Origin of the sequence: Capilliphycus salinus ALCB114379 (assembly GCF_047276495.1) — a bacterium.
Lineage (GTDB): Bacteria > Cyanobacteriota > Cyanobacteriia > Cyanobacteriales > Microcoleaceae > Capilliphycus > Capilliphycus salinus.
Map to the genome: position 1 here is coordinate 3501613 of NZ_CP178543.1, position 115343 is coordinate 3616955.

Annotated in this window: 105 protein-coding genes, 2 pseudogenes and 2 CRISPR repeat arrays (2 of these 109 only partly in view); of the genes and pseudogenes, 57 read left to right on the top strand and 50 right to left on the bottom strand. The window is 43.2% G+C overall.

Translation table 11 applies throughout. The annotated features are described in order from the left end of the window. Positions 1–1507 carry the beginning of an Ig-like domain-containing protein gene (locus tag ACL6C3_RS14520; RefSeq protein WP_413167914.1) on the bottom strand. 1772 nt of this gene lie to the left of the window's left edge, so the window shows 1507 of its 3279 coding nt (coding positions 1–1507); its start codon is at positions 1505–1507; its stop codon lies beyond the left edge, outside the window. A 557-nt stretch (positions 1508–2064) separates the two neighbouring features. On the opposite strand from ACL6C3_RS14520, the gene ACL6C3_RS14525 reads away from it, so the two are divergent. After that, positions 2065–2259 (top strand): hypothetical protein, encoded by a 195-nt coding sequence (locus ACL6C3_RS14525; protein ID WP_413167915.1) that lies wholly within the window; start codon positions 2065–2067, stop codon positions 2257–2259. Positions 2260–2364: 105 nt separating this feature from the next. Here ACL6C3_RS14525 and ACL6C3_RS14530 read toward each other — a convergent pair whose 3' ends face one another. Both ACL6C3_RS14530 and ACL6C3_RS14535 read right to left on the bottom strand, forming a co-directional pair. Beyond that, the gene (locus tag ACL6C3_RS14530) at positions 2365–4314 is read right to left on the bottom strand and encodes a CHASE2 domain-containing protein (protein WP_413167916.1); all 1950 of its coding nucleotides are present in this window, start codon (positions 4312–4314) and stop codon (positions 2365–2367) included. 24 nt (positions 4315–4338) lie between these two features. Further along, positions 4339–5010 carry a response regulator gene (locus ACL6C3_RS14535; protein WP_413167917.1) on the bottom strand — a complete coding sequence of 224 codons (672 nt, stop codon included), beginning with the start codon at positions 5008–5010 and terminating at the stop codon, positions 4339–4341. Between the two features lie 508 nt (positions 5011–5518). Between ACL6C3_RS14535 and ACL6C3_RS14540 the strand changes: the two genes are divergently transcribed. The 6 genes from ACL6C3_RS14540 to ACL6C3_RS14565 all read left to right on the top strand — a co-directional run bounded on the left by ACL6C3_RS14540 (position 5519) and on the right by ACL6C3_RS14565 (position 10107). Next, complete coding sequence (locus ACL6C3_RS14540) at positions 5519–6775, top strand: filamentous hemagglutinin N-terminal domain-containing protein (protein ID WP_413167918.1); 1257 nt, start codon at positions 5519–5521, stop codon at positions 6773–6775. Then, entirely contained in the window at positions 6714–8144 is a 1431-nt protein-coding gene (locus ACL6C3_RS14545) for a hypothetical protein (RefSeq protein ID WP_413167919.1), read from the top strand. The genes ACL6C3_RS14540 and ACL6C3_RS14545 overlap by 62 nt, the downstream gene beginning before the upstream one ends. A 226-nt stretch (positions 8145–8370) precedes the next feature. After that, positions 8371–8766, top strand: a complete 396-nt coding sequence (locus ACL6C3_RS14550; RefSeq protein ID WP_413167920.1) for a hypothetical protein — start codon at positions 8371–8373, stop codon at positions 8764–8766. Between the two features lie 273 nt (positions 8767–9039). Next, positions 9040–9798, top strand: a complete 759-nt coding sequence (locus tag ACL6C3_RS14555; protein ID WP_413167921.1) for a hypothetical protein — start codon at positions 9040–9042, stop codon at positions 9796–9798. Then, positions 9776–10003 carry a recombinase family protein gene (locus ACL6C3_RS14560; RefSeq protein WP_413167923.1) on the top strand — a complete coding sequence of 76 codons (228 nt, stop codon included), beginning with the start codon at positions 9776–9778 and terminating at the stop codon, positions 10001–10003. Before ACL6C3_RS14555 ends, ACL6C3_RS14560 begins: the two co-directional genes overlap by 23 nt. Next, positions 9946–10107 carry a GTP-binding protein gene (locus ACL6C3_RS14565; protein WP_413167924.1) on the top strand — a complete coding sequence of 54 codons (162 nt, stop codon included), beginning with the start codon at positions 9946–9948 and terminating at the stop codon, positions 10105–10107. The genes ACL6C3_RS14560 and ACL6C3_RS14565 overlap by 58 nt, the downstream gene beginning before the upstream one ends. A gap of 194 nt (positions 10108–10301) precedes the next feature. Here ACL6C3_RS14565 and ACL6C3_RS14570 read toward each other — a convergent pair whose 3' ends face one another. Continuing rightward, positions 10302–10616 (bottom strand): hypothetical protein, encoded by a 315-nt coding sequence (locus tag ACL6C3_RS14570; RefSeq protein WP_413167925.1) that lies wholly within the window; start codon positions 10614–10616, stop codon positions 10302–10304. A gap of 734 nt (positions 10617–11350) precedes the next feature. Here ACL6C3_RS14570 and ACL6C3_RS14575 point away from each other — a divergent pair. From ACL6C3_RS14575 to ACL6C3_RS14610, 8 genes are all read left to right on the top strand, one after another. Beyond that, positions 11351–11488: a CRISPR-associated endonuclease Cas1 gene (locus ACL6C3_RS14575; RefSeq protein WP_413167927.1), complete on the top strand. Its 138-nt coding sequence runs from the start codon at positions 11351–11353 to the stop codon at positions 11486–11488. A gap of 4 nt (positions 11489–11492) precedes the next feature. Continuing rightward, positions 11493–11654, top strand: a complete 162-nt coding sequence (locus ACL6C3_RS14580) for a hypothetical protein (protein WP_413168330.1) — start codon at positions 11493–11495, stop codon at positions 11652–11654. 577 nt (positions 11655–12231) lie between these two features. Beyond that, positions 12232–13071, top strand: a complete 840-nt coding sequence (locus ACL6C3_RS14585) for a Cas10/Cmr2 second palm domain-containing protein (RefSeq protein WP_413168331.1) — start codon at positions 12232–12234, stop codon at positions 13069–13071. A gap of 25 nt (positions 13072–13096) precedes the next feature. Next, positions 13097–13576: a CRISPR direct-repeat array (repeat unit 36 nt; unit sequence CCCTACCGATTGGGTTAAATCGGATTAGTTGGAAAC). A gap of 177 nt (positions 13577–13753) precedes the next feature. Next, a complete protein-coding gene (locus ACL6C3_RS14590) occupies positions 13754–14809 on the top strand; it encodes an NYN domain-containing protein (protein WP_413167928.1) in 1056 nt (351 codons plus the stop codon). A 148-nt stretch (positions 14810–14957) separates the two neighbouring features. Further along, the gene (locus tag ACL6C3_RS14595; RefSeq protein WP_413167929.1) at positions 14958–15563 is read left to right on the top strand and encodes a type III-B CRISPR-associated protein Cas10/Cmr2; all 606 of its coding nucleotides are present in this window, start codon (positions 14958–14960) and stop codon (positions 15561–15563) included. Positions 15564–15596: 33 nt separating this feature from the next. Beyond that, positions 15597–15968: a hypothetical protein gene (locus ACL6C3_RS14600; RefSeq protein WP_413167931.1), complete on the top strand. Its 372-nt coding sequence runs from the start codon at positions 15597–15599 to the stop codon at positions 15966–15968. Between the two features lie 30 nt (positions 15969–15998). Beyond that, the gene (locus ACL6C3_RS14605) at positions 15999–16355 is read left to right on the top strand and encodes a Cas10/Cmr2 second palm domain-containing protein (protein ID WP_413167932.1); all 357 of its coding nucleotides are present in this window, start codon (positions 15999–16001) and stop codon (positions 16353–16355) included. 48 nt (positions 16356–16403) lie between these two features. Then, complete coding sequence (locus ACL6C3_RS14610; RefSeq protein ID WP_413167933.1) at positions 16404–17234, top strand: hypothetical protein; 831 nt, start codon at positions 16404–16406, stop codon at positions 17232–17234. Positions 17235–17404: 170 nt separating this feature from the next. Here ACL6C3_RS14610 and ACL6C3_RS14615 read toward each other — a convergent pair whose 3' ends face one another. Beyond that, entirely contained in the window at positions 17405–17539 is a 135-nt protein-coding gene (locus ACL6C3_RS14615; protein ID WP_413167934.1) for a hypothetical protein, read from the bottom strand. 527 nt (positions 17540–18066) lie between these two features. Between ACL6C3_RS14615 and ACL6C3_RS14620 the strand changes: the two genes are divergently transcribed. The 4 genes from ACL6C3_RS14620 to ACL6C3_RS14635 are packed head-to-tail and all read left to right on the top strand — an operon-like array spanning position 18067 to position 21952. Further along, entirely contained in the window at positions 18067–18993 is a 927-nt protein-coding gene (locus ACL6C3_RS14620; RefSeq protein ID WP_413167935.1) for an ATP-binding protein, read from the top strand. A gap of 37 nt (positions 18994–19030) precedes the next feature. Further along, a complete protein-coding gene (locus ACL6C3_RS14625) occupies positions 19031–20200 on the top strand; it encodes an exonuclease SbcCD subunit D (RefSeq protein WP_413167936.1) in 1170 nt (389 codons plus the stop codon). Continuing rightward, on the top strand, positions 20187–21245 hold the full coding sequence (locus tag ACL6C3_RS14630) for an AAA family ATPase (protein WP_413167937.1): 1059 nt from the start codon (positions 20187–20189) through the stop codon (positions 21243–21245). The genes ACL6C3_RS14625 and ACL6C3_RS14630 overlap by 14 nt, the downstream gene beginning before the upstream one ends. A 38-nt stretch (positions 21246–21283) precedes the next feature. After that, positions 21284–21952: an SbcC/MukB-like Walker B domain-containing protein gene (locus tag ACL6C3_RS14635; protein ID WP_413167938.1), complete on the top strand. Its 669-nt coding sequence runs from the start codon at positions 21284–21286 to the stop codon at positions 21950–21952. Here the strand turns inward: ACL6C3_RS14635 and cas5 (ACL6C3_RS14640) are convergent. The 3 genes from cas5 (ACL6C3_RS14640) to ACL6C3_RS14650 all read right to left on the bottom strand — a co-directional run bounded on the left by cas5 (ACL6C3_RS14640) (position 21932) and on the right by ACL6C3_RS14650 (position 23014). Further along, positions 21932–22096, bottom strand: coding sequence for a CRISPR-associated protein Cas5 (cas5, locus tag ACL6C3_RS14640; RefSeq protein WP_413167939.1), 165 nt, complete (start codon positions 22094–22096; stop codon positions 21932–21934). The two genes, ACL6C3_RS14635 and cas5 (ACL6C3_RS14640), sit on opposite strands and share 21 nt — an antisense overlap. A 314-nt stretch (positions 22097–22410) precedes the next feature. After that, a complete protein-coding gene (locus ACL6C3_RS14645) occupies positions 22411–22578 on the bottom strand; it encodes a hypothetical protein (protein WP_413167940.1) in 168 nt (55 codons plus the stop codon). Between the two features lie 97 nt (positions 22579–22675). Continuing rightward, complete coding sequence (locus ACL6C3_RS14650; RefSeq protein ID WP_413167941.1) at positions 22676–23014, bottom strand: ISL3 family transposase; 339 nt, start codon at positions 23012–23014, stop codon at positions 22676–22678. An 11-nt stretch (positions 23015–23025) separates the two neighbouring features. Between ACL6C3_RS14650 and ACL6C3_RS14655 the strand changes: the two genes are divergently transcribed. Continuing rightward, positions 23026–23343: a four helix bundle protein gene (locus ACL6C3_RS14655; protein ID WP_413167942.1), complete on the top strand. Its 318-nt coding sequence runs from the start codon at positions 23026–23028 to the stop codon at positions 23341–23343. Between the two features lie 112 nt (positions 23344–23455). Here ACL6C3_RS14655 and ACL6C3_RS14660 read toward each other — a convergent pair whose 3' ends face one another. The 3 genes from ACL6C3_RS14660 to ACL6C3_RS14670 all read right to left on the bottom strand — a co-directional run bounded on the left by ACL6C3_RS14660 (position 23456) and on the right by ACL6C3_RS14670 (position 24959). Continuing rightward, the gene (locus ACL6C3_RS14660) at positions 23456–23650 is read right to left on the bottom strand and encodes a hypothetical protein (protein WP_413167943.1); all 195 of its coding nucleotides are present in this window, start codon (positions 23648–23650) and stop codon (positions 23456–23458) included. Between the two features lie 15 nt (positions 23651–23665). Further along, complete coding sequence (locus tag ACL6C3_RS14665; protein ID WP_413167944.1) at positions 23666–24040, bottom strand: recombinase family protein; 375 nt, start codon at positions 24038–24040, stop codon at positions 23666–23668. A gap of 397 nt (positions 24041–24437) precedes the next feature. Next, complete coding sequence (locus ACL6C3_RS14670) at positions 24438–24959, bottom strand: hypothetical protein (RefSeq protein WP_413167945.1); 522 nt, start codon at positions 24957–24959, stop codon at positions 24438–24440. 361 nt (positions 24960–25320) lie between these two features. Here ACL6C3_RS14670 and ACL6C3_RS14675 point away from each other — a divergent pair, with 361 nt between their 5' ends. Together ACL6C3_RS14675 and ACL6C3_RS14680 are read left to right on the top strand one after the other, a co-directional pair. Beyond that, the gene (locus ACL6C3_RS14675) at positions 25321–27282 is read left to right on the top strand and encodes a DUF2272 domain-containing protein (protein WP_413167946.1); all 1962 of its coding nucleotides are present in this window, start codon (positions 25321–25323) and stop codon (positions 27280–27282) included. A 280-nt stretch (positions 27283–27562) separates the two neighbouring features. Continuing rightward, the gene (locus tag ACL6C3_RS14680) at positions 27563–28261 is read left to right on the top strand and encodes an HAD family hydrolase (protein WP_413167947.1); all 699 of its coding nucleotides are present in this window, start codon (positions 27563–27565) and stop codon (positions 28259–28261) included. 324 nt (positions 28262–28585) lie between these two features. On the opposite strand, the gene ACL6C3_RS14685 is transcribed toward ACL6C3_RS14680, so the two are convergent. The 3 genes from ACL6C3_RS14685 to ACL6C3_RS14695 all read right to left on the bottom strand — a co-directional run bounded on the left by ACL6C3_RS14685 (position 28586) and on the right by ACL6C3_RS14695 (position 30932). Further along, positions 28586–29263, bottom strand: a complete 678-nt coding sequence (locus ACL6C3_RS14685) for a glycine-rich domain-containing protein (protein ID WP_413167948.1) — start codon at positions 29261–29263, stop codon at positions 28586–28588. Beyond that, positions 29260–30294 carry a hypothetical protein gene (locus ACL6C3_RS14690; protein WP_413167950.1) on the bottom strand — a complete coding sequence of 345 codons (1035 nt, stop codon included), beginning with the start codon at positions 30292–30294 and terminating at the stop codon, positions 29260–29262. Before ACL6C3_RS14690 ends, ACL6C3_RS14685 begins: the two co-directional genes overlap by 4 nt. A 305-nt stretch (positions 30295–30599) precedes the next feature. Beyond that, the gene (locus tag ACL6C3_RS14695) at positions 30600–30932 is read right to left on the bottom strand and encodes a hypothetical protein (RefSeq protein WP_413167951.1); all 333 of its coding nucleotides are present in this window, start codon (positions 30930–30932) and stop codon (positions 30600–30602) included. Positions 30933–31496: 564 nt separating this feature from the next. Between ACL6C3_RS14695 and ACL6C3_RS14700 the strand changes: the two genes are divergently transcribed. Continuing rightward, positions 31497–31655 (top strand): hypothetical protein, encoded by a 159-nt coding sequence (locus tag ACL6C3_RS14700; RefSeq protein WP_413167952.1) that lies wholly within the window; start codon positions 31497–31499, stop codon positions 31653–31655. Positions 31656–31761: 106 nt separating this feature from the next. Here the strand turns inward: ACL6C3_RS14700 and ACL6C3_RS14705 are convergent, their stop codons facing one another. Both ACL6C3_RS14705 and ACL6C3_RS14710 read right to left on the bottom strand, forming a co-directional pair. Continuing rightward, the gene (locus tag ACL6C3_RS14705; protein WP_413167953.1) at positions 31762–32658 is read right to left on the bottom strand and encodes a PEP-CTERM sorting domain-containing protein; all 897 of its coding nucleotides are present in this window, start codon (positions 32656–32658) and stop codon (positions 31762–31764) included. 420 nt (positions 32659–33078) lie between these two features. Beyond that, on the bottom strand, positions 33079–33414 hold the full coding sequence (locus ACL6C3_RS14710) for a hypothetical protein (protein WP_413167955.1): 336 nt from the start codon (positions 33412–33414) through the stop codon (positions 33079–33081). Positions 33415–33641: 227 nt separating this feature from the next. On the opposite strand from ACL6C3_RS14710, the gene ACL6C3_RS14715 reads away from it, so the two are divergent. Beyond that, a complete protein-coding gene (locus tag ACL6C3_RS14715) occupies positions 33642–33827 on the top strand; it encodes a DOPA 4,5-dioxygenase family protein (protein ID WP_413167956.1) in 186 nt (61 codons plus the stop codon). Between the two features lie 4 nt (positions 33828–33831). Further along, positions 33832–33990, top strand: coding sequence for a DOPA 4,5-dioxygenase family protein (locus ACL6C3_RS14720; RefSeq protein ID WP_413167957.1), 159 nt, complete (start codon positions 33832–33834; stop codon positions 33988–33990). 532 nt (positions 33991–34522) lie between these two features. Here ACL6C3_RS14720 and ACL6C3_RS14725 read toward each other — a convergent pair. After that, positions 34523–35185 carry a hypothetical protein gene (locus tag ACL6C3_RS14725; RefSeq protein WP_413167959.1) on the bottom strand — a complete coding sequence of 221 codons (663 nt, stop codon included), beginning with the start codon at positions 35183–35185 and terminating at the stop codon, positions 34523–34525. A 219-nt stretch (positions 35186–35404) separates the two neighbouring features. Then, a complete protein-coding gene (locus tag ACL6C3_RS14730; RefSeq protein ID WP_413167960.1) occupies positions 35405–35893 on the bottom strand; it encodes a hypothetical protein in 489 nt (162 codons plus the stop codon). 190 nt (positions 35894–36083) lie between these two features. On the opposite strand from ACL6C3_RS14730, the gene ACL6C3_RS14735 reads away from it, so the two are divergent. Beyond that, the gene (locus ACL6C3_RS14735) at positions 36084–37229 is read left to right on the top strand and encodes a patatin-like phospholipase family protein (RefSeq protein WP_413167961.1); all 1146 of its coding nucleotides are present in this window, start codon (positions 36084–36086) and stop codon (positions 37227–37229) included. A 110-nt stretch (positions 37230–37339) separates the two neighbouring features. On the opposite strand, the gene ACL6C3_RS14740 is transcribed toward ACL6C3_RS14735, so the two are convergent. The 4 genes from ACL6C3_RS14740 to ACL6C3_RS14755 form a co-directional block, all read right to left on the bottom strand. Then, positions 37340–37540, bottom strand: a complete 201-nt coding sequence (locus ACL6C3_RS14740; protein ID WP_413167962.1) for a hypothetical protein — start codon at positions 37538–37540, stop codon at positions 37340–37342. Between the two features lie 183 nt (positions 37541–37723). Then, positions 37724–38407 (bottom strand): hypothetical protein, encoded by a 684-nt coding sequence (locus tag ACL6C3_RS14745; RefSeq protein WP_413167963.1) that lies wholly within the window; start codon positions 38405–38407, stop codon positions 37724–37726. A gap of 88 nt (positions 38408–38495) precedes the next feature. Then, on the bottom strand, positions 38496–39008 hold the full coding sequence (locus ACL6C3_RS14750; protein WP_413167964.1) for a hypothetical protein: 513 nt from the start codon (positions 39006–39008) through the stop codon (positions 38496–38498). A 30-nt stretch (positions 39009–39038) separates the two neighbouring features. Further along, entirely contained in the window at positions 39039–41681 is a 2643-nt protein-coding gene (locus ACL6C3_RS14755; protein ID WP_413167965.1) for a CHAT domain-containing protein, read from the bottom strand. Positions 41682–42814: 1133 nt separating this feature from the next. Here ACL6C3_RS14755 and ACL6C3_RS14760 point away from each other — a divergent pair. Both ACL6C3_RS14760 and ACL6C3_RS14765 read left to right on the top strand, forming a co-directional pair. After that, positions 42815–43630, top strand: coding sequence for a calcium-binding protein (locus tag ACL6C3_RS14760; protein ID WP_413167966.1), 816 nt, complete (start codon positions 42815–42817; stop codon positions 43628–43630). 32 nt (positions 43631–43662) lie between these two features. Next, on the top strand, positions 43663–44031 hold the full coding sequence (locus tag ACL6C3_RS14765) for a hypothetical protein (protein WP_413167967.1): 369 nt from the start codon (positions 43663–43665) through the stop codon (positions 44029–44031). A 111-nt stretch (positions 44032–44142) separates the two neighbouring features. Here the strand turns inward: ACL6C3_RS14765 and ACL6C3_RS14770 are convergent, their stop codons facing one another. Both ACL6C3_RS14770 and ACL6C3_RS14775 read right to left on the bottom strand, forming a co-directional pair. Beyond that, complete coding sequence (locus tag ACL6C3_RS14770; protein WP_413167968.1) at positions 44143–44364, bottom strand: hypothetical protein; 222 nt, start codon at positions 44362–44364, stop codon at positions 44143–44145. Positions 44365–44427: 63 nt separating this feature from the next. Next, positions 44428–44643, bottom strand: a complete 216-nt coding sequence (locus tag ACL6C3_RS14775; RefSeq protein ID WP_413167969.1) for a hypothetical protein — start codon at positions 44641–44643, stop codon at positions 44428–44430. 374 nt (positions 44644–45017) lie between these two features. Here ACL6C3_RS14775 and ACL6C3_RS14780 point away from each other — a divergent pair, with 374 nt between their 5' ends. From ACL6C3_RS14780 to ACL6C3_RS14790, 3 genes are all read left to right on the top strand, one after another. Next, positions 45018–45176, top strand: coding sequence for a hypothetical protein (locus ACL6C3_RS14780; RefSeq protein ID WP_413167970.1), 159 nt, complete (start codon positions 45018–45020; stop codon positions 45174–45176). Positions 45177–45798: 622 nt separating this feature from the next. Further along, positions 45799–47685, top strand: a complete 1887-nt coding sequence (locus ACL6C3_RS14785; RefSeq protein ID WP_413167972.1) for an AAA family ATPase — start codon at positions 45799–45801, stop codon at positions 47683–47685. A 73-nt stretch (positions 47686–47758) separates the two neighbouring features. Next, the gene (locus tag ACL6C3_RS14790; protein WP_413167973.1) at positions 47759–47869 is read left to right on the top strand and encodes a WYL domain-containing protein; all 111 of its coding nucleotides are present in this window, start codon (positions 47759–47761) and stop codon (positions 47867–47869) included. A gap of 591 nt (positions 47870–48460) precedes the next feature. Here the strand turns inward: ACL6C3_RS14790 and ACL6C3_RS14795 are convergent. From ACL6C3_RS14795 to ACL6C3_RS14830, 8 genes are all read right to left on the bottom strand, one after another. Next, a complete protein-coding gene (locus tag ACL6C3_RS14795) occupies positions 48461–48586 on the bottom strand; it encodes a hypothetical protein (protein WP_413167974.1) in 126 nt (41 codons plus the stop codon). 226 nt (positions 48587–48812) lie between these two features. Further along, complete coding sequence (locus ACL6C3_RS14800; protein ID WP_413167976.1) at positions 48813–50354, bottom strand: hypothetical protein; 1542 nt, start codon at positions 50352–50354, stop codon at positions 48813–48815. A gap of 4 nt (positions 50355–50358) precedes the next feature. Continuing rightward, positions 50359–52101: an RAMP superfamily CRISPR-associated protein gene (locus ACL6C3_RS14805; RefSeq protein WP_413167978.1), complete on the bottom strand. Its 1743-nt coding sequence runs from the start codon at positions 52099–52101 to the stop codon at positions 50359–50361. Further along, positions 52082–52519: a hypothetical protein gene (locus ACL6C3_RS14810; RefSeq protein ID WP_413167979.1), complete on the bottom strand. Its 438-nt coding sequence runs from the start codon at positions 52517–52519 to the stop codon at positions 52082–52084. Before ACL6C3_RS14810 ends, ACL6C3_RS14805 begins: the two co-directional genes overlap by 20 nt. Continuing rightward, the gene (locus ACL6C3_RS14815; protein WP_413167980.1) at positions 52519–53076 is read right to left on the bottom strand and encodes a hypothetical protein; all 558 of its coding nucleotides are present in this window, start codon (positions 53074–53076) and stop codon (positions 52519–52521) included. Before ACL6C3_RS14815 ends, ACL6C3_RS14810 begins: the two co-directional genes overlap by 1 nt. After that, positions 53009–53338, bottom strand: coding sequence for an RAMP superfamily CRISPR-associated protein (locus tag ACL6C3_RS14820; RefSeq protein ID WP_413167981.1), 330 nt, complete (start codon positions 53336–53338; stop codon positions 53009–53011). Before ACL6C3_RS14820 ends, ACL6C3_RS14815 begins: the two co-directional genes overlap by 68 nt. Further along, positions 53338–54426 (bottom strand): type III-B CRISPR module-associated Cmr3 family protein, encoded by a 1089-nt coding sequence (locus ACL6C3_RS14825; RefSeq protein WP_413167982.1) that lies wholly within the window; start codon positions 54424–54426, stop codon positions 53338–53340. Before ACL6C3_RS14825 ends, ACL6C3_RS14820 begins: the two co-directional genes overlap by 1 nt. Continuing rightward, complete coding sequence (locus tag ACL6C3_RS14830; RefSeq protein WP_413167983.1) at positions 54405–56135, bottom strand: type III-B CRISPR-associated protein Cas10/Cmr2; 1731 nt, start codon at positions 56133–56135, stop codon at positions 54405–54407. Before ACL6C3_RS14830 ends, ACL6C3_RS14825 begins: the two co-directional genes overlap by 22 nt. Before the next feature lie 685 nt (positions 56136–56820). Between ACL6C3_RS14830 and ACL6C3_RS14835 the strand changes: the two genes are divergently transcribed. Next, the gene (locus ACL6C3_RS14835) at positions 56821–58005 is read left to right on the top strand and encodes a helix-turn-helix transcriptional regulator (RefSeq protein WP_413167985.1); all 1185 of its coding nucleotides are present in this window, start codon (positions 56821–56823) and stop codon (positions 58003–58005) included. Between the two features lie 67 nt (positions 58006–58072). Next, positions 58073–60040: direct repeats of the CRISPR family, unit length 36 nt; unit sequence GTTTCCATTCAATTAGTTTCCCTAGCGAGTAGGGAC. Between the two features lie 244 nt (positions 60041–60284). Here ACL6C3_RS14835 and cas2 read toward each other — a convergent pair. From cas2 to ACL6C3_RS14855, 4 genes are all read right to left on the bottom strand, one after another. Continuing rightward, positions 60285–60563: a CRISPR-associated endonuclease Cas2 gene (cas2, locus tag ACL6C3_RS14840; protein ID WP_413167987.1), complete on the bottom strand. Its 279-nt coding sequence runs from the start codon at positions 60561–60563 to the stop codon at positions 60285–60287. A gap of 112 nt (positions 60564–60675) precedes the next feature. Beyond that, entirely contained in the window at positions 60676–61428 is a 753-nt protein-coding gene (locus ACL6C3_RS14845; protein WP_413167988.1) for a hypothetical protein, read from the bottom strand. Positions 61429–61924: 496 nt separating this feature from the next. Beyond that, entirely contained in the window at positions 61925–62482 is a 558-nt protein-coding gene (locus tag ACL6C3_RS14850; protein ID WP_413167989.1) for a pyridoxamine 5'-phosphate oxidase family protein, read from the bottom strand. Then, positions 62469–62807, bottom strand: coding sequence for a hypothetical protein (locus ACL6C3_RS14855; RefSeq protein WP_413167990.1), 339 nt, complete (start codon positions 62805–62807; stop codon positions 62469–62471). The genes ACL6C3_RS14850 and ACL6C3_RS14855 overlap by 14 nt, the downstream gene beginning before the upstream one ends. A gap of 193 nt (positions 62808–63000) precedes the next feature. On the opposite strand from ACL6C3_RS14855, the gene ACL6C3_RS14860 reads away from it, so the two are divergent. The 3 genes from ACL6C3_RS14860 (at position 63001) to ACL6C3_RS14870 (ending at position 64869) form a co-directional block, all read left to right on the top strand. After that, positions 63001–63504 (top strand): GNAT family N-acetyltransferase, encoded by a 504-nt coding sequence (locus tag ACL6C3_RS14860; RefSeq protein WP_413167992.1) that lies wholly within the window; start codon positions 63001–63003, stop codon positions 63502–63504. Positions 63505–63656: 152 nt separating this feature from the next. After that, the gene (locus ACL6C3_RS14865) at positions 63657–64502 is read left to right on the top strand and encodes a hypothetical protein (protein WP_413167993.1); all 846 of its coding nucleotides are present in this window, start codon (positions 63657–63659) and stop codon (positions 64500–64502) included. 79 nt (positions 64503–64581) lie between these two features. After that, positions 64582–64869: a hypothetical protein gene (locus tag ACL6C3_RS14870; RefSeq protein WP_413167995.1), complete on the top strand. Its 288-nt coding sequence runs from the start codon at positions 64582–64584 to the stop codon at positions 64867–64869. On the opposite strand, the gene ACL6C3_RS14875 is transcribed toward ACL6C3_RS14870, so the two are convergent. Then, on the bottom strand, positions 64866–66464 hold the full coding sequence (locus ACL6C3_RS14875; RefSeq protein ID WP_413167997.1) for a hypothetical protein: 1599 nt from the start codon (positions 66462–66464) through the stop codon (positions 64866–64868). The two genes, ACL6C3_RS14870 and ACL6C3_RS14875, sit on opposite strands and share 4 nt — an antisense overlap. A gap of 662 nt (positions 66465–67126) precedes the next feature. On the opposite strand from ACL6C3_RS14875, the gene ACL6C3_RS14880 reads away from it, so the two are divergent. The 4 genes from ACL6C3_RS14880 to ACL6C3_RS14895 all read left to right on the top strand — a co-directional run bounded on the left by ACL6C3_RS14880 (position 67127) and on the right by ACL6C3_RS14895 (position 71479). Continuing rightward, positions 67127–67492, top strand: coding sequence for an ISL3 family transposase (locus ACL6C3_RS14880; protein ID WP_413168333.1), 366 nt, complete (start codon positions 67127–67129; stop codon positions 67490–67492). Between the two features lie 106 nt (positions 67493–67598). Continuing rightward, positions 67599–67673 (top strand): hypothetical protein, encoded by a 75-nt coding sequence (locus ACL6C3_RS14885; protein ID WP_413168335.1) that lies wholly within the window; start codon positions 67599–67601, stop codon positions 67671–67673. A gap of 483 nt (positions 67674–68156) precedes the next feature. Then, complete coding sequence (locus tag ACL6C3_RS14890) at positions 68157–68321, top strand: hypothetical protein (protein WP_413167999.1); 165 nt, start codon at positions 68157–68159, stop codon at positions 68319–68321. Beyond that, the gene (locus ACL6C3_RS14895; protein WP_413168001.1) at positions 68321–71479 is read left to right on the top strand and encodes a DUF3987 domain-containing protein; all 3159 of its coding nucleotides are present in this window, start codon (positions 68321–68323) and stop codon (positions 71477–71479) included. Before ACL6C3_RS14890 ends, ACL6C3_RS14895 begins: the two co-directional genes overlap by 1 nt. Before the next feature lie 509 nt (positions 71480–71988). Here ACL6C3_RS14895 and ACL6C3_RS14900 read toward each other — a convergent pair. Continuing rightward, positions 71989–72216 (bottom strand): penicillin-insensitive murein endopeptidase, encoded by a 228-nt coding sequence (locus ACL6C3_RS14900; protein ID WP_413168003.1) that lies wholly within the window; start codon positions 72214–72216, stop codon positions 71989–71991. A gap of 234 nt (positions 72217–72450) precedes the next feature. Between ACL6C3_RS14900 and ACL6C3_RS14905 the strand changes: the two genes are divergently transcribed. The 8 genes from ACL6C3_RS14905 to cas5 (ACL6C3_RS14940) all read left to right on the top strand — a co-directional run bounded on the left by ACL6C3_RS14905 (position 72451) and on the right by cas5 (ACL6C3_RS14940) (position 78569). After that, positions 72451–72702 (top strand): hypothetical protein, encoded by a 252-nt coding sequence (locus ACL6C3_RS14905; protein ID WP_413168005.1) that lies wholly within the window; start codon positions 72451–72453, stop codon positions 72700–72702. A 65-nt stretch (positions 72703–72767) separates the two neighbouring features. Then, the gene (locus ACL6C3_RS14910) at positions 72768–72965 is read left to right on the top strand and encodes a hypothetical protein (protein ID WP_413168007.1); all 198 of its coding nucleotides are present in this window, start codon (positions 72768–72770) and stop codon (positions 72963–72965) included. 237 nt (positions 72966–73202) lie between these two features. After that, positions 73203–73442, top strand: coding sequence for a hypothetical protein (locus ACL6C3_RS14915; protein ID WP_413168008.1), 240 nt, complete (start codon positions 73203–73205; stop codon positions 73440–73442). Further along, a complete protein-coding gene (locus ACL6C3_RS14920; protein ID WP_413168009.1) occupies positions 73435–73626 on the top strand; it encodes a hypothetical protein in 192 nt (63 codons plus the stop codon). The genes ACL6C3_RS14915 and ACL6C3_RS14920 overlap by 8 nt, the downstream gene beginning before the upstream one ends. 435 nt (positions 73627–74061) lie before the next feature. After that, a complete protein-coding gene (locus ACL6C3_RS14925; protein ID WP_413168010.1) occupies positions 74062–74265 on the top strand; it encodes a type I-MYXAN CRISPR-associated protein Cas6/Cmx6 in 204 nt (67 codons plus the stop codon). 274 nt (positions 74266–74539) lie between these two features. Then, positions 74540–76645: a CRISPR-associated endonuclease Cas3'' gene (locus ACL6C3_RS14930; protein ID WP_413168336.1), complete on the top strand. Its 2106-nt coding sequence runs from the start codon at positions 74540–74542 to the stop codon at positions 76643–76645. Positions 76646–76657: 12 nt separating this feature from the next. Next, positions 76658–77563 (top strand): type I-B CRISPR-associated protein Cas7/Cst2/DevR, encoded by a 906-nt coding sequence (gene cas7i, locus ACL6C3_RS14935; protein ID WP_413168011.1) that lies wholly within the window; start codon positions 76658–76660, stop codon positions 77561–77563. A gap of 559 nt (positions 77564–78122) precedes the next feature. Next, entirely contained in the window at positions 78123–78569 is a 447-nt protein-coding gene (gene cas5, locus ACL6C3_RS14940; RefSeq protein ID WP_413168012.1) for a CRISPR-associated protein Cas5, read from the top strand. 32 nt (positions 78570–78601) lie between these two features. Here the strand turns inward: cas5 (ACL6C3_RS14940) and ACL6C3_RS14945 are convergent, their stop codons facing one another. Beyond that, positions 78602–78724 carry a hypothetical protein gene (locus ACL6C3_RS14945; RefSeq protein WP_413168465.1) on the bottom strand — a complete coding sequence of 41 codons (123 nt, stop codon included), beginning with the start codon at positions 78722–78724 and terminating at the stop codon, positions 78602–78604. Between the two features lie 163 nt (positions 78725–78887). Here ACL6C3_RS14945 and ACL6C3_RS14950 point away from each other — a divergent pair, with 163 nt between their 5' ends. The 4 genes and pseudogenes from ACL6C3_RS14950 (at position 78888) to ACL6C3_RS14965 (ending at position 82541) form a co-directional block, all read left to right on the top strand. Beyond that, entirely contained in the window at positions 78888–80375 is a 1488-nt protein-coding gene (locus ACL6C3_RS14950) for a glycerophosphodiester phosphodiesterase family protein (protein WP_413168013.1), read from the top strand. A 219-nt stretch (positions 80376–80594) separates the two neighbouring features. Then, positions 80595–81188 (top strand): annotated as a pseudogene (locus ACL6C3_RS14955) (esterase-like activity of phytase family protein); the annotation flags it as partial. A gap of 9 nt (positions 81189–81197) precedes the next feature. Next, positions 81198–81908, top strand: coding sequence for a calcium-binding protein (locus tag ACL6C3_RS14960; RefSeq protein WP_413168337.1), 711 nt, complete (start codon positions 81198–81200; stop codon positions 81906–81908). Positions 81909–82181: 273 nt separating this feature from the next. Continuing rightward, positions 82182–82541, top strand: coding sequence for a hypothetical protein (locus tag ACL6C3_RS14965; protein WP_413168014.1), 360 nt, complete (start codon positions 82182–82184; stop codon positions 82539–82541). Between the two features lie 62 nt (positions 82542–82603). On the opposite strand, the gene ACL6C3_RS14970 is transcribed toward ACL6C3_RS14965, so the two are convergent. Both ACL6C3_RS14970 and ACL6C3_RS14975 read right to left on the bottom strand, forming a co-directional pair. Next, on the bottom strand, positions 82604–83590 hold the full coding sequence (locus tag ACL6C3_RS14970) for a hypothetical protein (protein WP_413168015.1): 987 nt from the start codon (positions 83588–83590) through the stop codon (positions 82604–82606). A gap of 68 nt (positions 83591–83658) precedes the next feature. Then, a complete protein-coding gene (locus ACL6C3_RS14975; RefSeq protein ID WP_413168016.1) occupies positions 83659–85197 on the bottom strand; it encodes an FAD-binding domain-containing protein in 1539 nt (512 codons plus the stop codon). Positions 85198–85601: 404 nt separating this feature from the next. Between ACL6C3_RS14975 and ACL6C3_RS14980 the strand changes: the two genes are divergently transcribed. From ACL6C3_RS14980 to ACL6C3_RS14990, 3 genes are all read left to right on the top strand, one after another. Next, positions 85602–85841 carry a helix-turn-helix domain-containing protein gene (locus ACL6C3_RS14980; RefSeq protein ID WP_413168017.1) on the top strand — a complete coding sequence of 80 codons (240 nt, stop codon included), beginning with the start codon at positions 85602–85604 and terminating at the stop codon, positions 85839–85841. A gap of 121 nt (positions 85842–85962) precedes the next feature. Continuing rightward, on the top strand, positions 85963–86268 hold the full coding sequence (locus tag ACL6C3_RS14985; RefSeq protein ID WP_413168018.1) for a hypothetical protein: 306 nt from the start codon (positions 85963–85965) through the stop codon (positions 86266–86268). Between the two features lie 48 nt (positions 86269–86316). Beyond that, a complete protein-coding gene (locus ACL6C3_RS14990) occupies positions 86317–86790 on the top strand; it encodes a hypothetical protein (RefSeq protein WP_413168019.1) in 474 nt (157 codons plus the stop codon). Between the two features lie 346 nt (positions 86791–87136). On the opposite strand, the gene ACL6C3_RS14995 is transcribed toward ACL6C3_RS14990, so the two are convergent. The 9 genes and pseudogenes from ACL6C3_RS14995 to ACL6C3_RS15035 form a co-directional block, all read right to left on the bottom strand. After that, positions 87137–87820 (bottom strand): calcium-binding protein, encoded by a 684-nt coding sequence (locus ACL6C3_RS14995; protein WP_413168338.1) that lies wholly within the window; start codon positions 87818–87820, stop codon positions 87137–87139. A gap of 234 nt (positions 87821–88054) precedes the next feature. Then, a pseudogene (locus ACL6C3_RS15000) lies at positions 88055–89164 on the bottom strand (serine hydrolase domain-containing protein); the annotation flags it as partial. 84 nt (positions 89165–89248) lie between these two features. Continuing rightward, complete coding sequence (locus ACL6C3_RS15005) at positions 89249–91528, bottom strand: calcium-binding protein (protein ID WP_413168020.1); 2280 nt, start codon at positions 91526–91528, stop codon at positions 89249–89251. 621 nt (positions 91529–92149) lie between these two features. After that, a complete protein-coding gene (locus tag ACL6C3_RS15010) occupies positions 92150–96157 on the bottom strand; it encodes a pre-peptidase C-terminal domain-containing protein (RefSeq protein WP_413168021.1) in 4008 nt (1335 codons plus the stop codon). A 1382-nt stretch (positions 96158–97539) separates the two neighbouring features. Next, positions 97540–98826: a hypothetical protein gene (locus ACL6C3_RS15015; RefSeq protein WP_413168022.1), complete on the bottom strand. Its 1287-nt coding sequence runs from the start codon at positions 98824–98826 to the stop codon at positions 97540–97542. 214 nt (positions 98827–99040) lie between these two features. Continuing rightward, positions 99041–102571: a DUF4347 domain-containing protein gene (locus ACL6C3_RS15020; RefSeq protein WP_413168023.1), complete on the bottom strand. Its 3531-nt coding sequence runs from the start codon at positions 102569–102571 to the stop codon at positions 99041–99043. A 703-nt stretch (positions 102572–103274) separates the two neighbouring features. Then, positions 103275–109721, bottom strand: coding sequence for a DUF4347 domain-containing protein (locus ACL6C3_RS15025; protein ID WP_413168024.1), 6447 nt, complete (start codon positions 109719–109721; stop codon positions 103275–103277). A gap of 483 nt (positions 109722–110204) precedes the next feature. After that, positions 110205–110810 (bottom strand): hypothetical protein, encoded by a 606-nt coding sequence (locus tag ACL6C3_RS15030; RefSeq protein WP_413168025.1) that lies wholly within the window; start codon positions 110808–110810, stop codon positions 110205–110207. A gap of 140 nt (positions 110811–110950) precedes the next feature. Beyond that, entirely contained in the window at positions 110951–111091 is a 141-nt protein-coding gene (locus tag ACL6C3_RS15035) for a hypothetical protein (RefSeq protein ID WP_413168026.1), read from the bottom strand. A 1087-nt stretch (positions 111092–112178) separates the two neighbouring features. Here ACL6C3_RS15035 and ACL6C3_RS15040 point away from each other — a divergent pair. The 3 genes in view from ACL6C3_RS15040 to ACL6C3_RS15050 are tightly spaced (each overlapping or abutting the next) and all read left to right on the top strand, a layout consistent with a single transcriptional unit that may run on beyond the window. Then, positions 112179–112811, top strand: coding sequence for a hypothetical protein (locus tag ACL6C3_RS15040; RefSeq protein ID WP_413168027.1), 633 nt, complete (start codon positions 112179–112181; stop codon positions 112809–112811). Next, on the top strand, positions 112808–114586 hold the full coding sequence (locus tag ACL6C3_RS15045) for an asparagine synthetase B family protein (protein WP_413168028.1): 1779 nt from the start codon (positions 112808–112810) through the stop codon (positions 114584–114586). Before ACL6C3_RS15040 ends, ACL6C3_RS15045 begins: the two co-directional genes overlap by 4 nt. After that, positions 114583–115343, top strand: partial view of a diaminopimelate decarboxylase family protein gene (locus ACL6C3_RS15050; protein ID WP_413168029.1) — the 5' portion only. It continues 466 nt past the right edge of the window; only the first 761 of its 1227 coding nucleotides appear in the window; the start codon lies at positions 114583–114585; its stop codon lies off the right edge, out of view. Before ACL6C3_RS15045 ends, ACL6C3_RS15050 begins: the two co-directional genes overlap by 4 nt.

Genomic DNA, 115343 nt, shown 5'->3' on the forward strand with positions numbered 1-115343 from the left:
CATTATTGAGAACACTGGGAACAGAATTAACAGAAATTGGAGAATCAAAAGGAGTAGTGTAGCTGTCGTTATTGGCTACTGGTAGTGTATTCGGTGGTAGTTCTGGGTCGGGTGTTGGTGTTGGAGTAATTGGGTCGGGTGTTGGTGTTGGGGTAATTACAACAGGTGTTGGTGTTGGGGTAATTGGGTCGGGTGTCGGAGTTGGAGTAATGACAACAGGTGTCGGAGTTGGAGTAACTGGGTCGGGTGTCGGAGTTGGAGTAATTACAACAGGTGTTGGTGTTGGAGTAACTGGGTCGGGTGTCGGAGTTGGAGTAACTGGGTCGGGTGTCGGAGTTGGAGTAACTGGGTCGGGTGTCGGAGTTGGAGTAACTGGGTCGGGTGTCGGAGTTGGAGTAATTACAACAGGTGTTGGTGTTGGAGTAACTGGGTCGGGTGTCGGAGTTGGAGTAATTACAACAGGTGTTGGTGTTGGGGTAACTGGGTCGGGTGTCGGAGTTGGAGTAACTACAGGGTCGGGTGTCGGAGTTGGAGTAACTACAGGGTCGGGTGTTGGAGTTGGAGTAATGACAACAGGTGTCGGAGTTGGAGTAACTACAGGGTCGGGTGTCGGAGTTGGAGTAACTACAGGGTCGGGTGTCGGAGTTGGAGTAACTACAGGGTCGGGTGTTGGAGTTGGAGTAACTACAGGGTCGGGTGAGAGAACAGCTTCAGGAAACTGTGGTTCTTCAATTTGACGAGGAATTACTTCTTCAGTTTGAGGAGGTTCCACTACATTTGAACTTTCAAGAAATTGGCTAACATTTGCATTTTGAACAAAAGCAATCAAATCGTTATTCTGACTGGAAATTGCAACTCCAAACCCCAATTCATTTAGGACGGTTTCCGTATAAATAACTTGATTATTACCAACATTAATTTGATCTTCTACAACATTAAAGTCCGTAATGAGGGCAAAATCGTTATTTCCAAAACCGATATAATACAACCGAGATTCATCCCCGAGAACAAATATATCCTGTTCCGAACCGCCAGTTAAAGTATCGATTTCATCTATTCCCGGATTAACAGCATCAACATCAACTCCCCACAAAATATCATTACCGCGATCGCCAAATACTCGATCATTTCCAATACCGCCAATTACCGTATCGTTGGCTTGTCCGCCATACCTTTGATCGTTACCCGCACCCCCCCGTAATAGATCATCTCCCAGATTTCCAAAGACTTGATCCTCACCTTCACCATCCTCGATTATATCAGCTTCTTTCCCCCCAAACAACCAATCCTCTCCACTGTCTCCGAATAAAAGATCGAGGTTCTGATTGCCGAATAAAGTATCATTACCTTCATTACCATTTATAGTATCATTACCCTCAAAGCCAAACAGAGAATCGCCCCCACTAGAACCGGAGATTCTATCATTCCCCGTTAGTGCAAAAATTACATCGGCTTCACCCGTTCCGAGTAGATTATCATTACCTGGTGTTCCGTTAATCTCGATCATATTAATCTCCAGATGGTTTTAATAACTGTTAACTTGGATTGGCTTTTGTCGGGTTAAATAACCGGAATTAATAAAATAATGATTTGAAACCTTAGTCAATTTACAGTAGATTGGTAGCGGAGAACTTAGAGAATATTACCCCGCTTAAATTCACCTAAACCTTACCAATTCGTTAGCAAGACGTCAACAAACTTTACACAAATTTAAAATATAAATTAAAGTTTATATCCTAAAATTTTCGACCCCCAAATTATCAAATTTTGTAACAGGAGTCGTTTTCTGCACTCAAACAGAACTTTCTGCCGCAACTCAGCAAGTATCATAACAGGGAAAAACAGGGATGTCACCCAAGAATTAAAACGCTTGCAACTTGAGGCAAGACCCCCCAAATAGTCTCGGTAAGCTTGAATTAAATCAAACTGTTCTGTTTCAATTCCAATGGGTTGAGGGAATTGATTAATCGCCTCGGAAACAACAATCACCGCATGAAGACAAATTGAGCGAACTCACTGGTTTAAAAAATTTTACCTGTTGAAAGTCAAGAGTATCAAAAAGAATTGGATTCTGCGCTCGATACTATTGATTCTTTAAAATTGGCAGAACTGCAAAATTATTTTGGGAACGATTGTGTTTTTGAAGTTTTTGATAAAGAACGGATTGATAACTTGGAGAGCGAAGATACTGCCGTTTTTAGTTCGATTATTTTTGAAGATCGCACCGCAATTGTCGCGAGCCTTCCCAATTTTAAATAAGCCTCAGCAAGATACTAGCCCATCGTTTAGTTTTCGACCTAGCCAAAAGTATAGGTGACTTCTCCCCTACCCAGAGTTAATACCTCGGTTCAAAACTCCCAAACCCTAATCCGCCGATATAAAACTCTTAAAAATCTGGGTTTTCAGCAGATGTTTGAGCGGGAAAAGAGTCCAATTTCTCTCCGCAATAAACCACGTTAACTCGCACAACGTTCCTTTCTTTCCAAGGGACTTTCGCCGAAAAGTTCCCCTTAATTTTCTCGCTATATTTAGACAATGTTTGGTTCCTCGCCCCTCAGAAGCGGAACGAATTCCAACCCCGTTATCTTTAATACTTAAAGTATACCAACCCTCATTTTCTTTGCCGGTAGCCGTAAGACGGGTTACGCCTTTTCCGTGCTTTCCGACATTGCAAAGCCCTTCTTCAAGAAATTGACAGAGTTCTCGTTTTTGTTCGATGCTTAAATATTTATCCTCAATGGGATCGAAGGAGTAAGCTTTAATTTTGAGGGTGGAAAAACAGGGAAAATTGCGCTGGAGTGTGTGGCTGTAAACTTTATAAAAAAGGTCGCGAATGGGTTGGTTTAGGTCTAGGATTAAACCGCTACCGAGGCGAAGACTTTCTTTCTGATTTAGGGCTTCTAGTTTTAAATATTCGCCGATTTCTCGAATTTCATGGTTCAGATTTTTGAGATTTTCGAGCAACTGTTCTTGTTCTATATCTTCATCTTGAACCCGTCTGAGAATATTGGCGAGTGTTTGCAGGGGTCCGTTGTGAATGACAACAAATGTCCGTTCGATGGTATGTTGGCGTATTTCAATTTGAGATCTCAAAAATCGGTCGTATTGATAAAAAGCGCTGAGAATTGCACCGTTAATGACTAAAATAAGCATTGCGGGCGCTACGGGAATCCACCATCCTCTGACGATAAAAACATAACCAATTCCAACTAAAGTCAGGTTGGCAATGGCAACATACAAAAGGTTTTTTAAGGGAGATTGAGTTAGCCGACCCAGATAAATTGCTAAAACCCCCCAAGCGATAATCCAAAGATATTCCCAACCCGATGACCAGGTTTTTAATACGGGTCGTCCGTCAAGAACGGCGCTGACAATTTGGCTGGTAACGTGGGCGTGAAATTCTACTCCATAAATTTTACCTGGCGGTTGCAAGTCGGCGATCGCAAAAGTGTTGATAAAATCTTTAATACTGGCGGCAGTTATCCCAATTAAAACGATGCGATTATAGAAAATTTCGTGCAGTATTTTGGGGTTGCTTTTGGCGGCTTCAATCTGTTTGAGGGATAGGGTGGGGAATCGTTTTTTACCGTTGCGATAATTGAGGAGTAGCTGCACCCCAAAATCCTCGGCGTTTACATAGCCCCCAGAATTAGAAAAAAAGCGGGGAAGTTCCTGAGAACCCAACCGCATCGCATCGCGATCGCGAACCCCATTTTTTAAATTTATGCCTTCGGTTTTTAAGTAAAGTTTTGCCAAGCGCAAAGGCAGGGAAAAAGCATATTTTTCAGGATCTTCCGGGCGTTTTGTTCCCAATATTGCCCGCCTAACTTTGCCGTCCGGATCGGAAATAACATCTGCAAAACCGATTTTTTCTGGGGGTAAACTGGGGGGAGGAGCGATAGAAACAGGTAAGACTTTTTCAACTGCGATAATATTTTCGATGTCTTTCAAAGCCGCAACCCGTTCGGTATAACCGGGTTCAACCGGGAGATCTCGAACAATATCAAGACCGATCGCTCTGGGTTGGTACTCGTGCAATGTTCTCAGCAGTTGTGCAATAATTTGATCGGGTATGGGGTAGGTTCCCAAATTTTGAATATCCTCCTCATCAATTCCCACAATAACAACTCGTTCGTCAACCGGTTCGGGAGGGCGCAGGCGAAGAAAAGAGTCGAGAGTTGCCCATTCTATTAATTGCAGCGATCCCGTTAAACGAACGAAAATAATTAGCGCGATCGCAACAATTCCGGGCAGTAATCCGACCGACCCCATCGTAAAATCTTTTCTAATTTTGTTCCAAATATTAAACAGCAACAGTTTGTTCCTTAATTGTATTTATTAATCAATAAATCCTTCTTCTCTGGCCCGTTTCTCCGTTTGAATGCGGAGACTTTTTCCCTCTTCCGGGTAAACGCCCAAAACGTCTTGAACTTTTGTCCAGTAGTGGCGTACCGTTCTTAAAGATACGTTCATGCGATCGGCAATAATTTTATCTTCTAACCCTTCTTCAAAGGCGAAATTAAGTACATCCAGCCACTCGGGTTTAACTTCTCCTGAGGGCATTTTTAGGTCTTTGGTATGGGTAACGCCTTTGAGCGCCAAATCAATTCGGGTCAGCATTTCCTGGCTAGAAAGCGCTTTGTCGGCTGCGGTAAATCCCCCTTCGTGAGCATCAATATCCGGTTTGATCCGCACCAACGCCTTAACATAACTGCTTTGCACCACCAAATTAAGCAAAGGATAATTTTTCATTAACGTTCTCAGGCTTTGAATTCCCCGATTAATTTCGGCGGTGTCCTCGGAAGTTTCGGGTAGGGAAAGATCCATAATAACTAAATTGGGCTGAAATGCTTCAACTTTCTCAAGTGCATTTTGGGTTGTTTTTGCGGTTAGGATTTCAGCTTGTCGATAGTGTCGTTTGAGTAAGTCGAGGGTTCCATTGAGGATTAATTCGTGGTCATCTACCACCAGTATTTTGAGCGTTTCTTGATCGGGGGAATTTTGGCTCATTGTTGAAACCTCGGAGTTGAGAACATGATTGTATTTTATGGCATAGAGTAAGGCGGGATAAAAATTAAGGTGAAGTCATTAGCAGATTAAAAGATAGCTGCCAAATCTTGTGAGTTTGAGCCGATTCTATTAGGAAAATGAACAAATTATTAATTTAAACGATAAAAATCTTTTAACTGTCTTAAGATATTAAAGATTGACTGGGTAAGTCGTTACCCGCCCGTGACAATTTGATTGCACAAGTGTGCAATGGGGCTTGCAGAGTAGGGTGATGAAGTGGGTAGAGAAGGTTAAAGATTTCCCATTGTTCAAGGTTTTAGTATACAAATAAAATCGGCGGCCGTTGCGCCCCAAGAATTTTTACAGTATTTTTTCTTTATACTGAACAGGTTTGGGCGTTAAAACCCAAGCGTTCACAATGATGACCAGACGAAAAATCGCCCCGGTATTGGATTTTCAAACCAACAAATAGCCTAAACTCCAGTACCAAAATCCTCTTAACAAGATTATGGAAAAACGTCTTGATCGGTTTGCGATCGCCAGCAGCACCGTTGTCACCTACCTGATAACCGTTGGCTCCGTTAGCGCCCAAATCGTCCCGGATCATACGCTTCCGGTCAACTCCAGGGTAACACCCGGATGCACAACCTGTACAATCGAGGGGGGGACCGTCCGGGGTAGCAACCTGTTCCACAGCTTTAGGGAGTTTTCTGTACCCGTAGGGGGCGAGGCGTTTTTCAACAATCCCCCGGAAATTGAAAATATCTTCAGCCGGGTGACGGGTTCCAATCTCTCCTATATTAACGGATGGATTCGCGCCAACGGCACCGCCAACCTGTTTCTACTCAATCCCAACGGAATAATTTTTGGCCCCAATGCCCAGTTAGACATTCAAGGATCGTTTTTGGCCTCCACAGCCAACAGTTTCACCTTTGCCGATGGTAGCGAATTTGGCGCCACCAATCCTCAAGGGCCCCCTCTGCTGACGATTAGCGTACCTTTCGGTTTACAATACGGGAACAATCCGGGGAACATTGAAGTGCGAGGCTCCCATCTACAGGTGAATCCGGGTAAGACCTTGGCGCTGGTTGGCGGTGATCTCAGCATAGACGGCGGACAGCTTCAAGCCGACGGCGGTCAGATCCAGTTGGGAGGAGTAACCGGAGAAGGAACCGTTGGGTCGGTTGCCAATAGTTACGAACCGAGTTTAAACTTTCCGTTGGCTGATGACCTGCCGCTTTCGGATGTATCGCTCCACAATGGCACTAAAATCAATGTCAGCGCCAACGGCGATGGGAAGATCGCGATCGACGCCCGAAACCTAACAATGGCCGGAGAAAGTCGGCTTCAGGCCGGATCTTCCGGGTTGGAGTCGTCCAACAGCAACCCCGGAGACATAGAAATTAATGCCACAGAAGCAATAAACCTCACCGAAAGCAGTTCGATCGAGAATTTGGTCTTTTCCGAAGCAATGGGCAAAGGAGGCGATATCAACATCAGAACCCGTTCGCTGTCGCTATCGGGCGGCGCCAACGTTGTAGCCCATACCTTCGGACGGGGAAATGCCGGCAACGTCACCATTAACGCCAGCGGTGCCATTTCTTTGGATGGCGCTTCGACTGGCATCGGCAGCCAAGTCTTTGAAAATGCGGTGGGCAACGGGGGCAACATTACCATCACCACAGGCACGCTATCGTTATCCGATGGCGCCACCTTGCCCCGCCAATACCTTCGGGCGGGGAAATGCCGGCAATGTCACCATTAACGCCAGCGGTGCCATTTCTTTGGATGGTGCTTCCACCGGCATCGGCAGCCAAGTCTTTGAAAACGCGGTGGGCAATGGGGGCAACATTACCATCACCACAGGCACGCTATCGTTATCGGGCGGCGCCACCTTGGTAGCCAATACCTCCGGGCGGGGAAATGCCGGCAATGTCACCATTAACGCCAGCGATGCCGTTTCCTTGGATGGGGTGGGGACTGGCACGCAAGTCACGGGTATCGGCAGCCAAACGTTAGCCGGTGGCGTCGGCAATGGGGGCAACATCGAGATAACCGCCGAGTCCCTTTTGATGACCAATGGCGCCCGATTGATTTCCGCCACCTCTGGACAAGGAAACGGGGGCAACGTGAATATAGTTGTTCGCGATACCGTTTCTTTTGACGGGGTGGGTAGCAACGGACAAAATAGCGGAGTATTCAGCAGTGTGGAGTCCGGCGGCGCCGGCGAAGGGGGCGACATCCGCGTGAGCGCCAACACCCTCAACCTCAGCAATGAAGCCGTTTTAGATGCCCAAACCGAGACTAGCTTTAAAGCCGGTGAAATTCTCATCAACGCCGCCCAGTCTGTAAACTTAAATCAGGCTAGTTTACTCGCCCTGTCTACAGACCAATCTGCAACGGCCGGGGATGCCGGAAACATTACCATTAATACCGGAGAACTGACCGCCAGAAATGGCAGGTTTGCAACCTCCTCCGAACAATCTTCTGGAGGAAATATTAACATCACCGCTGACCAGATTCGCCTGTTTGACGATAGTGGCATCACCACCAATGTTAACCAAGGTGCGGGAGATGGCGGCAATATCAACCTGAAAGCCGACTCTATCCTCGCTTTCGATAACAGCGATATTCTCGCCTTTGCTAACGATGGTCAAGGGGGAGATATCACTCTCGACAGCCCCGCATTCTTTGGTCAAAACTATAGTCCGGTATCTCGCAACAGAAACACCGATTCTCTCGACAATAATAACCGAGTAGACGTTAATGCCACCGGCGTCGTTAGTGGAGTGATCGTCATATCCGATACTACCTTTATTCAAAATAGCCTCGCCGATCTACCCGAAAATCAGATAGACACCGACATCCTGCTGGCTAATAGTTGCATTGTCCGCCGCGATCAACCCAGGGGTAGCTTTATGATTACGGGTACCGGGGGTTTACCGCAGCGTCCCGGAAATATGCAGATGTCTACCTTTTCGACGGTGGATGTGGAAACTCTACCCGATGACGACAAGCCCTCAACGGCCAATCCTCGGCGTTCTTGGCAGGTTGGCGATCCGATTGTAGAACCGCAAGGACTTTATCGACTACCCAATGGAAAAGTTGTGTTGAGTCGTGAGTGTCCCGAGTAGTTCGGTGTCAAAGTTGGAGTGGTTGGTCTTGCACTTCTGTGCAATGGTAATCACGTTATTCTGCCATTAGTTTGTACCAGATTTGCCATCAATCGTGCAGAAAAGGTAATTGTATCACTGAGTCTGTTTCTTTATCTTGCTAGTTAGATAGTTAGAAGAAAGCCCCCTGAACATTTATTTCTTCTCATCAAATATCTGGGTCAACTGAAAGATAGGGAAATTTAAAATGAATATTGGAAAGGTTCAGATTGGTTTTTTGAGAACTCTTTTTCCCGGTGGACAAGTAGAAATTCGCGCCTTGCCTTCATGGGATGGAGTCTCTATTGGCGCGGCAAAATCAGGCGATCAAGTTTTAATATCAGAGACCGAACGCGCCGCCGATAGCGGACAAATCTGGTACTATGTACTCCATGAAAAGTCCGGATTAAAAGGTTGGATTCCGGCTAACAAAGTATTTGTGTTAAAGACAATGAATCCGGAAAATTCGGCAAATTTGCACGGTGAAAATCAAGAAACGAGTATTCATCGGCCAGATCGTCTCGAATCAATTCAAACTTTTAAGAAAAGTCAGTCCTTAATATTTGGCTTGAACTTTATGCCCAAATATCACCGGCATAAATAAAAATTAACAACCCCCAAAAGGCGAACAAAATTCCGAAAAATGGAGGGGAAGAAATCCGGGGTATAAATTGGCAGCATTCTTTCCGAATGACCGCTGAAAAGCCGTTGAAAAATTGGGAAGTTAATCATGGTAATGAACAGATTATTAGATGGGCAGAGTTACTCCGCATCCCCCTTTCAGGTTGGAGTTACCCGAAGACAAATAGCTTTTTTGTGGTTGTTCTCTCATTATTTTAAAAAAAGTTTTGCTTCGGTTTTTTGGTTGTGTACGGCGATGGTACTCATAACTCAGTATATTTCTCGGGTATCGCTTCCCAACGACGGTCAAGTTGTCACCGTTCAATCTTCAAACCCGTCCAATGGTCAGACATTAAATGATCCTAATATTTTTTGGCTCAACGGTGTGGTAAGTCTCTTTGAAGAACGAACGATATCCCAAGAATTGGCTGCTAGATTTTATCATCCAGTTCAGCTAATTCGTAACGGCTCTTTATGTCAGGCTGATGATGGAAATTGCTACAAAGAAGTTGATTATATCAAGGCTTTTGTTAACCGTTTCGGCAATCAGTTGATCGGCCGGGGAAATGAATCGATTATTGAGGCAACCAAGGAAGTATTGCGGAAAAATTTGAGTGGTAATTTGTCTAAAATTCAGTTAGTTACCTACAGCGAAGGAGGGTTGATAGCTCACGCAGCAGTTGGAGATCTTTACCGGGAAGGAAATCCTCATCTGTCCAAAATTACTGTAATTCTTATGGGAACTCCACTTCATCATAAGAAAATTACCGAATTAGAAGCAATGGTAGGAAAAGTTTTGATTCTCAATAATCCTCGCGATCCCGTGACCTGTTTCCAAAACGATATCTTAGCTTGGTCTAGCTGGTTTGGTGAGCATCCTCACGTCAAACAATGTCTTATTAATAGCGATGTAAGACAACATACAATTGAGCTTTATATGGAGAAACTTGTATCGATGTCATGGTATTTTCGAGTATGCCAATACCCGGAACTTGGGTTCTCTCAAATTTGTTGAAGATGCGACTTCTGGAAGGATTAAATGGCAGTCCAGAGCAGTGGGAAAATTATTAACTCAAACGGCGCAAGCGGGAGATGTGGTGATTTTTGCAGAAATCAGTCGGATGGCCCGTTCAACCTTGCAAGTCAGTGATGAAATTTTTAGGTGTGGAAGTTCGTACTCACCTTCCCAATCGCAAAGATTGTACTCTCGGGAATTGTAGGCAGTGGGAAAACCACGTTATTATTGCAAGTTCAACGGGAATTAAAGCAAGAGAGTAAAGTGGTAGTTTCCCGTTCGATCTCTGTAGATATTAATAATGGATAATGGATAATTATTTTTCGGTAATTATCAATATAATGATAGCCAATTCTCAAAAACCTACGGTCAAGTCTTCCAGGATTTGATTTCTCTCAAGTTAAAACAAAGTAGACTAGAGTTGCACGGATATTTTTTTCTCTATAGTTGGGCTAATGCACTTGGAAGCTATTACAAAATGCCAACCAATTAAAAGCAGTTGCTCATAGTGACGTTGGAACAATTACCCCAAGTTGAACCAGAACTAAGGCTATTCCCATTGTTGCTAAGAGTCCAGGAATTGCAGCTAATATAAAGTAAAAGTTGGTTTTTATTGCCAGTCCGATGGCACCCAACCAATCCAGACCCTCGAAAAATAGCGGTGCGATGAAAATTGGAATGAAGAACAATCCCATTAGCGCAGCGCAAATTATCCCTCTCCAAAACCATACAGATGATTTGAAAACCCAGAGGTAAGTTTTCCAGACAATTAACCCTGTAATGAGCAACGGTAAGACACTAAGAATTAGTTCAACCATGATTAGTTACTCGAATGATACAAGTGGATTCTGTTCCTGGTTCAACAATAAACTGAAAAACCTTCGATAGCTACGGGAGAATTACGGAACTTTGATAATTTAAAAAGCAGCAAAAACTGGTGATTTCTCCGTATAATTACCGAACCCATTGCCCGACCCCCGATAGGCTAGGGTTTTGATTTAATTGTTGAATAAATAATCACTCATTGTCGAAGAAATCATTTTTCGTCGAAGGCATTCAACCCCTCAACTCGGACTCAACCGGAAACTCAGTAATTTCACGGAGAGCGGTAAACGTTTTGATGGGGAAAAACTTTCAAAATATCCGTAGTTTCCCCGTAGCCATTTAAGGTTGTTTGGGTTTATATTAAAAACAAGATGAAAAACAAACCATCTGGGTTGCCACCAACAGTCCGCTTAAACCTTAAATAGTATAAGTAGTTTTATACCTTACTCATGCTCTCTCTGTGATTCGCTCTAATCTCCTTAAGTTGCAGTAACGCTCAAGCCCTAGCCTCATCGGTTTAGGGTTTTTTTATGATTCACTGCGTTTGAAAAAATCTGAATATCCCTAATATAAATGCCTTTCAAGAGGGTGTAATCTAAAAGAACGAGGTTATTCTATTCTGTAGAAAGAGTAAAAGCAATCGCCAATCGATTTTGGGATTATGGGAAGTAAAGCCGAGAGCCGTGTAAAATCGGACACGATGTAAAGTTTTGTAAATGTTAATTATGTGTTGTGGAATCACATCTACAGTTTGATTGAATTGCAGGGACTCGACCCCTACGGAGGGTGTTTGCATCAAGCAAGCGAACGCCATCCCGCTTTGGCTTCCGATTTGATTGAAGAACTGGAGCGCACCCATTGTTGATTCTTTGGTTCTGTATTTAATTAATCGAAAAATAGTTAATGCTGAAACCGATTTTGAATATCGCAATGGTGGCTGTTATCTCAACAATTGGGAACGATGTTCAGAATGCGCTTTTAAAGGAATGGCAACAAGTTTTAAAGATTTGTCGAGAATGGATAGAAGATAACTTGGGTATTCCTAAAGAGCAATATTATTGGTCACAACCCGAAGACCAAATCGGCAAAAATAAAGGCGAATGGGAACGTTGGGGAAGTCATACTTGGGAGGTTTTTTGGGGATCTGGTGACTCGGTAAAAAGCGCAATGGATGATTTAGAAACTCGCAAGTTAAAACGAGATTGGACGGGGATTAATTGGGTTGTTGAAAGTTCGAGTTTAACCGGAACCGATGCGATCGCATGGCATCAGTTAGGTAAAAAAGAACAAGAACCGGGACGCTTGCTAAATACTAATGAGCAACAAGAATTAAAACGGTTTTATTATCGTCTGGCTTGGGTTTTAGATGAGCCTTACACTCGAAATTATAAAGTTAGAGATTCGATTCCTTCTGATGAAAAATTGGAAGAATATTTTCAACAAGAAACCAGCGGTAAATTTATTGCTCCGGGGGAGCGGTTAAGCATTCCAGAATTGGTTAAACGGTTGGTGACTTTACCCAAATTGGCTAAAGATATTGGTATGGAAACCCTGGATGAAGGTTTTAAAGATATCAACCGCGAAGCAGGATATTGGACGGGTTGGTTTATGGGTGATGGTGACAAAATAGGAGATAAACTCCAAGAATTGGCTCGTCGTCATCAGGATAACCCAGAACTTCGCGATCGCGAACTGAAACGATTTACTGAGTTAATGAGGAATTGGGGAAAAGATTTTCAGGCAAAAAAAGACTTGTTTCCTGCGGGTAAAGGGCGTGTAGTTTATGCGGGTGGCGATGACTTTTTAGGTGTTCTTTATAGCGAGGAAAGTAGCACAGAAAAAGAACCCGAAAAAATTAAACCCTTTGAAGCGTTTGATTGGTTATTAAACCTACAGAACCAATGGAAAGACCTGCAAAAAACCATTGAAAATGAATTGGGTTTCAAGAATGATGGCAAGCATGATAACCGCTTTACCTTTAGTGTTGGTTTTGTTTGGGCGGGTCATCAAGTTCCCCAACGGGATATTTTACAGCATTGTCGGGAGGCGGAAAAAAGAGCTAAGAATTTAAATCGCGATCGCGTAACAATTCGAGTCGTATTTAATAGCGGTCAATTTGTGCAGTGGACTTGTCCCAGGAATGATTTGGATCTTTTAACTAAATATCGCGATCGCGATGGCAAAACTTGGGGAGAAAATCCCAACTGGAACCACATTTATAACGATTGGGCGCAATTAAAAGCCCGCCATGCGATTCGATTACAAAATATAGGAGAAGAAGTCGAAAATGACATTTCAACAGATATTGCTATTGCCTTATTTAACTTATACTTCGACCACGCAGGAGACACCTATAAAAAAGAACGAAAATGGGCTAATTTTGTTGGAGATAATACCAACTTAAAAATTATCAATTGGCTTGACAACCTGATTCAAGTAACGATTTAATTCTCATACCGGAAGAATTTTTTCCCCCTACCGATTGGGTTAAATCGGATTAGTTGGAAACTTTAATATTTTTCAAACATTCATCCAACTGCGAAACCAACCCTACCGATTGGGTTAAATCGGATTAGTTGGAAACGAAATGCTGGTGTTGAAGGACAAGGATCGTATTCTGAACTCCCTACCGATTGGGTTAAATCGGATTAGTTGGAAACAGATGATGTGTGATAACAATCACGTATTTCATCATCTCCCTACCGATTGGGTTAAATCGGATTAGTTGGAAACGTTCTGATTTATGTTCGATATCGACATCAATACAAAACCCTACCGATTGGGTTAAATCGGATTAGTTGGAAACGATAGATTTCTTAGACATATTCAAACCTGATTCGTCCCTACCGATTGGGTTAAATCGGATTAGTTGGAAACTTTACAATCGTAACTGTACCAAAATAATGGACAATAGAGTCCCTACCGATTGGGTTAAATCGGATTAGTTGGAATATGTAGTGTTATCAATCCCCATGTTTTGATATGGGGTTTTTTATTGACAGAGCGATCGTATCACCCGGATCGCTAATGGAAAGATCCCTTTCCAGCCGGGTGTATAAATAGATTATGTAAACCGAAAGGAAAAATCACTCAGCCTATGAACCCAAATCTTAGCTAAAGGCATCCGTTTATGAAGACAAATCGGCGAGTATTAATTCTCGCAGATAGCGACAACACCTTTCTCAGCGCCCAGAGTTTCAATCGAAAGGTTAATTGGCTACAAATCCGAGACTATTTAGCCAATACCGACGAAGGTAGAGAATTAATCGAAATGGTAATTTATGTGGGCTTACCCCCGGCAAGGGAGCGATTTATTGAGCAGCGTAAAACCAAAGAAAAATTCATCTATTGGGCAAAAAGTAACGGGTTTTTAGTCGTTCCCAAAGAAGGCAAAGCCAAAGGTGAAGATTTTGAAACCAATATCGATATTGTCATGGCAATGGATGCGGTTGAACTCGCCTTAGAAATCCGTCCAGACATCGTGGTTCTCGTCACCGGAGATTCGGACTTTGCCTATCTTGCGGAAAAACTCAGAAGACGAGGAATTCGAGTTGAAGTCGCATCTGTAGAGCAATCTCCGTTGTACAAAGTAGAGTATGTTAAGCAGTTCATTGAGAAAATTTATCCCACCCATTCAGAAATTCAGACCGTTCCAAGTTCAATTGAAAAAGCTTTAACTTTAGTCGATGGTATGGCATCAGATTTGATTGTTGTCGCCACAGATAACCACCATTCCCGACAAATTGCCCAAGAACTCGCCCTTCAGTCCATGCGACCCTTGATGTCTCTAGGAACTCATATTGAAATAAAATTTAATCGCCTTCCTCGAATGTATTGTCGCGTAACCGTTCCACCCTTGGGAGGCGGTTGGTGCTTGATGTGCGGTAACATTATTAACCTACACAGAGCCGCTTTGGAGTCTGCACCCCAAGAAATTGAGCATCTGGCGACTCAGGGAGGTTATCTAGAGACAATTCCTGACCCGTCTGTCTTTTGGTTAAATAGTATCTGTGCTAGCACCGGGGTTGGTGTGATTCAGGGAATGCTCAGTGGCTTAATGAATATCAATCTAGGGTTAGACTGGATTTATGAGTTTCCTCACTCCAAATGGTACAAAACCGATACACAGAGTTTAAGTAATCCAGACTGCTACTTCTGCGGCTCACTAAGCGAGGTTGTCTCCTAAAATTTAAGAAACTCTGTGGAAGTCCCCCTTTCCATACCATGTCATAATAGAACCATTACCAATGGGGAGAAATTGAATCCACTTTCGGTTCAATCAGAGGAATTACACCCATTGACAAAAAAGTAAATGATCCATCTTACATTTAATAATGAATGAGCCAGTTTACACCGTTATTACCTTTGCTCCGGTGCAGGGGTTTATCGAAAAATCCCGCAAACTACGAGATTTGTATGGGAGTTCATATATTTTATCTTTTCTGTCCTGGGTAATTTGCCAAGCCGCAGAGAAACAAAAGCTTGAGGTCGTTTCCCCTGCACTCCCCAATATTACTCAAGGAATGCCCAATCAAATTATCCTCAAGGGTAATACTTCTCGGGAAAATTTACAATTAATTCAACATCAATTTTATCAAGCGTGGCGACTCCTGACTGAAAGTTGTCAAGATTGGATAGAAAACAATATTAGAACTTGGATAGACTCGAAAAAAGAAACCCATCTTTGGAACTATAGCATTTGGAAAAGAGATTGGGAACTGTGGAAAAATCATGCTTGGGAATATTTCGATGCTTCGGGAAAACCGGGCGAAAGTATTACTCAAGTTCGAGAGCGAATAAACCAAATTAAGGCTTCACGAGATTGGACTGGAATTAATTGGCAGGGAGAAAGTTCTACCCTTTCTGGTACGGATGCGATCGCCTATCCAGACTTAGGACGAATTGCCGATCCTCGCCGCTACAATTATCAGGAAGAATAACAAAAAATCAGAGCATTTTATGAAAAACTTAGCTTGGTTATCGGAGAATATTTCATTGATATTCGAGAGCAATTGAGTATTCCGGAGTTGATCAAACGCTTGATTACGCACGAACATATTGCCAACCGACTCAAGAGCCAACTCTCCCAACTTGAAATAGAGGATCGCTCCGATCAAATTACTCAAATTGCCCAAGAATTAAATCCGGCATCTTTCAAAGACTTAAACCGATTAAAAGATTCGGAGGACGAGCAAAAATACTGGACGGCGTGGTTTTTAGGAGATGGTGATGGGGCGGCAAAGTATTTTAAAAAAGTTGGCAAAAAAGGGATTTTAGAGGAGGAAAAAGGAACTTATAGTTTTAGTCAAGAAATGCGGGAATGGGGAAAGCAATTGCGAGAATAGCAAGAAAAATATTTACAGAAAAAAGGGCGGATGATTTATGCGGGCGGAGATGACTTTTTGGGGGTTCTTTACAACACAGAAAAACAAATTTCGCCCGGAGAATGTCTCCAATGGTTTTGTAAATTCAAGTCTCAAGTTTGGCATCAACCAGAACGTAAAAGAATTACGCCCAGTGTGGGGTTTGTTTGGGCGGGTCCGCAAGTTCCCCAGCGGGATGTTTTGCAACATTGTCATCTGGCAGAAAAATCAGCAAAGAGAACGGGACGCGATCGCATTGCCTTTCGGATTTTATTCAACAGTGGCAATCACTTAGAATGGGTGTGTCCCTGGTGGATGTTAGTCGGAAAGAATATCAGCAAGAATCTATCAATCCTCAACAATTTTTAGAGAACAGTAAGTTTTCTGAACAGAGTAAAGAATTATACTTTGGAGGTCTTGAATCAATTGGTTAAGGATGTGGAGAAAACTATTAACAGACTATTTGGGTGTACGAAGGAACCCGGTACGTTACAGATTTATTGGAAGTCAAAGTTTATCGATAATAGTCAAACTATTGGAAAAGAAAATACACCCATTTATGAGACCAAGGGAACCCTTGATCTCACGGTAGAGAATCCAGGTCAGAACAATCAAAACCAAATACACAAACAAAACAAGAAAGATCAGAAGTTCATGCAGAGTGTTCTTGAATTTGCCTTCATTATGGCGGGTTTTGGCAAATCATGGCGTCGAGTTTGGCATCAAGACTTTTTCCCAAAATATAAGACACGGGCGATTGGTTGTCACTGGGAATGGTTGGATAGTGATCTCGAAAAGCCTGCTATTCAAAGTTCTGATCACTTGAAAAAATTTCTAGATAACTTACGGCAAAAAATACAGTCTTATTTAGGTGTAGAAGGAAATAATCACTTACTCTGGAAAGAGGCTTGGAATCCACAACGCCTAACTGTTTATAGTCAAGTTGTTGATCAATCAAGAGCAATTCAACTCTTTCACGATCATAAATTTAAGACGACACCTGCTATCGGAGGACGACAACCTAACGATGAAAGACCTAAATTTTTTAGCTGTGTTTGGCATCGAATGTTACCAATTGGAGAACATCAATATCTAGAGATCATCACTTTATTTTACGGAAAAGATCTACAAGAGCAATGGACACGTAAAGAAAATGGGAAACTCGAAAATCAATTCCCGTTATTTATTGAAGCACTTAGAAAAAGAGAATTTCAATATACTTGGGGTATTGATGCGTCTAAAATCTAAATCTTTATCGGTAAATTATGATAAATATGCTTAGAGAAGCAGAAGCATCCTTCGGTACAGTCATAAAATAATTAGCGATTGCGTGCGCTTACACATTTCACCCATATCGGGTTAAGAAGTATAAAAAAACTTTGGGGACTTCAACCCCAAAGCCTATATTAATATCAGTGTTAATTCCTGGTCTTAAGAGGCGTGAGCTTGTAAGCAATCTTAATTTCCATCAAGGGATGTTCTTCACTCAACTGACTAATATATTGCAAACGGCGAGAACGAGTTGCACCTGCTAACACTACACCCACTGTCATAGATTTTGTTCCTCCTGTAAAATCCGCAATAATATCTGACTTTTCTAAACCATAGTTATTTTGTTCGTCTGTATATAGCAATCAGATTTTATTTGTAAATTCAGGAATTAGAGGTCGCAATTTCAGATGATAAACTCGCAAAAAAAAATGTCTGAAATCCTTGGTTTTCATTCTTGTTTAATAAAAATTGAGATCGTGCATCTCTGAAACCTTAAATTTCAGGTTTTGTAAGTCGCGATGTCCTATTTTTCAGGTATTGATGAGTCGCTTTTTGTTATTTCATAAATTAATTGTCGCTATGCTCAGAAAATTGATGTCGCGGTAGGTCAGTATAGACTTTCAGGAATTACTTGTCGCAAAATCTAATCCTTCAGAAATTATTGGTCGCACTTAGCAGATGGCCCATAATACTTCTTCTCCTGACTGGATTTTTGATTGAATGCGTTGCTTGCTTCTTTTAATTGGCGTAGAATGAATCTTTAGCCAATAATATAAAAAAAATCTTCAATTATTGATTTAAGGAGCGTTTGTTTGGCTTTCTGTTTGGGGGAGAAGATTTAGAACGGGGGAATTTGGGTTTTTTGGTTTCTGGTATCACCGAACGACTCGCCCGACTTGCGGAAGATAGCGATCGCCACGATAAACAATCTCACTGTAAATTCGGCTCGGATCTGATACTGGATGAGTCCTACGGTGACGATGAAAAATACCGCATTGAAAGCTTTCGAGATTTAATTAAATTCCTCGAATATCAACTCATTGAACAGGAAGATAAAGGCTGGCTCGGACGCAATGCTTCGGCAACGGCAGAAGCCTTAATTCGTCGCCTCTGGGGAATTGTCGGAGACATCGAACATTTAATTCGCGGAAACTTAACCCCCGCAGAAATTGCCAAATATCAGATCGATCCCTTGGATATTTCCTGCCAGCTTTCGATAGTTGATCTCAACAAATTGAGCGGCAAAGCACAGAAATTTGTGGTGGGTGTGCTTCTGCAAAAACTCTTTACAGAAAAAGAGAAACGGGGACAAAATCCCATTGTTTTTATTGTTCTCGACGAACTCAACAAATATGCTCCCCGCGAGGGCAAAAGTCCGATTAAAAGCCTGTTAGTTGAAATTGCCGAGCGGGGGCGTTCTTTGGGAATTATTCTAATTGCCGCCCAACAAACCGCCTCGGAAGTTGAACGCCGCGTTGTCGGACAGGCTGCTATTCGTGTTGTTGGGCGGCTTGATTCTGCCGAAGCCGAACGCCCGGAATACAACTTTTTAACCGGGGCTTGTCGCAAGCGATCGCTGCTTCTAAAGTCCGGCAGTATGTTCATTCATCAACCGGAAGTTCCCACCCCTTTATTGGTCAATTTTCCCTTTCCCGCCTATGCAACCCGCAAAACTGAAGCCGCCCGGACTCAAGCCGAAATAGACCGACTTGAAGCCGATCTCGACCGCTTTTAAACGATTATTCTCACGGTAATTTTTTGGAGTTTTAATTGTGCGTATTATTCACACTTCTGATTGGCATTTGGGCAGGCGACTGCGAGGAGTAGATCGGACTCCAGAGATTGAATTTGCTTTGGAAAAACTGCTCGAACGTGCAAAAACTTTAGAGGTTGATGCCGTTTTAATCGCCGGAGATTTATTTGACAGCCCCACACCACCGGCTGAGGCTGAAAAAGTCGCCTACAAGTTTTTTAGCCAACTGAAAGCGGCAAATATTCCAGCCATAGCGATCGCGGGAAATCACGACTCGGCGATCCGAATTGATGGACTCGCTCACCTACTTTCCTATGTTGGCGTTCATGCGCGGGGAAAACCCCGCAAAGGAAGTCAAGGAGGGGTAATTAAGTTAGATACGGCGAGCGGAAAACTTTGTGTGGCGGCTCTCCCCTTTGCTTCAGAACGCCGTTTGCTCAAAGCTGAGGAGTTGTGGGATCGCGATCAACTAGAGCAACGTCAGCACTACAAAGAAGTGATCGGCTATTTGATGGAAAACCTCACCAATGAATTTGAGGAAAATAGCGTTAACATTGTGATGGCACACCTGACCTTCAATGGAGCCAAACGAGCTTATTCTGAGGTTGATTTTTACACCCGAGACACCTACAGTCTTTCCGAACAAATTATCCCCCCTAACGCTCAATACGTTGCTTTGGGTCACATTCACAAACCCCAACAAATTTCAAATTCCGCCCCTACTTTTTATTGCGGTTCTCTGATTCAAGTTGATTTTGGTGAAGCGGAGGAGGACAAAGGATTTAACCTGATTACCGTTGAACCCAACCGTCCTGCTCATGTTGAATTTTGTTCGATTCCCTGTCAAAAACCTCTGAAAGTTATTCGGACATCGGCAGCGGAATTAGACGAAGTGCTGGAAGAAAATCGCACACATCCGGGTTTTCTAAAAGTGATTGTCAAATTAGAAAATGCTGAAATGGGTTTGGCCGAACGGGTGCGAAAAATTTGTCCGCAAGCCTTAATTGTTGAACCCCAATATACGCGAACAGAGGAGAAAGAACAATCAACGGATTTTAATCCGGGAAATTTTAACCCGGTTGAAGAGTTTAAACGCTATTACCAAGACCAGAAAAATAACAACCCCAATCCTTTCGTATTAGAAGCTTTTTCCAATTTATATCAGGAGTTACAAGATGCGACCCATTAAATTGACTGTTGAAGGTTTTACGAGTTTTCGTTCCCGTCAAGTTATCGATTTTAACGAACTGGATTTGTTTGCTATTACTGGCGCGACGGGTGCGGGTAAATCTTCTTTACTGGATGCAATCACTTACGCTATTTATGAGAAAGTTCCTCGACTGAATGTAAGAGATCACGGCAAAGAATTAGTGAGTTTGGGAGCGGATAATCTAAAAGTTGAGTTTCAATTTGCAGTTCGTAAACAGGAATACAGTGTAATCAGAAGTTGGCGTTATCGTCGGAAGAATCCCGAGAAAAAATGTTTGCTATATCGCCTTCAAAATGGAACCTGGGAGCCTTGTTCTCTCAAGGTTGAAGAGATCGTAGGAATGGACTTTGATACTTTTACACGAGTTATTTTATTACCTCAAGGTCACTTCGATGAATTTCTCAAGGGAAACAGCGTTAAACGGCGCATTATTTTGCGAGAGTTGGCCGGATTTGAAATTTTTGAGGAAATGCGTAAAAAAGCCTCAGAACGGGAGAAGGAAGCTAAAAATAGCCGTCAAATTATAGAAGCATCATTGAATGATTTAGACCCACCTACGGAAGATGAGATCGTACAAAAACGCGAAGCTTTAATCCGGTTAGAACAGGAGAGAATTCCGCAGTTACAACGGCAGGAAAAAGTGGCTCAAACGCAACTAAACAGTGAGGATAAGTTACTTGAGCTAGTCAATAAACTTGCAGAAACACAGAAAAAACTATCGGTTTTAGTCCAGAATGAGAGTCAAATCCTGACGTTAACGCATCGGTTGGAACAGGCTCAAAAAACTGATAAAATAAAAGATAAATGGGCATTGGTCAATCAGGCTCGAACTGAATATCAAAAAGCTCAAGATGCTATTAAGCTCGCAGAAAATAAATTGAGTCAAGCTCAAAAACAATTTGAAAATACAAAACTAGAGCTTCGAGAACAATTGGGAAAACGGTTGGGCGTTCTGGAGATTCAAAGAAGGGAAGCCGAAAGACAGTATCAAGAAGCCGAGTACCTTTTAACATTGACAATATAAACAAAGCAATTGATGGGAAAACAACAACGCAGGAAAGGGTGGAAGAATTTAAAAAACAACTGCAATTTGCCAAAAATGAACTTCAAGAAGCGAGTGAAAATAAAGGAAAATTATCGACTTGGATAGATGACGCAACTAAAAAGTTGAAGAAAGCTCTAGATTATTTAAGGCAGAAAGAAGAACAGCTTGACCAAGAACAAACCTATCATACACTGGCGCTCGATTTGCGATCCGATCGCTTTCAGGATTACGTTTTAGAGAACTTAGAGAAGGAGTTGGTGGGTCGGGCAACAGTGTTAATGAAGCAACTAACAGACAACCGATATTCATTAATAGTTCACCGAGATTCATCAAAAGCTAAAGATAAAGACTATTATGTTGAGGACAATTGGAACGGCGGCGAAATTCGACGGGTTCAAACCTTATCGGGTGGTGAAACATTTGCAGCTTCGCTATCAATGGCAATGGCTTTGTCTGAAAAACTTTCGATGGGAGTTGAACTCGGGAGTCTGTTTTTAGACGAGGGTTTTGGAACTTTAGACGCGGAAACCCTAGAAAGTGTTACTCAAATTTTGGAGTCTTTACGCCAACAAGATCGCATGATTGGAGTGATCACCCACATACCCGCTTTGGCAGAACGGTTGCCAACTCAAATTCAAGTTCGCAAATCACCAGGGGGTTCAAATTTAAAAGTAGTTTTTTCCTAGCCAAGCTGAATAGTAAAAAAAAGAAAGTAAGAGTCCATACACCGTTGAGTGAGGTGGATAGAGATAAGTCTTTCCGTACTCTCTGGCATGGGATTGGCGAAAGGTAGCCGTGGGAACATCAATATAAATTGCCACCAATTTCATAATTTTTAATCCGGCTCTGATTTATGCTTTTAAGTCTAAATCTTGGACGACGAGTGTAACGAGCTACCGTATCATAACTACCAGAATAACCTTGTTGCGCGAATGTCCTCAAACAGTTTTTTTGTTTCACAACACTTTTGATTCCACTGTTGAAGAATATAATCTTTATATGGATCTAATTTCGACCGCCCTCGGTCACTACGACCCTGACGTTCAAGAAATAGAAACAGATAGGGCAAAGGAAGAACGGATTAACTTAACTATGGGAAGTATAGATTTATGCGTCCTACAGACAACTTAATCGGCTTTTCCGCTTAATATCCGTTTTGAAATTGGGGATGACGTAGATATCGAAATACACTGGTAACTCCAATACCTAACTTTTTGGCAATGGCAAATCCAGACAAACCCTCGCGACGTAATTCCCATACTTGCTGATGAATAATAATCCTTCTTTCTCGACGTTGAGTCGCTTTAGACAATTCTTTTTGAGTCTGATTTGAAGCGGGAGGTACGGCAACGACTTCAACCTTACTGGGGTCATTTACTGGAGAACCTGTGTGTAGTTTTTCTACCTCTTTAAGTGTTTGGAGATGACTTCCGAATACAAGTTCTAGGGCAACGGCCTAGATTTTGTAAAATATGAAAGCGATCAGCAACTTGAATAGCATCCGGTGCGCCTTTTAGAATAGCTTTCTCATAAGTTTTTGAGCGATCGCGTGAAACAATCTCTACATCTGGATGTTCTTTTAACCACTCAACTAAAGTTTCGGCTTCACGGTCTTTTAATAGAGCTATTGGTTGACTTTTTTCTAAATTAACTAATATCGTACCGTAAGTATGACGTTTGCGGAATGCAAAGTCATCTACTCCCAGAATTCGAGGCGTTTGCATCGGAGCCAAGGGAATTCTACGCACCAAGTTTAACATTGTCAAAGTATCTTAATCAAGACAAACAAGAGTATGTTTTATCAAAACAGTTACTTCGTAGTGGTACGGCAATTGGAGCTTTGGTGCGTGAAGCTGAACACGCTGAAAGTCGTGCCGACTTTGCACATAAAATGGCTATTGCTCTGAAAGAAGCCAATGAAACTCTATATTGGTTAGAGCTATTACATCAAGCAGATTACATCGATGTCAGAGGATTTAACTCAATTAGTCAAGACTGTATAGAACTCTTAAAACTTCTGACAACTATTGTCAAAACAGCCAAATCCAACAACCAATTACCAATTGATAATTGCTGAAAAATAATTATCCATTATCCATTATCCATTATCCATTATCCATTATTTCCTCTCTATCAATCCTATACATAATGGTTGAGGTAATTATCCATTATCCATTATTAATTATCAATTATTGAACAGTTCTATGAGCAGACTGGACTGGAGTTCGATTTCTCAATGCTCGATAAACGGTGTCTTCTGAGACTCCGTAGAAGTGGGCAGTTTCTTGAATTAAAGCCCGTCGTTCTGCACATCGAGGGGGATGTAACCCTAACCGTCGTTGTAAGTCTACTAATGCTTCTGTGGGGATTTTACGCCTGGGCATGAACTTTTTCTCCCTTCACACTCTAGATTTTTTTCGAGGGTGAATGTGCCGCCGCTCCATCCACTGGTAGAGGGTTGAGGGAGAACATTCAACTAATTTGGCAATGGCGCGTTTGCTGATTCCTTTGGCTAAATATCCCCGGATTTCGGCTTCTTTTTCATCGAGTTTTAGATGTATAGCCTTTTGCCCTTTGGGTCGTCCCAATTTCTGTCCTTCGGCTTTAGATTTTGCCAGGGCTTCGGTTGTTCTCAGGGAAATCAATTCTCGTTCAATTTCTGCGGCTAAACCCAAGACGGTGGCTGTAATTCGACTGGACATCGAGCCATCGAGTACCATCTGCTGTTTGGCAATATGAACGCTAATCCCCCGTTGCATACAGCACTCTAACATTTTTTATCAATTAAATGTGTGTTTAATCTCCTCAGATGTAGAGAAAATTTTAGAATTTTACAATTGAAGCGGCGCGTTCTACATTACAGATATATTGTAATAGTGAGTTGATGATAGAGAAATTTAGTTACTCTGAATCTCCTATTATTTATTCACATTATCTTTAAACCATTGCTCAAGATTCGGGTTGATTTTCTTCCACATAATTCCATGATAGGACGGACGTTGACATTCAATAACTATTAGTACAATGCCGATTAATAGTCCTGTTGTTCCCCACAGCACAATGCTTAATTCATACATTAATCCTACGAGGCAGATTAATATATAGAAAGAAGCCCAAATTAATTCAGGTATTCGGGAAACCCTAAATACATTGCAAAATAAAAAGAAATGATTAACGGGAATCATTCCAATTCCACCCAGTCCCAATATTACCACTCCCCCAACTATCCATTGCGTTGGAAAGGCCGTCAAAACGGGCTAAAGGATTGAGGTTCAACGCAACGGTAAATAAAGCCGCAGTCATCAATAAATAACTCGCCGTGTGTAGCCAACTGCTGGGATTTGACCAATTCCACAACAGCAATGCGATCGCCGCAATGGTAAACTGTACTATCACCCCGGCTGCTATCACCAAAATTCTTTGATAGCGCTTGACTAAACAGTAACTATCGGTGGTGTTGGTGTAAGCCGCAGGCATAAACATCATAATTAACAACCCAATTTCGGGTACAATACCGCCATATTGTTTTAGGGTGAAAGCGTGTCCGAGTTCGTGAAGGGTAACGACAAACATCGCCAAAAGTCCGAAGGGAACCAACACCGAACCCCCCGCATTATTTAACAGTTGAAGTCCCATGTAGAGAATTTCATCTTTTTGGGAATAGCCGACAGTGGCGGAAATTACCAGAAACATTTTGTACTGCAAAAATATCAGCCGTTGTGCGATCCGTTCCAGTTGCCCAGATTGCTTTACCTTGAGGACTATACAACACTAGATTTCCATCGTGCTGGAAGATAAACTTCGCTCCAATCTTTGCAAGATTAATGCTTAACTCTTAACCCTAAACTAACCCGCTCGTATACGCCAATCCTTCGCAAGTAAGAAATAATTAAAAATCTAAAACTCGGACAAGTATTTCTATAGCAGGATATTTGTTTGGGCGAAAAAAACGAAGATTTTATTGGGATACAAAAACCGAAACAACAATCGAATCTTTTGCTCAGGAGGCGAAAAAATACCGATGGAAAGTTACGATTTTCAGATCATTGATCGTATGGATTCACTCGTCCCCAATTTGGGGCAACAGGAAAGCAATTTACAGCCAAGTAATCTTCTTCAATTTTCGGGCGGAACTTCCAGCCAAGCGGGAAGCTACGGCAATTCGTTCGGCGATTTGATTGAAATGGATACCATTGACATAGAAACAAATCAATTCGCTCAAGCCGTCGATGAAATCTTGGGGAACTTCCCGATTTTTGAGGATTCGACAGTCACCTCCGAATCCCCAAACGCTGCGGATGAATCCCTAGAATTTTCGGACGATAACGATCCTTTAATCGGAAATGTATCCTCCCTCTTGGCCGAGGTGGTGTGGGATACAGCTTTATCTACAGTTCAAGAAGAACTGGAGACATTTACCGAAGATTTAGCGGAGAATATTTTTGATTCGACTATTGCCAATCTCGGGGAACAAATGGGAGTCTTAACTCCCCCCGAAGAACCGGCGGCTCCGGACTCTTCCGATTCCCTAAACGAGATGGCTTTGGAATTGGGTATTTTTAGGGTGAGGGAGCAACTGGAGAACTTTGCCAATGATGAAGAATTTCTTGACAAGATGGAGCAAGCTTTTGACGATGATTTTTCTTCCAAAGAAGCCTCGAATTTAATTCAAGATTTGGCAAGCGGTGAAGCCATACCGGAAATAGAAATTGTTCCCGCCTCCGAACTCAATAATGCAAACGGCGCTTTTGGGGAAGGGACAATTTATCTATCCGAGGAATTCTTAAGCGAAAATGTGACCAATCTCGAAGCTGTGGAAGATGTGCTGCTAGAAGAAATCGGCCATTATATTGACGAAGAGTTGGGTAGTGATGATTCGGAGGGCGATGAAGGCGATATCTTTGCCCAACTGGTTCAAGATGATGAAACAATTGCTGACGGTGAACTCGACGATCTGCAAGACGAAGATGATAGTGCAGATGTTGGTCTCGATGACGAAGAAATTACCGTCGAACTAGCAACACCAGAATATCCAGGTTATCCATTTATATACGAAGAAGGGGAAAACGTAACCTACGATTCTAATGTAGAGACGTGGCAGCAGCAGATGAAAGACGTTTGGGGTTATAATCTTGCAGTAGATGGTTTATACGGCCCGGAAAGCGAAGGCGTTACCATTGATTTTCAAGAAGACCAAGGGCTGGCAGTAGATGGTATCGTTGGCCCCAATACTTGGGAAGCAAGTTTCGCCGTTGATGATGAACCGCGCACTCCCTATGAAATAGAATCAGGGGACACTCTCTCAGAGATTGCCGAGGAGGAACTGGGCGATAGCAGTCTTTGGAGAGAAATTGAAAAAGAAGACGGAACCACCTTTACCGAGGAACAAGCCATAACTCTTCAGCCCGGTGATGTTGTCTACTTGCCAACGGATGATGAACCCGATGTTGTCAGTATAGCTATAGAGGAATGGGAATTTTTTGATCGAGGTGAGCTAAAAGAAGATGAAGAAGGTGGATGGCAACGTGTGGCTGAGTATTGGGACAGTGTTGAGGAGTATTACCACGATCTCACCGGGAAAGATACAGATGTGCCTTGGTCGGCAGCCTTCACATCTTGGGTTATGAAAGAAGCAGGAGCCGGCGACGAGTTCAACTACTCCGCTAGCCATTCTAACTACATCACTGATGCCATTGAAAATAAAAAAGAAAATGATACCGATGCAGCCTTCATAGGTCACAGGTTAAGTGAATATTCACCCCAACCTGGTGATTTGGTGGGTCGTGCAAGGCAGTCGGGTGTAGGATATGATACCCCGCCTACTTACCAATCTCATGCCGATATTGTTGTAGAGACAAGACCCGGTGAAATTGATGTCATTGGAGGAAACGTTTCTGATTCTGTCACTCTAAAGACTTTACCAGTTGATTCTGAAGGGAGATTAATTAACACTGATAGCAGAAGCGATAATGATTGGTTTGTTGTTATTGAGAACCAATTGTCAGCTATCGCTTAGGCTTGCTTAAGGCAATCTTGGAAATTGTGGTTCCCGCATAAAGCGCATAAAGACTGTAGGTTAGGTTAAAAAATGAAGCCCAACCTATAGCTTATTATTGATCTGATGGCGTGACGTTAGCTGGTTAGTAAAAAGACGCTTAGTGTGACGCTTTTTAAAACCCCAACTTCTAGAAACTAATTATAATTGTTACGTTGGGGAGAACTCAGATTTTTGTTGGGTCATAGTGGGGTTTCCCAAAGCTAAGTAGACTTAGAGAGAAAATAATTAATTCGACCCTATGAGTATGATTGCTCCAGGCACGGTTGCGTTTGACATGATTGGCACCTGCTTTAACTTAAACAAACCCAAGCAGCGTTTAGTTGAGTTGGGTCTACCTACTTATGCACTCCAACTGTGGTTCGCTCAAACGTTACGGGATGCCTTCGCCCTGTCCCATGCGGGCGGGTATCAACCCCTCAACCAGATGTTGGAAGCTGAACTCCCCCGCACTCTGAAGTTATTTAATGTCGAAATCGACCCGGAACGGCAAGCACACGTTCTTTCAGCCTTCAACGAATTGGAGTTGGAGACGGGAGCATTGGAAGCATTTCAACGGTTGACGGAAGCGGGTTGGCGGCTTGTCGCCCTCACCAATGGCGGTATCGAATCGACGCACAATTTGCTGGAAAAAGCGGGGGCGCTGCCATATTTTGCCGATAGCGTAGCGTGGCGACCGAAGGGAGCCATAGTGCGTTCTTGCGATGAAATTCAAATCACCAAGCCCCACCAGGATGTTTATCAGCTATTAGGGCAAAATGCTTCGGGAGAAATTTGGATGATTGCGGCTCACGCCTGGGATATTGCCGGAGCAATTCGAGCGGGGTTGAAAACTGCCTTTATTACCTCCTCCGAAGGAAGTTATCTTTCTGCCTATCCTCAACCCGATGTGATGGCATCCGGTTTGATAGAAGCTGTCAATCAAATTCTTGGGAAATAAAAGGCACAGATTTTTGAAACTGAAGTTGTTTGTGGTATTGCGGCCGAAGGTAGGTAACAGCCCTGATCTTCTTGGTGGTCATGGGTGCTGGATTTATGCTACTTGTGACACACTGTAACTGATATGGGGGTGCGTTGTTGATAGCATACTTTCCTTATTCGCGTAGAACAAGATGTTATTTATCAGTTCTAGTACATTGTTGGTTCGGCACATAAGCTGAAAATCATGTCGCATAACGTGAAATTTATTGGCGCAGCCATCTGAAAAAAAACAAACTCACTGTGGACTACAGTAACCGTAAGGAGTCTGGGGCAAACAGTTAAGTTAAGGCGCTACTCGAAGTATTTTATACTTTACAAGTATTTCTACTATCGCAGTTTTCTCTTCGCTAGTTAGCTCACCAGGTAGCTCTCGCACATAAAATGTGCCAGTCTTAGCAATAAAATCAAAAGCATCCCGAGCGATTTCATTCACTGAGATTAGAACAGTTCCTGTTTGATCCAGCAAATTAACCATACCTTGGTTGTCATCGCAAACAATCAACTGGTTAGCGTTATAGTTAACTACACGCCTTTGTGGTGTTACACTCGTTTCATCAAACCATACTGAAGGAAGTGGTTTTCCAAATAATTCTTGATAACGAATCTGAAAATTTTCAAAGCTAAGGGCAGTAAGTGGTTTACCATTCGGAACAGTAACAGGTTTGGGTGCATTACTTGGACTATGCTGCACATATTTGCCAAAATAACGTAAGCAAAAATCTATATACTCACGGGTGAATAGAATAAACTGATGCCAAACTTCATCAATTCTAAGGGAGTACATATCCCAAATGACTGTATTTTCAGATTGGGTAAGCACAATAAATCGCTTGACCTCCATAAATAGGACATGACCTTCTGCTTCAGTTTCAACGATATGCTCTTTTAAGAGCTTTTCAATCAAAAATGGCGCTTCATAAGTCAATGCGTCCAATGCGGAATTAGTTTTTGTTATCGTCATTGACAAGTTCTCCTAAATAGTCCTGTATTTTCAAGTGCTTCGCCCAGAAAAATTATCTCATCATCAGAGAGATTACCCGGAATTTTTTTGACATTAAAAATCGGCTCTTTGGCTACCAACTCAATTGCTTCCCGTGCGATATTACTAATCCGAAACATTTCTTGTAAGCCTCTGGGAGTTTCCAGACATAGCAATACCATATCTTTTTCACAATAAGAATTAAGAATCATATTTTCATGGATTTTCCTAAGTATCCACTGTGATTCAGGTACAACATCTGGGGTAAATTTTGGAGCGATGGAATTAATTAACCTTCGTGTTGCTGTGGACGAAAGTTCGTAGCATTTTTGAAACAATTTGGAAGTTTGAGATGTATTTATTGTTGTCAGAATGTGAACAATTTGTTGAAGATGCCTCTCACGTTGACGCGCTCGAAGAACATGAAAGTAAGGATGTTCTTCAGAAGTTACAGGAGACTGACCTGGGAAGGAAAGAACTGACAATGGCTCTACATAATCATTCAAGGGTTCACCGTCTCGCGGACTGGTAATATGAAGTGAAAAAGACCAATTATGTGTATTATTTCTAGGCTCGTGAATACATGGCTCGTAGATATAACCAACTTCTCCTGCTAGAGCTTGAAAACAGTTCTTGGGTACAAGTTCTTGTCGTCGATAAGACTCATCTCGATCATAAGTTAACACTTGAAGTGTATTTCGACATACGGCTGTAATTGTCCATGCAGTGTGTTCATGGGGGCCGGGAGTGACACCAGGCTGCCAATACCCGAATGCAAATTGTATGCCCAAGTTTGGATGAATAAAGAAAGGAACAAGTCCACGTCGTAGGCGGTTCGATTCAATTAACTGCAATTCATAGAAAAGGCAGTCTGAAAGAAAGCATTCATTTAATATAGCTTCTGAGATCTTATCCCGTGCTTGACGGACAACAGCTTTTTCAGGATGAGAGATCTCATCAACCCTCGGAAAAGAAAGTGTCTCAAAGATTTCACAGAGATCATTAAGCTTCATAGACTGACAGCAAGAGCATTTATGACAACAGAAATTAACAGGAAATTAATCCAACAGTTTGACCGAAGATTGCTAAAAATTGTTCTGGTAAAAATTCTGTAGTCAAACTTGTTACAGGTTCCTGTTTGTAAAAAATCTGGAAGTTAACTCGGTAGGTCTATTAAATGTCTTGAAAAGTTATTTTCAAAAATAGAATGACTTAAGACTTCTCCCCGAACCCAGTTTGCTACCAATTAAGTTGTCGATAAACTGGGAAATATCTTGGCAGCGAACTGGGAAATTGACTAATCCTTATTTAAGGTGCTTTAACTAAAGAACTCATCCGAAAATCCTAAATTTGAATTAGTCGCAGAACAAAGGCTAATATTACATAGACATATACAAACCTTGCATTGTGATTGACAAGTTGTTAGTACATTTCCGGGGTTAGAAATTGGAATACGAATTTGGAGGCGACCTTGATTTAGTTCAACAGTCTCCTGTACAATCAATTCTTCCGAAATGTCAATGTCCTCAGTATCATCGCTAGCAACCCCACCTAAAATGTAGTTACCTGTGTCGGCTTTAGCTGCAATTGAATCAAAGATAGAGTTATTGTAAGTCTCCTTTTCAGGAGTTTCGTCCCAGATAATAGTCATAATCGGTATCTCCTTCTACTCGGAGCGAGTAGTTTTTATTGTTCTGTTTTGATGCCTAAGCTTCCTCTAAATTTTTGAGAAATCCAGAAAGTTTTACCTGGCTTTATTAGTAATATATTTTGAAGAGTTATTGCAAGTCGCTCATTTATGTGACATTATATTTATTTATTAAAAATCCGACATTTTCAAGCCTTTTACCAAAACTCTAAACCTTTTTTTCTTGGATAAATAGAGAAACTTAAATGATAGACTATCGATTCGGACTAAACTACAATTTTTATCCTCTACTTTTTTTTACTGTTCTATTTATGGGCTTGAAAATACGAAAATATGCACGGGTGATACATCAGTAGAGCTTATACAACAGCATTTGTACGACTTATCAATTTGAGCTAAAAAAACAGTCGAATTTACAAAACTTTATTAGGTTGCCCCTATTTCACCAAACTTCTATTTCCGCCAAATAACAACCAATTGTATTACATCCTTGACAGCTTGTAGCATAGATACGACAGAGTGATACAGGGGTTCAACCTGCGTGGTTCACCGTCCGTTTGAAAAGTAATGCCAAATTGGGGGACGGGATTGGCGATTGCAGAGCGAGGAAACCAACTATCGGGACGGTTGCAGAATTGGGGTTCAATTCCCCACGTCTCCACCAAAATCTTATGGAGGTTGTCCGGCACGGACTCCGACAGCGTTTTGAAAACGCCTGCGGTTTAACAGCCATCAAGAGTTCGATTCTATACGCCTCCGTTTTATTGGGAATGTAGCTGAGATGGCTGTAGCACGACTGTTGAAGACTTGGGGACGTGGGTACTCTACACTACTAAGCAGATTTTCGTTTTGTGGCTAAACCGAGACCGCCAACGGCAAGAAGACCCAGGATAGTTGCAGGTTCAGGAACGCTCCTTACTCCACCCGTAGAAGCAAACTGGTTGATATTGACTTGGAAGTTACCAGATGAGCCTGAAAATGTCTCTACATCATCAACTGTAGGCCCAAAGATAGTATCGAAAGCTCCTAGAACAACTGTTAAATCTCCATCGAAATTACCTTGGTCAGGTCTAACTTCGAGTAAAGACAATAGATTTAAGCCACCGTCATCATCATTATTGACTAAGTTGCCATCAGCATCGTACAGTCCTAATTCTGTATCAAAATTACTGCCTTGGGTGTCAACAGTTAAGCGCTCCAAATCATCAACAGGTCTGATGGGAAACTGTTCCAACGAACCAGATGTAAACGGTCCAGTGATGACGATCGTTTGTAAGAGAGCCAAGGTATCGATAGACAAGGTGAAATTACCAGCAGAGAAGCCAGGAGTAACATCTGCTAAAGTTGGGCCAAAGATTGTGTCAAACCCACCCAAAACTGCGGTCAAGACCCCATCCAGGCTAGGGCTATCGTCAACACGAATAAAAGACTGAAGGCCTGTACCCCCATCATCATCGTTATTAATTAAATTGCCAGACGCATCGTAAAGTCCTAGTTCTGTATCAAAATCACTGCCGTCAGTAGAAAGCTCTAGAAAGTCAAAAAGTCCGGTGGCTTCAAACTTAAAAGTGGCAATTTCACCGACTTCTAAACTGCCCGTAAATACTGCTGCCTGTGCAGCGCCAGATATCCCTATTCCAGCAACAATTGCTCCAACGAGAGCAGATAAACTGACTCGTAAGTTCTTTATAGTCATGTATTTTTCACCTAAAAGCGTTTTCCCTAACACAAGTTCCCTTGAATGGTTAATGTTGCAATATGTACTCTTTCCTTAAAGCCTTGTACACGTAGAACATGGTAAAAAAGACATTAATTATTAAGTACAATTTACCTTTAATTGAAGATATCATAATGGCTCTGCTTTGATATTTAAAGTCCGGAATTTTCATCAACTCTTTACAAACTTAATGGTTTGCTTTTACATAAACCCCTTTTGTGTAAATGTATTAATTTATCCGCTATTAAATCCCTCAAACAAATATGTAACATCGATACATATAGCGACCTGCAATTATAAATCGCTCGACCCACAATCATCGCGTGGGAGCGAAACTACATTATTGCAACTGAGACTGCAATCATAAATTCTCAGCCCACATTAGATGCAACTATAATTTATGGCTTAGTATTTTTTAACAACAACCTTGAATCATGGGCATCGGTAACGCACAAATCCAGGATTACCGTTGGTTGAAGATGTCAAAGACTTCTGATCATCCGAAAGCCGAAAATAATAGTTGGAAATCCAAGTTTCTCCCTCGCCGGACAACTCCATAGTTAGCTCTAGGTCAGAATTACCATGAGTCACGACAGAACGAACAGAACCCATACTTTCATAAAACTCGATACGGTCTGCACTAATGATAAACCTTCCCTCAGATGTACGAGAACTACAGCTTTTTAAATCCCAGTCCCACTTCCCCCAAAACTGAGCCGGGATGGTTTGTTGCTGATCCTCCGCCGTTGCAGTGCCAGTGGTAAGCATCAGAATAAGTGTCAATAATTTAATCATTTGATGGGTTCCTCAATATCTGGGCTTATAATTGTTAATTGTCTACCTCTAAAACTGTTCTACTCGAACAACAGCTATTTTCCGGTCAATTCCTCAGCCACCATCAACGCATCCCTATTGGGATAGTCTTGAACTTGAGAAACATATTTATCCAGCAACTGCGGCACAATTATAAGTTAAACCTCTTATTCAATTTCTCAATGACTAGGCAACCATCCAATAAATATAACCATTATCACGCCCATGTCTATTTCGATGAAACTTCTGTAGAAAAGGCTTCATTACTTTGCTCCCAAGCTGGTGAAATCTTTGGTGTGCAAGTAGGTCAAATACATCGGAAACTGGTTGGGCCGCACCCTTGTTGGAGTTGCCAACTTGCCGCGTGATTGTATGCAGTTTGACCTACTGATTCCTTGGTTGGAGGAGAACCGGGAAGGCTTATCAGTTCTTGTACATGGGCTTACTGGAAACGATCTTGAAGACCATACTGAACACGCATCATGGTTGGGAACTGCTGTACCACTAAAGCTTACAGTCTTTGACACTTAATAATTTGAAGTTTGGTTTCAAGCTGCCCTGGAACTGTTTCAAGCCATGCCTGTTGATTGGGATGACATCTCCGATGAGGATGAATTGAAGGATAAACTCAAGAGTCTAGAGTCAAGATTAAAGAGTCTATAGTCTAGAGTCTTTATTTCAAAGGATAATACAAGTTTCCCCGCTTCTCCCAGGTCACTGTCACTCTGCCGATGTCCTTGCTTTGACTCCAAAACCGAGATTGTCTGGGTACTTAATTATGGCGTTAAAAACACAGCCATGAAAAAAGTTACACTCTGTCTGATGCTCCTTGCATCCACAGGGTTCTCAATCGAGGTTGAAGCCTCAGATTTCAAAGTCAGGATTGTCAAGGAACAAAGTCCGTTAACCGAGGTTGTTGACTTATTGGACAACTTATTTGATTAAACGGATTGGGGTGTACTCCATTACTTTTGGGGCAGCCCCCCGTTCTAATTTCCTTATTCGCGTAGAACAAAGTGTGGTGTTGTTAGTGGTGATCGCCTGACAATACCGAACTTAAACATTAATCAAAATAGTTCTGAAAGACATACCAACCATCCCCTAAATAATACATTGATTGGTCGCCGTTATTACTACCCGGAGCAAAACTATATTCAATCGCTTTAAATTGATTGGGTTGGCGAGAATTATCACGGATAAATCCTTGATAAGCTCCTATTCCTTCAATAATTAATGAGATTTTAGTAGGGTCTAGTTGATAGCCAGCAATTACTTGAAAGTTGCTAATGCCTTGGTCTAATTCAATTAGCTTTTCAGGTTCTTCCTCTAATTGATTTGCCAATTGTTCAAGAGTAGGCTTATGAAGCGCAAAGTTGATTTTTAATGGAATCTGGGTAATCCAGAAAGTATATAATAGCCCTAATAACACGGGGGCCATCAAGAACTTAACCCGATTTGTTTTTTGATTAAGTTTATTGAATGAGCTAATAAACCAAATTATCCAACCCCAAATCACTATCACCCAAATACTCATCCAAGACATCAAGCCAAAATGAATAAACAACAGAAAGAGCGTGATCTGCAATAAGATATTTGAAGTTCCGTTAAAGTTAGCAGGAATTGATTGTAATCCTGGATTTGTGCAGCAATATAAGCTAATCAAAAAAGCTATAACCGCTAATCCATTGAGACAAAATCCAGGAGTAAGAACGAATCTAGAACGCATAGGATATAAAGTTGTTGTAATATTTTAGCAACGCGCGATTTCTAGCGAACTACATCTTGGTATAAGTCGATTCCTGGATATAAAGTTGTTGTAATATTTTAGCAACGCGCGATACACCTAACGGCACGCTCCGCGATCACATCCATTATTCCTGTAGAACAATGTGTGTGGCTCGTGAAACTGTTACAGAGTGCCAACTCTCACTATTCCCGCAGAACATTATTCTTGAGTTGCCAACTCCTCAGCCATTTCCAACCCCTCTTGATAAAAGCATTTTTGAACTTGAGGGGAAATAACAGCCAATCCTTCCATTATCAACAGTGCGCTGGCTAATTCTTCGCTATCGGAACCCAAACTGACGAACACTTCACTCAACCAACCGTCGGAGTTCTGTTTGACGGTCAAAACGGCGACTTGATTATTTGAGTTATTAACTAACTGCTTGAGATAGGCGATCGCCTGCTGTTCCTCACCGGGGACAATTTCAACGCCACAGAGTTGAAGCCGACAAGTTTTCCAACCCCGTGATGCTTTTAGGGTTGTGCCGTTGACGACTTCTTTGACCTCCCACTGTTTGCTCACCGGAACGTCGGAGTAGCGGCTGACCGTAACCGTTTGATGTTGGGATTGGGGACGAAGAATAATGGCGGCTGCAATACCCAAAACGGCAACGGCAACTAAACCCTGAATAATCATTTGTGGCTTCATGGCGATCGCATACCTTACTCTTGTTATAGAGTAGTCTGACCTCGTTCGTTGTGGGGGTGGTCAGGTTTGTTCTGCGGGAATAGTAGAAAAAAATTCAATTATGCTTCATTATAGTTTTATTAGCTCTTGATTTTATCAAAATTCGGCTGGGGTGAGCGTTAAGTAAAAAACCGACTTGTGAGGAAATACCATGACTTTCAAAATTCTCAGCTTAGATGGCGGCGGCATTCGTGGAGTTTTATCTGCCACAATCCTCAAAGAGGTAGAGAAGACACTGATAGAAAAGACGGGACAAAAATTACATGAATATTTTGACTTAGTTTCTGGCACCTCCACTGGCTCAATTCTGGCTGCGGGAATTGCCTGTCAGATGGAAGCGGATAAGATGATTGAACTCTATCAAAAAAGTGGAAAAGATATCTTCTTAGACTCGGTACGTGAGCAGCGAAAATGGCGGAAAGTAAGTCAAGCGGTGGGCAGCCATGTGTTGTATCCACATGAACAGGGAGAGCGGGGTTTAGCTAAAGTCTTGGAAAACCAATTGAAGAAATCTCCTTTGGGGAAAAAGTTGGATAAATCTCCGACAATTGCAGGTATTGATAAACCCCATATTTTGATTCCAGCTTATGACGTTTATTCGCGAAACACAACCTGGTTTAACAATAGCGATCCTACTGCATGGTACTCCAACCTTGAACTCTGGAAAATTTGCACGGCTTCGGCATCCGCACCCACGTTTTTTCCCCCTTATGAACTCCCCTATAATGAACACCAAAGTCTACCCCATATTGACGGTGGAGTATCAGCAAATAACCCCGCTTTAATGGCGGTCGCTCATGCTTTGTTAATTGAAAAACAGAACGGATTAAACTTGAGTGATATTACTGTCCTTTCCATTGGAACTGGCAATACAACTAAGGTGTTCAAATATGAAGAAATCAAAGGATGGGGACAACTGGGCTGGGCCGGGAATCTAGCGGATATGTTTATGAGTCCTGCTGCCCAAAATTCTGAAGCTATCTGCTATCACATCCTGGAAAGTGCAGGGCGAGATTATTTGCGTTTGGATTTCGATTTAAACGAGCGATTCCAAGGAAAACAACAGCCCGACCGTCTGCGGGAATCGCTAAAGGAAAAAAATCCCTATAACGAATTCATTTTTGAGCAAAAAAATCAGAAGAAACCAGTCAAAGAAGATATCGACAATCCTGACAATTGTCCTGAACTGATAGAGGCGGCTGAATGCTATCTTGAATGCGGTCAAGTTCATTATAAGAATCAACGGGTTTTAGTTAAAAAAGCAATTGAACAGTTTATTGAGTCTCATTCAGTGTAGTGAACTCTAATCATAAATCACTCGACTCCTGAGTCTTCTTCAATAAACACTAACTCCCCATCAACATACTTCGTCCCTGGCGATGCCCAATTTTCTTCGGGGTCACGATGTCAGGGATTATTAATCACCCCACCCACCTCAACGGGTTCACCTACTCCGAGAAAGTCTTTGTAGAGTATTGCTTCGGTTTCGGGGTCAGATTCAAAATCCTCGCAGGTTTCATCGTTCGGCTCAGTGGGATGAACAGCACAAACTAAATGGAAATCCCAGGCATAGTAACAGCAAGTGTAGCAATCATTAATTCGGGACATGGTTTCATAGAGTTAAAGTCTCTAATCTTAAGAAATCCGCCACCCCACTTACTAAATGGGAGACGCTTTTCCCATAGCACTTTCGCCATTCAGTAAATGTGTTATTATCTTCGGCAGTTGCAGGTTCAATCTGCATATTGTTTCAAGTTCATTACTTGAGATAACGAGTTGCGATTGCTTCCTTTACATTTTTCGTTCAAACAAGACGTTTGTGCCTTCTTCAATTACACCTACACCGAACATAACCATCCTGCCACTGTTCAAATCAACTTGTCCCTGCCATACTGGATTATTCCTCCAGTAGATTAAGATGTTGATTCCATCAGCCTGCCATTCTCCCCAAATGTCCTGGTTTTGCATAGGGTGAGAAGAGAAATAACTGAAGCGCTGTAGACATTCTCTAACTTTAGTCCACGATCCGCCTCCTTCAGTCTTATCAAAACCAACTGAGCTATCTGGATAAAGAATTAAGTAGCGCGTATACCTCATGTAATAGGAGGGGTCTAAACAGGACTCCTCCCCAACCCAAACGCCTGCGATCGCGTTCGTTATAGGGTTATAGTTTAGCTCCGTCCTGTTTTGATTAGTCTGCGACTGCCGCACGAACGTTAATTCTTGCCCGTTGATCATGAGTCTGAGAGTGTCGCCACTTCGTTGATAAAGAATTGAATAGGGATATGAGCTTGGGTAGGTATTGGCGCTCGGTACGATGATGAGAATATTGTTCTGAGTCATGTAGAGGTAGGTTTGCCCTGCATAATGAAGTGTCCCGTCTTCATTAATTTGCAAGGAACCTTGACTACTCTGCCAGTAACCAACAAGTCCATCATCACTTTGTAAATTAGTTTGACAATTCTGTTGTCTCATAGTTCAATTCCTCGGTGAGTGAACGAAAGTTTTAGGTAAAGATCTTAGGTGATGGCACCGACTTTTACACTGAAGCTAGATTGTGTTTTTAGTTACCAACTAAATTCACTAAAGGCTCTATAAGTGTCCCAATATGCTGAACCAATTCTGGGTTTGCTTCTTCTTGTAAAAATGTTATTCCCCAGGCATCAATGTGAATATATTTCGCTGATGAAGCTACAAGAATCATCGAAGCCGCAAGTCCAACAGCTAAAATGTCTTTAGCTCTACCACCTCCCATTTGCATATTCTCTAAGTTGTTATAGGCTTCCAGTGCCTTTTGTAGCAACGGAGCAAATCTTGGATTGTTTGCCAAATTTTCCAAAATCTTGCGAGAAATAGCTACAGCTTCTTCACCTTCCAACTGAGATTCTTCATCTAGTGAGAGGCGATCAATTTCAGAAAATTCAGGCATTGATTTGATTGTTTGTGGAATTGCATCAATCAACTCTCCAAAATCATCTACAATTCCATCTAAAAGACCTTGATTAAAATACTGAAGAAAGGCAACAGCATCAGAATCACTCAAGGCATTAAGTTGTTCAACTAGATTGGATGACATGACTAATTCTCCTTATTGATAAACTTTTATTTAGCGCCAATCACCTGACAGACTGAATGCAGCCCAGTAGTAAGGTTGAGCAGATTCTCCCATCAACTCCAGCACAGTTTCCCGCCAAGCTACAGCTCGTGAAGCTTTCTCAACGAGCCACTTCTGGTAGAATTTTATGCTGAACTTAGCCGCCCAAGCAGCATGAACATTCCAATGACTAGCCAGCGAACTACTTGCACCATTCAGTAAAAAAGCCCATTCTAATCCCAAGGCATCTCCACCAATTCCCTCTTTAGCTCTACCGCTAACACAAGCTTGCAAGGTAACATGGCTGCCTCGAAAATCCAGTTTTTTCTTTAGTACCTGTTGGGGTGATAGCAAACCAGCTTCGTCACTAATTTTACTGCTAGGAGGAAGTTGCCCATTTTTGGCTAACAGTAAGCCTGAATTTAGATACGGATTCTTTTTACTATGTTCCTGTTCCATTAGTGATGGAAAATCTCCGTGATTGGCAAAATGAACGATTCTTTGAGATAAGTTTAGCTTGGCAACAGTTGGCAAATCAGCATTTGTTTCTGAAACTATTTCCCCTGTTAATTGTTCGTTTAACCATTCTCCTGGCTGATTAAAAGCAGCAATCATTATCTTAGACTCCTGTTGTTTCTTTTCGGAATCATCTTGACAAACATCCTCATTTGCCCAAACCTGAACTACGGTAAACTCATTGGGTTTTAATGATTCTCGTTTCAGTATATTTACCAGCGCCAATGCTCCCTGAATGCGAGATAAAGAAACATAATTAACCAAAGGTTTCCCCCGAAAAGGAAGATAATGCAAGGGAATCAAATGTAATTCCTCATCCGGACAATAACAAATGTGATCATTTTGTTGAATAATACCCGATGTAGCTAAAGGTTCTAGCCAGCTCACTAAAGGAGCTAGGCTTTCTGATAGGTTAATGACGTTCTTCTGCTGTCTCTTAGAGATTGTCTTGCCCCAGTTTCGGGGATCGAGAGGATCGTGATCCTCAATCTTTTTATAGTCTAGCCATTCTTGAATTTGTTTCTTGCCAATGACAATTTCTTGGGTATGCAGAGAGCCATCTTTAGTAACTAAAACAGCGTAAGTTGCTTCATCATCCACAAAATAACTCAAATAGTGAGCATTTACTTCTTGCATTAAAAACGGAATTTGTTGCGATGGTTCTGACAATTCTTTTTCAGAAGTTGGTTGATTCAGTTTTTCAGTGAGAACATCAGCCAATACCCTACCTTTTGCTCCTTCTATTGCGTCTAACAGTTCAATAGCTCGATTGGAGCGACAGAGCAGTTGACATAAATCCCCAAATAAGTTGGGAAATTTACGCAAGATACCTGCTCGTTTCATTGGGTGAGAAATACTCTGACGCATCTCTTCTAAGTTTTTTCGTAATGCTTGTAATACTTCAATAGCTTGCGCTTCTTGTTGTGTGCGTGAGTAGCAAAGGTACAAACTCCACAAGGCATCATTCTCATCTTCTCTAAAATTATGTTCTCTAGCCCAATCTCGCGCTTGAATGAGAATAGGAACTGATTGGTTAATGCCTTCTGGGTTATGCCCTGTTTTTGAATCTAAAAAAATGGCTGTCGCATTGCGGATGCGCTTCTGATTTTGAAGTTGATTAAATTCCTTCCCTCCACCACTGATAAAATCGGTTATTCTATCCATAGTAGATTGCATTCGTTTTCCCCATTCAGCTATAGATATAGATTCAGGTACATCTATTATCTTTTGCTTTAATTCGATCTCAATAATTTGAAATAAAGCTAAATCTTCAGGGTAGAAACTTTCTCCTATAGATTTAACAGTATTTAGGATCTGTTCGTGAAAAGTAATAATAGCTTCTTTATCCTTTATTGATTCAGGAGGAAGTATTATTGATTGCTGTATCCTTTCCATAAGTTTCTGAATCAATGCCTGAATTATTTGACGCTCAACCAAATATGCTTCAAAACACTCTTCTGTAAAAAGTGGGTTCCAGTTAGTCTGGTCTATTAATGCTATAGCTTTGTCATACTTTGCTAGTTCTATATATGACTCAATCATCTTAAGAGTGAGAGTCAATGTTGTGTCTATTGCATCGTTATATCCGTGAGATTTAAACCACTCAACTGCCCGATAATATTCTTTAGCTTTCAGCCACTGAATTGCTTTGGTAACAAACTTAATTGATTTTCTATGTTGTCCTAAAGATTGAAAACCAACGGCACAACTGACGGCACTATTTGCTGCATTGTTCCGAATTAGTGCGAGCCAATCTTCTAAATCTTGCAATTCTTTAGTATGTTCAATAGCTTTATTCGTATCTTTGAGACGATGAATCTTGGCTGAAGTCGTTTCAAAAGCTTTCTGTGATAGTTGATACGAAGTTTGACCAAGAGTGATACCCAGTTGGCAATCTATGCCTCGGCAATAAGTATCTGCTAACAGAGTAAGAGATGTTAAAATTCTGTCTGGATTAATATAGTTTAATACCTGATTTCTCATAGAAGAAGGTGGGCAAGCTGATAATATATAAGTTTTTTGTGCAACGAAATCGCCACTTTGGAAAAGCTTTACTACTGTAGCAATATCGTATTTATCTTTTATGTACATGGTCCTACCTTCAAAAGTAAAGTAGATGATTGCTTTATTTGTAAACATTTTTAATCTCCTTATTTATCGTTGAGTTTTAGATGCTATATCTGCTAGAAAAAAGCCCTCAGCATCAATGACAAACTTTACTGGTGGCAGATACTCCCAAACAAATCTGTTGTCATGAATAGCGTTAACAGACGCAAATACTCACGACAAAACTGTAGTTGCAAGCTAATGATGTAGCAGCAATGTTTCAGCGAACTTGCAAATAGAATGTAGAAACTTTGATTCGATCAGTAGATGTACCTAAATTAAATGATCAATATTAGTTGAAGGCAATACGGCAAGTTTAATATTTTGTATTAATTCACCTAGATACCTTCAACTTTGGGTCATAAGAGCGATCGCAACCTACAACTTCACAACTATCTCTCAACTGAGAACTCGCAATGACTTGGCGATCGCTTCCTATCCTTTGCGGGACTTCTCGCAACACTCGACAACCATTATCAATGCAACCTGAAATTCCGATATTTGACCGCTTGGGGCTTCACCTAAAGCGGTTAACTGGCAAAAACTGAACTCTAGGTTGGCGGTGATCGCGCTGACCTAAATTCGTGTCTAATTCATAGGCTATTGGGGGAAACTCTCCCAATAGTTTACTGAAAATAAAATTGAAAATTTTTGATTCTTAAGTAAATGCACTCAAGTAAATTATAATACCAGTTGAACGCAATAGGGCTAAATTTATATTTTGTAATAATTAACCTAGAGTACCTTCAATCTTTGATCAAGGAAGCAATCACTACTTAGTCAGGATAATTTTGATGGTCGAGTCACTCAAATGAGTGACTTTTTGTATGAATTGGCTAATTTTTAATGACGCTGAATCTTTGTACTGATCAATAAATAAAGCGAACAGATTATCTTGAAAACTTTATGTATTATTTCGTCAATAAAGATATCTAACTAAATTTTAAATTTTTAAACGTTCTTAAACAAGAATTAAAACCAATTATTTTCAAGTATTAAGAAATCCGCCACCCCACTTTCTTATTCGCGCAGAACAACAAAATCCCAAGATCTACTGACCCATAGAGATTTTTGCTCAATCCGAAAAAAAGTAGAGCCATTTCAGAAAAAAATATAGAGCCTCTGTGATAGCGCTCTCAACAAAATAAGGTAAAGAGGATTGAAGTATGGGAACTTACAATGGTGACAGTTCTAGCAACAGCTTTACTGCTTACAGGGAGTGGTCTTTCTGGCCATTTTCTAAAGAATGGAAAGCTTGGGATATTTCTGGTCGTGATGGAAATGACACTTTAATCGGTAGTCCTAAAAACGATACCATCGGTGGTGATCGAGGTAGTGATAGTCTGATTGGAAATGATGGTAGCGATTTTCTGTATGGTTCTCTAGAAAACGATAGCCTCTGGGGGGGAGACGGAAATGATGAACTTAATGGTGGATATGGATCGGATTTTCTTAGTGGCCAAAATGGAGAAGATCTACTCTCTGGCAGCAGCGGGGACGACATTTTATTCGGAGGTGAGGGAAGCGACACAGTTCAAGGCGGTAGCGGTAAAGACTCTATTTATGGAGAGCTAGGAAATGATGTACTCCACGGAGATGGCAGTTTCTGTGAAGGTGATAGCTATGAGGTCGATGGCGATATTGTTGGAACTATCCAACCTCTTTGTGTAGAGCCAGAAGGAAATGATAGCAGTTATAGCGATTACATCAATGGAGGAGGGGGGCAAGATACTATTGGCGGTGGATTCGGCAATGACCTTATCTATGGTGAAGGGGGTGATGATGATATTTATGGTGGTGAAATTCCTGAATTATTCGCAAGTTTAGATAATCAAGGTAACGATACTGTATATGGTGGCGATGGAAATGATAATTTAACTACTCATGCTGGAGACGATCAACTATTTGGTGGTAATGGAGAAGATCAGTTAATTTCTTATGGTGGAGATGATTATTTATTCGGTTACCCATCAGCCAACTGATTATTACTCGGGCCAATCCAAATGACTTGAATTTGGATTTACCAACTCCGGAGTTTTCGGATATTTATTCTGGTGACGAAACCGATAATGTATTGTTGGGTTTATCAGATACTTTTGCCATTTTTAATATTTTTAGCCCCACCGAAGGCATCGCCGACAATCGGGGTACTGTTACTATTGTTGGCGGCGAGGGTGTATTTGAGGGCGCAGGCGGTGAAGCCAGTTTTATCGAAACTAGCACGTTCAATCCCAGCAATCTCAGCGGTATTCTGGTGGGTGAAGTTCCCATAGAATTCTCCGTCGAGATTCCCCAAGCCGTCCCCGAACCCGCAACAAATGCAACCCTGATCGGTTTTGGTATCATTGGCGCTGGTATGCTGCGGCGACGTTTTTCTAACTAGGTTTTACTCTCATCAATAAATCAAATGATAGTCCCATTGCCGGGGCCTTTTTATTGGCTGAATCTCGACAATATTTCTTATTCGCGCAGAACAAAGACTTTTCTAACTTATTTAGAAACCCCATAAGAAATTATCGCTTGGAAGAAATATAGAGTCTGACTCCGAACCCGAAGGCTGTGCTAACGTTATCGTTCCACCTGGAGCGGACAATGAACCCGTATTGGTGCTTGATTCGGTACTCTCAAGACTCGTTCCGTAAGCCTCAAAATTTTGTAAGATTTGAACTCCAGAGAGATTGTTGTTGTAGATAATAATGTATGCAACTGATTCCATTGTCTTAATATTGATTGAATAAGTTTACTAGGGATTGGCAAGTTTTGTGTGAGCTTTGAGGTTTTAAAACCAAGTCTGCTGAAAGCTGCTGTCATAAAATACTGGAAATTCACTCAAGACTTCTCCGGTTTCAGAAGTCAAGTCAGTAACAACTGCAATCGGCGTTCTATTTCCTAGAGTGGAGACTTCAGCAGCTTCAAAGGTTTCTACAAGTTCAACCTCATTGTGAACAACGGTGTGGTCGTAGGATGTCAATCTAATGCGGATTTTTTCATTCATGTGTCTAAGATATCAACGACTGAGCTTTTGTTTGGTTTAACATTTATTTGGCTTTGAAGCAAGTCGCACAAATAAGGGACAGACCCTCCGGGAATAACTGGATGTTCTGGAAATTCTTACTTGATTTTCGTCATTCGCATAAAAGCTGTAGTCGGTTTCGGAGTTGAGGTCTAATCTAGGAGATGACGGGCGAAAACTCCAGGGGAAACCGCTTTGAATCAGATGGCTGTTGGGTTTAGGTAAAAAGAGACTACGGATTTTGATTTGAGTTTCTTAGGAATGGTTCGGTTATTTTTTAATTCTTGTTTCCGATATTTAATTAATAGTTGGCGGTGCGTTTATTTGAGCTTCAGTTTGACTGCGGGAGAATCATCATGGAGATTTTGTTGGTGTTTGTTGGAATTTTTCTCATAGTGGTGCTGGTTTTTATCATTCCCTTGTTAATTCCAGTCGCTTTTTTTGTGGGGATAGGATTGTTGGTTTTGTTGTGTACAGAAGCCATTATTCTATTTTTCAAGGCATTGGGAGGATAACTTTTAAGTTTAAATTTTTCGGTCAAAGTGATAGCTCCGGCATCTCATGATTTTTTGTTTGCTAACTTGGTGGGTTGCTCAAACATTCTTTTAGGGTCAGAGGTCAAGGTGGTGACTAAAACCTTGATTTTTCCTGAGTCGTACATTGAATAAACCGTGATTTTACGGAGACTGACCCAATTAATCGTACACATAAAAATTACAAAGTTGCGTAGGCTTACTGATGACTTTCTGTAAGAAAACCCTTAATCTTGAAAGTAGAGTTCTTCAAGCCGACTTGGAAAACCCGCTCACGTTTCGTCATTCGCATGAAAATGCAACCCCATTTTCAAAAGTCGAGGTAAATTAAAATTGTCATAGAACTAAAACTCAATGAACGTCTATACTTTAAAGCTTTATTCGCTGTTGTGAAGCTCCCTCGGTAATTCTGAGCCAAATTAGAGGAGAATTTCTGAAAGACTGCTGAAACAATTACACAAACGCTAGTTATTACATTTATTGTGCTGTACGAGACTGGCTAATTGATGAGTTAATCGATGCGGGATGAAACCAGTATTTACTGCGGCTAAATCTTGATTGAACATTATTGATTTGCACTCGGGAAATTTCGAGTAATTTTTCAATGAAAACTAATCAGCTAATTTGTCATTTTATCATAGGAGTTTCGGGGGCGGGAAAGTCAACTTTTGCGGCTCGACTCGCAACATTGGGGAACTTTGCGCTGATCTCAACCGATAACATTCGCAGTCAACTTTATGGGAATGAAATAACTCAAGGGCAATGGCATGAAATCGAAATGGAAGTCCTGCGACAAGTTCAAGAAAATGTAGCTTTGGGAAAGCCAGTTATTTATGATGCGACCAATACCAAACGTTCTTGGCGAATGGCTTTACTCCAGCAATTTTCCCGGCAAGATTGTGATTGGATGGCGTGGTATCTAAAAACGCCCCTTTCGGTTTGTTTGCAGTGGAACCAAAAACGTGATCGCCATGTTCCCGAAAATATTATTGCAGAAATGTACCAACATCTGCAAGATTTTCCACCTATCATTGCGGAAGGGTTTGCCGCCGTTACGACCATTCAAAATGCCGAGTTTGATTCTCACAAAATTCAACAAAAAATTACTTCATTACCTCGGAGTCTCACCAACCGAAATAACCGCACCCAAAATGAAAAAATAGAGTTTCATGCTTATTCTAGTCTGTTAGATTTTGAACGGTTGATGCACTTAATCGCTTTACTAATTGAATATCCCGGTTTGGGTACATTACAAGAAAATTCCTCCGAGGAGTTATTAAAAGTTTTGGGTGAAGTTCCTCAATTTCCAGATTCTTTGGCTGAAATCACAACAGTTCTGGAGAAACTTAAAGGTAAAATTTATGCAGACCGCAAAGCATTAACAGAAGATTTACATTTTTTAGAAGAAAATGGCTTGCTCCATCAAAAACAACAGTTTGACCAAACTTTAGCTCCTGTAGAAATACAAATTCTGCCTTGTTCTCATGCAGAAATTACTGCTCATACTTATTCTGATATTAAACCGTTTAAGCGATTACTGACGGTTATTCGCTTAATTCTCAATCAGCCATTTCTCACCGATACCGGAAAGGGAAGCTTGAAAACTTTAGCCAAAGTTTTATCTCAACAATCGGGAATAGAAGGAGACTGCTATCATCAACTGCGTAAGGATATTGAAAAAGTCCTCAAACCCTATAATATTTTACCCCCATTTTCCCTGAAACAGGGCTATTTTGCGGGGACGGGTATTTTATCTCGCTCCGAACTCAAACAAATATTTGGGATTTTACAAACCCATGCTAAAAGTATAGAAGATCCTATTGCATTAGAAACTTATCAACTGTTTTCGGAACGGATGGCGTTAAGTGATTTAGACGGGTATTCACCCTATCCCGTCAGAGCAATTGCTCATCGGTGTATAGTTAACTCAAATCATCTTCATAGTAGCGTTCTTCTGTGCAATTTGCGACAGGTCGAGGAAATAATTGAAAGCGGAGAATTAGTTAAATTAGGGCGTTTGGCGGGACGGGGAAGGTTTCCTGGAGATAGAGAAGATGAATTTCTCGCTTGGCCATTACAAATTGTATTTTACCGTTTTGCGTGGTATTTGGGCTTTGAACATGAAGGGGGTTCTCAACCGGGATTATTGCGGTTTGAACGGTTAGACCGCTTATTTTTAGGGCGGCGAATGATGAAAACTCGCAGTCGGGAAGAACAAGAAATTTCTCTCCGAAATTTACAACGACTTTTAGAAGCCAGTCCCGTTATTTTTCTTGGGAGAAGCGCTATCGAGCAGCAAAAGTTTCTGAGTCGGAAGCCAGCAATTCGTTCGGAAGTAGAGGTTAAAATTGAACTCTGGTTTGATGATGAAACCTTTCGTTTTATTAGTGAGGGAACGAAGCGTTTTCCACTTCGCCAGATGAAAATGTCTCCTCCCCTGTCTGGGCCGAACGATTTTACCGGGCGAAAAAAGTTTATTTTCTTTACCTAGAACGGGAGACTTTCAATTTCCAAATCGATTTCGGGTCGTGTTTCCTCGATGGTCGCTTCAGGATTTTGATTTTGTGAGTTGGATTCTCAGTTTTGGGGGTCAAGTGAAAGTGATTCAACCTCAAGAACTCATTGATATTATACAGGACAGAGCCGAAAGTATCATTAAGGTTTATCAAAGTTAGCTGAATTTTCTAATTTTTTCTATTTTTCTAAAACCTGGGGAGGCATCAATTCTTAGATTTGGACTTCATCTCCAATCCCGGTTTGACAAGAAGAGAAGTAATAGGACAGAAGAATCAAAACTTTACTGCTATAAGAAAAGGGGAGATAATAGCTATCTCTCCTTTTTGTTTAACCCGAAAATTAGGGGTTAGTTTTGCTGCAATAAATTAATCATCATAGGGACTTCCCCAGTCTACAGGTTCCTCATTAGTTCGGCGCTTTAACTCAATACGATTCGCATAAAATCTGCGCGGAGGTGGTGAGGGCTTTGGAGGTGAGGGCCAAAAGAATGACATTAGTAATACGACTGCGATCGCCAATCCTACTCCGTCCAATTGCTGTTCTCCCTGATATTAGTTTTCTTACTTATTAGGATGAACTATTTATTTAAGTCGGGGGATGTTTTTTATGCGAATGACAAATTTTTATCCGGGAGTTAAAAAACCGACTTTTACAAGCAGCCGGGATTTGGATTTGAATTAGTTTGCCCAACAGAATCTATATTCTCTAGCGAGTTCAGGAAAAATTTTAATTTTGTATTTTTTTCAACTTCAAGTGTCAGGAAATTCGCTCTCGTCTCGGCCTACAATTTTTCGCATCAATCGTAATGTTTCACCATCTGCTTCCTTCCATTTTGCGGTACTGAGAAGTTCTTCTAGGAGGTTGTAGTTAATCATAAATTTTGTTATTGATTCCGATGTGTAGTTTTTCAAGCTATCAGTTTCAAATTCAATTTGCTCAAGAATCAGAAATCTTCTCCTCTTCTTAATTTAATGCAGAGTCCGAGTTGAGAACCGTTACACCCCAGTTGTAGAGAGATTCAATCAAACTTTGTTCGGAAATTTGCCAACTGGAAAGACTAACCATCCGCTTCATTATTATTAAAACAACCAAATTTGAGAATTAGTAAGTCTCAATAAACTGTTTTAACTTTTCGTGAACTTGTGCCATCAAACTTGCTTTTTCAAGAGAACTAAAAGGTTTGGCTAAATCCTTCTGAGCAATAAAATTCATACAACCAAGTAATCTTTTTTCCCAAGCTTCTGGAGTTTTAGTGTTCCAAGCCTCAAAAAGCTCAGATTCCTGCAAACCTTCTAGGCGATGAAATAAGTTGTTGCGATCCTTTTTAGTATCTTCCAAGACCACCTTAATATCTGGATGAGTGTTCCATTCGGGTCGAGCTTGTTTTAGTAATTTATAAAGCTGCTCACCATATAGTCCTATATTACCATCCTTTTTAAATTTTTCTTGGGTGCTTTGGGACAGAGCATTAAAATAGCCCGGTAATTCTTGACGAATGGATAATTTTACTTGAGGCCCATATTTAGGATTTTTGAAAATATGAGCATTATAATATTTTTCTACCCATTTAGTAATAGAACCTTCTACGGCACGGAAACTATGAAACATAGCATCAACAGTGCTACCTTGCTGAAGTCGAATCCAAGCCAAATAAGCGGATTCATATCCAGATTGATACCAGGGAAATTCTTTAATATCTAACAATTTGCGATCTTTGAGAGTTTTTTTGAACTTTTGAAATTTAGCACAATTCCATTGTTCTGCCGCATCTAACAAATACTTAATTTGTTTTGCTTGGTGATTATCCGAATCAACTTTACTCAAACCTAAAATATCTCGAACTCCTACATAATCATATTGTTCTAATAATGCGATTGCTTCCTGACGTTGAATTGCTCCCAGATAAGTAGAATTGGGAATTGTTTTAGTTTCTTCAGTATATTCATTACTTACAAGAAACGTGACATGGTTTCGGAAACGAGCCAAACTCATAAACTGAACAGCCGAAGAAATTGCTGGAGTTCCTGCTTGGTGGCTGACATAAACTATATTCGGTTCCGAGTCCAGTTGAATGGTATTTAACTGATTTTTTACTAAATCTAAAACTTTATCCCAGTCATCTAAACCAGGTTCTTGAGTGGGAGATAACTTTAAAGAAATGAGTTTTACTCCCGGAAAATTATGTTCAAAATAACCTTGCAGGATTGGTTCTAATTTGCAAGTGTCTTCCCAGTAAGGAGATTTAATTTTTCGTCGTTTTTCATCGGTGTCAAATATTGCAGATTGATCGGTTAATAAATAGACAATCACATCTGGAACTCCAAGACCCCGTAACTTTCTAATAAAATTACTGAGCAACGGAAAAGTTAAATAACTCCGAATTTCATCTTGAATTTCTGCTGAATTTTCTTCATACACAGTCCCTAAAACCCTAGACTGAATTCGATAAGTTTCTTCAACATCTTTTAAAGCTGTTTTGGTGGGGTCAAAAGAAATGTCATAACAATCGGGTTTGATGTCTCCATACCAATACGACCAAATTTGATTACTGTATTTTTTTTGGTTTCTGCCATTTTCACGATTATACTTATCGCTCTGAAGCTGAACGTCACTGCTACCAATTGTCACAATCCATAATTTCATAGTTTTATTCTCCCCAAAGTAGTTGAAAGCCTTCCGGTTGAGTCTTCAAAAAGTTCAAAAAATCGTTGCATTGTTGCGAGTCATCTGGAAAAATTGTGATCAGTTCCAGATAACGAGAAGTGCGTCTAACAATGGGCTTTTTAGGATTTTTCGGATCTTTTTTCAACAAAACTATAGGATACATTCGATGCCATAACAGGCTAATTTTCCCTATTTTTCCAGTAATGGGGGACTTATAAATTGACCCCTCCGGTTGTAAATTGGGGATTTTTTGTTGATAGGGCTTGTGAAACCAATGCACCGCTGCACTATCATCAACGTCTTCTGCAATTCGCCCCCAAACTTGAACATTATTAGGATGCCAAGCTTCCCGCCAATCTGTAGCCCATTGAGTCTCTTTCAGGGGTTTATTTCGACATTTAATCCATTCTTTTGCTGTTTCTTGGACATTATCTAAAAATTGACCAACTTTTTCTAATCGACTCACCTGAACATTTCGCCCCTGACTATTTTCTCCTAACCATTGCCAGTGACAACCAATTAAAGCTTTGTAACTGTCTTTATAATAGTCTTCAAAAAATATCCGGTGATCCACCCGTCGCCAGGATTTTCCAAATCCTCCTAAAACCATACCAAACTGCATTAATCGACTGACTAACTTTTTCAAAATGGGTTGATGGTTAGAGTCTAACAAAGGTCTAGTTAAAAACCAAGTAAGTTCCCCTTCAACTCTATAGGCAGGTTGAGCATATTTTCCCGAACCAAAAGATGTTATTTCCAATTTTGAACTCCGAAACTGAAAGCCCAATAATCCAACAGTTGGGTCTTTTTGTTGGATACCGCCAAATAACTCTTGAACCAATTCTTCGGCCGTTTCCTTATCAGTTAGCCCGCCAAAAATTCGCAAAGCATGACCCCGCAAAGCAGCCCGAAAAATATTGGGTCTAAACTCGCCACTATCATCAATCAATTTGGCGGCTTGTCCTTGTCCTTTGAGTTTAGCTCGATAAATAATTGGGCGAGAAGTTTGGTTAATTTGTCCGTAGCCGGTAGAAACTTTTGAACCCAACCCGGAGGCGATGGCTTTTTCCCAAATTTGCCAAATTTGACGCCATTCTTCAGAAGATAACGGCTTAGGACTCGAAATTACAAATCTTAGAATTGGCTGATAAAGAGAAACCTGAGCGTAAGCACTTTCTCCTCTGGGTTTATTGCTGGTATTACGAGTCATTACCTGCCAACCCTGTTGAGGATGAACTAAATCAAGCAATTTTTCTGTCCAATCATTAATCGGATAAGCGCCCTCAAATCGCAATAAACCCGGTGTAATTTCTGACTCATTGCCGCAATATTTATTACAAGTTCCCCTCGGAATTTCTCCCGTTTCTTCAGCTTGTTCGCAAGCTTGACGAAATGCTCCTTTCATACTGCTACCGGGATAAAAGGGAATCCCTGAAGCACCAATTACCGGGCGAAGCATTCCATCATCTTGTCCGCCATTGGTAACAAAACGCCAAGAGATTTCATAGGACTTCGCTTGGAAAGTATCCGTTTCAATATCCCGGGTATTTTCTCCAGAAATCAATTCCGCTTTTTCAATCCATTCTTCTGTCCACAATTGCACATCTTGCTTTTCCTCACCTTTTTTTCTGTTGGGGTCAAGATATTGCAATTGACTTCGCCCCTGTATTTGTGCGCGAAACATCATCGGCACTTTTGTATGAGCGTTAGGAATTGGTTTCATCATCTAATCTCCCGGTTTTATATCGCTGTGTCCACCACACAATACAGTCACAAAGTTGGGTTAAAACTGCCATCGAAACTCGCTGTTCTTCCAAAGATAAAGCCCAAAGTTTTTCAGACATAGCTTGGATAGCTTGGGTATAAAGTTTACCTTCTCTGTCAGGACGAATTGGATCGTTAGGAATTGTAACCCCCGCTTCTTTCATAATCTTTTGCAGGGCATCCCAGGTTTCTTTCCAAAAAATAGACTTGGTTTCTTCTTTGGCGATTAAGCGCAAGTGTTCGCCCCAAAACCGTTCCAATCCATAAGCCACAGCCATCCGCATTTTATAGGACTGATTGAGAGATTTTGCATCGCGTTCTCGGGCATCTAAAACTAATTTTTGAGCGGCGCGATCAAGTTCATAAGATTTCCAAGCCATTACTGATAATCTCCTGCGAGGGATACAAGACAACGACCAAACCCAATAGATTCCAAACCACCAAAATATAACTCTGATGAATTATCGTTTTCATCAAAAGGCTGCCAACCTTTTTGTTTTAAACCAATCGGAAATACTAAAATACTTCCTTCTGGCAATGCTTCCGTATTGAAGAAAGCACCCCGTTCGGTATCTACTTTTTTCATGTCATCCAATAGTTTAACCCGGCTTTGCCGATACAAAGTCATATCGTGCAACATGGAGATATCGTTATCATCAACGACAACTAACTTATTAGGATTTAGGTCGGTTCCGATGGGAATCCAAGGGGATAAATCTTCATCGTGTTCGATTTCTAAAAATCCTAAGTTGAAAAACAAAACTTTGCGTCCTTTTTCAATGGGGCGACCTTGTAAACCCGGCGCTGCGGTGTAAGGTTCGGGAATATCTGCTGAAATTTTGGCGATGCGTTGAAACCGTTTTAATAGTTCAGGACAAGTAACCCAAACTACGGGTTGACCCGGACAAAATACAGGAAACCAAACCAGTGAGGGCATATTCAAACTTAATTAAAGCTTCAGTTGTTCCACCATCAGGACGACCTTCAACAGATTCATGTCCGTACCAAATTTGTTCTTGTCCCGGCTGACGATCACGCAGATCTGCACGAAATCTTCCCCGAATTGAACTTCCCGGAATAATTCCCGTTTGGGTAAATTGATCGCGAAAAATTAAGTTTAAATTTCCGGTTTCTTCTCCTGCGGTTGCGCCAACATGAAGGGGCGCAAGTGTTTTAATTACTCCGTAGGCTTTATACATTATTTTGGTACTCCTTGAATATCAACAGGTAAACACAAACCACATCCCAAATGTTTGAGGGGAAATCCTTCTTTGGGAAACCATTCATTAGGAAAATCCCACCAATTCATTTCTAAAGGATGTTTGAAAACATAAACACTTCCTGCGGGAACAGCATAACGCCCTCGGCTAAGTCTTCCAGTTGGATTTCCCTGGGGTTGATTTTTTCTGGACTGACCCAGACGGTAACGATAAGATATCGCTTTATCGGTGAGCATTTTCATTCCTTTTCGGGGAAAATCGGGGTGAATGGGATAACGGTAAGAAAATTGATTTGAACCCCAAACTCCGGGCGTAATTAATGCAAAAGCGTGTTTGATTTTGTGCTGCAAAAGCCGATTGATTTTGTGTTTCTCTGAGAGAGTGTGAGTTTCAATTTCTACTAAATGACCTTCGCCCCCAAAGCGATACCAACCCTCGGGAATTTCGTAGTTAGAAAGATAAACTAAGCAGCAGTTTTGTCTTAATTGAACCGCATTTTCTAAAAAGAGTCCATCTTTCTCTACAACGTGCCGCTCGTCCGGCTTTATTTTGGGGTGCAAAAATGAAACAAATTCCCAAGGGGCTTTGGCGATCGCGTCTCTTTCTCGCAATTCATTTGAAGGTAAATTCCAAGCGTCAATGGACTGCCAAATATATTCGGGATTCAAATCTTTATTTTGCCGTTGCCATTGATGCTGACCCAAACACCATTTTATATCTTCAGATTCATCTGATGTTGTGGGATTAGATTTGTTTTCAAAAAACCATTCATCATCTTGGGTTTCGGCGATAACTTTGTGCCAGGGAATCGGTACATAAAATGCTTTGGGATTGTCTTGTTTTGCCCAAAAAGGTCCGGCAACCATTAAATTATCGCTTAAATCTTGATGGTCAGTAAATGGAGTTTCCCGATTTGTATTAAAAATTAATCCGGCGATCGCACCCGCATCCGGTGGAAATTTTGCCCCCGACCGTCCCACCAAATTTTCTGGAGATAGAAAAGCCCCAGAACTTCCGTACATTAACCCCAAAGGGGAAATAGTAATTAAATACTTGAATTGCGACATAATTGCCACCCCACTTGAATTAGGTCATCAAGCCAACTGATAATCTTTAAGTTGGTATTGTCTCCAGTAAAATTAGCCCATTTTCGTTGGTTTTTATATGTGTCTCCGGCGTTATCAAAGTACAAATTAAATAAAGAAACTGCAATATCTTTTGAAAGATCATTTTCTCCTTCTTCTCCGATTATTCGCAATCGAATCGCGTGGCGGGCTTTTAATTGCGACCAATCATTATAAATATGGTTCCAATTGGGATTTTCTCCCCAAGTTTTTCCATCGCGATCGCGATATTTAGTTAAAATATCCAAATCATTCCAGGGACAAGTCCACTGCACAAATTGACCGCTATTAAATACGACTCGAATTGTTACGCGATCGCGATCTAAATTCTTAGCTCTTTTTTCCGCTTCCCGACAATGTTGTAAAATATCCCGTTGGGGAACTTGATGACCCGCCCAAACAAAACCAACACTAAAGCTAAACTGAAAATCCAATTTATCTTTAATATCTTTTTGTAAGTCTTTCCAATGACTTGATAAATCTAACAACCATTCAAAGGCTTCGATGGGTTTAATTTTTTCTGGCTTCTCCTCGGACTGATCCTCAGATTGGCTTTCTTCCGTGTAAAGTACCCCGGAAAAATCATCACCACCCGCATAAACAACCCGCCCTTTTCCAGCGGGAAATAAATCCTTTTTTTCGCTGAAGTTTTTCCCCCAGTTTCTCATTAAATTAGTGAACTCTTGAATCTGGCGATCGCGAAGTTCTGGGTTATCCTGATGACGACTAGCCAATTCTTGGAGTTTATCTCCTACTTTGTCACCATCACCCATAAACCAACCCGTCCAATATCCAGCTTCCCGGTTGATATCTTTAAAACCTTCATCTAAGGTTTCCATCCCAATATCTTTAGCCAATTTGGGTAAAGTTACCAACCGTTTAACCAATTCTGGAATACTCAATCGCTCCCCCGGAGCCATAAATTTACCGCTGGTTTCTTGTTGAAAATATTCTTCCAATTTTTCATCAGAAGGAATCGAATCTCTAACTTTGTAGTTTCGAGTGTAAGGCTCATCTAAAACCCAAGCCAGACGATAATAAAACCGTTTTAATTCTTGTTGCTCATCAGCATTTAGCAAGCGTCCCGGTTCTTTTTCTTCTTTACCTAACTGATGCCAAGCGATCGCATCAGTACCAGTCAAACTCGAACTTTCACCCACCCAATTAATCCCCGTCCAATCTCGTTTTAACTTGCGAGTTTCTAAATCCTCCATTGCGCTTTTTACAGAGTCACCATATCCCCAAAAAATCTCCCAGGTATGACTTCCCCAGCGTTCCCACTCGCCTTTATGTTTGCCGATTTGGTTTTCTGGTTGTGACCAATAATATTGTTCTTTAGGAATACCCAAATTATCTTCTATCCATTCTCGACAAATCTTTAAAACTTGTTGCCACTCTTTTAAAAGCGTATTTTGAACATCGTTCCGTTCAAACTTTCCTTTAATTAAAATTCGGTTGGGCATTCCTTCTTGAACGGTTGGCAACCCCGGTGAAATCACGGAGTTTTCGCCCAAGTGTTCTTTTGCTTTCTCAACAATTCTAAAGCTGAGATAAGAAAGAATTAAAGAGGCTCCATACAAATCTCGAAGTTTGCGTGACTTTTCAATAAAACCCTGGACTGGTGCAAAACTAATAGCTGTGTATTCAGTCATAGATGGAACCTGATTGACAATGGAAGGAAAATACAAGGCAATTTTTTAGAGCGGGGTCGTGAAGTAGACCCCAGATTTTTGCTTGCCAGTATGCTGACACGATGGTATAACCTCAATAGATTGGATTGAGTTTGTTAGAAAATTTTGTTGAAACTCTTGTTGAAACTTTTGGCTGGTTATTTTTAGCTTGTTAAGTTTCTTACTTTTAAGGTATCAAGAATAGCACCCAGATTACAATAGGGGAATTACTGATATTTTCCGATTTCTCTGAGTAAATTTGATGCGACCGGGGGATCGGTATTTACTGATAAACTGGAAAATCTTAATTCTTCAGGCGAAAGGATTTAGTTTTTTAAAAATCTGCTTATGTTTATCTACGGTATCGGCAGTTTTCTTAACAGTTTGCTGCTGTTCTTTGCTCAGGGGACACTTCAATTCGGGCTTGGACTTGTCGCTCATGGGGTTGTTCCCTCTCGTCTACAGTTGCCATCTTAGGCTAAGTCTTTGTTGAATAGCCAAGAAAAGACTACATTTAAGAGAGAATTTTTTATTGGCTAAAACAAATACCCAGAGAAACTTTCAGCGTTTGTATCGAGATTTTTTAAATATTGGCTTTTTCAAGACAGGGAACAATTTTCTCTGTTAGCATCTGAAAGCCCCTCTTAGAACTTATAAACTTAGGGTAATGCCAAAGAAACCGAACCGTCATGCCTACTCAGACCAACAGGCGTTTGAACGGTTAATCTTATTAATTGCGACCATCCTACAATATCCCGGCGTGGGCAACGAAGAACTCGAAGGAAATGAAACTGGTGGTGATGCTTTGGTAGCGGTGCAGAAACGTCTATGGGAAGTGGCACTTCGCGAAGGGGTGAATTTTCCCGAAGGGTATCCTTCCACCTCCAATTTACGGAAAGACTTACAAACCCTGCGTCGTTATGGCTTACTTCAGCCTCGGATGTACCGTTGGGGATATTATCTCGGTTTAGCCGTCCTCGACCAACAACAACTCCGGTTAGCTCTACAAGCCATTGCCTCCCAAGCCCAATACCTCGGTGAACCCCAAGCCAAACAAGTCTATCAAATCCTCAAAAAACGCCTGCGGGGTTTGGATAGTGACCTGGGCGGAGAACTCTTTTATCCGGTTCGTCAACAGCTAAATCGGGCAATCATGCCCACTGACCCCGAAGAAATGGTCGAACAGGGACAGCGGGAAGAAACCCTATTTCATCACCTCGATACCGTTGAAAAAGCCATCCTGGGAGGTACTGCGATTGAACTGTCGCGCCGCTACGATGTTTATGGTCACGAACGGGTCGGAATGGAACAACTGTGGCCGTTGCAGCTTGTCTTTCATAACAACGCTTGGTATCTGCTCTATGAGGATTATCAAAGGCATCATCTCGCCATCGGAAGAATTGACCGTTTTGGAGAATATTGTCGGATTCTCGATACTCCCCGACGTTCTCTTTCTATCCAACACCAACGCCTCGCCGATGCCCACAGGTTGTTTAATAATGGTTGGGGATTATATTTGGGAGATACCAAAGAACAAAAAGATGAACTCTGCGGTCGCTTGCAATTGACTTTAATTCATGTTCGGTTTTTTCCCCCAGTTGCCAAGATTATTCTTGAAGGTAGCCGCCGCCATCCCAAACAAGAGTTTCTTCCTCAAAAAGATGAGCAGGGAAATCTTCGGTTTGTTGACTACTATATTAAACTTCCCCCTCGTAGCCATCAGGAATTTCTACTCTGGATTAAAGGTTATATGGAGTCGGTTATGGTGATTTCTCCTCAATCTTTGGCAACTCAACACTTGGCGTCCGCTCGAAAGTTGCTTGAACTTTATCAAGAGCCTTTTTCCGATTAGTTTCTGCATTTCTAAGCGCGAGTAGGAAAGCTTTCAGATGCGACTGGATTAATTTGAATATCTCTCAGTTTCCATTCAATTAGTTTCCCTTGCGAGTAGGGACATTATTTTTCCGTTTCGCTTTCGTTTTCGCCTTACGGGTGTTTCCATTCAATTAGTTTCCCTAGCGAGTAGGGACATCGACAGTTGTTTATTTTTGATGGACGACTCCAAGTTTCCATTCAATTAGTTTCCCTAGCGAGTAGGGACAATCCTGAGCCAATTCCTGATGATCGAAACGAACGCTTGTTTCCATTCAATTAGTTTCCCTAGCGAGTAGGGACAACGTGGTTGTGGGAGATCAATGACAATGGATGCCAAAACGGTTTCCATTCAATTAGTTTCCCTAGCGAGTAGGGACTTTTTCAAGCAAATATTCGCGGACTTCATATCCATGCAGTTTCCATTCAATTAGTTTCCCTAGCGAGTAGGGACTGCTCAAGAAATGTGCGGGGAATCTACTATTTTAGGTTTCCATTCAATTAGTTTCCCTAGCGAGTAGGGACTTAGAAGCTGCTGAGAAGTTAAAGGGTTGGACAGTCGCGTTTCCATTCAATTAGTTTCCCTAGCGAGTAGGGACTTACACAGGTTGCAGTAAAAGCATTAGATATCAAACATCAAGTTTCCATTCAATTAGTTTCCCTAGCGAGTAGGGACCAAGGATCAAGCTGCCGTGATATAAACCTGAACGTTGCTGTTTCCATTCAATTAGTTTCCCTAGCGAGTAGGGACGACTGATCGGAAAGAGTTAGCGATCGCGTTAGCTCAAGTTTCCATTCAATTAGTTTCCCTAGCGAGTAGGGACCATCGGTTGCTTTTGCGATCGCCGGACATCACTCAGGTCTAGTTTCCATTCAATTAGTTTCCCTAGCGAGTAGGGAGATGCTACTTGCTTCAGAGACTAAATGGCTTTGGTTTCTACTGTTTCCATTCAATTAGTTTCCCTAGCGAGTAGGGAGTGAACTCAGAATTGTCACCTTATTCCGAAGCTCAAGAAGCCAGTTTCCATTCAATTAGTTTCCCTAGCGAGTAGGGAGCGTTGTTGGTGATATCGAAGAAAATGCTGTGTACTTGTTTCCATTCAATTAGTTTCCCTAGCGAGTAGGGAGTATGTTGGAGTGGTCTAGATCACATTCGTGTCAATTGTTGTTTCCATTCAATTAGTTTCCCTAGCGAGTAGGGAGGGCTATTGCTTTCGTTTATCAAATATCCAATCGCCTCGAGTTTCCATTCAATTAGTTTCCCTAGCGAGTAGGGACACACCTACAGATTCAGGTATCAGCGATCGCTACAATCTCGTTTCCATTCAATTAGTTTCCCTAGCGAGTAGGGACCGTTGTGATCGCGCCGCTTGTTCCTGAGTTTTTATGTTTCCATTCAATTAGTTTCCCTAGCGAGTAGGGACCTCTCTCGCGTTGGTAGTGACATTTATTTTTACAATTCTGTTTCCATTCAATTAGTTTCCCTAGCGAGTAGGGACAAGGCGGGAAGCCCCACCGCTATGGTCAACGCTATCATGTTTCCATTCAATTAGTTTCCCTAGCGAGTAGGGACCTTACGAGCTATTCAAGGTGACTTACTGAATTTAGACCAGTTTCCATTCAATTAGTTTCCCTAGCGAGTAGGGACCCAAATTGTAGAAGATCGATTCGGTGCGTTTTCTGGTTTCCATTCAATTAGTTTCCCTAGCGAGTAGGGACATGGAGTCGCAGATTAGATTGGAGTCAGTTTTACCTTAGTTTCCATTCAATTAGTTTCCCTAGCGAGTAGGGACAGCTATGAGTCCCTTGAAGAGATAAAAGAATTTTTAAATGGTTTCCATTCAATTAGTTTCCCTAGCGAGTAGGGACTTGGAAGATAGTAAACTTTTGGCTGATAAATTCATACCGTTTCCATTCAATTAGTTTCCCTAGCGAGTAGGGACATGTTACATTCTTTAAAACCATCCCCAAATCAGCTAGTTTCCATTCAATTAGTTTCCCTAGCGAGTAGGGACTCCTCTCTATTAAAACCCTTATCCAGTCGGATGTCTAGAGAGGGTTTGCGAGGCTCACCAAAATCGAGCCAGTTTTTGCTTCACCCAAACGGGAGAAAATCGCTGAAATTCATACGGAGTATACTATCGAGGCTCCCGACGAAATTCCGTCAATCCAGCCATTTTTCCTGAGCTTCGCTAAACACGAATCGAGAGTTTCAGCAACCAGCACCATAGCAGCAATCAGCCCGACAGTACGCCATTGCTAAATAACGATTGAACGGGGAGTTTCAGCAATAGGTTGACCCACTCCCCAAGCTTCAACTTGATTCCAAGTGTGGCTAGACAAAGGATAAAAGCGAATGCTGTCTTCCTGCAAATTCACCTGAAGTTTCATCCGTTTTCGCAACTCATTGTATTTACTGGCCGTTAGAACGCATTCAAAAACCGAATATTGAACTCGCTTTCCATAACCTTCGAGCAGATTAGAAACCCGTCTTCGTCGTTGGTTACTGGGAATGTCATAAGCTACAACATACAGCATAATTTAACGAATTAGGTAAGGTTGATATTGATTAGCCGAATCGTAAACAAACCGCTTAAAGACCTTAACTTGTTGGTTAATTAAATCCCAACGAGGTTGAGAATTTTCTGAATTAGTAGACACTTTTAAGTTTTAAATGGGTTTGCTCTTTTGGTAAATCAAGTGTTTGATTTTCTTGCCATAGAGTCCAGTCACTTTCTGAAAACTGGTCATTAGACTGGGGAACAGGGGGATAGTCTTGTTTGAGAACACAAAGACGGTGATGTTCGTTGATATATTTATCTGGTTCGTGGACATATTCTCCTTGATATTTACGAACTTTTCTCTCTGTTTTAAATCCCTCAATAGGACTTAACCATCCGCCTGTTGAAGCAGAGGAAGCAATCTCACTAAGTTTAGGCAGCATTTGATTATAAAGTTGGCTAACTTCATCAGCCGATAGTTGAAATTGCTGTTTGAGAGGAGTTCCATGTACTGTTAAAAATTGCCATGCCAAATGCCGGCATAAAATCGCGCTGTTTTTTACCAAAGGATGGCTGACATTGGCATTGACGACATCAGAATGATTGCCAGGTATGGGTAGAAAATGAACGTGAGGTTTAATATGTTGAGGATTAAGACTATCTGGATTGCCCCCTTGACCGTGCTGACTTTTCGGTGCGAGAAGTTTAATTTGGCTGCGATCTGTTGGTTGAAAATTAGCACCGTCGGCATCTAGGGCAAGAACTGCTAGGTAATTACGAACATTGGGAGAAATGGCAAGCATATCCAAAGTTTTTTTCGTGTAGCCGCCCGGTACTGGGTCAACAGCAAAGATGTTAATGTTGAGAGTATCTTCAAATACTTCAAAAAACTTATTAGCCATCTTCAAACAGGTAACAGCCCCCCGACTCCAACCGATGATGTTGAACGTGAATAAAAAAATCAAGACGTAACTATAAAATCAGCTAATCTTGAGACTTCCTGACTGACAAGCGAATCTTTTGAGTGTCAGTTAAATAAGTGATTTGAATACATACCACATTTATTATTCTGTCATAACATTAGTTCCTCACTGCACAACAATTAGACTTGGATATACCTCAACAATAGATTTTTATTTCAACTGTAACTATTTCACTATTTATTATGGCAAAGTTGGGGAGTTTTTTGACTAAACTGAATCTTTAAGCAATGCAAAATTGGGGGCGAAATCCTTGATTGTTCCGATGACCACCACCGGGAATACTCAAAGATTTCTGATACCCCATTATCCGCAACGTTTTTGGTTAATCGAATCCTAGAATTTCAAGCTCTTATATTTTTGGGAGTGGGCAGCAGTTGACAATCACCTTGTTGTGACAGTTACTTGAGATAGACCGTTACAGAGAATTTGGGAAGTTAACCCCCACTTTAGTATCAACAAGTTGACCGTCGCTGAGAATTCGTTCGCCCGTGACCCAAACCTGGGTGGGAACAAACCGATAGAACCGTCTAGGAGAATCTCCCAAATAATCAGACGCCGTTTTATTGTTTGCCTTTTTAGTTCGTTGACCAACCCATCCAATAATTTGTTCGGCTACTTCTGGATTTTCAACTTCTTGAGCCGTTCCAGTCAAATATAACCCCTGACCCGTGCCTTCGGGGATTGGTGAACCGTAGATGGCGATCGCCACTTTCCCCCCGTTGGAGTAAATATTTTGGGAATGTTTGGAGATGATTGCCGAACTCCAATAAACGTTCCAGTTTTCATCGTAGACAAATAACAAGGGGGAAATCCAGGGTTCACCATCGGGGGTACAGGTTGATAGCGAACAGTAGAGATTGTTGGAAAGAATATTCTTGGCTTTTTGAAAAACTGCGGGATGATCGGAGTCGGCGGTATTAATCCATTGGTTAGCTTGAGTTGCTTGTCCGGTAAAAGTTTTAGCTATTGTCATCCTCGGGTTCCTTGTTTGTTCTAGAATTGCCGTCCAATTCTTCTTGTAGAAGTTCAACGCAATAATCAATGGGGTCTTTACCCAGTGCGATCGCCTCTAACTTAATTGTTTCGACATAAGTGGGCCACCACTTTTGGATGGCATCCTGAAACAACTCCTTGCTATGAGAGGATATCGAACGCTTAGATGCCGCCTTACCCAATAAAAACTGCAAATACTCTGTTAGGCGAATAGAGCCTGTCTGAATGCGGGTGTGCTTGGGCATCTGACCCTGATATCGCCTCAAGACTTCTATTAAATCCAAATCTGATTGATTTTCACTCACCTGTGATTAGAAACTAAGCATACTCCTTTATAATATCATTCAAACGGTTAAAACAAGAGCGCCCAGGCTAGGAGCGGCAACTCCAAAACCCGGACTTTCCTCAAATGACTTAGCCAATAGCTGAGATTCGGGTAAAATGAGATGAAATTCTAGTTGGCGCTAGAAAATAAGACTTAGAAAACCCTGGAATATAATGATCATACGAAATGAAACGGCTTCAGACATTCAGGCAATAACCGAGGTGACGATTGCTGCTTTTAAGAACCTTGAAGTAAGCAATCAAACAGAACAGTTCATTATAGAAGCACTACGAGCAGCCGAGATGCTAACAATATCGCTTGTGGCTGAAATTGATGGACGAGTAGTAGGTCATATCGCCTTCTCACCCGTGACAATTTCTGATGGTAGCCAAGATTGGTATGGTATTGGGCCTTTTTCTGTGTTGCCGGAATATCAGAGGCAGGGTATTGGGACGGCACTTATGCAGCATGGCTTATCTTTACTTAGAGAGATGGGAGGTGTCGGATGCTGCCTTGTAGGTAATCCTGGCTACTACAAACGGTTCGGGTTTAAGAACAATCCTGAACTGATTCTTGACGGAGTACCAAAAGAGGTCTTTCTTGCCTTGCCATTTTACAGTACAATTCCGCAAGGCTTTGTAGTTTTTCACGAGGGGTTTATGTCGGTCGGTCGGTGAACAAGACGTTGCTCCGACCAGTGATTAATTTTTGAGCAATTACTTCTCCTTCAATTTATTCATTATTAAACCGGGAAGGATCATCGTCTAATTTTCATCAGTTTAACAAGTCTCAAGGTCAAACAACCGATTAAACTTATTACTCCAGAATCATGTACAAAACCCAAGCGCCAGACACAGCCCCGGAAGCCGAACAAATACAGTTTAGTATCTGGCGGAAAATTCCCCGAGAACAAAAGACACAACAGGTTCACTCGTTTAATCGGCGAATGAGAGCGATACTGTGGCAAAATATCACTCAGAACTTTCCTCACCTTGATGCCCGCAGTTGCAAACAAAAACTAATAGAACTCGAACAAGGAAAAGAGTTTGGTAAAATAGACGCGCTTCTCGAAAACAATTTTATGTTGCAAGACCCAATAGAACTCGCTGCCGTAATTGGTAGCCTTTTTGAACAACTAGCAATTCCTTACTTTGTTGGCGGAGGATTAGCCAGTTCAATTTTAGGCGAAACCCGAACAACTGTTGATGCCGATATTGCAATTTTACTAAATGACATCAACCTTCTGCCTCGACTGATAGAAACAATGGAAGGGGAGTTTTATCTGAGTGAAATCGCTATCGAAGAAGCTTTAACTGGTCGTACCAATACTTTCAATGTTATTCATCTAACATCCGCTTTAAAAGCTGATATTTATTTGATTCGCAACTCGGATGAGTTTCGGAAAACGGCTATGAGCCGACGGCAAAAAATTTATCCAACGGGTTCCCCCGAATTATCCTTTTATCTTTGTACAGCCGAAGATATCGTTCTGCAAAAGTTAATTTGGTATCAAATGACAGGACGGACTTCCCATAAACAGTGGCGCGATATTTTGGGCGTTCTAAAACTGCAAGCCGAACGGTTAGACTTTCAATATTTACAAGGCTGGTCGCAGCAGTTAAATGTAACTCAAGAATTACAACAAGCTTTAGATGAAGCCGGATTGACTTCTTAAGAAATCTCCCTCAATCAATAGCTGTTTGCAATAAATTAGCTAGAATCGTTATGTAAAGTTTTATGGAGTTTAGCAGATTATGAGAATTGAATCAATTGAGCAGATTCCAATTGCAAAGTTTGACGAAACTCAACCAGATTGCGGAACAATTATAGCAACAAAGGTTGTGTTTTCTGGAGTTGAGAGCAAGTGTATTTTATCCAGAATTTTGATTGATGTTTTGGGACGACCCGGCAAGGATAATGATATGGAATTAGTCACCAGTGGCAATCGCTGTGTTGTTGTTTGGACTCAACCCCAACTCAGTATAGAAGTCGCTAAAAATCTAATCAAGACGGCAATTACACCCAACCCTAAAAAAGATTAATCCTCCTTTTTTCTGGCTTTATCAATAATTTGGTCAGGGTTTTTACCAATATATTCAACAATCTCTCGCCAACAATATTGTTTGGATTCCCACATCTCAATCACCCGATTAACCTTCTTCTTTGGAATTGAACAGGAACGGTTGAAATACTTGCCATCTACCTTGAATGAGAACTTATAAACCCAATAAGAATCTGGTTTTTTCCCCTGAGCAAGATTCCGCCTAACGTTGCAGTTCACCTGTTTTGGTCGCAACCCCCGTCCTGGTTTAGTATTTCTTGCCCGGGGATATTTGGCGGTTTCCGTTTCGGGTTGGTGTTCTACGCGAATAGTCTGAAATTGCTTTTTGGAGGGACTTTCAACAACATCAACATCGGTTGGAGAATCTACAACTCCACCATCGGCTGTTTTTTGTTCTACGCGAATAGTCTGAAATGGTTTTGTAGAAGACATTTTCGCTTGGTTAGAGTGGGAGTTTTCTGCTTGACCATCGGCTGTTTTTTGTTCTACGCGAATAGTCTGGATTTGGGTTGCAGACGGTGTTTGAGTTAACCTTCGTTTAGGGGAACAGTCGGCAGATCTTTCTTTTGAACTTCCTGCATAGCCTTCAAAACCCGCAGGGGGTTCATCGTTAGAAAAATGCTTGGGTTCACTGGCTTTTCCCCCATCGCCTTGTCCTGGGGGAATAGTGCCTTCTAGACCATCCGGTTCTACGAGATTAATGAGGTTGAGACTATCCTGTTCTGCACCTACGGACATCGAACTTCGTTTGTTGGAAATAGAATTGAGTCGTCGCAGCTTCCGTTTTAGGGTTTGAATTTGCCCCCGGCGTTTGTCCAGTTCGTCAGCTTCCAACTCCGCCAGCATCTTTTGATAACGCAGAGATTGCGTTCGCAGTTGGGGAGCGGTTTCATTAATTCCTCCCAGCGCCTTGTGTCGGGTGGCTGTCTTCAATTTATTGATTTTCGCTTGGAGACGTTGAACATCGGACTGCGGCGGTTGTTTGTCATCAGTCGGTGAAACCTTTACTTCATCAGGCTTTCGGCTTATTCGCGTAGAACAATCCTTATCACAGGGGGAGCTTATTATTATCGAACAACTATTCTCTACATTTCCTTCTGCGTCTAGATTTGAGCTTATTATTGTCGAACAACTATTTTCTAATTGGGACGTGAACTTAAACCGAATCACCCAAACCTGTTGTTGGTCGTTGCCTTTGAAGAACCTCTCAATGAATTCCTGCCTATTCAACTCGGGAAATCCTTCAGCCGCCAGGTCAGATAAAGGCATCTCCGAGAGCCGTTGTTTATAGGGGCAACAGGTTAAGGTAATCCATCCGATTTGTTTGCCACCCCAACGTCTATCTTTGTCGAGGGCGATGTAGGTGGTGATGCCACGTTGCCAGCGTTTGATGAAGTTTTGGGCGTAAGAATCCTTCCAACATCGCCTGGTAACTGATTTTCCTTCAAATAATTGCCGCGTGGTATAACCAAAGCTAATGGCTACACGGCAACTGTTGTTCTGCGCGAATAAAGAATAATTACCTTGAAAGCTTTTAACGGAAACCTTTGATTGTTGATGATTTGGGCAATACATTATTCATTACCTCCAAGTTGAAAATTGAGCTTTTGTTGTCCATGTCGAACCGAACAATGAGCTTTGAGATTTTGGCGATCGCACATCTGTTTTGTTTGGGTAGCTTCTATTTATTGCCATTGTTCGTTACCTCCGTTGAGCCGCTCTAATTTTTGTTTAGACATCTAACACTCAATAGTCTTTTCTTTTTTTAATATTGGCTAAATCTTTTGAGGAATTTGTTTGACCCCAAGTTTCAGTAGATGATGATGAGGATGATAAAATTGAGGGAATCAATCCGCTCTTTCTCACTCTAATTAAATGTTACTTTCTACATCAATTTATTCAAAAATCCATCCTGAAATGCACTTCTCTTATTATAAATGTTTTCTACAACTTTATACAGTATTTTTAGTTTTTTCTTTTAGTATAAACTCTAAAAATCATGGCTAACTGACTACAAAACAACTCAAAACTTAACAAAGGTTTGAACGCACATTTTCCGTTTGACTTATAGACTAAATCATAGAATAATTAAGCAAAGATAAGAAAGAGTTATCCCGCTCCCGTCTTCAGATTTTATCCCGGTTTCAGTTCGTGCTATCTAACATCAAAACCCGCTAAAATTCTACTTAAAAACGGGTGAATTTTCTCAAAAAAATGGGATCGAATCCCGAGTAAGTATAGATCTGTATAAGATGTACAAAACTGTTATAGAAAAGCTTTGTCCACAAGCTGTAATAACTGTGGACAGGTTTCACGTAACTAAGCTATTACATCAAGAATTGAATCAAGAAAGAATTGAGCAAAAAAAAAGTGCTGAGTCTCTGAAAGCCAAAGCGAGGGAAAAACTATTTACCAATTTGAAAGGCAGTAAGTACATTTTATTGAAACGGGAAAAAAGTTTAAAAGAAAATCAAAAAGAAAGACTTAATATTGTTAAACAAGCTTCAGCAAAACAGGCAGTAATGCACGCTCTTAAAGAAGAGTTTACAACGATATTTGACGAGAGTAAAAATTTAGGAGAAGGAACTCTAAAGTTGATATAATTGGTGATCAAGGCTCAACCGTTATTTCCAAAGTTTGTCCGCACCCTCAAAAAATGGTTTGTCGAAATTGTAGGTCCGGTTTGAAAAGAAAACAACTAACGCTATCGTGGAAGGAATTAACAATCGATTGAAAGTCTTAAAACGCTGTGGATTCGGATGCGCGAAATTTCGACAATTTTAAGATCATAGCATTATTATTTTGGCATTTAGGCAACAATTTAGCATAACAAGTACCGAAGAACCGAAAAAGCTTCTCAATATTATTCTTCTATCGCTTGGAGGGTGTGACCCCTAATCCCCATAGATATAAACTTTTATTGAGTCCTGTAAATGCTTGTTCTGTAGGGAAAAGGGGCAGTCGGGCCAAGAAAAGCGCCTTGATCGATCCGGGCGTGGTGTATTATTATCTGTTAATTGCAATTCCCCAAACCAAATACCCGTTAAGTTATTAATTTCTCCAGCATTTTATTTCCCTCTAAGGGGGTCTGATTGTGGAGTCATTGTCTAGGCGAGTATTGGCTAGGCTAATGCAGCACCTTGTCCTTTAGCTAAATAAGTATTGGTTGAAAAAAAATTCGACCCGCCCATTGCAAAACTTTGTCCAGAAGTTTTACCCGCAAGAGGCCAGGTCAAATATTCAATCAATACTTAAAAAAATAATTCAATGAAAATCATAACACATAGTCATGCTGCCGAGAAGCAGTCCACATCAGTAGAATATTCCATCAACACCCCGGTCAACGCTTCCGACCCTTACACCCAGAGCGTTGCAGCCAATTTAATTGAAGCCAAAACTCAAGAAAATTCTTTGATTGGAGGTATCCTTTAATGTTTACCTCCAACTCCCGATTCAATATCAACGATTACCTGGACAAGCTCACCCCGGCTAAAGAAAAGGGGAAATACATCTGTCCCGCCTGCAATGGCCACAACTTGTCCATCAATTCCAAGACCGGAAAATACAACTGTTGGAACTGCGGGGACACCCAGAAAATCAAAGATATCCTCACCGCCGATTCTCAAAGCACGCGAACGAAGAAATCCCCCCGAGAAAAAAAGACCAGCTATTTTAACTATCCTGACCGTCAGGGCAATCCCTTAATTCGGGTCGTTAGGATTGATGATGGCCAAGGGAAAAAGCAGATTTTTCAGCAGCATTGGGATGGTCAGAACTGGGTAACGGGATACGGCCCGGTCAAAACCTCCGATATTCCCCTGTATCGATATCAAGAGGTAAAATCGGCGATCGCCAACGGTCAGCAAATTGTTTTAGCCGAAGGGGAATCAACCGTCGATGCTTTTTGGGAAAAGGGAATCCCCGCAACAACCATTATTGGCGGCACTGGGAAAACGGTTGTTAAGAGACGAGAAGATTTAGCCAGTTGGGTAGAACGCAATGATGAAGGTTTTCTTACTATCCAGCCCGCATTGGCAGATTTGGTCGAAGCGCACATTATTTTAGCACCAGACTGCGACAAACCCGGATGCCTTCACATGGAAATGATGGGCGAGGTTTTGAACGTGGCGGGTTGGTTATATGCCTTTCCCGATTCGTTCCAGTGGTCGAGATTGCCCGATAAAGAGGGACTGGACTTTGTGGACTGGATTCGCGACTACCCCAACCTCACCGCCGAGGAAATTCTCAACTCTATTCAATCGAAACCGAAGCATAATTTTGAACCCCAAACTAAAATGTCGGCAAAATCAGAAGTTGTGGCGGGACTAAACGCCCTGTTCAATAAAGAAGATTACGAACAAGCCGTTGGCGAACTCCTCACTCAAAATCTAACCGAAGCCCAACTGGACTTAGAAATTCAAACCATTGCTCAAAAATTCAACCGCACTGATTCTCAAGTTTGGCGACTGTACCAGAAACTTTCGACCCAAACCGAGAAAGCGGAAAACCTAGTTGATATTGCCGAGGAATTAAATTTTCTATTGGAAAGTCGCCGGGCTACCTTGGAGTTAGAGGATTACTTACCTGGCAACCTCATCAAAATCAAGGAGATTTATCAACGGCTTTGTTTGCGCCCGGAAATCGGACTGATGCAGTTTCTCTCAGCTTGTTCGGGCCTGTTGCCAGTCGGTTCCAAGATTGACCTTTGCGGCTACACCGACTTCGACCAGCCGATGGGGGTTTACTTCACCGTCTGCGCCGAACCCTCCCAACGGAAAACGCCGGGGCAGAAAATCATCGCGACCAAACCCCTGGGAATTCTTCAAAAGCAAGCTGACGAACAATATAAAGAAGAACTAGCCGAATACAAACTCGAACTCGCCGAATGGGAAAAGAACGGTCAAAAAAACGGCGAACCTCCCCCTATCGAACCGACCCGCCGAATTTACTTTATTAACTCCGCCACCCAAGCCGGACTGCGAAACCTTCTGCAAAAGCAACAGAATCACGGACTGGTCATCCTCTATGATGAATTTGCCTCCGACTTCCGCAACCGTTCCAAAAAATACAACGCCGGACTCACCGAAGATTTGCTCTCCTACTATGACGGGAGTGGAAAGCGCGAAGCCATCGCCGAGGGATTTGCCGGGGATTTTAATGAGGTGCTAATCTCAGTTCAAGGTGCCATCCAGCCGGGAGTCGTCGAAGAATTTCTCAACGGCGATAACGACCCGAACGGCTACTGGGCCAGACTCAATATTATCAACCAGCCCACCCAACCCTGTTTGATTCCCGAAGACCCCAACCAACGGGGGCCAAAAATTGACCTCACCCCATTACTGGTAGACCACTACAAAAAAATTGCGAGCCTCCCCAAACTTCATTTAAAGCTGGATAAACGGGCTGAAAACCTATTCGTAAAAATTTACAACAAATGCGAACGTCAAGCGGCCTCAGCCCCCACTCAAAGTATTGCGACGCAGTGGGGTAAACTCAGCGGAAAAATTGGTCGGCTCGCCGCCCTCATTCACATTACCGAACAGGTTCATTCCAATGGCAAGGTTGAGAATTTGGAAGTCAGTTCCAAAACGTTGCTCAAAGCCACCCATTTGGGATACTTCCTCCTCAACGAAGCCATTAACCTCTACGCCGATAACTCGACTGATAACTTGGCTTCCCATCTAAAAAAAATCCTCGAAGCCTCCGAACGGGTCAAGCAACCTTTATCTGCTGGTAAAATCAAAAACCTCATTTGGCCTTTTAAAAAAGCCAAAACTTCCCTCGATGCCATCCGCTCTTATTTTGATGATTTAGTCAAACTGGGTTACGGGAAAATCGTGGGTTCCGGGGTCGGGCGGAAGTTTCAATTGCTGTTGGGAGGAAAGGGAGAGAAAGTAGAGACGGGTGGAGAGCCTCTAATTCCCCCACAACCCCCATCGGTTCAACAATCCCCATCGACGGTAGAGAAAGTAGAGGGGTTAGAGAAATCCAAAATGCCAGCCTTCCCAAATTGCACCGCCTCTAGTTCAAACCCGGCAAACAATCCTGAAACATCAACTTCAACGGAAGGTGGGGAAAATCCTCTACCTCCTCCAAATTCTCTACCGAACGATTCAAACCCCGGTGGGGAGCCAACTGTAGAAGGTAGAGAATCCTCTATCCCTACCTTTACCCTCTCTCAAACCTCCCCTCAACCTCCACAATCCTCTACCAAATCTCCCGAGCGTCCTAGTTCAGCAGATGAACCGGAGACAACACCCGAGGATAGTGATAGAACTTCTCTATCCCTCTCTAACTCCTCCACCGCAGGTTCTAATTCGGCAACCTCACCTGAAAGTTCACTTCGGGAAGTGGAGGCTACTTCAAGAGATGGGGAAGCAAGTTCTCAACCTTCTACGGAATCTTCAAGTTCAACTCAAGCGGAACACCGGGAAATTCGAGCAGGCTCGCGCGTTGGGTTCAAAAACGTCTGGGGTCAGATAAAGACTGGAGTTGTCCTGCACATAACGGAAACCGACCAAGTTGTGACCCTGCGGTTGGACGATGGTACCGAAAAGCTGATTTACCTTGAAGAAGCTTTTCTATTGTGACCAGTTTCGATTAAAACCTGAGAATTGGTTAGATTACAACTGTTGCTTCACTTTGAGCAGTCATTTGATAGTGACAAAAAGCTGTTTTTTCTACGGCTCCTTAGAATTGGAGTAATTCTTCAGTTGAGCAGCAAAAACAGTTGAAAGTTCAAGTGAAAGTTCGCGCCAAGAGTTGAGGGTGCTATAAAATTCTAAATTCAGGTGAAAAAATCTGAACGGATTATTTGCTGTAAGAAGATGCAGCTTTTTTCTTCAAAGTTGTACCAAGACCGAATGCAGCGATAATAGCCAGGAAGCTACTCAGTCCGGGGACTGATTTAGGTTGAGCTTCAAGTACAAATTCAATACCTCCAAGCCCGTTGGAATTTCGCCCTCTTTAATAATTCACTGAAATACAATCACCTGCAAATTACGGATTTGAATTCAATGACTCGGGAAAAATTTGAAATAACCGTTGAATCCCAATTCAACTCTCGGTTGGAAAATACTCCCAATCTTAATCCTAATATTTATTGTTGAGTGCGATCGCGAGAATATTTACTATCATACCAAGTGAGCGGAATTTCTTCTTCAGTATTAGCAACGGGAGCCAAATCAACATCAAGTCCATGCTGATGAGAACTATGGGGCGGCATTGGCCCTCCGTTGGGAAGACTAATATTTCCGATGCCAATTCGAGGCTTTTTATAGAGTTTTGCCCACTCGTTCTCTAGAAGAGAGAAATGCTTATAGTGCAAGGCTTTGAGCAGTTTTTTAGAATGGGGATCTGTAAATAGACGACTCGCGACTTGCTATATAGAACAGTTAGAAGAGGTTCTGCTTGAGCGGTTGAAAGTCTTAATGAAACAGCCAGAATTCATCAAGAGGTTAACCTGCTTTCATTGGTGGCCTAGAATAGAACCATTTGCGATAACTAATTAACCGGATTTCATATCAACAGCTATTTGGAGGGGAAAACCATTCGGCAGGCGTTGCCCCAGGAAACATCCTCCGAACCCGTCAAATTTGACTCGGGAAGCGAGTCAACCGCAAGCCCCGCCTTTTCAAGGCGGGGAACGGTTGACCTCAAACGCTATTTGGTAGAGGAGGCAACCGGAATCCTCATCACCGGAAATTCGGGGGCGGGAAAGACCAGTTCTGCCGTTGAAATTGCGGGGATGTTAACCGAGTCAACCTCGGCAGAAATCATCGTTCTCGAGAACCCGAACGGATTGAGGTACTGACCGGACTCGAAGCTTGGTTTGACCTACCCCATCGACCCCTTCAACCTCCACCACCCCGCTATAAAATGGCATTGGTGACTTGGTTGGGTGTTTTGATTGTAACGACTATTATAGGCCGTTTATTGGCTCCTTTGGCGGCTTACTTACCCGCTTTTCTGCTGTCATTGTTCGCCACCGGATTAACCGTTCTGGCATTGACTTATTTTCTTATGCCCAATTTAACTCGGCTCTTTTACCCCTGGCTCTATCCAAACCGCAAATAAAAAATGCCTGGAAAAATTATGTGGAAAAACCCTACAAAGTTACGACCTTTGAGCAAGTCGATAGCACGGACTCGCAGATCTTCACGCTCATGCGTTCGCGAAGCGTGCCGTCAGGCGTATCGCCATAGAATCTACTACTTCTTTTTCTTGGCTTTACCCTATTCTACTTTGTAAGTATACGACTCGCGAAGTGCTATACAATGAAAGCGACAATTGATTATTTCAAATGGGTGTTTGATGTCCGAATCCGATTTTCAAGCCTCAGTTTCATCGGCAAAAGCGAGGGGAATTCGACTCCTCGACAGATTAATGATAATCGCTTCGGTTGATGGTCAAATCCTAAGAGAGGCCGTCTTGGATATTATCAATGAAGAATTCCCCCGGTTGGAAAACTCCCCCGATACCCCGGAAGCCAGAAGGTTGTTGAGTGCTATAATCGCAGAACTGGAACAAATCGAAGAGATAACCGATGTCTAAAGAGATTGTTTTACCCCCGGAAAAAGCAATTAAAGCCTTGGAAGCTGCCAAAAGGCTGAACAGAATTTCATACCAAATGAAACGGGAGCGGGGAGCTTCAACCCAAAAAGTGGATGAACTTTATCAAGCCATCGAAGACCGGATTCAACACCTCAAAAATACAATTTCTCAACAGTCTCGATAATCTCTAATTACGCATAACGTTGGGACTCTGAACCCTTCCCCATAACATCGCTTGCGATCGCCTTCTTGCAATTCCCGCAGGACTCTGAAGCGATCCGACCCGAACGCTCTGCAGAACGTCTTGGGCGCAAGTCCTACTCCGGCTCGGATGTTTTCAACTGCAACGACTCATAAAAAAAACCCTAAACCGGTGGGGCTAGGGTTGGCGGACAAGAACTAATGTTCAGAAGGAGAGAGCATGAGTTTCGATTAAAAACTACTTATATTTTTTAAAGTTTAAGCGAACCGTTGGTGGCAACCCGGATGGTTGTTTTTCATCCTTGTTTTTAATATAAACCCGGACAGCCTGAAAAATCTACGTGGAAATTACGCAATTTTTCAAAGTTTATCCCCATCAAAAAGTTCATCGTTCTCCGTGAAATTACTGAGTTGACCGTTGGGATATCTGAAAGGTGAGATTCGACTTCCCCGAAAAAAAGGGAAACCTGTTGATAACGTTGTTCACATCACTAAAAATTCTCCGGTTAGCATAAAAGGTTTTGCGGTGCAGGTTGTCGGGTTGTCTGACTCTGATTCTTTACTACTTCAACAGTTGGGGTTGGGGGCTAAAAAAAAGTGGGGCTGCGGTTGGTTTGAGTAATTTTTGAGCTTGAAAAGCTGAAGGATTACCGGGCTTTTTAACAACTATGGTCAGTTCATCTTACCAAATTTATAGCGGATATTTCCGAAATCTTGATCGACAATCAAAAAATACAATGGGCTGGTGTTGATTAAATTTCTAAATAGGAGAGTCAATACTATTAGCAAAGCCGCTCACGCAAAAATACAATTCCGAAGACTTAGAATTTCAACAATTACACGGACACTCTAGAGCCGTTTTACTATCTGCCAATCAATTCAAGAAACCGGCTTCGATCCTATCGGAAGTTCTAAAACAGACAGACTTAGAAATTCTGGAGGCGGTTTCGCTGGCGGGATACTTACACGACCTTGGTAAAGTTTTGTCCGATTTTCAAAATTACCTTTGGTGTATTAGTTCAAAAGAGAATAAAAACGAGTTTAATATCAAAGTTTCTCAAAAAAAGCGAACCATTAAACATGAAGTTTGTAGCTTTTTATTGATTGCAAGTCAACCCATTGGATTGTGGTTGTGGTCAAAGTATCCCCAACTCAAAAAAACAGTTTTAATAGCGGTTTTGGCTGATCACCGACGAATCAACTACAAGAATCTTACCTATTTGGGTCAGGAGCCGATCAAGCTGAATACAAATCATCCCGAGTTTAAAAAAACTCTAGAATTGGGCGTGCAGTATTTCGGACTTTCTCCTGAATTGCCAAAGCTACCAACTTCAATCAGTAAAGATTGTGCGGACAAATTGCCAAAAACTGTCTTTAATTTCCTCCAAAAAGCCGATTCAGATTTATTAACCGCCAGCCTAAAATCTCTGGTTATGGCTGCTGATTTGGCGGGGTCTGCTCTCTTAACTGATCAAAGACAAGGTAGAAGTTTAGAAAGATGGATATCTGAAGCTCTTGAGACGGTTTTATCAAAAGAGGAAGCCCTCACTATTCTTCTAGAATCTGTTCGAGGAAGTCTGGATAATTTATATGAATTTCAGAGACAGGCGAGGGATTCAAACTTTAATGTTGTTGTGATTACATCAGGCTGTGGGGGAGGTAAATCGGGTGCGGGTTATGCTCGTCATTTAGGACTGGCAGAACGGGGGATAGAACGAAAGTTGTTTTTCAATTATCCCACAACTGCGACCACTACACAAGGATATTTAGATTATGTTTTTAATAAAGTAGAATCTGCTTATCTAGCTCACTCGCGGGTTTGGGTCGATGAAAACTTAAGGGGGTTTTCAAGATTAGCTGAAGATGATGAAGATGATGATATTCTTCCCCTTTCAACTCAAGTAGAAGCGCTGCAATTGTGGGTTTGTAAAGTTACCTACTGTACGGCACACACAACTTTAGGATTGCTGCAAAATTTTCGTAAAGGATTATATGGATATCCTGGTTTGCTCTGCGGTCATCATGTTTTTGATGAAGCAGGTAGCTATTCTCCCGAACTTTTTGGCTCGCTTCTAATCTTTTTGAAGCTATTTCCCCAAATTCCGGTTACTATTCTCTCGGCTACAATTCCAGAAAAACGTTTAAAAGCTTTACAAGCGGTGACTTCATTTGAGTTAATACCCGGTAATCCAGAAGTGGAAGCAATTAAGCGTTACCGTATTTACGAGTACAAACTTGAATCGATTTGGCATTCTGTTAAAATTGAAAATACTAAGGCAAAAAAACCGGAGGAAAAGTATTTTGTTAGCGGACAAGTTGGACGGGCTTTGTGCTTTGATAATTTGGCGGGGGGTCAACCGTTTTACTGGGGAATTGAAAGCTTACTTTTTCTCGATAAAGCGGATCGGGAAAGGGTTCTAAAAACATTAAATTTTGAAAGAGAAGGAGTTGCTAAATTGGTGGATAAACTTTGCACGGACTACGAGCGCTTGTGGGTTTATGGTTTGGGAATTGCCTACCACGAAAAGTGTAAACAAGCGGAAAGAAAAGTAAAGGGAGAGCGCAGTGTAAACTATCAGTCGGTTCGAGGTGATTTTATTCTGCCGCTTAAAAATTGCCGAACCGGAGAACAGTTTGCCGAATGGCTGTTTAATGTGTTAGGAGATAATAACTGCTTTTACGATAAACGTACAAGTAAAACCCGTTATAATCCGTTTTGGGTTGGGATAGATTTGACCGAATTCCACAGTTATTTGCTGGAAAATTGGGAACGAATTCGGAGTTTAACGGTGCTTACCCTGATTGCCTATTCTTACCCTCTTTCTCAAGAGAAAGCCCGGGAAATTTTAAAAAAGAATGGCTATTCTGTTGGGCAAGATGAAAAGGGGATCTGGCGTTATCGTCGTCAAGATTCTGAAACTGAAGATTTCTTGACCCTCGACTCCTTTGAGGAGACTGATAGCGATGATGAACTTGAATTGTCCGATTTAGATTTAGATTAGTAGGAGATGAATATGACGTTTCATTTACACGGTAATTTAATTACCAATTTGGGAATTGCTTCTAATAACCGAGGAGAAGGACAAGGCAATAGATCGGATTTGCCTAAAATCTTTTGGAAAGGTAAACCTCATGTTACGGTTAGTGCGGAAGCGATTCGTTTTGCACTTCGTCAATTTTGGCTTTGTGAGGGGTTGGAAAACCATCGAGTTTGGGACGAGGAAAATTTAGTTTCTGTCTACGCGGAAGAGCGGGATTTTGACCCTCAAAAGTATATTGATGATGATGTTTGTGGGTTTATGAAAGCCGAAGCTGGAAAGCGGAAAAAAGGTGAAAATTCCGCCGAGAAACGTCGGGGCGCTTTGGATGTTAGCCGTGCGGTTTCTTTGGAAGATGCAACCAAGATTACCTATACTTTTAATTCTTCTTCTTTTCCGAAGGAAGGTAACAGTAACAGTCTGTATTCAACGGAGTGTATTTCAACTCGGTTTCAGTACGGATTCTCGATAACGCCGGAACGGTTGGTGGTTCCCGAACGGTTAATAGATGTGTTGGCGGGACTGCTAAAATTGCATAATGTTGGTGGAAATCACGGGCGTTTTCTTTACGATTTTTCTCCCGAATCTTTAATCTTACGGTGGAGTCATTTTCCGGCTTCGCAAATTCTTCTGACTTTTGAATGCGATCGCGATGATAATTTGTCTGCGCCTGCTGTGGTGCGACGGGTAAAATGTGAAGATATTCCCGCTTCTGAACTGTGGATTTTTGGCGGTTATGCGTTTACCGAAGAAGCCAGGGAGTTAGAAGGGTTGGGTTGCCACGTTTACCCCTCCGTTCGCATGGGGTCACAAGCTCTATTAAATCAAATTTGCAGGGATCTGTCTTTGTCTGTTGACCACTACGAACAAAAGTTGGCTTAACCCTTGCGGTACAATTTTTCTGGGTTTTGTGAGTTCTTTGAACATACTTGAAAACTGCTGTAATAACTGGTAAGATTGGGGTGGGGTTTATCCAAAAAGTCACTGTACCTTGAAAATTTAAGATTTTCAGCTATTAAGAACCCGATCCTTGAAACTGTGGTTCGTCATCCTCGCTGGACAAGGGTTTTGGACTGCGCCCTGTTAAACTTCTTACTCCTGTTAGGAGTTGTTCACTAAAAGTTCCCTGTGTTTATCCTAATTATAGTATAGCTGTTAAACTTCTTACTCCTGTTAGGAGTTGTTCACATTATAGGACTCGACGTTTCGGCGCATCGGGTGGCTGTTAAACTTCTTACTCCTGTTAGGAGTTGTTCACATTATAGGACTCGACGTTTCGGCGCATCGGGTGGCTGTTAAACTTCTTACTCCTGTTAGGAGTTGTTCACATTGTAGGCCTTGATGTATCCGCAGACAAGGCGGATCTGTTAAACTTCTTACTCCTGTTAGGAGTTGTTTACTTACTTAGAAACAATCGTTAATTACTATCGCTGCAAAAACCATGTTAAAACTCAAAATTTCCGCACCTTTTGCAACGTTTACCCCTCCAGAATCTCGCGAATATTTTTCAACCTATTCAGAACCTCCAGAATCTACAGTGTATGGCTGTCTACTCTCTTTTATCGGAGAAACCGATCCAGAAAAACACCGGAGTTCAAAACTCAAGATAAACTTAACATCCGCCCCCCAAAAAGCCAAAGTCATTCGGAAAATCTTTCGTTTTAAAGTAAAAAATCAACTCAATCATCCCACCAATAAATCTCTAGATTATCAAGAAATTTTGTGTGGAGTAGAGTTTGAAGTTATTATCGATTCAAAAGAAGATCCAAATAACTTGGAGGAGAGATTAAGAAACGCGATCGCCCATCCCGAAACAATAGATCGGTTTGGTGCGTTGTCGTTAGGTCATAGCTGTGATTTAATCGATGACGTTTATATAGTAGAGTAACCTCGTAAAATATAAACGATGTTCGTTGGTTGTTAGGTTTGTCGATTTTGGGGTTTGACCAACTCCACAATTGCATGATCTTTGAGCGTATGATACAACTTTTGCCACTGTTCAACGGAGCGATCGCGTGAAGATTTATGTATATTGCCCTTCATCCCGGGATTGATCACATAGTCCACATCATAGTGATCTGGATCAACTTGTATCAAACCTGGGGAATTAGTGTCTCAATTGAATAACCTATGCAAAGGATTGATTTCGATTGCGGTGCCGAGGTTTCCCTCGGGGAGGAAAGCCCAAATAGCGCTCAATCCGACCGTGAAATTTGGGAATAAGCCAGATCGTCGGTATGGCTCCCATGATAATCCCGTCAGTGATCGTATTGCCGAACCAATCACCGGCGCCGCAACGGAAGATTCCAGTCCGGGGTTCTCTTTCCCCTACGATGTTGTCGCCAATTTCAGCAACTCCGATTTTACCGAAGAAGACGCCCGCGAAGTTTATGGGGATTTGGTTGATATCATTGATTTGGGTGCCGATACCGGATATGGCGATTTGTTGGAATTGCCGGAATTTTATGAGTTTATGGCAACTTACGCCGAAGCGGTTAACCCCTGGAAAAATACCATTCTCCTGCGGGAAGGACTCGAAGAACCCGTTGATGGGGATGGCGACGGAGAGGCGGAAATTCGCAGCCAGTTAACCGGGGAAGTTTTTCCGTTAATTGAACTCGCCCACGATGCGGGATTATTCGTTAACGTTTACACGCTGCGGGATGAAGAACGCTATTTAACCCTCGATCCCGACGGTTCGGTTCAAACCCCCGCAGAAGAAGCCGAAGATTTAATTCAGTTGGGCGCCGACGGGTTAATTGGCGACTTCCCCCTAACTATCGACCGGGTGCGCGATCAAATTGTAGCCGAAGAAGTGCGATCGCCGCAAAATCCCGATTTACAATTTAATAGTTTATCGGGCGAACCGCCTTTAGTTATCGCCCACCGGGGCGCAAGCGGAGAACGTCCCGAACACACCTTGGAAGCCTACGAACGGGCGATCGCGCAGGGTGCGGACTTTATCGAACCGGACTTGGTTCCGACCAAAGACGGCGTGTTAATTGCCCGTCACGAAAATGCGTTAGCAACCGTTGAACTCGATGAAAATGGTAACATTGTTTTTGATGAAAATGGCGATCCGATTGTCACTTCGGAAACCACAAACGTCGCGGATTTAGAACAATTTGCCGATCGCTTAACGGTCAAAGAAATTGATGGCGATCTCTATGGCGGTTGGTTCTCCGAAGATTTTACTTTGGCGGAAATTAAGGAGTTAAAAGCGCGAGAACCCATTCCCGGTATTCGCCCCCAAAATAGCGAATTTAACGATCAATTTGAGATTCCTACGCTGTCGGAAGTGATCGACTTGGTAAAACGAGTTGAAGCGGAAACCGGGGAGGAAATTGGCATTTATCCCGAAACCAAGCACCCGACGTTCTTTGAAAAAGAGGGAACTTTCCTCGATGGAACGCCCATCGATATTGACACCTCCGAGATTCTGGTCGATACCTTAGTTGAAAACGAATTTACCGATCCGGATCGGATTTTTATTCAGTCTTTTGAGATTGAAAACCTCATCGAACTGGAAGAGGAATTCTTACCGGAAGCGGGAATTGATATTCCGTTAGTTCAGCTTTTGGGCGACTTTACCGAATCGGCGGGAAGCTTTTCTTTCCCCTACGATGTTGTCTACAACTTTACCTCAGAAAGCCCCGAGGCAAATCCCGAAGTTTATGCCGATTTCCCCATATAATTTTCCGCAGCAACCGATTACGGCGAGTTGGCAAATCCTGAAGTTATTGATTATATCGGTTCGGCTTACGCGGAAGGTTTGGGACCCTGGAAAAACAGCTTCATTTTGCGCGAAAGAATTGATGAACCCGTCGATGGAAATGGCGACGGTAACGCTCAAATTACCTCCCAATTAACCGGGGAAATTATCCCGTTAGTAGACTGGGCGCACGATGCGGGAATGCAGGTTCATCCCTACACGTTGCGGATCGAAGAAAACTACTTAACGTTAAACCCGGACGGTACGCCCCAAACCTTAGAAGATGAAGTTCGTCAACTCACTGAAATTGGCGTTGATGGCTTCTTTATTGATAATCCGGTTGTCGGACGAATTGTGATCGATCAGCTAATTGAACCGCCCAATTTGCCCGGTTCTCGCGGTTATGAAGGCATGGCTTACAGTCCCGATTTAACCACATTATATCCCCTGTTAGAAGGGGCGGTTGTTGGCGATCCCGAAAATGCCCGACGGATCTATCAAGCGGATGCGGAAACCGGATAATTTCAAGGTTTGGTCGGTTTTTATCCGACTGAAGATCCGAGTTATGCGATCGGCGATTTTACCCCCATCAACGACACCGAATTTCTAGTCATTGAACGGGATAATAATCAGGGAGAATCTGCGGAATTCAAGAAGATTTTCAAGATCGATATTTCTCAAGTCGATGAAAACAATTTTGTTGAGAAACAAGAACTCGTCGATCTGTTGAATATTGCCGACCCCGACGACCTCAATAATGATGGCGAAACGACCTTTACTTTCCCGTTTGTTACCATTGAAGATGTGTTAGTTCTCGATGAAAATACGATTCTCGTCGCCAACGACAATAACTATCCTTTCTCAGTCGGTCGGGGTCCAGATATCGACAACAATGAAATCATCCAACTCGAACTCGATGAACCCCTTGACCTCGATCCCCGTTTGGGTGTTCCTGTCGCCGAAGTTGAACCGACTGACGCCGACGATGTTCTGACGGGTTCGGCTGATAGTGAAACCATTGCGGGTCTTCTCGGCGATGACGACATCTTCGGGGGAGATGGCGATGATACCCTGCGGGGAGATCTTGATAGCCGCGACCCCCAAGTTAACATCGATGGCGGCGACGACACCATTAATGGCGGTTTGGGTAATGACCAAATTGGCGGTAAAACCGGAGATGACGAACTTTACGGTTCGGATGGCGATGATGAGATCTTCGGTGACGATGGCGATGACCTCATTCGCGGAGGTTTGGGAAATGATACCTTAACGGGTGATGATTTCTCGGGTGGTGAAGGTGTTGATACCTTTGTATTAGCTGTGGGTGAAGGCACCGATACTATCGTTGATTTTGAAGTCGGAAAAGACTTTATTAGTTTGGTTGATGGTTTGGCTTTTGCCGACCTCAATTTAACTTCGGAAAATGGAAATACTTCCATCATTTTCGGTGATGAAACCCTGGCAACGGTGTTAGACGTTACCGAACTTTCCGAGTCCAACTTCCTCTCAATTTAATTAATCTCCCTTGTTTGTAGAGGCGTTCTCCGCGAACGTCTCTTAGCTTTTTTGGGAAATTGTGTGGGTTGGGTTTAATAGGATGTCCGGTTGATTAATGCGTGTTATGGGGCGGGGCGGGTTTATGTAAATATCGGAGTAGTAATCAAGATCTTGACTGAACCCGCCCCTACAGAATAATTATTGATTGGTCGGACATGATATAACCATAAATTCCCATAAATTTGGTGTGAAATTGGGTTGCTATTTATCCCAAAAAAGGGTGGCGAAAACTTGAATCATTTGGGAGATCCCGCCCGAGATACCGGAGATTTTAACGATGAGTTTGTGGGCAATCTTTGGGTTGATTATGTTCTCCCTTCTGACAACTTGGAAATCACGGATACCGGGGTATTTTGGCCGGCAAGCGACGATCCGCTATTTTATTTGGTTGGGGACGGTTTTCCGGTTGTAAGTTCCGATCACCGTTTGGTGTATGCGGATGTGGTAATTCCCGAAGTTCCGCCCAATACCCGCCAAACTGTTACCGATATTGAGTTTTTGGGCGATGTCACCTTTGAAAAATGCGATTTAATTCGGCTTCGGTATCTTCGGGAATTGTACCCGTACCATCCCAGGCTAAATCTTCGGTAAAGAAATTATTCCAATTATCGCTAATTAAAGGCGTAAAGCCCGGAGAAATATCCGTTCCAATGTCATCTTTGCGCCCATCGTAACCCGCATAGCGCACATCCTGACTTTCCATAAATTCGCGGGGGCGATCGCCGGAGATAATCGCAGTAACAGCACCGGGAGTAACGGTGTAATTCCCCATCTCCGGCTCGAGTATAGGTGGTAAATAATCCCGGAGATTCTTCTTGATACTCGCTTAAAACTTCATGGAGTCTTTGATAGGTCGGAAGTCCCTCGCTTTTAATATCAATCAAGAGATTTAGAGGCGTACCATCTGCATAAACACCCCCGTTATCGAACTCCTCTTTTAACTCTTGTAGGGGGTCTAAATAGAGTTCTTCTAGAGTCGGTAAAGTTGCCGGATCTTCAACCGGATCGTGAGCAACCCCCAAATTACCGTTATCGTGGGGATAAAGCCAGATATCGGATTCTACGCTAATAAATCCATAACTGAGGGCTTCAAATAGGGGAAATTCGTGTTCATAATCGTTGTGACCCCCATAAAGACTGTCATTTCCGTCACGACCCGAAAGTTGGTCATTACCCGTGTTTCCGTTTACCCAGTCATCGCCTGAACTTCCCCCGACAATATCATCGCCTTCCAAAGTTAGCAGGGGATCTGTTGTGGAGATGATGATGACATCGGCTTCCGGTGTGGGTTCGTCTACAGCAATACTGGGGTCGGGTACAACCAATGAGGGTCGAGTCGCAATGATAATAGGAGAAATTAAAGCCGTCGGATCGTAGACTGTTGTATCGTCTTCCGGGATGGGTGTTGGTGTTGGTTCTGAGGTCGGTTCGGGTGAAGGTTCTGACGGTTCGGGTGTAGGTGTGGGTTCTGGGGTTGGTTCGGGTGAAGGTTCTGACGGTTCTGGGGTTGGTGTGGGAATAGGTTCGGACAGATCGGAGGTATCGTTATCAGTAATGGTCGCGGCGATTGCGCGGAGCGCACTGGCGGAGCCAATCGCAGAAAGGGTTAAATTTGCATAGTTAGGATCGGTGCTGATCATGTTATGTTCGATTTCTGCCGAGATGATAGCTCGTGGTAAGACTGAGAAACGCCATTCGCCATTTTGAATTACTCAGCAACTTGTTTATACTGTTGATATCGCTGTTCTTGAGCGCCCCAATATTTGCCAATTGCTTCGCTCAATCCCATTGCCCGTTCGTACTCTATCCCTTGTTCTTTTTCCAGACGTTTTTTAACTTGTTTGCGTAATTCCGACACCACTTTACCATTAATCTTTCGCATCTCATACCAATCCAACATCGGTTCAGTATAACCGCTCAATTCCCCCATTTTCCCCGATAAAATTTGCTCGTCGGTGCAGTCTCTCAACTGGGGTATCCAATCTCGCACAAACTCAAATTTGGGGTCTTTTTCGGTTAAATTTTTAGTCGGGTTGTAAATCCGAAAAGTCGAAGATAGGGGATTGGTTACTCCGGCTTGGGCTTGCCACTGCCAGTGATTAATTGCAATATCTCCATCCACCAAATAATTCATATAATGTCGCGCCCCATCATGCCAGGATACCCCACAAATCACCGTCAGAAAATTGGCGCACATCGCCCTCATTCTAAAGTTCATCCATCCCATTGATTGGAGTTGTCTCATACTGGCATCTACTAGCGGAAAACCCGTTTCTCCTTGTTTCCATGCTTGAAAATATTCCAACTTTTCACCTTCTAATTCCCCGTCGGAATACCATTCGTCAAACTCCGGGTAACAATTTTGAGAAGCCAGTTCGGGGAAGTAGTATAATCGTTGGGTGGCACTATCTCGCCAGCGCAAGCGATCGCGAAAAGATTTAAGTGCAAATTGAGCTTTCGCATTCTCTTTCAATTCGTTAGCCCTGGCTTTGGTTTGTTGATAAACCTGTCGGGTTGATAGTGTACCAAACGCCAAATGAGCCGATAAATGAGACGTTCCCCCAAGGGTTGCCATTTGGGGACGCGATAGCTTCCAATGATAGCCGTTGTATCTGGTTTTCAACCAAGAATTCAGGGTCTTTTGAGCCTCAAATTCTCCCCCGGTAAATAAGACGCTATTTTGTGAATTGAAGTTGTATTTTTGTCGAAGTTCATCGAAGGTTAGTTGAGTCAAATTTAGGGGGATTTCGGGAGTGTTAATTCTCGTTGGTTTCGGATGTTGGGGTTGTCGCAAATCAGCATAATATTCGTCCATCCAGTCTTGCCGATTTTCCCCGTCAACTTGCAGAAAGTTATTCAAACCCAAATAACAGTTCAAACCCAACTGTTGATAAAATTCAATCACTTGGTTATCGCGTTTTCTGCCATAATCAACTTGAACGTCACGATTAAATAAAAGTCGGGGATGATAGCCCAATTGTAGGAGTTCGCCCGTCAAAGTTTGAATCACCTCAACAGAATTTCCTTCAAATAGATAAAGCCGACTTCCCAAGTCTCTCAGAGAGCGATCCAAACCGGCTAACGACTCGAATAAAAATTGAACCCGCATCGCGCCGATATCGGGTTGCTGGTAAAACCAAGGATCAATGATAAAGCAGGGGAGAATTTCTTCATCAGTTGCGGCAGCTTGTGCGACAATATCATTATCCGTTAATCGTAGGTCGCGGCGGAACCAAAGAATCTGCATAACAAAATCCGGGGAAGTTGACACTTTCATCTACTGTAGCGCAAAAGGCGCGAAAACTGTTGAAGTTTTGAGAAAATTGAGGGCGGTAATTAACCCTTGTCATTCATTAGATTATCCCTCTATAACTGAAAAAAGAGGGGGCTTTATCGGAAAAATTAAACCCGCAGTAAGCCGATAAAATTGCCAAGATTATTGATAGTTTATGCTAAAATCATCCGAAAATTCTTGATTTGAGAATTGGGTCTAGTTTAGAATCTGTGGGATTTTTCAGGAAAGATCTCGGTAATTTTACTGAGAAAGTTGGGGGTTTTGATACTAAGAAAAAGCTGAAAATTTCCGTAATTGCCACATTGATATCTAAGATTTTTCGGTTTATGGTGGGTTTAGAGATTACAAATAAAGCCATGCCAGTTGCCACCACCGTCGAAATTCCAACGTTAATCCGCACACTAAGACAGCGTTTGGGGTTGTCCCAAAGACAATTCGGAGAACAGTTGGGCGTTGTCTTTCAAACCGTTAATAACTGGGAGAACGGGCGCACCCAACCGACCCGCATGGCATTGATGGTAATTCGACGGCAGTTGGAAGAAATGGGTGAGGAGGGGGCGGATTTATTGGAAAAGTATTTTAATTCGGAATTTTAAGCTTTTTAAGTTCTGATAGTTTAATCAGTCCGAGAAAATAGAAATACTCAAACAATTCGGAATCTCTAAGTTTAATTTCAATCCGACTCAATTTTTGACTTGAATCAAAGGAACAACAACGATGAACGTTAAGCATTTTCTGACGGCGATCGCAGCCACCGCATTAACAGCAACTCCCGTTTTGGCAGAATCTCCTTGGGCTTATATGGGTGAGTCTTCCTCGGGAGAGTCCGTTTACGTGAACAATCGTTCTATGGTTTTTCGGAATCGAAATTATATTGAATTTACTTATCAAATTGGCGGGGAAGTTATTCAAGCTGTCGCTTACTGCGACGAAAATCGCTGGTATGCGTCCGGCTACGGAACCTATTCTCCTCAAAGTCGCGCCACCCAAAATATGATCAATTTTGTTTGTAGTGCCGGATAATTTATGACCCTGATTAATGGGGTTTGAGTAGCCGACACGGGGACGCTGTTGAGCCTGTTTCCGTCCACCTTCGACTTTGCGATCGCCGCCCTCAACGCCTTTGATTTTCCGCTTCCCAACCTCAACGTCAGCGAAACCGAGCGCTCGATAGAACTGCAACTTCCCGAGGAACTCAAACCCCGCTACGATCGCCTTCCCAAAGAAATTCGCCCCGACGAAAAGACCCTGCTGAGTTTAACCGACAACCCCCGGGAGATCATGGCGGCGATGGTCGAAGCCCGCCGTCAGGACGACCGCTGGCCCGTCAAACAGTACCTCTGGGAATTCCATCCCCTGGTAGAATGGTTGGGCGATCGCTGTTTGTTCCACTTCGGATGCCACCAGGCTCCGATGGTTCAACTCGCGGAGGGAATGGCACCGGGAGAGGCTATATTTATCTGTTTCGGAAGCTTTCCCAACCGCAGGGGTGCGACGGTGTTGAACCGGTGGGTGTCGGTTATTTTTAATAAAAACTTATTATAATACTTTTGTCCTAACCATAGCGCGTAGTGCTAAATTGCATAACTTCCACCCGGTTGCAAATAGAGGAGAGTGAACAGCAATAATTCATTCTCATACGGGGGAACTCTGCACTATGGTTTTGACACCTGACTCATCTGGATTACGTTTGATTGGTGATGCTAGTTCTGAAGATGTTTTCATCACCTCTCAGCAAGCGACAGATTTTCCGGAAGGTATTTTTATGCTAGAAGGAGATGATACTGTTACGGTTCTTCGGTACTTATTATGCTAAATTATCACTTCAGTGCCAAAATAATACAGAAAGTAGAGAAATACCCGTTCGATACCTCTCTACTTTCACGATTAATTAACCAAATGAAACATCGGGCGTAACTGTGAACAATTCGGGGGTTAATTCATCCGCGTTAACACCTTGAAGAACTGCCAAAGTTTCTCCCGTTTCTATCACACTAATCATCGCACCCATATCGCCGTCGGTAATCGAAAGTTCCTCAAAAGTGAGTTCGCCTTCAACCAAACCAATTAGGTCTTCGGTAATATCAAAGTCGGTAATTGTATCGGTTCCATCCCCATTACCAAAGACAAATAAATCGGAACCACTTCCGCCTGAGAAATCATCGCCCGTGAGAGTATCATTACCCGTGACGCCCATAATAGTATCGTTACCGTCATCGCCGAATATTTCGTCATCGCCAGCATCGCCGCTAAGGAGGTCATTACCCGCTTTACCGCCAATTTGGTCGTTACCAGCGCCACCAGAAATAACATCATCACCCCCGTTATAACCGCCGGGAGAACGGCTATTGAGGTCGCCGCGTAGAGTATCATCCCCATCGCCACCAAAGACGGTATCATTCCCCAAAAGTCCGGCAACGAGGTCGTCACCCGCCAAAGCTTTAATTGATTCGTTAGTATCAGTTCCGACTAATTCATCATCCCCATCAGTTCCGAAAAAGTCGGATGAATCTAAAATGGTAAATGTTTGGGTTTGAGCATTAGGATTGACTGAGTATCCTTCCCCAGCTTCCACAGTGAAAGTTACTGTTTCTTCGCCTTCAATTTCTCCATCGTTCGCAACGGGTAAACGAATTTGAGCGTCGGATTCGGTGATGGTAAAATTAAACTCATCGTAGGCAATAGTATTACCAACGGTAGGAATTATCCCTTCTGTAAATGCGGGAATGATATTCTCGACTAAGCGTTCATTGGAACGACCGTTGGCTAAATCGACATAGGTAAAATCATCTTCCGATGAATACCAAAGATTAGAATTAAAGCCAAGAGTTCCGCCGCGATGACCGATAACCGTACCCAAATCTGGTGTCTCAAAACTCATTATTCCTAAACCATAGGAATATCCCTGCTGGGTATCTACCAGGGTAAACATTTCAGCCCGAGTTTCTGGAGAAAGTAATTCTTCCCCCTGTAAAGCTTGAATAAATTTAGTCAAATCTTCCGTATTAGAAATAATAGCGCCGCTCGTCCATGACCAAGAAAGATTCGCAACAGAAATATTATCTAATGTACCATCTAGATCGAAATCTATATAACCGCTAACGTAACCGCCAGGTATGTTTTCTTCTTCTGCAAAAAAAGTATTTTCTAAATTTAGGGGTTCGAGAATACGCGATCGCATTTCCGCCGCGATATTATTGTCTGTGGCAGCTTCAATCACCATTCCTGCCAAAATATAGTTAGTATTGGAATATTGCCAAGATTCTCCGGGTTCAAAGAACGGTTCTGAATCTTTGATGAATTCAACGATTTGTTCGGGTTGCCAGTCTTGTAAAAAGATATCGGGGTTGCTGAAGGCTTGCCGAATTAAAATTGCATCGTATTCGGCAATACCACTGGTATGATTGAGTAATTGTCGAATGGTTATTTTATCGGAATTGGGAAGATTTGCTGTTACTTCTTATGGAAGCCAATCTGTAAGCGTATCTTCAAGAGTTACTATTTCGGCTTCGACTAACTTTAAGACGGTGGCTGCGGTAAAAGTCTTTGTAATACTACCAATTTGAAAGCGATCGCTTGTGGTTAATGGAATATTATTTTCTAGATTGGCAACTCCACTCGCCTCAGACCAGTTTCCCAAAGGAGTGGTAATTGCTATTGTTGCTCCGGGAATTTGTTCGGTAACTTTTTCGGCTAAAGCGGTTTCTAATTGTGATACAATCTGATTATTAAGATTGAGTTCACCGCCTTGGATTTGAATATTATTGAGATTAAACTCCGATAAATCTGGGCTACTAACGATTACAGTTGTTCCCGATGCGGTTGGTGCGGGATTCAGGCTAAAGTTGTGTAAGGAAACGGTTTCTTCTGATTCGATGATAAATTGGGGTGAGGTGGTGAAGCTGACTGTTGAAATCATCCTTTTTGGGTAATAAAATGATTTTTGATTATTGATGTAGAGACATACCCGTTCGGTACATCTCTACTCTACTTTCACGATTAATTAACCGAAGGAAACATCAGGCGTAACTGCGAACAATTCGGGGGTTAATTCATCAGAATCAATACCTTGAAGAATTGCCAAAGTTTCTCCCGTTTCTATCACACTAATTGTTGCGCCCATATCAGAAGATGCGATCGCAATTTCATCAAAAGTGAGTTCACCTTCGACCAAACCGATCAGGTCTTCAGTAATATCAAAGTCGGTAATTGTATCCGTTCCATCCCCATTCCCAAATACAAATAGGTCTGAACCGCTACCGCCAGAGAAATCATCTCCCGTGAGAGTATCATTTCCGGTAACACCCATAATAGTGTCATTACCTGCATCACCCCAAATTTCATCATCGCCAGCGTCACCGCTAAGGAGGTCATTACCCGCCTTACCGCCAATTTGGTCGTTACCAGCGCCGCCAGAAATAACGTCATCACCGCCAACCGTACCGCCAGGAGAACGGCTGTTGAGGTCGCCTCGCAGGACATCATCACCACCGTTACCGAACAGGGTATCATCTCCTAAGACTCCAGCAACGAGGTCATCTCCTGCATTCCCTTCGAGGATTTCGCTGTCATCAGTACCGATAACTTCGATAGGGCTACCATCGGGAACTTCTGCTTCATCAAAGACAATAGACTCAATAAAGAGATCGGGAGGTACAATTGCTGTAATATTAGACGTTTCAAAGCTATCAACAATATCATCGACATCTGTAGACGCAAAAGGCTCCTCGAATTCCAGTACAAAATTGAAAACATCACCAAATGTCAGGCTATTTTCTTCTGCATTAACTTCAATAGGCAAGACTCCTGTAGTATCAGTATTTCTCGTTCCATTTAGGTCGAGGAACAAAATTTCATCGCCGTCAATTAAAACATCCCCAACGGGATTATCAGGATCAACGGCTAAGGCAATATCAAACAGACGTGCGGTATCTGGTACATCTGTAGCCGAAGCAGTGATGTCATAGACTACATTTGCTAAACCCGTTTCTTCAAAACCGAGTAACTGATTAACTTCTCCTAGCTCTAGAATGGGTTCATTGCCCGCAGTAGTAACGGCTGCGTAGTAAGTTCCATTTTCGGGAACTAAATAGTTCAACACTCTCGAAGCTAAACTATCAGACTTATCTTCAGAAAAAGCCAGAACGTCTCCTGCTTCGTTGTAGAGATAAAGTTGTGTATCGTCGCTGGTGTAGGCAATTCCAGGTAGGATTTCGGTAACATCAATATCGATACTGAGCAATTCCCCTGCTTTGGCATCGATAGCATAAACATCATTACTGGTACTAACTGCACCTGAAGCGGTCGCCTCGCCACCAGAAATATCTAACTCGGTGACATCATCAAAAGGATCATTATCGGGAGTTGCGGTTGGCGGCGCTTCGTCAGTTAGCAATACAATTTGACTGTTCAGAGAATTACCAGCGTCAACAGTAAATAGTAAATCTCCTGTGACTGGATCGACTGCGAGTCCATATACAGAACCAGAGGGAAAATCTTCTAGGAAAGTTCTTTCTGTTTCTAGGATAGGATTTCCCAGTTCATCAACCTCAAAGGCAGTAATGCTACTGGTTGAATATTCTACAACTAGCACGCTGTCGGCAGTAAAATTCGGGTAGCTTTCATCTACATAAGCAATGCCTTCTAAGCCTGTAAAAGTACCATCAGCAGGAGTCAAGTCAACGCTTCCTTCGAGGGTAATATCGTAAGTTCCATCATCATTAGGAATTAGCAGGGCATCATAGAAATTGCTGGTCTCAAAAGATGTAATCTTTAGCCTTCCCTCACCAGAAATTCCCTCAGGAACAATGGTTAAACCTCCTGTAGATGGAGGGTCAACACCCAAAGCCGTCAGGTCGATAAATTCATCGGGAGCGGTACTTCCGGGTAGGATCTGACCGATGCTGTTATCAGGCCAGGTAGAATAGAGTAAAGTGCCGTTGGGAGCTACAACTAAACCACCATCGAGTCCACCCACGTCAGCTTCGGGATCGGAATTAAGGATACCAATACCGGGTGCCTCAGCAAAAAAAGTTGCTGGGCCTGCATAACCTGTAATACTATTGGTGACTGGATCGCGCAACAAATCTACTTCATAAATAGTTGCTTCGGGAGTAAAGGGATCTCCCGTAACCAACAAAGTATCTGAATCCAAAAAAGCTATTCCACCGTAGCCACTGGGAATATTCTCCCCAGTCTCTAGAGAAATTTGACCCAGACTTTGAGATGAATAAAAATCGCTAAACTCGTCAGCTACTGGCGTTATATTTATCGTATCACTCATGGAAATTATACTCCTCGTGGCGTTGTTTGAGATTGAGAATTTCTCGCAATTGAATGGTTATTACCTTAGCACTATTAACAAGTATTATCAACAATTTTATAAAGATTTTTTTTGATAAAAATTTCCATCATATTAGCCCAAGATTTTATTCAAAAAACTTGGTTAATAGCTCGATAAATATAGCTTTAAAAAAATATTAAGTTAATTTATTTCATGTTTTATCCTCTCAATATTTTGACAAAAAAGTAGAGAACTTTTGACCTCTCCCCCTTCCCCTATCCACCTCACCGCAGCGCCCTCTCCTACCTCTCCCCCCTCTCCTACCTCACCGCAGCGCCCTCTCCTACAAGGAGAGGGGGAAAATCGTGTCCCGTCGGGGACTATTTATTAGTTGGAGAGGGAAAAGGTGTCCCGTCGGGGACTATTTATTAGTTGGAGAGGGGAAAGGTGTCCCGTCGGGGACTATTTATTAATCGAGAGGGGGCGATTGTATCTCCCCCAACCCCCCTTTTTAAGGGGGGATCAAGGGGGGATCGGGGAGATTATAGAGAAGTGGAGAGGGAAAAGGTGTCCCGTCGGGGACTATTTATTAATCGAGAGGGGTGTATTTTGAGGGGTTAATTAACCGAAGGAAACATCAGGCGTAACTGCGAACAATTCGGGGGTTAATTCCTCAGAATCAACACCTTGAAGAATTGCCAAAGTTTCTCCCGTTTCTATCACACTAATCATCGCACCCATATCAGAGGATGCGATCGCAATTTCATCAAAAGTGAGTTCGCCTTCGACCAAACCGATCAGGTCTTCGGTAATATCAAAGTCGGTAATTGTATCGGTTCCATCCCCATTACCAAACACAAACAAATCGGAACCGCTACCGCCAGAGAAATCATCGCCAGTAAGAGTATCGTTTCCGGTAACACCCATAATAGTGTCATTACCTGCATCACCCCAAATTTCATCATCGCCAGCGTCACCGCTAAGGAGGTCATTACCCGCCTTACCGCCAATTTGGTCGTTACCAGCGCCGCCAGAAATAACGTCATCACCGCCAACCGTACCGCCAGGAGAACGGCTGTTGAGATCACCTCGCAGGACATCATCCCCATCGCCACCAAAGACGGTATCATCGCCCAAACCGCCAGCAGCAATATCATCGCCAGCCAAAGCGTCAATTGATTCGTTAGTATCAGTACCGACTAACTCATCGGTTCCATCAGTTCCGAGAATGTCTATAGGGCGATCGCCTGTTAGACTAACGTTAAGGTCGTATTCCCCGACATAAACACCAATTTCTGGGAAAATCCAACCGCTACCACTTCCGGCAACATTAGGGTCGTAGTTGTTATTTCCTAACTGGCTGACCCCCACATAATAAGTTCCCGCTTCTTCTGCGGTAAACTCCAGATAGGGGTCGCGGCTAAATTCCTCATCGGGCGCTGCTGCATTATTAACGCTGGCTAACTCGTTACCGTCTGCATCAAATAACCGCAGTTCAGAATCTAAGCGTAAGTCAACGCCCTCATACTGTGACAGGTTTAGTACGCCAACCGCATCAACATCAATCTCGACCGTATCTCCAGCATTGAGTTCAAAGGAGTAGAAATCTACGTCTTCGCTGGGATCGTTGAACAGAGAAAAGGGTCCCGGTTGTTCGGGTTCTACAGTGAAAAGACCGCCCCGAATTGTAGCATTGGGGTTGGCTGAACTGAGATTAATATCGAGTGCCTGCTCGATGGTATCATTGGCATCAAGCTCTGCTGTAAGAGGAACTTGGTCTGGATTGTCAACCAGCGTCAGTGTTGCTTCATTGGTCTCTGGATTAATTGTAGAATCCGTACTGTCTACTAAAGCAAAGGTTGCCGTTTCTAATCCTTCTGCAACGCCCTCTGCGAGTACGGGTAATTCAACCGTAGCAGTAACGTCGGTAATATTGAGGGAGAAACCCGAATCGGTAATCTCGGTAATTTCGCCTCCCGTTGCGGTTAATGCCTCAACATCAAACTCTGAGAGATTAGGCGCATCCACCGTTACCGTAATACCGTCTTCTGGTGGTTCTGCTGTCAGATTAAAGGTGAGTACGCCTGTCGGATTTTCTGACTCGACCAAAGTTTCCCCATCGCTACTGATACTGACTTGAACTACGGAGTCTGGAGTGTCAGCAATGGTGTAAGCCACTTCACTGGCATCTGGGTCAACGGTGTAGTGGGTCGCATCTGCCAGGGAAAAGCTAAAGCCTTGCAGCCCTTCGTCAAAGGGATCTTCAAAGGCGGGCAGGGTAATACTGGCCTGTTGTTCGGTAATTTTGAACAGAAAACCCGTGAATACCTCGGTGGGAGAGGGAAAAACACCTCCGTCAATCTCGATATTAAAGATATCAAACTGTTGGAGAATGCCCGGTCCGCTACCATCAACTTGTACTAAAACCCCTTCTTCGGGTGGCGGTTCGCTCAGGGTAAAGGTTAAGGTGGTGGCAGTTTGCTCAGATTCAATTAACTCCGTTTCGCTGATGGTCATTCCCACCTCTGGAATTACCGTCGGTTCGGGTGTTTCGCCGGGTTCGTAGTAAGTCGCGACAAATTCAGCCGCATCGGGGGCGACGGCATAATCTTCCCCAGGTTCGATAAACCAGGTAACATCTTCGGGTTCATCCACATCGGGTTCGATCAGATCTGCCCACCCGGGACTTTGGGTGCTAAGACCAATAAAGGTGTAGGGTTCAAAGATTCTTAACTCAAACCCTGTCTCCCGTCCCGTCTCATCGTAAATAAACTGTTCGACTTGCGAACCGGGCGTAAAAGGTAAGCCTTGAAAACTTCGGGCGGCAATGTATTGTCGCAGGTAGTTGTCGCTATTAACATCAACCACAATTCCTTCCTCTGGAATTTCCCCTTCAACACTAAAGGTCAGAATCAGGGCGGAATTGGTACTCGGCAGCCCTTCACTGAGATAGGGGCTAACCAAGTTATCTGTATCAATATCAAAAGTCCCAGTTACATAGTCGAGAGAAACGACGGGTTCACCGGGTTCGGGTTCGTCATAGTTGTTAGGATTCCCTCCACCAACACCATCGGTAGCAAATTGGGGTAACTCCAAGACCACATCTGGATTCAAACTAATGGTCAGGTCGTATTCTCCGTGTGAGGGAAAGTCAAACTCGGGAAAACTGTCGGTATCTCCACTAGCCGGGACAAAAGGATCGTATTTCTCGGTCTCAATTCCGAAAGTCTCCCGTCGGAATTCATTATTGCCACCATTTTGACCACTTATCCCAAAATAATACGTTCCATCTTCTGGCGCGACGAACTCCACGTAACCGTCATAACTAACAAACAGTTCTCCAAAGCCTTGACCAAGCCAGCTTCCTAATAACTCTTCTCCCTCTGAATCAAAGATTCGCAGACCTGCAAAAACGCTTGAGACGGGATTTGACTCAAATTCGGAAACGGCTGCGGGAGGTTCCCCCCGTTGGTTAGAATCAACATCAACGCTAATAATATCCCCTGCTGACAACTCAAAGGAATAAAGATCCACATCCTCGGTCATATCGACGTAGGTAAACGTCCCGTCTTCATTGAGATAGCGATTACCAATGTCAAAATTAATCGAATCCGTCGCTGTAAAAGTAGGATTATCGGCACTCAGTCCGGTTTCAACCGCAAGGGGAATAATATCATCGCGCTGGTTAAGTGCGTCAGCAGGAACTTCGTCAGCAGTATCAACTAAACTAAATTCGCCACTGCTGAAATTGGAATTGACCTGATAACCTTCACCTGAAACTAAGGTAAAGCTGGCTGTTTCTAAACCCTCAGTTTCTCCATCTGCTGAAATAGGTAAGTCAACGAGAACGGTAAAATCGGTTAAGCGAATATCAAACCCATCTTCGCGAACATCAACAATTTCTCCGCCTTCTGAGACATTAATCCCATCTAAATTAAACTCGCTTAAATTCGGCGCACTGACAGAAACAACTAACCCCTCAGAGGGTATTGTTCCCCCAGTAATATTAAACAAATGGGCCGAGACTGTTCCTTCTTCTTCGACTAAGTAATCAGGCCCCGTATTCAAACTAACTAAAGGCAACCCGGATGATGGCGGTTCGGGTGTGGGCGGTTCGGGCGGTTCAGATGTAAGTTGACTTTCCTCATCGGCAAACAATACCGTTGAAGTTGCCGCATCGGGGTTAATGGTATAATCCCCTAATGTTCCTACATCGCCCAAATCTTCGGGTTCAACTTCGCCCGGCGCCACCAATGAAAAGTTAGCTTCGACCAACCCATCAAAAGTTTCGGGTAAGAACGTATCGGGTTCAGAATTATCAAATACATTAATGGTAAAGCTACCACTCGTCGCCCCTTCATCAATGGTCAAATAAAAGCCCGAATTATCGAAACTCGTTCCCAATAAAGACGGATTAATATTTTCGGCGATGGGGTTAAAGGCAAATCCCGGTAAATCCAAACGGCTGACAATTTGTTCGACATCGCTATCGATAAAAACTTTCAATCCGCCCTCGGGTGCGGGTTCATCCAGTTCAAAGTTAACCGTCAGGGAGGTATCTTGGTCTTCAATCAAGGCGTTGAAATCGCCTTCAAAGGTTGTAGAGGTCGAAAAACCTACTTGCACCATAAACTTTGAATCTCCTGCGATATTTTTCGCCCCTTGAGACGGGGAATCGTTCGGTCAAGTCGAATGGGACTACTTTAGCAGTATTAAGATTTATTCTCAACAATTTTAGAAAAATTTTTTTGCCCTAATTTCAAGCAGAATAAATCGCCGAATTTGCCCTATAAAAAATTCGGAAATCGTCGATATATTTGAGAATCTGACCCGGTTTAGTTAATGATTAAATCATTGTTTAATTCTCCAAAATTCGGCGACCAACGGGTAAAATATACTCGTAAATTCCGACCGCTCCCCCCAACGGGATGGGAAAGTTATCGGAGAATAAACAAAAGAAAATTGTCTGCAAAAGTGAACCCGGAAGTTATTTGCCGGGCTCCCTCACCATCGGGTTGGACTCGGATGATCGGCTTGAAAGTATCAGCAACCCCTGAGTCAATGGCAACTGAGATGTGGGAAAGTTCTACCGGACGACCACCGATTATGCGATCGCCTAAAAATCGAATAAAATTGTTCACTATATGACCTCTACGAAAGTAGATTTTGATTGTTAGCCCAGAAGTGACGTTCTGGGTTTTTTTTGTGAACCGAATTCGGGAAAATTCCCCCAATCGGTTTTCAGCACCCGCAATTTGCGGTGAAAATAGAGACGGCGGAGAAACCCCAATACCGTAGACATTCCCTCAGCATCCTAACATTTAATGTCAATTAATCGAACCCAGAGACCTTTATACCATCTTGACCCCGCATTTCAACGGAGTTTTTGGAAAATCTTTGAGTTTGGGCGCCGCTCTTCTCAATGGAGACCTTATCCCGAGGAAGTCGCCTGAAGTCTCTAACCCGATCTCTTGAGAAGTTAATAAAATTTAATCTCAATTTAAAATTCTGAACTTGATGCCGACCCCACTCAAATCTTGAGGATAGATGGCTCTAAACTCCCGAAAAATGAGTAAGATTCTGTCAAATGTAACAAAGTGTAAAATTGTTGTCGCTCAAACAGAAGGTTTAAAATATTGACTTTATTGTATCTCTAAATGATGAGGTGCGAGCGGGGCGTTTTTTGTTAACTTGATCTGGGAAAATGCGGAGGTTTTTGAGACTTTAATTAAAGGTGTTGTCAGTTAGGGAAACTCAAACCAGAAAGTAGAAGTTCTGACAACATTCATAGCAATTATATTCGCCCCAAAACCCTTTGAGAAGACCTCAAAGGGACGGGGTATTTTTTTATGGCTGATAGGTTGGGGTTCAATCTTGAGCAAGATCAACCCGATTGTTCGGATATCATATTAACCCGATGTGACACGACTGGAATGAACCCGAAGTATCCGCAACAATTTGAAAAATTTTACCTTGAAAATGATGCCGATTTACAGGCGTTTTGCCGCCGATCAAACCAGTGCAACATCCGGCGCGGCGATGAATAATTCATCCGCATTTTCTGAGGTTTCAATTCCCTCAAAAACGCCTAAACTTTCCTCTGCGACCATCGCATTCATAGCCGCCTCTCCCTCAATTTCGATGACTTCAATATCTTCAAAGCCGAGTTCTCCTTCGACCAAACCAATCACCTCTTCCGTCGGGTCAAAGTTGGTAATGGTATCTGTTCCGTCGCCACTTCCAAATACAAACAAGTCCGAATCCCTTCCGCCTAAAAAATTATCCCCCGTGAGGAAATCACCGGCGGGTTCGGGTGTGGATTCATCAGTGGATTCAGAAACATTGAAAGCTAAAGTGTAGTCGCTAGAAATTCCGTTTTGTTGAAGTGCAAACGTGTAAACTCCGCTCGGTAATGCACCCTCGAAACCAATTGTCGCCCATCCCCGTGCAATGTTATCGAGGATATCTGTTCCCACCTGTCGGGGTTCGCCAAACAAAGCGTAGCCCAGGAGGTTTCCTCTCACCGCAGAATCATTCAGGGGTTCGGTAAAGGTATCGCCCTCTTGCACCCCGATAAAAGCAACGTTGCTCTCAGAAAAGGATTGGAGAACCAACGTGTCGAGTTGGAAGCCTTCGGGAACGGTGACGGTAACGTATTCGGGATCTCCGTCGCTCGTGGTCGCCGATAGGGGGGTTATTCCTTCCGATAGGGGCAGTTCTAACGGGTTGGTGGGGTCGTTAGAAATATCTCCGCTCACCGCTTCATCATAGCCCGGATTGAGGGGAGGAGGGGAGACGGGTAGCTGACTTTCATTATCGGCAAAGAACACCGTAGAAGAAGCCGCATCGGGGTCAACCGTGTAGTCGCCGAGATCGCCCGTAAACTCCGCATCTTCGGAAGTCACCCCATCGGTCGTGACCAGCGAAAACTCGGATTCGACCAAGCCATCGAGGATTTCTGGCAAAGCTCTGTCCGGTTCGAGGTTGTCGAGTACATTAATTGTAAAGCTTCCCGCCGTTGCCCCAACATCTACGGTTAGAAAAAAGCCGGAACTATCGGAGTTGGTATCAATTGAAGATGGATCGATATTTTCCGCGATCGGACGAAATTCAAACCCGGTTAAATCCAAGCGATTAACAATTTGTTCGACCTCGCTATCAACGTAAACTTTCAGTCCTCCCGCAGGTGCGGGTTCATCGAGGTCAAAACGAACCGTCAGCGCCGTCCGTTGATTTTCAACCAAAGCATTCGGATCGCCGTCAAAAGTTGTTGAGGTTGAGAAACTAACTTGTACCATATTTGAATTATTTTTACCCAGATTGAACCCTACTTACCCCCAGCATTTTAGAACCAATTCCCAACCGAAATCTAAAAAATATTTCCGAAATTTTGGTCAACAAATAAGCCGAAAAGTGAACGGCCAGATTTTCAAAATTTAAAAGGACGGTCTCGCCCGTTTGCAAGACCGTCCAGACTCAAAAATACAACTCGTCGGGGCAAATGCCGTTTAATTAACCGAAGGAAACATCAGGAGTAACCACAAACAATTCTTCGGTCAGTTCATCAGAACCCACACCTTCAAGAACTGCTAAAGTTTCCCCAGATTCAATCACTTCAATTGCAGCATTTCCATCAATTTCAATGATTTCGATGTCTTCAAAGGTGAGTTCGCCTTCGACCAAACCGATCATGTCTTCAGTAACATCAAAGTCGGTAATCAAATCGGTACCATCCCCATTCCCGAAGACAAACAGATCGCTACCACTTCCACCCGAGAAGTCATCGCCTGTAAGCGTATCGTTTCCGGTAACGCCCATAATCGTGTCATTACCCGCATCGCCGAAGATTTGATCGTCGCCTTCGTCGCCGCTGAGGAGGTCGTTACCCGCTTTACCGCCAATGCGATCGTTACCGGTGCCGCCAGAGATAACATCATCCCCGCCAGAACCGCCGGGAGAACGGCTATTGGCATCGCCCCGCAGGACATCATCGCCCGAACCGCCAAACACGGTATCATCGCCCAAACCGCCCGCAACGAGGTCATCGCCGCCCAACGCATCGATGCTGTTATCCGCGTCATCACCTATGATTTCGTCAGCCTCGGGAGTACCAATCGTTTCAACGTCGTTAATGGTGAAGTTGATAGCGCTAGCGGCGGAGTCAACTTCGTAGATTTCCCCGTCGATTAGGTCAAAGGTTAACTCTTCGAGTCCTTCGTTGGGGCCATCGTCGAACACGGATAGAGTAACAGAGGCTTCAGGTTCGACAATATTAACCAGGAAGCTACTTCCACCTGCATCGCCTACTAATGGGAAGCCCTCAATTCCTTCTAATTCAATAGCCGGATTTCCTTCCTCATCAAAGATGGCAAATTCACCCAAAGCACCAGGAGTAGGACTATCAACCAGAACCGTTAAGCCACCTTCGGGAATCTCACCATCAACGTCAAAGTTAACGGTGAATTCGTCTCCTTCAGCCAGTTCAGTGGCAGTGGTGGAGATGCCAACCGTTGGCCCGACTCCCGGCCCACCATTACCATCGATTAATTCAAAGCTACCCATGTTGGCATCTGGGTTAACGGTGTAATCTGTACCTTCTTGGTCTTCCAACAGTTCAAAGTTGAACGTGAAGGGTTCTTCCTCAATGACATCGTTAAACATCGTCAGAGTAATACTCGAAGTCTCTTCAAAGAGGATGAATTCACCGAAAGATTGACCAAATGTCAGACCATCTTCTGTGAAGTCGTCAAACTGATTTCCTAAGACATCAACTTCCTTGATATCCAAGAAGATTGAGAGTCCACCGGAGACATAATTACCATCGGCATCAAATTCGACTTCAGGAACCTCGCCATCAACAGTAAATGTTGCGGTAAAGGCATTGTTCGGGCTTTCTTCTGTTACCTGTTCTGGTGTAATGCTCAGACTCACTTCAGGAACAGAGGGTACAACACCATCTTCAATGGTGACGGTAAAACCACTAGCATCGGGCTTAACTTCGTAAAGTTCTCCATCCAACAGATTAAAGTTGATGGTTTCCGAACCTTCTGCCACATCGTCTTGGAATACTGGGACAGTTACCGTTGCGGTTTCTTCGGTCATCCGGAACACTAACGCACTGGCTGTTTCATTGGTTCCGGCGATGTTTCCGCCCGTCACCACCGGCCCTTCAACGGTGATCTCATCTTCGGGATCGCGGGGGTTGGAGGCATTCACATCAAATTCTGCGATCGCCCGGGGAACATCACCTTCTAAGGTTACTAACAGACCTTCCGGCGGGGGGGCTTCATTCAGTGTGAATGTGACGGTTAAGGCGGTTTGTTCCGACTCAATTAGGGTTGTGGGTTCTCCGGTAACACCAACGGTTGGCCCGACTCCGCCTTCTACACCGTCGGTCACGGTAAAGGTGCCGGAATTGGCATCATCATCCACCTCGTACCCTTCTCCGCCAACAAGAGTGTAGGTGAATGTCTCGTCGGCTTCTTCGATCAGGTCATCGAAAACGGGGAAGGTAATACTGGCTGTGGGTTCGGTAATGGTGAAGAAGAAATCGCTGAGGAAATCGTCTCCCGCCGCCGCCTCGTTGGAAGCCGTTTCGCTCGGATCGCCATCTTCGAGGGAAAATAGTTCGAGTTCTCCACCCATAACGTTATTTTCCACCAATCCGCGATCAAAACGGTAGATGGGTTCTAGATTTTCATTGAAGCGGGTTTGCGAGGCGACGAATTCCTCCATAATGCGGGGTGCATCGCCTTCGAGCTTGACCGTGATCCCCCCTTCAGGAATCTCACCTTCGACGCTGAAGTTCATCACCAGGTCTGTGCCTTCTGCTTCGCTGATCAACTCTGGAGTTGTGCTAAAGCTGACAACAGGCTCGGGAACAGGCTCGGGAACAGGCTCGGGAACAGGCTCGGGAACAGGCTCGGGAACAGGCTCGGGTTCGGGAACAGGTTCGGGTTCGGGAACAGGCTCGGGTTCGGGAACAGGCTCGGGAACAGGCTCGGGAACAGGTTCGGGAACAGGTTCGGGTTCCGGCTCGGGTTCGGGAACAGGCTCGGGAACAGGTTCGGGTTCCGGCTCGGGTTCTGCCCCGTCGCTATCTTCAATCACAAATGTTGCTGAACTGGCTGAAGGAGAGACTTCATAACCTTCTCCCGGTTGGATGGTGTAGGTAAAGCTCTCTGAACCCTCATCGTCATCGTCGTCAAATACGGGTAGGGTAATGGTTGCGGTTTGTTCGCTGATCCGAAGGGTAAAACCGTTGGTATCATCGCTTACCCTAACAATGCGGGCGCCGCTGAAACTGGCTGCAAAGACATCCAACTCCGCCAAAGAGTTGACAACGGGACTGCTAACGGTGACGTCAACTCCGTCTTCGGGAGGGGGTTCGCTCAGGTCAAAGTTGAGGGTGAGTACCGTTGCTTCTTCTTCGATGAGGGTGTTGGGAGTTACGGTTAAACCCACGCTAGGAACGAATACCCCCGCGTAGGTTTCGGTGACAGAAGGTAAAAAGGCTAATTTTTCCTCTACTGAACCTCGGAACTCTCCGATGCGGACGTTCAGGTTCCAATTTCCCCCTAAGTTGGGGTTTCCGACTCGCTGTTCTGAGGCGGTAATATTGGCTCCTGTAACCTGGTGCAAGATTTGTAAGAAATTACGCCCGATGCCCTCAGCAACTTGGCAACCATATAAAACTAGGGAGTTGCCAAGTAGATATTTTGACCAAGTTTTAAGCTGTTCTTGGTATTGGCTGAGGCTATTGAGATTTAATTGGGTTTGACCTAAAAATAAACCGCCCGGTTCACCGTGAGAGACGATGTGCAGGCTGTTGATAGCGGGAGAACGCTCTAAGGCTGCGGTAATTTGCTCAACGCCGTCGAGATCGGAATCTAACAGTAATACTTCTGCGTTCGGTTGGACTTGGCTGGTTAACCAAGAAGCATTACTTACTCCAGAATCAATCGCAACAAGGATTTGAGCGGGTTTGACCCGGCGATCGCCAGTTGTGCGATCGCTTGAAAATTGAATAATATTTTCCATCATTTATGTATGACCTCTACAAAAGTAGACTTTGACAAGATGACCCAGAAGTGATGTTCTGGATTTTTTGTCAGCAGGATTCGAGAAAACTGCCAAACTAACGGTCAGCTTTTCTTTCCCGATCCCGCCCTAAATATAATCAAGATCTTAAGCAATCCAGAAAACTTTAGCCAGGAATTGTTTCCCAGCTTATCCTAACACAAAAAATTATCTTTGCCTCCGTTTTAGTTGATTTTTTTTGCGGTCAATGCGGCCTCAAACAAACAGTCTCCAAAAATTGTATATATAAAATTTTTTATAACAAACAAATCAACCAAAAATTTGCTGGGTTGATTGAAGCTTTTACGGGAATCAATTTTTTTAGAAAAACAGTGCCGAGTCTTCGGTGGAATAGAAAATACTTACAACACGGGCTAAAAATACTTCTCGGTTTTGAATTTCCTCTCAATCTCTGCTGAACTCTCAGAGTAGAGACCTGCAAATGCAAATCTCTACTTTCACCCTAATTAGACCGACATCTCACGACTTTCAGTATTTATTAACTGAGTTATTCGTCCGGTGTAACCTTGAACAATTCTTCGGCCAATTCCAATAAATGTTGGCAAAAATTGCTCTTGGGGTTTTACCTCTCCCCATCTACCTTATCCCCCCAACCCCCCCTTTGAAAGGGGGGAAGAAAAGAAGTTGTGAGATTTGAGGGGATTAATTAACCGAAAGAAACATCGGGCGTTACCATGAACAATTCTTCGGTTAATTCGTCGGCATGAACATCTTGAAGAACAGCCAAAGTTTCGCCGGATTCGATGACGCTAATCATCGCACCCATATCGCTATTGGTAATCGAAAGTTCTTCAAACATCAGTTCGCCTTCGACCAAACCGATCATGTCTTCAGTAACATCAAAATCGGTAATTAAATCGGTACCATCCCCATTCCCGAAGACAAACAGATCGCTACCACTTCCACCCGAGAAGTCATCGCCTGTAAGCGTATCGTTTCCGGTAACGCCCATAATCGTGTCATTACCCGCATCGCCGAAGATTTGATCGTCGCCTTCGTCGCCGCTAAGGAGGTCATTACCCGCTTTACCGCCAATGCGATCGTTACCGGCGCCGCCAGAGATAACATCATCCCCGCCATTTGAACCGCCAGACGAACGGCTATTGGCATCGCCCCGCAGGACATCATCACCGTCGCCACCAAAGACGGTATCATCGCCCAAACCGCCGGCAACGAGGTCATCACCTGCCAAAGCGTCAATTGATTCGTTAATATCAGTTCCGACTAATTCATCAGCGTCATCGGTGCCAACAATATCAACGGGTGTACCGCCACCACCGCCCGGAACCAGGTCAAAGGCGATGTCGTATTCACCGATATTGATACCAGACTGAGGCAGAACCCGACCGCTACCGGTACCGGCTTCAAACGGATCGTAAACGGTATTACCCAACAGGCTGACACCCACAAAGTAAGTACCCGTTTCGGATGCGGTAAATTCGAGATAGGCATCGCGGTTGGCAGTGAAGATTTCATCGGGTGCCGGAGCATTATTTGCGTTAGCCAACTCGTTCCCTTCTGCGTCAAACAGTCGCAGCACAGAATCCAACCGTTGAGGAACCTCACTGTCTTCGAGGAAGTATTCGATGGAGTCCACATCAATCTTGATGCTATCTCCGGCTACCAGGTCGAAGCTGTACATATCCACATCTTCGGAGGCATCAATCAGGTTGCGAGTGGCGCGAGTTGCCCCAATTTCCCCGGTGGTGGAGTAGCTGGGATTTTCTGCACTCAAACCCGTGAGAATCGCTTCCGAGATGGTGTCGTTGGGTTCGGCAGGAGGCGCATCGGGCGTTTCACCATCGCCGTCATCATCGCCATCATCGGGCAGGGGTACAGAATCCGGGTTATCTGCAATGGTAAAGCTGACCTCGCTGGCATCGGGGTCAATGGCATAACCAATTCCCGGTTGAATTGAGTAGGTAAATTCCTCAATGCCTTCGGTGGCAACTTCCGGGTCAATGTCGGGAATGCTGCTTTCATCAAAGGCGGACAGCGTAATGCTGGCGGTTTCGTCCAGGATTCGGAAGTAGAACCCGCTGGAACGGAAGTTCGGGACGGGAATTGCACCTCCGGTAAACTCGGCGTTGAGAACATCAAGTTCTCCGAGATCGCCAAAGTCATCACTGGTGCTATCAACGTAAACCAAAATGCCTTCTTCTGGGGGCGCTTCGCTGAGATCGAAGCTAATCGTGGTTTGATTGCCGACCGACTCGATCAATTCGGTTTCGCTGATGGAAATGCCAACTTCCGGGACTGTGGGCGCTTCTGGCACATCTGCGAGGGTATCGTAGATGGTTCCCATCGTCATGGTACTCTCACCGACGGTATACCCGGCACTCTCTTCGAGGGTGAAGGTATAGGGAACGGGTTCTGAACCTGTGGGGTCTTCAGATGTCTCAACGTTGAGGTTAATGATGGCAGTAGGTTCGTCGAGACGGAAGCGAATTCCAGAAGCGACGCCCGACTCATTGTAAACCGCACCGACGACTTCACCGCCGGGACTGAAAGGTTGTCCGCCAATCTCGAAATAGTCTCCGAGGCTGATGTCGCTGTCGAGAATGACTTCTAAGCCGCCAGAGGGAATGGCACCGTCAACGGTTAATCCCAAGGTCAGAATTGAAGCGCCATCATCGAGGGACTGCACCAACGTACTGGCAAGGATGTTGTCGTCTCCATCATAGGTTCCGGGTGTGGAAGTCAGAGATACTGTTGGCCCTTCGCCCGTACCCGGTTCGATAACGGTGGGTTCGGCGGTAATTTCGGTATTGAGGGAGAGGTTGAGGTCGTACTCGCCGCTGCTGCGTCCGGTACCGCTGGCCGGTTCAAAGGGTTCGTAGGGATTGTTATCGAAACCAAACTCACCGTTGGGGAAGCTGCTAACGCCTACATAATAAGTGCCGTCGGCTTCTGCTGTGTATTCGAGGTAAGAGTCGGCTTCGGCAACGAAGGCTTCATCGGGAGCGCCATCATCATCGCTTTGGGCGAGTTGATTTCCTTCGGCATCAAACAACCGCAACACCGGATCGAGATCGGAACCCATTTGTTCGGCGTCAACGTCCAGACGGAGGGTGTCGCCGGCTGTCAATTGGACTTTGTAGAAGTCTACGTCTTCGCTAAAGTCAACGTAGAGTCGGCCGTCTTCGGTTTCGTAGAAGTTGGCGTTTTCGTAGTCGATACTGCTGCTGAAGCTGACTTCCGGGTTGTCTGCACCTAAACCCACTTCCGTCGCCAGTTCGATGGTATCGTTGGGTTCGCTGACTTCAGTCGGTGCGGGAACTTGTTCGGGAGTGTCAACTAAGCTGAAGGTTCCGGTACCGGCTTCGGGGTTGACTTGATAACCGTCTCCGGGTTCAACGGTGAAGGTGGCTTCTTCTAACGCTTCGCTTTCGCCGTCTTCTGCAACGGGTAGGTTAATGGTTGCGGTTTGTGAGGTGAGTTTGAACTGGAACCCGTCCAAACTATCGTTAACCCCAACAATTTCTCCGCCCATGACTTCGATGCTATCCAAGTCAAATTCTGACAACATCGGAGCGGAGACCGAAATTGTTACCCCTTCTTCTGGCGGAGGCGAACTGAGGCTAAAGGTATGAACGCCGACGGTGCTTTCTGATTCAACTAAAACAGTGGGTTCGATAGAATAGGAAACTTGAATCTGAGAATCCGGGTTATCGGCGATGGTCAGATCAAATCCACTCGCTTCAGGATCGATAGTATAACCGGGACCTTCTACGACTTCAAAGCTAAACGCTTGAACGCCCTCGACAACGCCTTCGGTGATTTCCGGGTTGGTGGTTTCGTCGAAAGCGGGTAAAGTGATGGACGCACCGTCTTCGAGAATCTTGAAGTAGAAGCCGCTAGCCACAAAGTTGGGAAAGGGTACTGCACCGCCTGAGATTTCGGCGTTGAAGACATCAAATTCGCCCAAGGCGGCGCGAGTATTGCTATTGACGTAAACTAAAACGCCGTCTTCGGGAATATCACCGTCAACGTTAAAGGTGAGGGTAGTCGTATTACCTTCTGACTCAACTAATGCGGTTTCGCTAACGGTTAAGCTAACTTGGGGTGAGGTTTCCGGTTCGGGTGCGGTTTCCAGGCTGTCGTAGAAGGTAACAGTCGAAGACCCCATCTCGCTACTAACGCTGTAGCCGTCTCCCGCTTCTACGGAGAATGTGGCATCTTCTGGGCCGTCGGTTTCGGCTTCTTCTAAGTTTTGGACGTTAAGCGCGATCAATGCACTGGGACTGGTAACTCGCAGACGGATACCGGAAGCAACTCCTGTTTCGGGGTCGTAAACGGCTTCTAAAATTTCGCCGCCAACGGTTAGGGGAGGACGTCCCAAGTTGCTGAAGTAGTCCGTTAAGGCGATATCGCTGTTAATGGTGACTTCTAAGCCTTCTTCTGGAATTTCTCCTTCGGTTTGCAGGCCCAGTACCAATAAAGAGGCGCCGGCTTGCTCACCCAAAGATTCTACCAGTTCGGGCGTTAAGATGGTATCGCGCAGTTCTGTGCGATCGCCGTTAAAGGTGCCGGTCAGGGTTTGTAAGGAGACGACAGGGCCTTCTGTTGGGGGTTCGGGGGGTTCGGAAGGTTCGCCAACCTCGGTGTCATCAATGGTTACGGTGAACTCGCTCGCCTCGGGACTGACTTCGTAGGTTTCACCGTTTTCTAGGGTGTAGGTAAAGGTTTCGAGTCCTTCTGCTACATCGTCTTCAAAGACGGGAACGGTTAGGGTTGCGGTTTGTTCTGTGACTCGGAATACCACTGCACTGACGGTTTCGTTGGTTCCGGCAATGTTTCCGCCGGTTACGACTGGGCCTTCAATGGTGATCTCGTCTTCTCGATCGCGAGGGTTGGAGGCGTTGACGTCAAACTCGGCGATCGCTCGGGGTATAGCGCCATCGAGGTAAACCAAAACGCCTTCGGGGGGTGGCGGTTCATCTAGGGTGAAGGTGACGGTTAAGGCGGTTTGTTCGGACTCTAACAGGGTTGTTGGTTCTGCGGTAACGCTAACGGTTGGTCCGACTCCGCCTTCTACGCCATCGGTAACGGTGAAGCTGGCTGTATCGCCTTCGGGGTCAACTTCGTAACCAACGCCGGCTTCTAAGCTGTAGCTGAATTCTTGATCGGCTTCTTCGAGGATATCGTCAAAGACCGGAATTGCTATGGTTGCTGTGGGTTCGGTGATGGTAAAGGTGAAGCTGCTGAGGTCTTCTTCGAGGGCGAACAGATCGAGGGTTCCGCCTGTTACGCCACTCTCAACTAAGCTTCGGTCAAACCGATAGAAAACTTCTAAGTTCTCGTCAAAGCGGGTCTGGGCTGCGGTGAACTGTTGCAGGATACCGGGTGTATCTCCCTGTAACCGCACTTGTAAGCCTTCTTCTGGAATTTCGCCTTCGGTGTTGAACGTCAGGGTTAATACCGAGCCATCGGCTTCGCTAATGGTATCTGGGCTGGCCGTAAAGCTGACAACCGGTTCTGTGGGTGAGGGTACCGGTGTGGGTACCGGTGTGGGTACCGGTGTGGGTTCGGGAGGTGCGTCCACACTCACGGTAACGGTGGCAACGTTGGAACTGTCTTCGCCATCGCTAGCCGTATAAGTGAAGCTGTCTTCTCCGCTAAACCCGTCGTCCGGCGTGTAGCTGAAGGAACCGTCGGCATCGAGTTCTACGCTACCGTTGGCCGGTTGACTCTCTATGCTGGCGGTTAACGCATCTCCGTCGGCGTCGGTGTCCCCATCGAGAACGCCCAAATCTGCATCAACGAACAGGGGAGATTCAAAACCTGTACTGTAGCTGTCATTATCGGCGACTGGGGCTGTATTTTGCGGTTCGGGAGGTGCGTCCACACTCACGGTAACGGTGGCAACGTTGGAACTGTCTTCGCCATCGCTAGCCGTATAAGTGAAGCTGTCTTCTCCGCTAAACCCGTCGTCCGGCGTGTAGCTGAAGGAACCGTCGGCGTCGAGTTCTACGCTACCGTTGGCCGGTTGACTCTCTATGCTGGCGGTTAACTCATCTCCGTCGGCGTCGCTATCCCCATCGAGAACGCCTAAATCTGCATCAACGAACAGGGGAGATTCAAAACCTGTGCTGTAGCTATCATTATCGGCGACTGGGGCTGTATTTTCCGGTTCCGGTGGCCCGTCGTTATCTTCAATGACAAATGTTGCTGAACTGGCTGAAGGAGAGACTTCATAACCTTCTCCCGGTTGGATGGTGTAGGTAAAGCTCTCCGAACCTTCATCCTCGCTGTCATCAAACACGGGTAGGGTAATGCTTGCGGTTTGTTCGCTGATGCGAAGGGTAAAACCGTTGGTATCGTCGCTCACCCCAACAATGCGGGCGCCGCTATATTGGGCTGCAAATACATCCAACTCGGCTATAGCATTGACAATGGGACTGGTAACGGTGACATCAATTCCGTCTTCGGGTGGGGGTTCGCTGAGGTCAAAGGTTAGGGTGAGTACCGTTGTATCTTCTTCTACGAGGGTTGTCGGAGTTGCGGTTAAACCGACTGTGGGAACGAATACCCCCGCGTAGGTTTCGGTGACAGAAGGTAGAAAGGCTAATTTTTCCTCTACTGAACTGATCAACTCTCCGATGCGGACGTTCAGGTTCCAAGTTCCCCCTAAGTTAGCATTTCCGACTCGTTGTTCTGAGGCGGTAATATTAGCTCCTGTAACCTGGTGCAAAGTTTGTAAGAAATTACGCCCGACGCCAAAAGCGACTTGACAACCATATAAAACTAAGGAGTTGCCAAGTAGATATTTTGACCAAGTTTTAAGCTGTTCTTGGTATTGGCTGAGGCTATTGAGATTTAATTGGGTTTGTCCCAAAAATAAACAGCCCGGTTCACCGTGAGAGACGATGTGCAGGCTGTTGATAGCGGGAGAACGCTCTAAGGCTGCGGTAATTTGCTCAACGCCGTCGAGATGGGAATCTAGCAGTAATACTTCTGCGTTCGGTTGGACTTGGCTGGCTAACCAAGAAGCATTACTTACTCCAGAATCAATCGCAACAAGGATTTGAGCGGGTTTGACTGGGCGATCAACAGTTGTGCGATCGCCGCAAAATCGGATAAAATTGTCCATTATATGACCTCTACGAAAGTAGAATTTGAGATGATTGCCCAGAAGTGATGTTCTGGGTTTTTTGTGGGCAGAATTGGGAAAAAAATGCCCGAGTCTGTTTTCTGTATCCCTGTTCTAGCTAGAGGGAATGAGAAACCCCAATGGGATTGAGGTTAAACCCCCACATTCGCTCGGAAAGATCGGGCAATAAAGCCTTGAACTTTTTATAACATCTTGATAAGCATTTCAACAAGGAATTTTGAAAAAATTTTAAATTGTTGCAAATCTTTTTATTTGAAATCCTTATCATAAAAACAAAAGCATTCGAGCTAATCTTTGCACCGCATTGCTGTTAAGTGTTCGATGATAAAACAGCATAACAAGGATGATAATATAGCCAATATTATCATCCAAAGGACAACTAAAATTTTTAATATTTAGTGGGTGGGATTCGTAATTCTACCTCAAATCTTGCCGCGTGATATTCTCAGAGAAATAAGATGACTAAGATTTACGCTTGAGTGTTGTTACCCCCAGTGCAGTGAAGGTGAGCAAACCCAATATTAAAGTGGGTTCTGGGATAGAGGAGTATTCTACCGTTCCAAACCCCAAAATCGGAGTACGAGGATCGTCTTCGGGGGTGTAGAAAGTCGGATCGAAACCGTCGGTCAGTTCGGTTCCCGAAATTCGCAAGAAATCTCCCGGATAGTCAAGTTCGGGAACGGCTGAGAACGGGTGATAAATTGCCAACCAATCCAGTCCAAGTAACTCACCATCTTGAAAACTTACGGTTGGGAAGTCCGGGAAACGGGGATCAAGATCCTGATTAACGTGAGGATCTTCTTCGAGTGCGACTGATAATGCAGGAATAGTTTCAAGGCCAATTCCTGTTAGCAAGGATTCGTCAAATGTAAACGTACCTTTGTAAAAATCGGGATTTGCTTCCAAGCCTATCTCGGGGGCGCCCTCTATAAAAATACTTTCAACTAAATTGGTTGTAAAACCATATTCAACGGTGTTGGCTTGAGTGGGTAGGGGGACAATAAAAATCGAGCTAAAAATAGCGCCCGCTGCAATGGGTTTGAGTATTTGAGAGATGGGGTTGAGCATGGGAATTTGTTATCGAGAAAGTTTATAACATTTTGTCGGATTTAGTGACGGTTCTCTCTCAAGGATTAAGATTCATGGATTAGTTTGGGGTTGGCTTTTTGAGTCACAAACTAATCCACTATATTATGATGTGCGTTAAGTCAGGTTAATTGGCTTTGTGGAGGGGGAATTTTCCCATCTGTATCGGGGCGAATAGAGCCAAAGCCTTGAATGGCTGCAAAACGCAATAGGGTAATACTGGCAGTTGCTAAGGCAAAATTTGGGTAGATGCTTTCTGACATTGGAGTTCGCTGTAAAAGGGCGGGTCTTGATGAGAATTAATTTCAAATGTGAACCGATCATAGGCGGTTGCTTGCGGGGAAGTCTAGGGAGTTTTGTAAAGTTGGGGCGGAATTTTGGCCCGGTTTTGTAAAGTTTGTGTAAAGCTTATCGGCTTGGTTCCAATGAAGTTGAACTGCGAATGGGGGGGGTGAAACCCCTATATAGCAGGGCTTTTGGGTAAATTGAGAAACTGCACATCTTTTGGAGAGGAAAGCAATTGTTCAAAGAAAAAATTAAGATTTTATTTCAATTACTTCTGGAAGTAAGTGCGGGATCGCAAGCTGTTGTCAACGACTGAGGATAAATTTATCGGGAGTTTTGAGGATGTTTGAGCGATCGAGAACACAATTTCCGCGTCATCTCCCTCCGCCAGACTTTAGGGTTAATTGCATCCGCTTCTTCAAAATCGATCAATTTGCAGCAATCAAATTAATACACTTCGGTGCGATCGCAATTGAGCAACGTTGAAGTCCATATCTCCTCAGAGCAATTCTATTCAATTTATTTGAATTCCATCAACTTTCGAGTGCGGTCGTTGCTTTGAGAGTTTCAGTAAATCATACAAACTGCACGGTAAACGGTAACGGTATAGCTTAAATTTTATTTGATTTCGGAGGTAAAATCCACCAATTAAAATCCAGCATCGGAATATTAATCTTGGTATGATCCGACGATTTGCCGAAACATATCTCTGGCTGACCGGGGCTTATGCAGCAAATTGCATTTTCTTATTCGCGCAGAAGAATTTATAACCTCGGCGACGGTTAAATTTGCTGGTGGGCGATCGCTAAAATATAATTAAAAAATCATATCATCGCGGGTGGGCGGTCATAAAATTACAGTTGGGCAATGATATAAAATATAGACGAACACGCACGGATACAAACTGACGAACTCAATTAGCCGAAGTTCGTTTGATTTGCTCTTACTAATTGGAAACTCGCGGGTACTCTACTAATTTCATTGAGGAGGGCGATCGCAGTTATAACAAACGGATTCCTCGGCTAAACTAGATGTGAAAACTTTCGGTAAATACATTGAGTTATTGTGAACCAGCAGCTGACCTCAGACCAGTTAGATCGGCTCATCGCCGAAGTAGAACACCTGTCTCAACGCCGGGAAGCCGAGTTAAATAGAGAACAGGTACGGGAGATTTTTCAAGAACTGAACCTTCCAATTGACTTACTTGACGATGCTTTAATGCAACTTAGACGCAGAGAAGCCCTGGTTGTCCAGCAAAAGCGCCGCCGACGGATTACTTTCGGAGTCGGAGTAACATTGATGACAATCGCGATCGCGAGTTCGCTTTGGTTCAATCATCGACAAAATACAATCGCCAAAGTTTACGCCAACTCCAATCAAAGTCGCATAACTTTAACCCGATTGGATAAAACCGACGACCTAACTGTTGTCAACCGGCAAGAAAATCCTCTAATCTATTATCAGGTTAAACTCCAGCAAGCCCCGGTGGGCCGCCAACTTTCTTTAAAATGTAATTGGATTAATCCTTTGGGTCAGATCGAACATCAAAATAACTATTCCACCCGTTCTATCGACAGAGAAGTTTGGAATACTCGCTGTCGCCATCAATTTGGTGATGCCTCACCCGTCGGAAATTGGCGGGTACAAATGCTTTTGAACGGTCGCATTTTGAGTGAAACCGAATTTATTGTACGGTGAACAATCCCGATTGTAGTTCCCATCATTTTCTCGGATATTGGAGTCTCAAACCCGAACATCAACTGAGCGTCCGATTGAATAGGATTGTACAGGAAAAACCCCATTTATATCCATCTTCCCGCCCAACTCCATCAAATGTGAATTGGGATGTTCGCTACACGGGAATAAAAGACAATTTTACCCATCGAACGGGCGATTTCATTGCGGGTATTTCTGTTTCGGGACTGGCGAATGCGGAGGCTTGGGTACGAGTCGAAGCCAATCATTTAATATTGGGGCGAGAACCCTTCGGTCGGGTTCCCCTTTACTGGATTTCTATTGAAGAAGCCATCTGGTTTTCCACACAAATTAAATTATTAATTCCCCTGATTGAATCGCCCCGAGTCAATTGGGCGGGGCTGTACGGTTACACCTGTTTTTCCTACATTCCAACTCCCCTAACTTCTGTTGACCAAATCTTCGCCGTTCCCGCCGGTTGCGAATTAATCTTTCCCCCGGATAAATCTATTGATAATCCTCACAAGTATATTATCAAAAATCCATATCAATGGCAAGAAAAAAAACCGAAAATCCGAGAGGAACGGGAAGCCATTCTACAGCTACGAACCTTACTCAAAAATGCAATTCATCGTCAAATTGAAAACTTGCCCTCCGAACCCGTTGGGGTGTTTCTTTCCGGCGGAATAGATTCGGCAACGGTGGCGGCATTGCTCGTACAATGTGGGATAAAAGTAAGAGCCTATACCCTCGATTTTGGAGAAAAAGATCTTTCCGAAATTCCCCACGCCGAACAAGTCGCCAAGTTTTTAAATATTCCATTAATCAAAGTATCCGCCACGCCCGATCGCATTAAAAAATCTTTGGTTGAAACGGTTCGCGCTTTGGATATACCCTTTGGAGATGGAGTAACAGCGCCGTTATATTTACTCAATCAAGCCGCCCGTCAAGATGTATCTATTGTTTTTAATGGCGAAGGGGGCGATCAATTATTTGCGGGTTGGACGAATAAACCGATGATTGCGGCCCTAACTTATGGCGGATTTAATCCGAGTTTTTCCGAAAATAAAGTAGACTTTACCCGACAATATTTGCAAACTTTTCATCGACTCTACGGCTGTGAAGGGCAAGTTTTTTCCCCCTCTGTACGGGCTAAAATCGAGGAAATCAATCCGGATTTTTGGTTGCAAGATGCGTTAAAATTAGAATATTGTTCGGAATTATTACATCGCTTGCGGCGGGCAAGTTTGATGTTAAAAGGGGCGCAAAACATCCACCCCCGGGCAACAAATCTGGCACTAAATCAAGGGTTGAACTTGCGATCGCCCTTTTGCGATTTGCCGTTGGCGGAGTGGACATTTCAGCTTCCGGGAGAATTTTATCTGCAAGGATCTTGTGAAAAATATATCCTAAAACGGGCGGTTGAAGATTGGCTACCCCCCGAAATTGTTTGGCGCGAAAAACGGGGCATGGGAGTCCCCTTAACCCTCTGGTGCGTAAATCAATTGTGGTCCGAAGTGGGATATTGGTTAAATTCAGGAGTTTTGCAAGCCGAAGGTCGATTTATTCCCGATTTAGCAATGCGGGTAATTCGGGGAAATTTGGGCGGATATATGCGGGGGCGGCGAATTGGAGAGATTCTTTGGCTGCTGATGATTTGGCAAATTTGGCGGACAACGGTGTTGGGAGAATCGGCAACAAACCGCAGTCAAATACACCCGTTTCTGCTACCCTATTGGTGGTGGAAATGGCGTTTTCAATCTCAAGAAGAAACATGACGATCACTTCAGCTTCAGATTCCATATCTTTAGTCCCAAGCCCGCTTCCATTTTCTGCGGAATTGGCGGAGGAATTATTAACAATTTACGGTTCTCCGCTTTATGTTTATCAAGCCGAACAACTTCAAGAAACAATAAATACCATAACCCGCTCTATTTCTTATCCGAAAACTCGGTTTCAGTTTGCCAGCGTCACCAATGGAAATATTTCCCTGCTGCAAATTTTTCACCGTTCGGGTTGGGGACTTCACGCGAACACGCCGGGAGATGTTTATTTGGGTTTGAAAGCCGGATTTTTACCCGAACAAATTGTTTACAGCGGAAGCAATCTCAACGAACTCGAATGGCGACAGCTTTTCAATTGGGGAGTCCGCACATTCAACTTGGATAGTGTGGCGCAGTTACAACTTTTGGGCGAAGTTTTTAAGACTCTCAAACCCGATTTTATTCCCCAAATTGGATTTCGACTAAATTACCCCGAGATTACCGGAGAAAGTCGCATTGGCGTGCGTCCTAGCGAGTTTTCGGATGCGTTAAAAATCGCTCAATCTTTTGGGTTAAAAATCGGCGGAATTCATTTTTATCGCGGAACCGGAACGAATGCAACTCGCGCTTTTACCGAGGTTATTTCATCAATTCTAGCCGTCGGTCAACAATTGCCGGATTGGAGTTACCTCGATTTTGGCGGCGGGTTTGGTTATCCTTATCGCCGGGGAAATATAGCCTTTAATTGGCAAGAATTTGGTCGAGAAATTCA

Coding starts and splice junctions, on each gene's coding strand:
- ACL6C3_RS14545 (WP_413167919.1), top strand. CDS start 6,714: ATGGCGCCACCTTGCCCCGCCAATACCTTCGGGCGGGGAAATGCCGGC.
- ACL6C3_RS14845 (WP_413167988.1), bottom strand. CDS start 61,428: ATGGCTAATAAGTTTTTTGAAGTATTTGAAGATACTCTCAACATTAAC.
- ACL6C3_RS14985 (WP_413168018.1), top strand. CDS start 85,963: ATGAACGTTAAGCATTTTCTGACGGCGATCGCAGCCACCGCATTAACA.
- ACL6C3_RS14755 (WP_413167965.1), bottom strand. CDS start 41,681: ATGTTTACAAATAAAGCAATCATCTACTTTACTTTTGAAGGTAGGACC.
- ACL6C3_RS15020 (WP_413168023.1), bottom strand. CDS start 102,571: ATGATGGAAAATATTATTCAATTTTCAAGCGATCGCACAACTGGCGAT.
- ACL6C3_RS14550 (WP_413167920.1), top strand. CDS start 8,371: ATGAATATTGGAAAGGTTCAGATTGGTTTTTTGAGAACTCTTTTTCCC.
- ACL6C3_RS14555 (WP_413167921.1), top strand. CDS start 9,040: ATGGTACTCATAACTCAGTATATTTCTCGGGTATCGCTTCCCAACGAC.
- ACL6C3_RS15030 (WP_413168025.1), bottom strand. CDS start 110,810: ATGCTCAACCCCATCTCTCAAATACTCAAACCCATTGCAGCGGGCGCT.
- ACL6C3_RS14740 (WP_413167962.1), bottom strand. CDS start 37,540: ATGTCCCGAATTAATGATTGCTACACTTGCTGTTACTATGCCTGGGAT.
- ACL6C3_RS14700 (WP_413167952.1), top strand. CDS start 31,497: ATGCCAAATTGGGGGACGGGATTGGCGATTGCAGAGCGAGGAAACCAA.
- ACL6C3_RS14535 (WP_413167917.1), bottom strand. CDS start 5,010: ATGAGCCAAAATTCCCCCGATCAAGAAACGCTCAAAATACTGGTGGTA.
- ACL6C3_RS14685 (WP_413167948.1), bottom strand. CDS start 29,263: ATGACGATAACAAAAACTAATTCCGCATTGGACGCATTGACTTATGAA.
- ACL6C3_RS15005 (WP_413168020.1), bottom strand. CDS start 91,528: ATGAGTGATACGATAAATATAACGCCAGTAGCTGACGAGTTTAGCGAT.
- cas2 (WP_413167987.1), bottom strand. CDS start 60,563: ATGCTGTATGTTGTAGCTTATGACATTCCCAGTAACCAACGACGAAGA.
- ACL6C3_RS14870 (WP_413167995.1), top strand. CDS start 64,582: ATGAGAATTGAATCAATTGAGCAGATTCCAATTGCAAAGTTTGACGAA.
- ACL6C3_RS14725 (WP_413167959.1), bottom strand. CDS start 35,185: ATGCGTTCTAGATTCGTTCTTACTCCTGGATTTTGTCTCAATGGATTA.
- ACL6C3_RS14825 (WP_413167982.1), bottom strand. CDS start 54,426: ATGTCGCAATTCAAGTATTTAATTACTATTTCCCCTTTGGGGTTAATG.
- ACL6C3_RS14720 (WP_413167957.1), top strand. CDS start 33,832: ATGCAGTTTGACCTACTGATTCCTTGGTTGGAGGAGAACCGGGAAGGC.
- cas7i (WP_413168011.1), top strand. CDS start 76,658: ATGACGTTTCATTTACACGGTAATTTAATTACCAATTTGGGAATTGCT.
- ACL6C3_RS14970 (WP_413168015.1), bottom strand. CDS start 83,590: ATGATCAGCACCGATCCTAACTATGCAAATTTAACCCTTTCTGCGATT.
- ACL6C3_RS14875 (WP_413167997.1), bottom strand. CDS start 66,464: ATGTATTGCCCAAATCATCAACAATCAAAGGTTTCCGTTAAAAGCTTT.
- ACL6C3_RS14835 (WP_413167985.1), top strand. CDS start 56,821: ATGCCAAAGAAACCGAACCGTCATGCCTACTCAGACCAACAGGCGTTT.
- ACL6C3_RS14815 (WP_413167980.1), bottom strand. CDS start 53,076: ATGCCCTCACTGGTTTGGTTTCCTGTATTTTGTCCGGGTCAACCCGTA.
- ACL6C3_RS14980 (WP_413168017.1), top strand. CDS start 85,602: ATGCCAGTTGCCACCACCGTCGAAATTCCAACGTTAATCCGCACACTA.
- ACL6C3_RS15010 (WP_413168021.1), bottom strand. CDS start 96,157: ATGGTGCAAGTAGGTTTTTCGACCTCTACAACCTTTGAAGGCGATTTC.
- ACL6C3_RS14730 (WP_413167960.1), bottom strand. CDS start 35,893: ATGAAGCCACAAATGATTATTCAGGGTTTAGTTGCCGTTGCCGTTTTG.
- ACL6C3_RS14910 (WP_413168007.1), top strand. CDS start 72,768: ATGGCATTGGTGACTTGGTTGGGTGTTTTGATTGTAACGACTATTATA.
- ACL6C3_RS14795 (WP_413167974.1), bottom strand. CDS start 48,586: ATGATTAACTACAACCTCCTAGAAGAACTTCTCAGTACCGCAAAATGG.
- ACL6C3_RS14975 (WP_413168016.1), bottom strand. CDS start 85,197: ATGCAGATTCTTTGGTTCCGCCGCGACCTACGATTAACGGATAATGAT.
- ACL6C3_RS14820 (WP_413167981.1), bottom strand. CDS start 53,338: ATGTATAAAGCCTACGGAGTAATTAAAACACTTGCGCCCCTTCATGTT.
- ACL6C3_RS14785 (WP_413167972.1), top strand. CDS start 45,799: ATGAAAACTAATCAGCTAATTTGTCATTTTATCATAGGAGTTTCGGGG.
- ACL6C3_RS14805 (WP_413167978.1), bottom strand. CDS start 52,101: ATGATGAAACCAATTCCTAACGCTCATACAAAAGTGCCGATGATGTTT.
- ACL6C3_RS14605 (WP_413167932.1), top strand. CDS start 15,999: ATGATTTATGCGGGCGGAGATGACTTTTTGGGGGTTCTTTACAACACA.
- ACL6C3_RS14540 (WP_413167918.1), top strand. CDS start 5,519: ATGGAAAAACGTCTTGATCGGTTTGCGATCGCCAGCAGCACCGTTGTC.
- ACL6C3_RS14715 (WP_413167956.1), top strand. CDS start 33,642: ATGACTAGGCAACCATCCAATAAATATAACCATTATCACGCCCATGTC.
- ACL6C3_RS14595 (WP_413167929.1), top strand. CDS start 14,958: ATGAATGAGCCAGTTTACACCGTTATTACCTTTGCTCCGGTGCAGGGG.
- ACL6C3_RS14710 (WP_413167955.1), bottom strand. CDS start 33,414: ATGCTTACCACTGGCACTGCAACGGCGGAGGATCAGCAACAAACCATC.
- ACL6C3_RS14630 (WP_413167937.1), top strand. CDS start 20,187: ATGCGACCCATTAAATTGACTGTTGAAGGTTTTACGAGTTTTCGTTCC.
- ACL6C3_RS14735 (WP_413167961.1), top strand. CDS start 36,084: ATGACTTTCAAAATTCTCAGCTTAGATGGCGGCGGCATTCGTGGAGTT.
- ACL6C3_RS15015 (WP_413168022.1), bottom strand. CDS start 98,826: ATGGTACAAGTTAGTTTCTCAACCTCAACAACTTTTGACGGCGATCCG.
- ACL6C3_RS14615 (WP_413167934.1), bottom strand. CDS start 17,539: ATGACAGTGGGTGTAGTGTTAGCAGGTGCAACTCGTTCTCGCCGTTTG.
- ACL6C3_RS14860 (WP_413167992.1), top strand. CDS start 63,001: ATGATCATACGAAATGAAACGGCTTCAGACATTCAGGCAATAACCGAG.
- ACL6C3_RS15025 (WP_413168024.1), bottom strand. CDS start 109,721: ATGGACAATTTTATCCGATTTTGCGGCGATCGCACAACTGTTGATCGC.
- ACL6C3_RS14665 (WP_413167944.1), bottom strand. CDS start 24,040: ATGTTAGAGTGCTGTATGCAACGGGGGATTAGCGTTCATATTGCCAAA.
- ACL6C3_RS14945 (WP_413168465.1), bottom strand. CDS start 78,724: ATGAAGGGCAATATACATAAATCTTCACGCGATCGCTCCGTTGAACAG.
- ACL6C3_RS14670 (WP_413167945.1), bottom strand. CDS start 24,959: ATGTTTCTGGTAATTTCCGCCACTGTCGGCTATTCCCAAAAAGATGAA.
- ACL6C3_RS14570 (WP_413167925.1), bottom strand. CDS start 10,616: ATGGTTGAACTAATTCTTAGTGTCTTACCGTTGCTCATTACAGGGTTA.
- ACL6C3_RS14830 (WP_413167983.1), bottom strand. CDS start 56,135: ATGACTGAATACACAGCTATTAGTTTTGCACCAGTCCAGGGTTTTATT.
- ACL6C3_RS14760 (WP_413167966.1), top strand. CDS start 42,815: ATGGGAACTTACAATGGTGACAGTTCTAGCAACAGCTTTACTGCTTAC.
- ACL6C3_RS14680 (WP_413167947.1), top strand. CDS start 27,563: ATGAGTATGATTGCTCCAGGCACGGTTGCGTTTGACATGATTGGCACC.
- ACL6C3_RS14770 (WP_413167968.1), bottom strand. CDS start 44,364: ATGGAATCAGTTGCATACATTATTATCTACAACAACAATCTCTCTGGA.
- ACL6C3_RS14590 (WP_413167928.1), top strand. CDS start 13,754: ATGAAGACAAATCGGCGAGTATTAATTCTCGCAGATAGCGACAACACC.
- ACL6C3_RS14775 (WP_413167969.1), bottom strand. CDS start 44,643: ATGAATGAAAAAATCCGCATTAGATTGACATCCTACGACCACACCGTT.
- ACL6C3_RS14810 (WP_413167979.1), bottom strand. CDS start 52,519: ATGGCTTGGAAATCTTATGAACTTGATCGCGCCGCTCAAAAATTAGTT.
- ACL6C3_RS14915 (WP_413168008.1), top strand. CDS start 73,203: ATGTCCGAATCCGATTTTCAAGCCTCAGTTTCATCGGCAAAAGCGAGG.
- ACL6C3_RS15035 (WP_413168026.1), bottom strand. CDS start 111,091: ATGTCAGAAAGCATCTACCCAAATTTTGCCTTAGCAACTGCCAGTATT.
- cas5 (WP_413168012.1), top strand. CDS start 78,123: ATGTTAAAACTCAAAATTTCCGCACCTTTTGCAACGTTTACCCCTCCA.
- ACL6C3_RS14865 (WP_413167993.1), top strand. CDS start 63,657: ATGTACAAAACCCAAGCGCCAGACACAGCCCCGGAAGCCGAACAAATA.
- cas5 (WP_413167939.1), bottom strand. CDS start 22,096: ATGAAATTGGTGGCAATTTATATTGATGTTCCCACGGCTACCTTTCGC.
- ACL6C3_RS14690 (WP_413167950.1), bottom strand. CDS start 30,294: ATGAAGCTTAATGATCTCTGTGAAATCTTTGAGACACTTTCTTTTCCG.
- ACL6C3_RS14780 (WP_413167970.1), top strand. CDS start 45,018: ATGGAGATTTTGTTGGTGTTTGTTGGAATTTTTCTCATAGTGGTGCTG.
- ACL6C3_RS14585 (WP_413168331.1), top strand. CDS start 12,232: ATGGGTGATGGTGACAAAATAGGAGATAAACTCCAAGAATTGGCTCGT.
- ACL6C3_RS14850 (WP_413167989.1), bottom strand. CDS start 62,482: ATGACAATAGCTAAAACTTTTACCGGACAAGCAACTCAAGCTAACCAA.
- ACL6C3_RS14890 (WP_413167999.1), top strand. CDS start 68,157: ATGAAAATCATAACACATAGTCATGCTGCCGAGAAGCAGTCCACATCA.
- ACL6C3_RS14695 (WP_413167951.1), bottom strand. CDS start 30,932: ATGACTATTATCTGGGACGAAACTCCTGAAAAGGAGACTTACAATAAC.
- ACL6C3_RS14750 (WP_413167964.1), bottom strand. CDS start 39,008: ATGTCATCCAATCTAGTTGAACAACTTAATGCCTTGAGTGATTCTGAT.
- ACL6C3_RS14660 (WP_413167943.1), bottom strand. CDS start 23,650: ATGCCCAGGCGTAAAATCCCCACAGAAGCATTAGTAGACTTACAACGA.
- ACL6C3_RS14800 (WP_413167976.1), bottom strand. CDS start 50,354: ATGAAATTATGGATTGTGACAATTGGTAGCAGTGACGTTCAGCTTCAG.
- ACL6C3_RS14895 (WP_413168001.1), top strand. CDS start 68,321: ATGTTTACCTCCAACTCCCGATTCAATATCAACGATTACCTGGACAAG.
- ACL6C3_RS14920 (WP_413168009.1), top strand. CDS start 73,435: ATGTCTAAAGAGATTGTTTTACCCCCGGAAAAAGCAATTAAAGCCTTG.
- ACL6C3_RS14675 (WP_413167946.1), top strand. CDS start 25,321: ATGGATTCACTCGTCCCCAATTTGGGGCAACAGGAAAGCAATTTACAG.
- ACL6C3_RS14745 (WP_413167963.1), bottom strand. CDS start 38,407: ATGAGACAACAGAATTGTCAAACTAATTTACAAAGTGATGATGGACTT.